Source organism: Mycobacterium sp. ZZG (assembly GCF_054786995.1).
On the sequence record NZ_JBTBFV010000013.1, the window covers coordinates 1 to 108,716 of the forward strand.

A 108,716-nucleotide genomic window follows, 5' to 3' on the forward strand; every position below is an offset into this window, starting at 1 on the left:
GGCTCAATCTCGTCGAGCGCTGGTTTGCCGAGCTGACCACCAAGAAACTGCGCCGCTCCACTCACACCTCGGTGCGGCAACTCAACGCCGATATCCGTGCCTGGATCGACACCTGGAACGACAACCCCAAGCCTTACGTCTGGACTAAGACCGCCGACCAGATCCTGGCAAGCATCGCCAACTACTGCAACCGAATTAATGACTCAGGACACTAGATTTCCTGTGCCGTGTGTGTTTCCAGCACGAACGGCTACAGACACGCATTGCTCGCAGACGGGGCCGCGGGCGCTGCCACTACGTGATGTTGGCCTTCATCTCGTCGAGGTTCACCAGCACCGGCCATCCCCCGACGCTGAGCGCGTTGCCGTGGCCGGTCTGGTGGACGTCGAACACCGACTGGATCGCCGCGTAGAACCCCTGCACGTCCAGCGTCTGGTTCACCGCCCGCTTGGCCTGACGCAGCGCGAACGGCGGCATTGTGGCGATCTGCTCGGCGAGAGTTCGGGTCTCGGTATCGAGCTGATCCCGGGGCACCACGCGGTTGACCATGCCCGTGGCCGCCACCTCGTCGGCTGACATCGCCCGGCCGGTGAACAGGATCTCCTTGGCCTTGCGGGGCCCGAGTTCCCAGGTGTGCCCGTGATATTCGACGCCACCGATACCCATCAGCACCACCGGGTCGGAGAACTGAGCGTCATCGGCGGCGATGATCAGGTCACACGGCCAGCACAACAGCAGGCCGCCGGAGATGCAGCGGCCCTGGACGGCCGCGATGGACGGTTTAGGCACATTCCGCCAGCGCAGCGTGTACTCGAGGTAGCGCCTGGCCTCGTGCTGGATGATGAATTCCAGCGTGATCTTGTCCGGCACGGGACCGCCACCGCGCAGATCGTGCCCCGCCGAGAAATGCTTGCCGTTGGCCCGGAGCACGATCACCGACACGTCGCTGTCCTGGGCCGCCCGCGTCCACGCCGCGTCGAGTTCGTCGAGCAGTTCCGGGTTCTGCGCGTTGGCGGCCTCCGGCCGGTTCAGTGTGATCGTGGCGATCCGGTCGCTGACGTCGTAGTCGATGTACACGGGACTCCTCGGGGTTCGGGAGCGGAAAGAAGTCGGCCGGCCCGGTGCGCATCTGGGCCTTCTGTTATCACCAAAATGAGAATACTATTCTCATGGTGAGGAAGTTACAATCTCGGACACGTCCGCCGAGGGAGGGTCGAGGACCGCTATGGCAAGGCGTTCTCCGGTACAGTCAGTTCATGTTCTCCCCAATCGGTCTGCGTCTGAGCCTGCGGTGACCAGCCCCAGCGAAGAACCTGCTTGGAAGCAGCGTGCGGTCGAGCGTTCGATCAAGACAGCCAAACTGCGTGCGGCTCAACGCGTGCAGCGGTTTCTCGACGCTGCCCAGGCGATCATCATCGAGAAGGGCAGCACCGACTTCACGGTCCAGGAGGTCGTCGACCGCTCCCGCCAGTCACTGCGCAGCTTCTACCTGCAGTTCGACGGCAAACACGAACTTCTTCTGGCGCTCTTTGAGGACGCCCTCAGTCGCTCTGCCGACCAGATCCGCGCCGCCACCGCCGGCCACGAGGACCCGCTCGAACGACTGAAGGTCGCCATCCAGCTGTTGTTCGAATCGTCCCGGCCGGACCCGGCTGCCAAGCGTCCGCTGTTCACCGATTTCGCACCGCGGTTGCTGGTGTCACATCCCTCTGAGGTCAAGGTGGCCCACGCCCCGCTGCTGGCGTTGCTCACCGAGCTGATGGAGGAAGCCGGCGCGGCCGGACAGCTCCGCGAGGGCATCAACCCGAAGCGAATGGCCGCGATGACGATGCAGACCGTGATGTTCGTGGCGCAGTCCAGCGGAGACGTCGATGAAAACGCCGCGCACCCCATTACCGCGGACGAGGTGTGGGACTTCTGCGCCCACGGCTTCGCCGCCGTCTGAGACGAGAGTCACCCTCTTGCCGGCCTAGAGGCCGGCTCACTTTTTCGCGCAAGCACGTTTTCCTCGGCGACCCGATCTTGACGCTGCTCATTCCATGAGAGGACAGTTCTTCTCAACGGAGAGGAGTAATTGCGTGGGGCGAGTCTGCCATTGACACTCGCGTACCGGCAATGACAAAGTTGTGAGACAAATTGCAGCCCGATGTCTTACTGAGACTGATCCAGCGAGAGGGACACCGTGACGATCAGCGCCGACAACTCCGACGTGCAGGACGCCGATACCGCAGCGCAGTTGTACTACGACCCCTACAGCGTCGACCTCAACATGAACCCATACCCGGTATTCGCCCGCATCCGGGAAGAAGCGCCGCTGTATTACAACGAGAAACACGACTTCTACGCGTTGAGCCGGTTCGACGACGTCAACAAGGCGATCATCGATCACGAAACGTTCATCTCCGGACGGGGCGCGCTGCTGGAGATCATCAAGTCGGGCATGGAGATCCCGCCGGGCACATTGATTTTCGAGGATCCGCCGATCCACAACATCCACCGCAACCTGCTGTCACGGATGTTCACCCCGCGCAAGGTGCACGCGTTGGAACCGCAGATTCGCGAGTTCACCGCCCGCTGTCTCGATCCGCTGGTCGACACCGGCCGCTTCGATTTCGTCAACGATCTCGGCGAGCAGATGCCCATGCGCGTGATCGGCATGCTGCTCGGGATTCCCGAGGAAGATCAGCGCCGGGTCACCGATCACGGTGAGGCCACTTTGCAGAGCGAGCAGGTTGACCTGCTGGCCACCGGCGAAGTCTTCGCGGAGTTCATCGACTACCGGACCAAACATCCGTCTGACGACATCATGACCGACCTACTCAACGTCGAGTTCGCCGACGAGACCGGCACCGTGCGCCGGTTGACCCGCGACGAACTGCTGATGTATCTGACCGTCGTCGCCACCGCGGGGGCCGAGACCACCACCCGACTGATCGGCTGGGCCGGAAAGACATTGGCCGACTATCCCGATCAGCGTCGCGAGCTCGTCGAGAACCCGGAACTGATCCCCGCAGCGGTCGAAGAGATCCTGCGCTGGGAACCGCCGGCCTTGCAGGTGGCCCGCTACGTGGCGCGCGACACCGAGTACTACGGCCAGAAGGTGCCTGCCGGCAGCGCCATTCTGCTGCTGGTCGGGGCGGCCAACCGTGACCACCGCCGCTTCGCGCCCGACGGCGATGTCTTCGACATCCATCGAGAACTACGCTCGCACCTGACCTTCGGCGCCGGAACACATTTCTGCATGGGCAACGCCCTCGCCCGGCTGGAGGGCCGCATCGCCCTGGAGGAGATCCTCAAGCGGTTCCCGTCCTGGGAGGTTGACTGGCCAAACGCCCGTCCGTCACAGACCACGGCGGTCCGCGGCTGGGAATCCATGCCCACCTTCGTCTCTTGATTCCGAACAACCCACCACCACAAAAGGATTGAACGACATGGCAGGACGTGTAGAAGGCAAGGTCGCTTTCGTCACCGGTGCGGCGCGCGGGCAGGGACGCGCGCATGCCGTCCGGCTGGCCGAAGAGGGCGCCGACATCATCGCCGTCGACATCTGCAAGCAGATCGACAGCGTGCTGATCCCGCTGTCCTCGCCGGAGGACCTCGCGCAGACCGCCGATCTGGTCAAGAACGCCGGGGGCCGCATCCACACCGCCGAGGTCGACGTGCGTGACTTCGACGCGTTGAAGGCCGCCGTGGACGCCGGCGTGGAGGAGTTCGGCAGGCTCGACATCATCGTCGCCAACGCCGGCATCGGCAACGGCGGGCAGTTGCTGCACGACACCGGTGAGCCCGACTGGGACGACATGATCGGCGTCAACCTGTCCGGCGTCTGGAAGACCGTCAAGGCCGGCGTCCCCCACATCCTCGAAGGTGGCCGCGGCGGCTCCATCATCCTGACCAGCTCGGTCGGCGGTCTGAAGGCCTATCCGCACACCGGCCACTACGTCGCCGCCAAACACGGCGTGGTCGGCCTGATGCGCACCTTCGCCGTCGAACTCGGCGCTCAGAACATCCGCGTCAACTCCGTGCACCCGACCAACGTGAACACCCCGCTGTTCATGAATGAGCCGACGATGAAGCTGTTCCGCCCCGATCTGGAGAACCCGGGCCCTGACGACATGAAGGTCGTGGGCCAGTTGATGCACACCCTGCCCATCGGGTGGGTGGAGCCCGAAGACATCGCCAACGCGGTTCTTTTCCTGGCGTCCGACGAGGCGCGTTTCATCACCGGTGTCACACTGCCGGTCGACGGCGGCAGCTGCCTGAAGTAACCGACGCCAGTGACCGAGCCCCGAACTGCCGTCCGAGCAGGACAAGTGGCTGCGGTACCGCGCATACGTCTGCGGCTGACGCATTCGGCGAAACCACCGTGATCATGAGGCGCGAGTGGTTGCATATCCGTCCATGAGGCGGCTCAACGGCATGGACGCCATGCTGTTGTACAGCGAGACCCCCAACCTGCACACCCACACCCTCAAGGTGGCTGTGATCGACGCGTCGGGCTACGACGGTGACTACGGTTTCGACGCGTTCCGGCGCACCGTCGCCCGGCGGCTGCACCTTCTCGACCCGCTGCGGTACCGGTTGGTCGACATCCCGTGGCGGCTGCACCACCCGATGTGGCTGGAGGACTGTCCGGTCGACCTGGACTATCACCTGCGCCGCGTGCAGGTGGCCGCGCCGGGCCGGCGGCGCGAACTCGACCGTGTCATCGGAGAGATCGCCAGCACACCGCTGGACCGCAGTAAGCCGCTGTGGGAGTTCCACTTCGCCGAAGGCATGGCCGACGACCGCTTCGCACTCATCGGCAAGGTGCACCACACCCTCGCGGACGGTGTCGCATCGGCGAATCTGCTTGCCCGGCTGATGGATCTGGCCGACGACGTGCAGGACGAGCGGGACGAACCGCCCGCGTCATGCGAGCAGCCCTCCGCGCGGGAGCTGCTGCGCGCGGCACAGCTCGACCACGTCCGGAACATCGCTGGGCTTCCCGGACTGGTGGCCGACGCCGCGCGGGGGGTCAGGCGGCTGCGCCGCCGCAGCAGGCAGCGTCGGGCCGTGCCCGACCTCGCCAAGCCGTTCAACGCTCCGCCGACCTTCCTCAACCACATCGTGTCCCCGGTACGGACCTTCGCGACCGCGACGCTCTCCCTGGCCGAGGTGAAGGAGACCACGAAACACCTCGGTGTCACCTTCAACGACGTGGTGCTCGCGGTAGCGGCCGGCGGTCTACGCGAGCTGCTGCTGCGCTACGACGGTCGCGCCGACCGCCCGATCATGGCGACGGTGCCGGTGGCCACCGACAAGTCCACCGAAAGGATCACCGGCAACGAGATCGGCGGGATGATGGTGTCGATGCCCGTGCACATCGACGACCCGCTGGAGCGGGTGCGCTTGACGTCGCTGGCCACCGCGCGCGCCAAGGAGACCCACGACCTTCTCGGTCCCACGCTGCAGGGCAGAATGCTCGAATACCTGCCGCCGCCTTTGGCGCCCGCGTTGTTCCGGGCGCAGGCCAAGCGCGCCGACCACAACCGGCTGATGAACGTCGCGGTGTCCAACGTGCCCGGCCCGAGGCGGCGCGGACACATCGGCGGAGCGCCGGTGAGCGAGATCTATTCGGTCGGCGTGCTTTCCGCCGGCTCGGCGTTCAACATGACCGTGTGGAGCTACGTCGACCAACTCGACATCGCGGTGCTGTCCGACGACCGCACGTTCGACGACCCGCACGAGGCCACGGACGCTGTCGTGCACGCCTTCGACGAATTGCGCCGGGCCTGCGGTCTGCCCTCGGCGGGCACGGTCGATTCCGCCATGGCGCCGGCGACCGCCGAAGGCTGACTCAGCTCCCGCGGAGTTCGTTGCGCAGAATCTTGCCGGTGCTGCCGCGCGGCAGCTCCTCCATGATGGTGATGTCGCGGGGCACTTTGTAATTCGCCAGGTTCTCGCGGACGTGTTGCTTGAGTTCGTCGACGGTGACGCTGCAGCCCGGGGCCGGGACGACGAACGCGGACAGCCGCTGCCCGTACTGCTCGTCGTCGACGCCGAGGACGGCTGCCTCAGCCACCGCGGGGTGGGCGACGAGTGTCTTCTCGACCTCGATGGGATAGACGTTCTCGCCGCCGGAGACGATCATCTCGTCGTCCCGTCCGACCACGAACAGCCGGCCCGCCTCGTCCAGGTAACCCAAGTCTCCCGAAGCCATGAAGCCGTCGTGGAAGTCCTTGTTGGCGCCGGAGGTGTAACCGTCGAACAATGTGGAGCTGCGGACGAAGATCTGCCCGACCTCCCCCGTCGGCACCTCGCGGTGGTCTGCGCCGAGGATCCGGAGCTGCGTGCCGTCGGCCGGCCGGCCCGCGGTGTCCGGCGCGGCACGCAGGTCGGCGGGCGTCGCGGTGGCGATCATGCCGGCTTCGGTGGCGTTGTAGTTGTTGTAGATGACGTCACCGAACTGGTCCATGAAGGCGGTCACGACGTCGGGGCGCATCCGTGAACCAGAAGCGGTGGCGAACCGTAACGTCCTGCCGCTATAGCGATTTCGCACGTCATCGGGGAGTTCCATGATCCGATCGAACATCACCGGGACCACCGCCAGACCGGTGGCGCGGTGGCGGTCGATCAACTCCAGCGTCGCCTCGGGATCGAACTTGCGGCGGGTGACGATGGGGCAGGCAAGCAGCGCGGCGAACAGCAGTTGCGAGAACCCCCAGGCGTGGAACATCGGCGCGGCGACCACGATCGGTTCCTCGGCGCGCCACGGGGTCCGGTCTAGTACGGCCTTGAGGTCACCGGCGCCCCCACTGCCGGCAGAACGCTTGGTGCCCTTGGGGGTCCCGGTCGTGCCGGAGGTCAGCAGAATGACGTCGCTCTTACGCTCGGCCGGTTTCGGGCGCAGGCCCAGGTGCGCGTCGATCAGGGCTTGCAGCGTGAAGGGACGTGACCCATCTCCCGTCGCTACGCTCGCCCCTGATCTATTTCCCGTCGCTACGCTCGCCCCTGATCCGTCGTCGACCCAGCCCAGGATCCGCTGCGCCTGCGGCCGGTTTCGCAGCGCACGGTCCACCGTCTCGGTGAACTCCTGGTCGTAGATGACGACGTCGGCGCCCTCCCGGTCGATGACCTCGGCCATCGCCGGGCCGGCGAAAGACGTGTTCAGCAGCAGCACGTCCGCGCCGATGCGGTTCGCCCCGACAAGCGCCTCGACGAAACCGCGGTGGTTGCGGCACATCACCGCGACGGTCCGCGGCGCATGCTGTTGCAGTGCGACACCGAGCGCGTCGCAGCGGTCGTCGAGCTCCTTCCACGTCAATGTGCCGAGTTCGTCGATGATTCCGGGGCGGTCCGGGCACCGCTGCGCGGCCGCGGCGAACCCAACCGTCGCGGTCAGCCCCGCGCGGCGCATCGCCAGACCCATCCGCAGATACCGGTCGGGGCGCATCAGCGCGATGAGCCGTGCGCGCCAGAGTGTGGCAAGGAGGCCCAGCTGATCGGCCATCGTCACCCCAGCACCGGGAAGCGGCGTTTGCGGGCGAGTTCATCGAGTGCAGCCTGCATCACCGACCGGATGTGCCGGTCAACCTCGTCGATGTCGGGATCGTCTCCGAACTCGGCGGTGATGTCGACGGGGTCGAGCACCCGGGTCACGATCTTCGACGGCAGCGGCAGGTTGGGCGGGAAGATCACCGACAGCCCGAACGGGAACCCCACACTCACGGGCAGGATCTCCATCCGGGCGCGGGTCAGGCCGATCCGGCGGGCGATCGAATCGCCCCGGGCGAGGAACATCTGCGTCTCCTGGGCCCCGATCGACACCACGGGAACGATCGGCACACCGGCTTCCAGCGCGGTGCGCACGTATCCGGTGCGGCCGGCGAAATCGACCACGTTCGCCGTCATGGTCGGCCGGTACGAGTCGTAGTCACCGCCGGGGAACACCAGAACCACCGCGCCGGAACGCAACGCGGCCGCCGCGTTCTCACGGCTGGCTTCGATAACCCCCGCCTTGCGCAGCAGGTCGCCGAGCGGGCCCATGAACACGCCGTAATGGGCAAGCGTGTACAACGGTCGATCGAAGCCGAAGTGTTCGTAGAACGCGGGCGCGAAGACCATCACGTCCGGTGTCAGCATGCCGCCGGAGTGGTTCGACACCACCAGCGCGCCGCCCTCGGAGGGCACCGATCCGATGCCGTGGACCTCCGCGCGGAAGTAACGCCTGATCACCGGCCCCACCCAATTGGCGATTTGCCGGGTGAATCCGGGGTCCCACTTGGCCGTCTCGGCGCGCGCGTCGGACATGGTGGCGAATATGATACTCTCCGATAACGAGAATGTCATATCCGCAGCTAGGAGGCTATTTTATGTCGGGTGCCGTCCTCGTCACCGGCGGCTTCGGCCTCGTCGGGTCCGCAACGGTGCAGCGTCTGGTGGAGCTGGGCCGCCGCGTCGTCGTCGCCGACCTCGGCACCCCGGCCAACCGCGCCGCCGCCGAACACCTTCCCGCCGGGGTGTCGGTTCGGTGGACCGACCTGACCGATGCCGACCAGACCGCCCGACTGGTCGCCGAGGTCGCGCCCGAGGTGATCATCCACCTCGCGGCCATCATCCCGCCGGGGATCTACAAGAATCGGGCGCTGGCGCGCCGCGTGAACGTGGACGCGACGGCCACACTGGTGCGCGTCGCTGAGGCCCAACCCACTCCCCCGCGTTTCGTACAGGCGTCCAGCAATGCCGTCTACGGCGCGCGCAACCCATTCATGTCGGAGGGTCCCGTCACCGCGGATACGCCGATGAAGCACTCCGACCTGTACAGCGCGCACAAGGCCGAAGCGGAGACGATCGTGCGCTCCTCGTCACTGGAGTGGGTGGTGTTGCGCCTCGGCGGTGTGCTCAGCGTCGACCCCAAGGCGATTCCGTTCAGTGCCGATGCACTGTATTTCGAGAGCGTGCTGCCTGCTGACGGCCGGTTGCACAGCGTCGATGTCCGGGATGTGGCATGGGCTTTCGCCGCCGCGACGACGGCCGAGGTGGCACGCGAGATCCTGCTGATCGCCGGGGACGACTCACACCGCGTGCTGCAGGGCGAGGTGGGTCGCGCCCTTGCCGAGTCGCGCGGCCTCAAGGGCGGGCTGGTGCCGGGACGTAAGGGGAACCCCAACAGTGACGAGGACTGGTTCGTCACCGACTGGATGGACACCACCCGCGCCCAGGAGGCGCTGCAGTTCCAGCACCATTCCTGGCAGGACATGCTCGACGAGGCGCACCGGCGCGCCGGCGCGTCACGGTATGCGCTGCGGGTCGCGGCGCCGCTCATCAGGGCGATCCTCAAGCGGCGCTCGGCCTACTGGAGGCAACCCGGTCAGTACGCCGACCCCTGGGGCGCGATCAAGCGCAAGATCGGTGACCCGTCGCCTGATTCGTAGTCGGCCCGGTCCGGCTTAGGCCGGTCCGAGCGTCGGCGCGTCAGTGCCCGGACCGAAGTACCAGCCGCCCGCCGCCTGCGTACCGCCGTCCACATGGATGGTCTGGCCGGTGATGTAGGCAGCCATATTCGAGGCGAGAAACACTGCCGCCGAGGCTATTTCGTCGACATTACCGGCACGCCGCATCGGCACCATCGCGGCCAGCGACTCGGACAGATCTCCGAATGCGAGGTTCTGGAGGCCCTCGGTAACCGTGAGATCCGGGGCCAGCGCGTTGACGCGGATACGGTGCGGCGCCAACTCGAAGGACGCGGTCTTGGTGTAGTTGACAACCCCCGCCTTGGCCGCCGCATACGCGGCGTAGCCGGGCGCGGCCCGACTGCCCTCGATCGAGGTGATGTTGATGACGCTTCCCGGCTGTCCGGCAGCGACCAGTCCGCGCGCGACCCGTTGCGTGCACAGCAGCACGTGACGAAGGTTGCTGCGGTACAACGCGTCCCACCCGTTCTCCGAGGTCTCCAGCAGCGGGGAGTTGAACGTCCCGCCCGCGTTGTTGACCAGGATCGACACCGTGCCCAGTTCACGCTCGGTGCGTTCCAGCGCCGCATCGACGGCCCCGCCGTCCCGGACGTCGGTGGGCAGCCCCAGCGCCCCGATGGATGCCGCCGCCGCGGCACAGGTGTCGGGATCGCGTTCCCAGATCGCCACCGAGGCGCCGAAAGCAGCCAGTCCCTGCGCGATTCCCTTTCCGATCCCGGCGCCGCCACCGGTGACGACCGCGACCCTGCCTGTGAGCAGGATGTCCGACGGAGCGATGGCCATGAGCGATGAGACTAGCGTGCCGGCGCGGTGCCGATGATCCCGTCGGCTTCCAGCGCGGCGATCTCGTCCTCGGTGAGCCCGAGCTCTCGCAGCACATGATGGTTGTGCTCACCGAGCAGCGGCGCCGGTGTGGTGTGCACCCGGTCCGGGCCGCGCGAGCTGCGGAACGGCAACGTGCTGTGCGGGGTCGGCGGGTTGACGGGATGTTCGACCTGCTCGAAGAAGCCGCGGGCGGTCAGCTGCGGGATCTGGTTCTGGCGGTGCGGCTGAAGCACTTTGGCCACGGGCACTCCGTGATCCCACAGCGCGGCGACGATCTCGTCACCGCCGCGCTCGACACACCACGCAGACAGGTGCCGGTCGATCAGATCGTGACGGGCGTGCCGTCCCGCGGCACCGGCCAGCTCCCGGGTGTCCGCCCAGGCCGGGCTTCCCAGCGCGTCGCACAGCCCGGACCATTGGGCGTCGGTGGCGACGGCGATCGCGACCCAGCTGTCCCGGCGGCCGAACTCGTCGACCTCGTTGGTCAGGTACAGGTTCTGCGGCGCCGCGGTCGGTCCGCGGTTGCCGGCCCGTTGCAGCAGCGCGCCGTATGCGGAGAACTCGATCACCTGCTCGGCGGCCACGTTGAGCGCCGCGTCGACCATCGCGGCCTCGACCATCGACCCCTCGCCGGTGCGGCGGCGATGCTCGAGCGCCAGCAGGATCGCGTTCAGCGCATGCACACCGGCGTTCGGATCGCCCACCGAATACGGCTCGAAGGGGTTGAGGTCCGGATAGCCGGTAAGCCAGCTGATACCGGCCGCCGCCTCGATGACGTACGCGAACGCCGGGTTGTCCCGCCACGGCCCGTCCAGTCCGAACCCGGGCATGCGGACCATGATCACATCGGGCTTGACCTCCCTGACCGCGTCGTAAGTGAGCCCCATGCTCTCCAGTACGCGCGGGGTGAAGTTCTCGACGACGATGTCAGCGGTCGCGGCCAACTTCTTGAGCAGATCTCTACCGGCGTCGCTCTGCAGGTTCAGCGTGATGCCCCGCTTGTTGGTGTTCAGCCCTGAGAAGATCGGCGACCGCTCCCACCACTGGTGTTCGGTGACCGGGATTCCCGCGATCAGACGGGTCCCGTCGGGGTGCCGCGTGGACTCGACGTGGATCACGTCGGCGCCCAGCATCGCCAGCATATGGGTGCAGCTCGGCCCGGCCCAGAAGGTCGTCATGTCGACGACCCGCACACCCTCGAACGGCCGCCCCTCTCCTCGCGAAACCGCCACCACGGTAGCGCCGGCCGCTCGCGCACTACCGTGGTGGCGGTCTCGCGAGCGGTAGTGCTCGGTGTGCTCGCCCAGGCGCGGGCCCGGTTCCGGGTGCCGCAGCATCGGCGGGGTCATGCGGTACGGGGGCGCGGGCTGGGTGAAACCGTCACGCGGATTGACGACGAACGAGCCTCGTTCGACGAAGTGGTCCAGCGATTCGACGTTGGCGCCGTTGGCGACCGGCGCGTTCGGGATGCGGAACGCCGTGGCCAGATCCCGGATCTCGTCGACGGTCTGATCGGCGACCCACGCGTAGAGCTCCTCGGCCTTCTCGTTGGCCTGCTGGGTGATCGACAACGGGGAGTCCTCGTCGATCCACTCGACGTGCCCGGTCATCGCGCACAGGTCGAACCACTGCTGGGCCGTGCCGCAGCCGATGTCGACCAGGCCGTCCTTGGCGCGGGCGATGCCCGGCACCGTCAGTCGCCGCGCATCCCGCCACGGCCGGCCCAGCATCTCGTGGTAGCTCACCGGGTAGTAGGTGAGCCCGAGGATCGAGGTCTCCAGCATGGACAGGTCGACCAGCTCTCCGCCGCCGCGCATGCGCGACGCCAGGGTGGCCGCACTGGCATACGCACCGGCCAGGTACTCGCCCACTTGACCGCCGACGTATACCGGCGCCCGGTCCGGAGTGCCCCGGCCCAGGCCGACGATGCCTCCGGACCACGCCTGCAGCGTGAACTCGGTGGCCGGCCGCCCACTCCACGGCCCCCGCAGCCCGAACGGGGTGATCGCAGTGACGGTCGCATGCGGATGACGGTCCCGGATCACGTCCGGGGCGAAGTCGGCCTCCGCCGCAACCCCGGGGCCCGGCGACCAGATGACGGCGTCCGCGCCCGCCAGCAGCGCGTCGACGAAGTCGCTGTCCCCGCCCGGTTCTGCGACGACCGAGCGCTTCGAGCACGCCAGGAACGAGAACAGGGCCCCGTCGGTGCCCTCGAGGATCTCGGCGCCGGACGCCGACCAGTAGCGCAGCGGATCACCCTGCGGCGGCTCCACTTTGACGACCTCGGCGCCGCCGTCGGCGAGCAGCTTCGTGCAGTACGCACCGGCGATCCCACTGGACAGGTCGACGACGATGTAGCCGGAGAGCGGAGGTTCGGGCCCCGAGTCGGACACTGCGTGCCTAGTCCTTCTTGGCCCGGTTGCGTTTGCTCAACCGGAATTCCGGCGGGAACTTGCTGTCGTTGTCGTTGACCGCGGCCGACAAGCCGGAATCGACCGACTCGAACATGTCGAGATCGTCGTCGCTGTCGTTGGCGACGCCGTTGCCCATCGACTCGAAGAACGCGCTGAGCAGGCTGCCCATGTACTCGCCCTGCTGCTGCTTGAAGATCTCGAAGAACATCTTCTGCTGGAACACGGTGTCCACCGGACGGTTCCGCGCACACGCCAGGGCGTACTTCTGTGTCTCGGTCTCCAGCTGGTCGCGGGCGACCACCTTGTTCAAGAAGTTGCAGTCGTACATCTCGGCGGCGGTGAAGGGCCGGCCGGTGAACACCATCTCCTGAAACTTGCGCAACCCCATCATCTGCACCCAGGTCCACATCCGCGGACCCCAGCCGTGATAACGGAACGACGGGTGCCCGAACAAAGCGTCGTCGGACGAGATCACCAGATCAGCGTCGGCGCACTGGTAGAAGTGCCAGCCGTAACAATAGCCCTTGGCCTCGACGATGCTGATCTTCTTGAAGTCCTGCAGCGCACGGTTCCCCGCTTGCGAGTTGGCGTACCAGGCACTGATGGTCGCCCCGTTGCGGAACGTGCCCTTCGGGGGATAGGTCACCTCGCCCACACCGTCATCCTCAAGCCGCAGTTCCGCCAGCCGCGCCGCCGGATTGTCGTTACCCTCCATGAACTCGGGAAGGTCGGCGCCGCTGCCGAGGTTGTCCCCCACGCCGCGGATGACCACCACCTTCACGTCGTTGTCGGCGTTGGCCGCCCGCAGCACATCGGCATACCGCAACCGGGCCAGTGACGTCGGAGCGTTGAGGAACTCCGGACGGTTGAACGTGATCGTCGCGATCTTGGTCTTCGGGTCCTTCTCGTAGAGGATGATCTCCTCGGGCGACGGCCGCTCACCCATGGACGGCCTCACCGTAAGCCGGTGCGGTCGAAAGTACTTCGGTGCCACCGGCGCTGATCAGCACCGCGTCGCGGGTGAACACCGCGCCCACCCCGTGTTCCCACACGTACGCGGTGAGCGCGAGCACCATACCCTCCTCCAGAATGTCGGCATCCGCGGTCGCCCGCAGCGTCGGTGACACCACCGGCGGGTCGAAACCCAGTCCGAGGCCGTGTGCCACCGGCATCGCCGGCAGCCGCTCACCGGCCTGCTGGTAGGCATCCAGCAAGCCGCTCGTGCTCATGCCGGGCCGACATACCCCGATCAGCTTGTCCCACAGATCGTCCCGGCGCCGGTACAGCGCGCGCACGGCATCGGTCGGCTCACCGACATACATCGTGCGGGCCACCTCGGCGACATACCCGTCGGCCAACACCCCCGCGGACAACGCCACCAGGTCGCCGTCCCGTACCACGCCGTCACCGTCGGCTCGCCGCCACGGATGCTCCTTCGATGTCACCCAGGCGGCGTCCTGGGTCGCCGGGGTGCTCACCCCACCGGCGGCCTCGGCCTCCAGCACGGCGCCGGCGAGTGCGCCCTCGGTGACGCCCGGCCCAAGTGCGGCGACGCCCGCGGCCAGCCCTTTCTCGGCGATTACCAGGGCTCGACGCAACGCGTGCACTTCCTCGGGCGTTTTGATCCGACGGGCCGCCTGCATGGCCTGCTCGGCGTCGACCAGCTCCGCGTTGGGGAACGCCATCGGCAGCAGCTTGGCGAACGTCGGTGTCAGAGCATCGGTTCCAACCCGTCGCACGGTGTCGGCGCCCTTGATGTTCTTCAGTATCCCGACCAAGGTCATCGGGTTCCAGGCGAAGCCGTACAGGTTCTCGTGGGGGATCTCCTCGGGGATGCCCTCGTCCCAGGTGCTGTTGAGGTGGATCTCACCGGTGGCTCGTACGAACTCGCAGATCGGCCCGAACGGGCGGGTGCCCACCACCCACAGCTGCGGGGCTCCGGAGATGTAGCGGACGTTGGCCTGCCGGCCCAGCACCAGCATGTCGAGGTCGTGGGCCTCCATCTGTGCGAGGGCACGCTCCCGGCGGCTGTATCGCAATGCGCGGCCGTCGGCCTCGATCTCAATTCCCACGGGACACCTCGTACGGGTCGTAGGGATACGCGGTCAGCGGCATCCAGCCACCCTCGGTGACCACCACGATCTCCTCACCGCGATAGCCGCCGGTGCCGTCCTCCCAGACCACCGGCTCGAACACCAACAGCATTCCGTCCGGGAAGATGAAGTTGTCATCCCATTCCTGACCGAGATCCGTGCCGATCATCGGCATTTCGGCCGCGCTGGTGCCGATGCCGTGCCCCAGGTAGAAGTGGGGCAGCCACGGCTTCTGCCCGCCGGCGGCCGCGGTCGCCGCGCGCCCGAGGTCACCGCAGGTCGCCCCAGCCTTGGTCACCGCCAACACTGCGTCGACGATCTCGCTCCACTTGTCGAACTGCTTCTGCTGAATCGGCGTCGGATCCTGACCGACGATCCAGGTGCGACCGTGGTCGGAGCAGTAGCCGTGGTAGGCGATCGACACGTCGGTCCACAGCACGTCGCCCTGCTGGAGCTCACGCTCGGTCGTCAGCAGAGGCAGGGCGAGATCACCGGTGGTGGTCCAGGTGCTCTCGGCCTTGCACGTCGGCATCGCCTGCCAGATCGAGTCGAACATGTTGGTGGTGGCGCCGAGTTCGAAAGTGCGGCGCACGAATTCGGCCGACAGGTCGATCTGGCGCGCACCGGGTGCCAGCGACTTCTGTATCTCGGCGACGGCCTGTTCGGTGATCTGGCAAGCGCGCCGGATGCACGCGATCTGGTCGATGGTCTTGACGATCTTCGCCGCCCCGATCACCGGCGCGGCGTCGACGGGTGCGCTCGGGAACAGCGCTGTGCCCGCCCGCCGCATCGCCCCGGTCAGCTCGTCGGTCGCGACGGCGGCACCGGCCGGGATCAGCCGGGCCAGGATCTTCGCGAATTCGCCGACCCCTTCGTCGAACTCGAGGTAGACGGGCCCGTGCAGGTGGTCGTCGGGCAGACCCGACTCCATGGCTGCGCCCTCGCGGAAGGGCAGGAACAGATGCGGGTACTCGTCATCGGCTAGGACCACCGCCACCGGCCGTTCGACATGCGACAGTCCCGCATCGGCCAGGGGCCAGCTGATACCGGTGGCGTACATGACGTTCCCGTTGCCGAGCAGCACCAGAGCGTCCACGTTCTGCTCGGCCATCGAGGCGTGCAGCCGCGCACCGACCTCGCTACGCATCCGCGTGAAATCGGGTTCGGTGGGGATGTCCAGCCACGTGTACCCGGTCCGGGCGATCTGGGTGACGCCGGAGTGGGTGGACGTCGTCACGACAACCCCAGGAACTTCTGCACGTTCGTGGACACGATCTTGACCGCTGCCTCCGGACCCACCGCCTCGACGACGGTAGCCAACGACTTCTCCGAGTAGCCGAACGTGCTCTCGTTGTGCGGGTAGTCGCTCGACCACATCGCGTTGTCGACACCGATGCGGTCGATCAGCGCCAGCCCCAGTGGGTCGACCATGAACGACGCGCTCATGTGGTTGGCCCAGTAGTGGTGCACGTCGTGCTGCAGTTCGTGGTTGAACATGTGCCGGTAGGACGCGAACATGTGCTCGGCGTCCTGCAGTGCGGTCGGCACCCACGCGATGCCGCCCTCGAACCAGCCGATCTTCAGGCTCGGGTGCCGGTCCAGAATTCCGGAGAACACGTACTTGGCGAACTGCTCACGGAACGAGTCGACGTTGACCATCATGCCGACCACCACACTGTTGTTCTGGCACGGCGTCTTCGGCGGCGTCTCGCCGATGTGGTGGCTGACCGGCAGCCCGGCTGCCTCGATCTCGTCCCACACGGCGTCCATGTCGGTGCTGCCGTAGTCGTAGATGTTGCCGTCGTCATCCTTACCGGGATTCAGCGGCAGCAGGAACGTCCGCAGTCCCAGCGCCTTCAGCTCCTCGAGGGTGCTGCGGGTGCCTTTGGGGTCCCACCAGTTGATCAGGCCGACACCGTAAAAGTGCCCGTCGGAGCGCTCCTGCAGATCGGCGATGTGTTCGTTGTAGATCCGGAACACCCGCTCGCGCAGACCCTTGTCCGGGTAGTGGAACAGCGCCAGCACCGCGTTCGGGAACGCCAGTTCCTTGTCGATGCCGTCTTCCTTGAGTTCCCGGATGCGCGCCTCGATGTTGTTCGACGCGGCGCCGGCGAGATCGTCGTACTGCATGAGCACTCGGCCGAAGTCGCCGCCGGTCCAGGCCTTGCCCTTCATCCCGACCATGTAGGCGCCGTCCTCGTACCAGATCCGCGGCGCGGCGCCCTTGAGCTCCTCCGGGAAGCGCTCGTAGAAGATGTCGTCGGCCACCGAGATGTGATTGTCGGCGGAGAAGATCTCGGTGCCTTCAGGCAGCCCGACGACCGTGCCGGTCGAGTGGCCGTGCCGGTGCTTGGGAGCGCCGAATCCTTCGGGGGGATAGAGGGTCGGGGCGGACATTGGGATCTCCAATCGGGCTGTGCTAGAGGGCTTTACCAGGTGACCGGTAGTTCGTAGACGCCGTAGGCGAGCCGGTCATGCTTGAACGGCACCTCCTCCAACGGGATCGCCAGCTTCATCGTCGGGATCCGGCGCAGCAGCGTGTGGAACACGATCTGTAGCTCGGCGCGGGCCAGCTGCTGTCCTACGCACTGGTGCCGGCCGTAGCCGAAGCCGAGTTGCTGGTTCGCATCGCGGGTCAGGTCGAGCGTGTCCGGCTCGGGGTAGGCCCGCTCGTCCCAGTTGGCCGGCGCCAGATCCAGGATGATGCCCTCCCCCGCCCGGATGGTCTCCCCGGCGATCTCGATGTCTTCCGTGGCCACCCGGCGTTGGCCGTTCTGAATGATCGACAGGTAGCGCATCAGCTCTTCGACGGCGTTGGCGATGAATTTCGGGTCGTCGGAATCACGAAGAAGCGCAGCTTGTTTCGGGTTCTCCAACAGCGCGCAGATCCCGATCCCGATCATATTGGCGGTGGTCTCGTGGCCGGCGATGAGCAGACCGGTGCCCAGTTGCGCGGCCTCCTTGACGCTGATCTCGCCGGCGGTGACGCGCTCGGCGAGGTCGGAGACCGCGTCCTCGGCGGGGTTGGCCTGCTTCTCCTCAACGAGGTTGATCAGGTACTGGTGCAGGCTCATCGCACCCTTCTGCATGGCGTCCGCGGCCGCGTAGCGGGCGAGCCCGGCATTGGCGTGCTCCTGAAAGAACTCGTGGTCCTCGTAGGGCACGCCGAGCATGTCGCTGATGACCCGGGTGGGCACCGGGAGCGCGAGCTTGGCGACCATGTCGGCCGGCTGCGGGCCGGCCAGGATCTCGTCGATGCATTCGTTGGTGACGTCCTGAATCACCGGGCGCAGCGCCTCGACCCGCCGGAAAGTGAACGGCTTGGACAGCATCCGGCGGAACCGGGTGTGCTCCTCGGCATCCGAGGTGAACACCGAGCGCGGCCGCTTGTACACCGTGGACAACATGTGCTCGTTCCAGTGCGGGAAGCCCTCCCGCCTGTCGTCCACGCTGACCCTGGAGTCGGCGAACAGCGTGCGCGCCACCTCATGGCCGGTGATCAGCCACGGCGTGGCGCCGTTCCAGATCCGCACGCGGGACAGCGGTTTGGCCTTGTTCATCTCGAGCATCTGCGGCGGCGGCGCGAACGGGCAGCCCGCGGCGCGCTCCATCGGATACTCCGGCACCGCCACCGCTTCCTGCGCAAGCGTCTCTGTCATTTCACTCCTCGATGTGGATGGCCAGGGCGGGGCATGCGGCCGCGGCCTTTCGGGTCTCCTCGGCGTGCTCGGGTCCGGGCTCGGGGATCAGCAGTTCGACCACGCCGTCGTCGTCGCGTTGGTCGAACACGACACCGGCATTGAGCACACACTGGCCCGACGAGACGCACCTGTCCTGGTCGACCGTGACCCTCATGTCAAGACAGCTCCGTGACCGGGGCGTGCCACAGCCCGATGATCGCGTCGATCAGCCCGGTGGCCGCGGCCTGCCAGGTGGGCCGCGCGACGGGCGACCCCTGCGCGAGGAGCCGCTCACGGTCGGCACAGCTGTGCATCAATAGGTTGCGGCCCATGATGTTTCGTTCCACTCGGACGTCGACGGGCAGATCGGGCAGACAGCCGTTGATCCCGTCGAGTACCCGGACCAGCGACGGTGACGACAGCGCGTCCTTGACGATCATGTTGTGGTATGCCGGGTCGGTCATCACCTGCGCGGCGAACCGGGCGTACCAGGTCGGATTGCCCAGTTCGGCAAGGTGATCCGTCAACGGGCAGACAAGCGCGGCCACCCAGTCGCGCATGTCGGTCGAATCCCCGATCTCGGCGACCCGGCGCTCACGCAGCTCCTCGATCGGGCCCCGGTGCTTGTGCTCGATGGCACGCACCAGGTCCGCCTTGGTGCCGAAGTGGTAGCCGACTGCGGCGTTGTTGCCCTGGCCGGCGGCTTCGCTGACCTGCCGGTTGGACACCGCGAACACCCCGTGTTCGGCGTAGAGCCGCTCGGCCGCCTTCAGGATCGCCTCTTGGGTGCTGCTTGCACGGTCGGCCCGCACGGTCCTCGCAGTCGTCACGCTCTCAGTGAACCCGGTCACACCTGCTAAGTCAAGCGACTGATTTAAAGCAATCACCCTGCGGTCTGCCCGGTTGCCGGCTTGCGGACGATCACCTTGCCCGCGACGGTGCCGCCGTCGACCGGCAACACGGTGCCGGTGACGTACCGAGACCGGTCCGTGGCCAGGTACAGTGCGGCCTCGGCGACGTCCTCGGCGCTGCCCTCCCGCTTGAGCGGGCGGTCGTCTCGCATCTGCTGCCGGATTCTGGCCTCGAAGCGTTCCAGCCGTTCCCGGTCCTCGTCAGTGGCCGACGAGGCGAGAATCGGCGTCGGTATGTTGCCGGGCGCCAGGCAGTTCACCCGCACCTCGTAATGCGCGAGCTCGATCGCGGCGCATTTGGTGAAGTGGATGATCGCCGCCTTGGAGGCGCGGTAGGTCGAGACGCCGCCACCGGCCTGGATACCGCCGATCGAGCCGAGGTTGACGATGGATCCGCCGCCTCGGTCGGCCATGTGCCGCGCGGCGTCCCGGGTGCCGGCCATGACGCCGAGCAGGTTCACCCGCATGACCCGGTCGAACTCCTCGAAGTCCTCGTGGAACAGGCCTTTGCGCAGCGGACTGGAGATTCCCGCGTTGTTCACCATCACGTTCAGCCCGCCGAAGGTCTCGACCGCCGCTGCCACGAGCTCGCCGACCTGGGTCTGATCGCCGACATCGGTATGCCGGTACACGGTCTTGGCACCGCGTGAATTCAGCTCGGCGGCAAGCTGTTCCCCGAGATCGTCGCGGACGTCGGCGATCACCACGCCGGCCCCTTCGGCGGCGAACCGTTCGGCGATGCCCCGGCCGATCCCCGATGCGCCGCCGGTGACCACGGCGACCTTGCCCACGAGTTCGTTCATCTGTGCTCCTCCAAGAAGTCCAGCAACAGCTGGTTGACAGCGGCGGGCCGCTCGATCTGCGGGCAGTGTCCGGCGCCGTCGACGACGGCCGAGCGCCCCTCGGTAATCTGCCCGGCGATCTCGGCCGCCCAACCCCGGGGCAGCAGTTTGTCGTCGCCCCCTTCGATCACCAGGGCCGGTACGGCGATGCGGCCGTAGGCGCGCGCACTGCTCGGGGCCGGCGGAGGTTCCAGGCCCGGGCGGCGGAACCGCGCCGCGGCCAATGACTCCCACGCGCCGGGGGCGATGCTCGATTCGTAGCGGCGCCGCACGTATGCCTCGTCGGCGGGGTAGGCAGGATCGGCGAACAACGCGGTCACGATGCGGCGCATGCCCTCGACGGAGGCGTCGTAGTCGTAGAGCGCGCTGACGTGCTCGTTGCGCTGGATCTCGCCACCACCGCAGATCGCGACCAGACTGCGCGCCGGCAGCACCGGTGCGTCCGAGGTGGCGTCGACGAGCAGGTTGATCGCGCCCATCGAATTGCCGACGAAGTGGGCGGCCTGCACACCCATCACGTCGCAGAAGCGCGCGATGTGCCGGATGCGCATGCCCCGGCCGTCGGTGAAGTCGACGACCTTGGCGGAGTCTCCGAAGCCGAGCATGTCCGGGGCCAGCACCCGGTACCGCCCGGCCAGCGCGTCGATGGTGTGCTCCCAGCCGACGGCCGCGCAGGCGCCGAATTCCCCGCCGTGCAGCAGGACGACCGGATCCCCTTGTCCCGCTTCGAGGTAACTTGTGCGCAGGCCGTCGATGAGAACAGTCTTCGATCGGAACGCCATGGTGCTAGGTGACCAATGTCCGGCTGGTCTGCGCGAACGCCAGCACCTGGCTCGCCAGCAGCTCGAGCTGATTGGCCACGGCCCTGCCCTGCTCGGTGTCGGCGAGCTCGCCCGACGGATCCCAGATCGGGTCGGCGGAGTTGATCGCCACACCCAGCGGGGTCGGCCATGCCCGCAGCGCGTGCCCGATGCTGCGCAGCTGGGTGAGCGTGCCCACCGCGGCCTGCCACCCGTAGGCGCAACTGATGCAGCCCCACGGGGTGTTGTCGAGGTAGACGCGGGGGTCCTCCCGCAGATCCTCGATGTAGTCGAGAGCGTTCTTGACCAGCCCGGAGATCGCCCCGTGGTATCCGGGCGAGCCCACCACTACGGCGTCGGCGTCCCGAAGGGTCTTGACCAGTTCGAGGGCTTTGGGTGTGCGCTCCAGCTCGTGCGGAGCGTACATCGGCAGGTCGAGGTCCTCCGCACTGAACAGCCGGGTGCGTCCACCCTGCTGCTCCACCGACGTCAGGCAGTAGCGCAGAGCCCGTTCGGTCGACGAGTTGGCCCGCAGTGTGCCGCCGAGACCCACGATGAACGGTTGATTGATACTGGTCACTTCCCCACTCACTTGATCGCGATCGGACTGACAGGTGCCCCGACGGCGCCGACCACCTTCAGTGGCGGTGCGACGAGCTGGAATTCGTAGCTGCCGTCGGCGGCGCAGTCGGCGGCGATCGGACCGAGGTCCCAGTACTCGCCGAGCATGAGGCCCATGTCGCGCAGGCACAGCATGTGCATCGGCAGGAACGTTCCCGTCACGCCGTTGGCGGGGTCGGGGTCCTCGACCATCAAATTGTCGGCGGCCACAGCTGCCACCTCGCGTTCGTGCAGCCAGGCCGCGCAGGTCCAGTGCAGTCCCGAGCCGGCTTCCCCACCATCCCCGGTCTGGAGGAAGCGCGTCCACCACCCGGTGTGCACCACCACGATGTCGCCAGAGCGGATCTCGACCTGCTGGCGGGCGACGATCTCGTCGAGTTCGTCGGGGGTAATCGGGGTCCCTGGCTCGCAGAACGTGTCCGCGCCGCGATGCGCGACGACGTCGAGGAGTACCCCGCGGGAGGCGATGCCCTTCCTGTCGACTTTCTCGATCCCGAGGTGGAAGGCGCCGAAGCTGGTCACCGAGTCAGCCGGAAATCCGTTGTAGAGCTTGTCCTCGTAGTACACGTGTGACATCGCGTCCCACTGCGTGGCGGCCTGCAGCGGCATCACGATGATGTCGTCGTTGAACCGGAACGGGTTGTCGGCGAAGAACGCGCTCATGTCGGCGGCCACCGCGTTGCGCAGCCATTGCGGCCCGTACTCGACGAGCGTGGAGGCGTCACCCCCGTCGACGGTCATCACGTGAACGGGGTTCTGTCGGAACTTGAACGCGCCCTGAGGTCCCCCGGAGCTGAAGTCGCCACCGAGGGAGATCACCTTGCCCTGCGTGACCAGGCCTGCGGCTTCGGCGACCTTCTCGGCAGTGATGAAGTTGAGGGTACCGAGTTCGTCGTCGTCGCCCCACCGTCCCCAGTTGCGGACCTCGTCGGCCATCCTGCGGAAGTCGCTCATGGTGCCGGTCATCGGGAACTCCCTTGTGCGGACTGCGGATCGGTCATCTGGGCGGTGATGCGCTGGGCGAGGATGCCGCCGTCGGTCCACACCACCTGTCCGGTGAGGTAACCGGCGGCCCGGCTGCCGAGGAACACCAGTGTCGCCGCCTGCTCCTCGGGCGTCGACACCCGCCCCAGCGGGGCGGTGAACGAATCGAGGTATTGCTGACCGTAGGCCGATCGCAATTGATCCAGTATCGGGGTTTCGGTGACCCCCGGTGCGGTGCAGTTGATCCTGATGCCGCGGACGCCGAGATCGACGGCCCGCTGCATCCCGTAGAGGATGATCGCCTCCTTGGATTGGCGGTACCCGCCGTCGGCGAGCGCGTCGGGATGCTCGGCGCACCACCGCAGGCCGTCTTCCACCGATGTGGTGGCGAGAAGACCCGCGGTGGTGGCGGCGTGGTCGAGGTAGCCAGAAGCGGCCAGCGAGGACACGTTGGTGATCGACGCCCCGGCCGGCATCCGATCCACCAGCGCTTCGGTGAACTGGCGCATACCGAGAAAGTTGATCCGCATCACCAGCAGCGGATCCCCGATCCCCGACGACACCCCGGCGACGTTGAACACCGCGTCGACGCCGTCACCCACCGCCGCCGTGGCGGCGTCGACGGAGTCCGGGTCGGCCAGATCGACCGGGATGAAGTCCCCCAGGGCAGACCGGTTTTCCGGCGCACGCAGGTCCAGGCCGGTGACCCGCGCGCCGAGCGAAGCGAGCTGATGCGCCACCTGTGCTCCGATCCCGGAGGCGCATCCGGTTACTACCGCGTGCCTGCCGTCGAAGCGCACCAGCTCGTCAAGCGGGGTCACGATCAGCTCGCAGCTTCCTTCGCGGCCTTGGCGTCCTTCTCGGCCTGTGCAGCCTTGACGCGGCCCTCGTTGATCTCGGCCATCGCCTCGGGAATCTCCCCGGCGGTGAACTTGCCGCCGCGGCCGGTGGGCAGACCGCCGAACGCGTAGGTTTCGTCGAACAGCGGTGCGTCCCAGTGCTGCCGGCGCGCCTCGACCTTCTCGATCACCGGCGCCAAACGCTTGGCTTTGTCCTGCACCGCTTTCGCGTCGCGCTCGATGAACTCGGGCAGGATCTCTTTGCCCATGATCTCGATGGACTCCATCGTGCCCTCGTGGCTGCGCGGGTTGAGCAGCAGGATGATCTCGTCGACGCCGCTGGCCTCGTAACCACGCAGGAATTCGCGGACGGTGTCGGGTGATCCGATCGCGCCGCGGCCCGGCCCGTAGGCCAGCGTGGGATCGTCCTTGACCGCCTTTTCGTAGAGCTCCCACACCCCGGTGCGCCCAGGGGTGTGCATGCCCGTCAGGTAGTAGTGCATGATCCCGAACGAGAAGAACCCGCCGCCGATGCCGAGCCGCTTGAGCGCCTCCTCGTCGGTCTTGGCCACCATCATCGACAGGTCGCCGCCGATCGCGAGCAGGTTGGGATTGATCGCCGGGGTGATCGGCGTGCCCTTCTCCTCGAACTCCTTGTAGTAGCCGTCCACCCGGTCTTTGAGCGCCTCGGGTCCGGTGTAGGCGAAACTCAGTGCACCGATGGCTTTCTGGGCGGCCATCTGCACCGACGACGGCCGTGTGCACGCCACCCAGACGGGCGGGTGCGGCTGCTGCAGCGGCTTCGGGATCACGTTGCGAGCCGGCATTTCGACGTGCTCGCCCTTGAAGCCGGTGAACGGCGCCTCGGTCATACACCGGATCGAGACCTCAAGTGCCTCTTCCCACATCGTGCGCTTGTCGGCCGGGTCGATGTTGAAGCCGCCGAGCTCGGCGACCGACGACCCCTCACCGGTGCCGAACTCCACCCGGCCGTTGGACAGGTGGTCGAGCGTGGCCACCCGTTCGGCGATGCGGGCCGGATGGTTGATGGGCGGCGGCAGGTGCATGACGCCGAAGCCGAGTCGGATGTTCTTGGTGCGCTGGCTCGCCGCGGCCAGGAACATCTCCGGCGCGGTGGAGTGGCAGTACTCCTCCAGGAAGTGGTGCTCGGTGAGCCACACCGTGGAGAAGCCGGCCTTGTCGGCGAGCTCCACCTCGTCGAGACCGTGCTGGATGAGCTGGTGCTCGTCGTCGTCAGACCACGGCCGGGGCAACGGGAACTCGTAGAACAAGGAAATCTTCACTGCTGTTTACCTCCTAGAAGATTCGGGGCTTTCGGGGCTTTGGATGGACAGTGGTTCCTGGTCGGTGGTCGCCGACTCCGCGATGTGGCGCGCCGCGACGTAGCCGAACGTCATGGCGGGCCCGATCGTCGCGCCGGCACCGGCGTAACTGCGGCCCATCACCGCCGCCGACGCATTGCCGACCGCATAGAGCCCCTCGATCACCGTGTCGTCGCCGCGCAGCACGCGGGCGTGCTCGTCGGTGCGCAGCCCACCCGAGGTGCCGAGGTCGCCGAGGATGATCTGGAACGCGTAGTACGGCGGCTTGCCGAGCGGGTGCAGATTCGGGTTGGGCAGCGTCGGGTCGCCGTAATAGTTGTCGTAGGCGCTGTCCCCGCGGTTGAAATCGTCGTCGTGGCCTTGGGCGGCCAACTCGTTGAACCGTTCGGCGGTCCGGCGCAGTTGCGCCGGCGGGACCCCGATCCGGCCGGCGAGTTCCTCCCAGGTGGACCCCGTCTTGACGATGCCGGACTCCAGCCAGGCGGCCGGCACCTTCCGGCCAGTCGGGACGGGAGCGAACGGCACCTTGGGAATCGGCAGGTGCCCGGCGACGACGTACCGGTGGAACGACCGGATGTCGGTGATCAGCCAGCACGGGATGTGCGTGACACCGGAGCGCTCACCGTCGATCATCGCGTGGGCGAAGTCCATGTAGGGCGCGGCTTCGTTGATGAACCGCTCGCCCGCGCCGTTGACCACGAACTGGGATGGCATCATCCGTTCGTTGAGCATGAACTGCAACCGTCCGTCCGGCCAGCAGATCGCCGGGAACCACCACGCTTCGTCAAGCAGATCGGTTGCCGCGCCGAGCTTCTCGCCGGCCCGGATACCGTCACCGGTCGCGGCGGGATTGCCGAAGCTCCAGTCCTTGCCGGGTCCGGCGAGTTCAGCGACCCGGTTCAGCTCGGGCAGATGTTGCCGCCGCCAACCCATGTCGTGGTCGAAGCCGCCGCTGGCCAGGATCACCCCCCGCCGGGCCTGCACCCGCAGCACACGGCCGTCTTTCTCGATGACTGCGCCGATCACCCGCGCATCCGGGCCGTCGGTGTCGGTGATCAGCTCGGTCATCGGCGCGTTCAGCCATAGCGGGATGTCCTGCTGTTTCATCGCGAGCCGCAGCCGCGCCGACAGGGACTGACCGATGGCCGCCATACGTTCCCCGAAGGCTCGGGCCCGGAACATCCGCCAGATCAACTTCAGCAGCACGGCCTTACCGCGCCAGTTCTGCCGGACCTGATAGAACAGCCGCAGGTCCTTGGGCGCGAACCAGATTCCCTTGGGCGCCAGCGCCAACGGGGCGAGCAGGTTATGTTCCTCGTCGCCGAGCACGCGCAGGTCAAGCTCGGGCACGTTGATGGTGCTGCCCAGCGCTGACCCGCCGGGAAGCTCGGGATAGTAGTCGGCGTATCCGGGCTTCCACACGAACTCCAGCCAGGGGCTGAGCTTTTCGAGGAAGTCCATCATCTCGGGCGCGGCGTTCACATAGGTGCGCAGCCGGGCGTCGCTGACCAGACCGCCGGTGATCTCCTTGAGGTAGGTGAACACCTGATCAGGGTCCGGCACGTAGCCCTCGCGGCGCTGCGACGGCGCCCCCGGCACCCAAATGCCGCCGCCCGACAACGCGGTGGAGCCGCCGAACCGCGGCGACTTCTCCACCACCAGGGTGTCCAGGCCGGCTGACTTCGCGGCCAGCGCGGCGGTCATCCCGCCGCCACCGGACCCGATCACCAGGACATCGGTGGCTTGGTCGAATCCTTGGCCCGCAGCAGAACTCATTTTGTGGACACCGCCGTTCGAATCGCGAAACCGGCGATGAGTTCCGGTGCGGCACGGTAGAACCGGTCGCCGGTACCGTATCTGCCCTGCGCGGCCAACGCTGAAAAGGCGGCCACCCAGGTTCTGACCTCGTGAGCAGAGTTACCCGCCTGCTCGGCGATCCAGCCGTTGTCCCAGCCGTCCACCTCGGCGAGCCGGCCGGTGTCGAGCAGGTCCAGGAACGCCGTATCCCAGTCCGGGTTCAGCGGAGCGAGCGCCCCGTGGCCGGCCGCGAATTCGCGGGCTGCCTCGATCACCGCCGACTGGCGGGCCAGCCGCTGCTCGGTGGTCATCGGCACGCCTCTGACGATGCGGTCCAGCGCCGCCGGCGGCGCGGTCGCCAGCGTCGGGACGGGAGGGTCGTGCGACAGTCCGCCCGATCCGATGACCAGCACCCGCTTGCCGAGGCCGGCGAGATGCGCGCCCACGGCGGCCCCGAGCGCACGGACTCGGCGCATCGGTCCCAGCGGGGTCGCCACGGAGTTGACGAACACCGGGATGACGGGTTTGGCGGTGGCGTCGCCGAACAGCTTCTGCAGCGGTTGCACTGTGCCGTGGTCGACGTCCATCGCCGCCGAGATCGCGACGTCGACGTCAGCGTCCAGCACCGCCTGGGCACAGTCGGTGGCCAGATCGGCCGGCACGTTCAACGGACCTTGGTAGGTGCCGTAGTCGCCGACGCCCGCGGCCGCGGTGCCGATACAGAACGGCGGCATCGCGCGGTAGAAGAACCCGTTGTAGTGATCGGGCGAGAACGTGACGACGAGCTCCGGGTCGAAGTCGGCGACGAAATCGCGTGCGGCGCCGATGGCGCCCTCGATGTCGTCAAGGAGTTCCTGTGACAGTCCCGGAAGGTTCAGCAGCGGACTGTGCGACATGCAGCACACGGCCATCTGTGTTTTCGCCATGAGAACCGGACCCTCCTTCCCGGGACGGTGGAACGTTCAGATGCAGCGCGCGGAACAGCTCCGCCGACACCTCCGGCGCACGCTGCGCAATGCACGCGGCCGCGATGCAGCGGTCCGGCCGCAGGAACAGCACCGAGTCGGTCGACACGTCGAACCACTTCTTCAGTGCTCCCCCGCGGTCGCCCACGACCACGACATCGGCGTCGTCGTGGCCGGGCCAGCGCAGCTGGGTCATCGGTCGCGCCTCGACGAACCTCGCGCCCAGGGCTTTCCAACTGTCGAACACCTCGTCCCCGAGCACGGCAGGTAGGTTGTTACTCCAGCACAACACCGCGAAACCGGAACCGAGCACATCGTCGAGAAGCAGGTTCTGAGCGTCGCGGGTGTCCACGCGTGGCTGGATGAACAAGGTGCCGGTCGGCGAGTTCGGCGACGGCTGTGCGTCGTGGTAGACCGCGCCCTGCAGGTAGCGCGGCATCGGCTTGAACCGCATCTCCAGGATGTAGCGCTTCAGGGTGGGTACCACCGACGCGGCGTGGATCACCTTGTCACGCAGCGCTGCCACCCGGCGGTTGGTCGGGGAGATGACCCGGCCGACCATCGTCGACAGGTCGATCATCGCGCGCGCGTGCTTGCGACGCTCGACGTCGTAGGTGTCGAGCAGCGCGTCGCGGGCCTGCCCGCGGATGACCGCGGCCAGCTTCCATCCCAGGTTCGCCGCGTCGCGGATCCCGCTGTTGTATCCCTGGCCCTGCCACACCGGCATCAGGTGGGCGGCGTCGCCGGCCAGCAGCAACCGACCCTTGCGGAACGACCCGGCGATCCGGGAATGGTGGGTGTAGACCCGGTGCCGGATCATGTCGACCCGTTCCGGATACGGGACACGCTGACCGAGCATGCGCCGGACGAACTCCGGGTCGTCGGCCTGTTCGTCGGTTTCGTGCGGATGGATCATGAACTCGAAGCGCCGGATGCCGTGTGCGATCGAGATGGACACGTAGGGACGGGCCGGATCAGCGCCGACCTCGCTGTTCGGATGGCCGAGCGGGTCGTTGGCCACATCTACCACGAGCCAGCGGGTCGACGACGTCGTGCCGTCGAAGGACACACCCATCAAGCGGCGGGTGGCGCTGCGGCCGCCGTCGCACCCCACCACGTATCGGGCACACACGGACGCCTGGCCACCAGCGAAGCCGACGGTCATGCCGTCGTTCGCCTCGGAGCAGGTCTGCATGCGATGTCCGAAGCGGACCTCGACATGATCGAACCGCTCAAGGCCCTCGAACAACTCGGCGTCGACCATCGGCTGGACGAACCCGTTGCGTTTGGGCCAGCCGAATCGGGCATCCGGGGGCGCCATCTCGGCCAGCAGCTTCCGGTCGGCATCGAAGAACCGCAAGATCTGGTTTGGCACGGTATGCGGTAGCACCTGATCGACCAGACCGATCGACTGGAACGTGCGCAGCGCCTCGTCGTCGAGACCGACACCGCGGGGATAGTCGATGAGGGTGTCGCGTTCATCGACGACAAGCGTCCGAACACCGTGAAGGCCAAGAATATTCGCCAGGGTCAGACCGGAGGGGCCGGCCCCGACGATGACCACGTCGACGTCGACGTCCGGGGCTGTCACCGGACCCCGCTCATCGCCCGACCCTGCAGGAAGTCCAGGTGCAACCGGTCGAAGGTCTTGGGATCCTCGTACTGCGGCCAGTGACCACAGCCCGGCATCACCTCGAAGCGGGCGCCGGGGATCATCGACGCGATACGCCGGCCCTCCTCGACGTCGGCGGTCGGGTCGTCACTGGTCCAGACCACCAGCGTGGGAGCAGTGATCGCGCCGTACTCGTTGGGGCCGAGCAAATTTCGCGCCCGGATCTCCGGATCCTGCAACGCCATGATGTCACGCATCGCGTTGACGAACCCCGGCTGGCGGTACACCCGCTGCCGGCTGGCCACGATGTCGTCGTAGTCCTTGCTCTTGTCGGCCATCAGCCATTTGATCCGCGCCTGAACCGTCTCCCAGGTCGGGTCCTCCGCCGCGGCCATCGACAACGTGAAGATCCGCTTCATCACCTCGGGATCGGCCTGCGAGCCACCTGCGGTGTTGAGCACCAGACGATCCACCCGATCCGGCCGGTCCGCGGCGAAGCGTGCGGCCACCCAGCCTCCCAGCGACTCGCCGCTGATGTGCGCGCGCTGCGCGCCGATCGCATCCAGAAATGCGGCGAGATGCTCGACGTAGTGCGGGATTTCAAGCGGATGGCCGGGCTTGTCGGTGTAGCCGTGGCCGAGCATGTCGATCGACCACGTCGAAAAATGCTCGGCGTGCGCCCCTAAGTTGCGGACGTAGGCCTCGGCATGACCGCCGGAACCGTGCAGGAATACCAGCACGGGCTTGCCCGGATCACCGGCGTGCAGGTAACGGGTGCGGACACCGCCGGCGTCGAGGTACCCCTGAGAGAACGGGACGCCCTGCAGGTCGCTCCATACGCTCTCGAACTCCGCCACCCCTGCACTCCTTCCGTGGAGTCCCTGCCCGAGACCTTGACGGCGAGAATCGAATTCTCGTATTTTGTAAGCACTCTGCTCATTTATCGCACATACATGTGCACTATAGTTAGAGCATCACTCTCACGACAGAGATCTGTCAAGGAAGGTCCGCATGAATCGACCGGCCGGTGATCACCCGCCTGACGCGGGTGCACGCGGGACCGCCACTGCGGGCCCGAGCGCGCCCGGCTCCCAGACGCTGGCGCGTGGGCTCAACGCACTCCAACTGGTGGCGAGCTCACCGACCGGGCTGACCGTCGCGCAGGTCGCCGACGACATCGGCGTGCACCGGACCATCGCCTACCGGCTGCTCAGCACCCTCGCGCAGTACCGGTTCGTCGCCAAAGGAGAAGACGGCCGCTACCGCTCGGCGGCCGCGCTCGCCGTGCTCGGCGCGTCGTTCGACAACAACGTCCGGCAATTGTGCGTGCCCACCCTGCGCGCGCTGGCCGACGAACTCGCCACCACGGTGTCGCTGCTCGTCGCCGAAGGCGACCAGCAGGTCGCCGTCGCGGTCATGGTGCCGACAAACGTCTACTACCAGTTGTCATTTCACGAGGGGAGCCGCTATCCGCTCGACCGCGGCGCTGCGGGGATCGCGCTGCTGTCCAGCATGCCGCCGCGCCCCGGCGAGCGTGACCTGGTACAGCAGACGCGCCAGCAGGGCTGGGTGATCACCCACGGTGAGATCGAGCCCAACACCTACGGACTGGCCGTGCCGGTACGACGTAGATCCCCGGCGCCGCCCACGTGCATCAACCTGATTTCGCACCGCGAGGACGTCGTTCTCGACGGCCGCGAATCGGTCATCCAAGCGGCCCACGATCTGTCGGCCGTCCTCAGCTGAGCCGGACCGGGCAGCAACCATCGGAAGGAGACAGCGATGACCGACTGGGACCATGAGATCGACGTCGTCGTACTGGGCAGCGGCGGCGCGGGACTGACCGCCGCGCTCACCGCCGTCGTCAACGGCGCCACCGTCGAGGTCTACGAAAAGGCGGCCACCGTCGGCGGAACCACCGCGGTGTCCGGTGGAATCGTGTGGATCCCGGCGCACCACAGGTCCGAAGAGGGCGAGCTGACCGTCGAGGACGCGATGGCGTACCTGCGCGCCCAGTCGCTGGGATACATGGACGAAGAACTGGTCGAGACGTTCGTCCGCACAGGCGCGCCGATGCTCGACTTCGTGGAGTCCCACAGCGATCTCGTCTTCGAGGTGGCCACCGGCTTCCCCGATTACAAGCCCGAGCTGCCGGGCGGCAAACCCGGTGGCGGTCGCTCGCTGAACGCCAAACCGTTCGACCTGTCCCGGCTCGGTGAGTGGAGCACGCGGATCACGTCCTTTCCGGCGGACTTCAGCAACGTCGGCATCGACGCCGAGACCCGCGCGCGCATCCACGCATCCGTCGACAGCGAGTCGGGCGACTACTGCGTCGCCGGCACCGCCTTGATCGCCGGCCTGCTGCGCGGCCTGCTCGACCGCGGCGTCACACCACACACCGAGGCACGCGCCGTGGAGCTGATCGCAGACCCGCTGGGGATCACCGGAGTCCGAGTCCAACAGGGCCACAGCGAGTTCCGCGTGCACGCCCGTCGCGGCGTGATCCTGGGCACCGGTGGATTCGAGTGGGACCGCCGCCTGGTCGAGGCGTATCTGCGGGGCCCGATGCGGGGCGCGGTCTCGCCGCCCCACAACACCGGCGACGGACTACGGATGGCGATGGCGCACGGCGCCGACCTGGCGAACATGGGCGAAGCGTGGTGGGTTCCGATCGTGCAGATCCCCGGCGACACCTTCGAGGGGCATCCGCGCAGCCGCAGCGTCAGGTTGGAGCGCACCCGACCACGCAGCATCATCGTCAACCGGGCGGGCAGGCGCTTCCTCAACGAGGCGGGCGAATACAACTCGATGGCCGGGCCGTTCCACTTTCTCGATCCGAAGCTCGGGTATGCCAACGATCCGGCCTGGATCGTCTTCGACTCCATCCATCTCAAGCACTACGGCTTCCTCGGTGTGGACCCCGACGGACCGGTCCCCGACTGGTTCTGCCAGTCGGCCGATCTCGAGGAGCTCGGCGAGAAGACCGGCATCGACCCCGACGGCCTGGCCGCCACGCTCACCGCCTGGAACACCAACGTCGCCGCCGAGCACGATCCTGAGTTCAACCGCGGCGCAAGCGCTTACGACGGTTACTGGGGCGACACCTCGGCAGCCACCACGGCAGGCCAGACGCTGGGTCCGATCGACACGGCGCCGTATTACGCGGTCCCGGTCTCCGTGGGCGCGATGGGCACCAAGGGCGGGCCCCGCACCGACCGCGACGGGCGGGTGCTGCACGTCAACGGCACCGCCATCACCGGGCTCTACGCCGCAGGCAACGCGATGGCCGGCGCCACCGGAAAGGCCTACGGCGGTGCGGGCGGCACCATCGGCCCCGCCATGGTGTTCGGCTATCGCACCGGATACACCGCCGCCACCGGCACGTCGGTGTCCTGACAGCGCCACACCGCGCATCGGCTCTCGACTACCCTGGCGGGGTGACGGGCACCGGCATCAGATTCAGCGCGATCGCGCGCACCGCCGCGCAGATCCGGGTGCTCGACGCCGCACTCGCCCGGCTGGAGCCGGCGCTGGAGGCCGCCGAGGCCGAGCAGTCCGCGATCCGCGCCCGCGAACTGTTACTCACCCAGGTCATCGACGAGGCAGTCGAACGTCGACACTGCGCCGCGAACTCCTGCGCTACACCAAGCGGCTGATCGAGCTCCCGGAATAGCTCAGCGCATGGTGTCGGTGACGATGAGTTGCGCTGCCGCCGTGTACGGGTCGGTGCGACCCTCGGCCACCGCGTCAGCGAGTGAGCCCAGTCCCTCGTGCTGACGAAGCAGGCTCTGCGCCAGCGAGAGGATCTGGGCACGCGCCCTGGCCGATCGCCGACCCGGATTGTCGGTGCGGTGGTGGGTTTCGATCACCTCGAGCAGCTCGTCGATCCCACGGCCCTGGGCCGCGATGAGTTTAAGGATCGGCACGTCGGTTTCGGCCCGCAGGTCCCGTACCGTCTGGTCGGCGCCCTCACGGTCGGCCTTGTTCACCGCGACGATGTCGGCAACCTCCAGCAGGCCTGCCTTAGCGGCCTGCACGGCGTCCCCGGCTCCCGGGTTGAGGACCACCACGGTGGGATCGGCCACCGCGGCGATCTCGATCTCGGACTGTCCGACGCCGACGGTCTCCAGAATGACGACATCGAAGTGCAGTGCTGACACGAGCGTGATCGCCGCGGGCACCGCGGCGGCCAGACCCCCGAGGTGCCCCCGGGTGGCCACCGATCGGATCAGCACGTCGGGATCGTTGATGTGGGCCGCCATCCGGATGCGATCACCCAGCAGGGCGCCGCCGCTGTACGGCGAGGACGGATCGACGGCCAGCACCGCCACTCGCCTACCGTCGGCCCGATAGGCACCGACGAGCGCGCCGACGGTGGTGGACTTGCCCGCGCCCGGTGGACCGGTGATGCCGACGACACGGGCCGGGCGAACCTCCCCGAGTGCGGCGAGCACGTCATCCCGGCGCGGGCTCTCCACGTAGCTGAGCAGCCGGCCGGTGGCGCGCGCTGAACCCCCGCGCGCCGCGGCGATGAGGTCGTCGATCGTCACTCCAGACACCTTACGCAGGCGGTTTCTCGCTGCGCGAGGGACCGTTCCGCTTCCGAGAATGCTATTCTCCTAGGCTGAGAGCGATAGTTTCAGAGAGGATACGCATGGACATCGCGGGGAACTCGGCACTGGTCGTCGGAGGGGCCGGTGGCCTCGGTGAGGCGACGGTGCGGCGCCTGCACGGAGCGGGCGCGAAGGTGGTCGTCGCCGACCTGGCCGACGACAAGGGCAAACAGCTGGAGTCCGAGCTCGGCGTGCGTTACGTGCGCACCGACGCGACCTCCGAGGAGTCGGTGCTTGCCGCGATCGCCGAAGCTGAAGCTCTCGGCCCGCTGCGCATTTCGGTGGACACCCACGGTGGACCCGCGGGCGGCGGACGGCTCGTCGGCAAAGACGGATCCCCGCTGTGCTTGGACGCTTTCGAGACGACCATCAAGTTCTACCTCACCGCCGTGTTCAACATCATGCGGCTCTCGGCGGCGGCGATCGCCAAGACCGAACCGCTCGACGAGGGTGGACGGGGTGTCATCATCAACACCGCCTCGGTGGCAGGCTACGAGGGACAGATCGGACAGCTGCCGTATTCGGCGGCCAAGGGCGGGGTGATCGGGATGACGCTGGTCGCTGCTCGCGACCTGTCCCCGTTGGGGATTCGCGTGGTGACGATCGCCCCCGGAACCATCAACACCCCGGCCTACGGCAACGCGGCCGATCAGCTCGAGCAGTACTGGGGACCGCAGGTGCCGTTCCCGAAGCGTATGGGCCGGTCCACCGAATACGCGCAGCTGGCGCAGAGCATCGTCGAGAACGACTACCTCAACGGTGAGGTGATCCGGCTGGACGGGGCACTGCGGTTCCCCCCGAAATGACGCGGGAAGTGACCGACGGGTGACGCTGCAGGGAAAGGTCGCGTTCGTCGCGGGCGCGAGCCGCGGCATCGGCGCCACCGTGGCCGCCGCGCTGGCGCGGGCGGGTGCGTCGGTGGCAGTGGCCGCCCGCTCGGAGCAGGAGGGAAAGCTGCCGGGAACAATCGGGTCTGTCGCACAGCGGATTTCGGACGACGGCGGGCGGGCGCTGCCGGTACCGTGCGACGTGACCGACGGGGAGTCCGTCAACGCCGCGATCACCGCGACGGTCGCCGAGTTCGGGGGCATCGACATCCTGATCGCCAATGCCGGCGTGCTCTGGCTCGGGCCCATCGAAACCACCCCGCTGAAACGGTGGCAGCTGTGCCTCGACGTCAACACCACCGGCGTCTTCCTGGTCACCAAGGCGGTCATCCCCCACATCAGGGCGCGCGGCGGTGGTTCGCTCATCGCCGTGACGACCACCGGGGTCGCCATGACCGATCACGGCGCGAACGCCTACTGGGTGTCCAAAGCCGCGGTCGAACGGCTGTACCTCGGCCTGGCGGCCGATCTGAAACCGGACAACATCGCAGTGAACTGCCTGAGCCCGTCGCGGGTAGTGCTCACCGAAGGCTGGCAGGCCGGCGGGGCGGGAATGCGAATCCCGCCCGAGATGGTCGAACCGCCCGAGGCCATGGCAGACGCGGCGGTTTTTCTTGCCGGACAGGATGCTTCGGGCATCACCGGCACCATCCAGCGCTCCGAAGAGCTCACCCCGTAGCGCGAGCGGGCAAGCGAGCCTGTCTCCGCCCCAGCCCCTCCGCGCGAGCGGGCGTGTCTGCGCCCGACACGCCGCGTCCTGGACGAACTTCGCGCACGCTCGGACCGCACGATCCGCACGCTTGGTTCGCCCACTCCGCGCGCCGGTTGGCCTACTCGCTCGGTTGGCCTACTCGCTCGTTCGGCTACTCACTCGGTTGGGCTGCGCAATCCGCGCGTGCGATCCCGCGAGCGTGCGCACCATGCCCGGCGAGCGTGCGTGAAATCGGTTCGGAGTGCGGCGTGTTGGCCGCAGACACGCACGCTCGCGGCAGGAAGCGCCTACTTTTTGGCGATCAGGCCGTCGACGATCTTGTTGAAGTCCGTCGTGCCGAACGACACGTACTCGGCCAGGTTGGCGTAATCCAACGACGCCATCACCGACTTCTCCAACTGCATGTTCATCAGCCGCTTGGTCGCCTCGACCGCCTGCTGCGGCAGCTCGATCATCTTGTTTGCGCACGTGATCGCCTCGGCGAGCGGATCCTCCACCACGTGATTGGCCAACCCGAGCTCGACCGCGCGCTGAGCCTTGATCCGCACACCGGTCAGCGCGAACTCCTTGGCCTGCAGCAGGCTGATCTGTGAACCCCACACCAGCGGGCCACCGTCGGCGGCCACCAGTCCGATCGACACGTGCGGATCGGCGAAGAACGCGTTCTCGGCGATGTAAACGACGTCGGACAGCGCCGCCAGGCTGCAGCCCAGCCCGACGGCCGGCCCGTTCACCGCGGCGATCACCGGGATGCGGCAGCGCACCATACCGATCACCAGATCACGACCGTGCTTGATCGTCTTCTGACGCAGGGCTTCGTCGTTGCGCAACTCGTCGAGGTAGTTGAAGTCGCCGCCGGCCGAAAACGCCCGTCCCGCACCGGTGATGACGGCCGCACGCGCACCGGCGTCCTCGTTGAGTTCCTCCCAGATCTTGGCCAGGCCGACGTGCAGGTTGTCGTTGACCGCGTTGAGGTCGTCGGGTCGGTTCAGCGTGATGATGCGCAGGGCGCCGTCGGCCTCGACCTTAATTTCGTCTGGCATGGAATACATCAGCTACCTTCTTTCTTCGCGCCGGCGCTCATCAGCCGGAGGCTCCCAGTCCGAGAATGCGTTGCGCGATGATGTTCTTCTGAATCTGCGATGTGCCTCCCATGACACTTTGCGCCCGGCTGTACATGTAGGCCCCGAACAGTTCCTCGTCGGCGGTGCCGACCGTCGCCAGCGCCGCATGCCCGACCGACTGCTCGGTCCACGTCATCAACAACTTGTCCAGCGACCCCTGCGGGCCGTGGGTGATCCCGTCCAGCTGTTCGGAGAGCCGCCGCCGCACGTGCAGACGCAGCATCTCGGTCTGCACCCACGCCCACAGCAGCTCTTCGTTCGGTTCACCGTCGACCCGAGATGCCATCTGCCGCACCGTCTTTCCATAGCGGGCGGAGAAACCGAGCGTCGACGGCTCGCGCTCGTGGCTGACCACCGTCATCGCCAGCTTCCAGCCCTCGCCGGGTGCGCCGACCATGTTCTCGGCGGGCACCCGGGCGCCGTCGAAGCTCACCTGGCCGAATTCCTTGGTGACGCCGCTGATCATCTTCAGCGGCCGCTGCTCGATTCCGGGCTGGTGCATGCTGACGATGAACGCCGAGATGCCGCGATGTTTCGGCACGTCCTTGTCGGTGCGCGCAAGCACCAGGCACCAGTCGGCGACGTCAGAGTAGCTGGTCCAGATCTTGTGCCCGTGGATGACGTACTCGTCACCGTCCCGAACCGCGGTCGTGGTCAGTGACGCCAAGTCCGACCCCGCACCGGGCTCGGAGAAGCCCTGGCACCAGCGCTCTGTGCCGTTGATCATGCCGGGCAGGAACCGCCGGCGCAGTTCCTCGCTGCCATGGTGGCTCAGGCCGACGACGAGATAGCCGAGGCTGGGCCGCGCCGGGGCGCCGGCCTTGGCGATCTCCTCGTCGACGATCACGTCGTACACCGGCGGCAGATCCTGGCCGCCGTACGCCTTCGGCCATGATGTGCCGAAGAAGCCGGCCTGGAACAGCGCCTGATGCCACTCGCCCGCCTTCGCCCAGTACGCGTCGCCGGAGGTCGGAAACCTGCCCTTCTGCTCGGCCAGCCAGGCGCTCAGGCGCTCGCGAAACGCGGCCTCGTCGGGGGAATCACGAAAGTCCAATGGTCAGCTCCTCCAGCTTCGCAGGCCAGGCCTCGGTCGCGGCCAGCACACGGCGCAGATAAACGTGCGCCAGGCATTCCCAGGTGTTGCCGATGCCGCCGTGTACCTGGATCGACGTCTCGCACACCGTCATCGCCGCCCGCGCACAGTAGATCTTCGCGACCCGGGCAGCCTCGATCGCTTCCCGCACCGGCAGTTCGTCGACCGCCCACGCGGCATGCCGGGCCACGCTGATCGATCCCTCGATCAGCGCCAGGCTCTCGGCGAGCAGGTGCGCGACGGCCTGGTAGGAACCGATCGTCGCACCGTACTGCGCGCGCACCTTGGCGTACTCGGTGGCCAGCGCGTGGGTGCCCCGCGCCGCCCCCAGGATGTCGGCAGTGGTCGACGCCAACGCGAGCGCATACCACCGGCCCGCATCGTCGTCGGAGAGGTCGGCCAGCTCGGCCGGCGATTCGACCACGCCGGCAAGGCTTTTCGTCAGATCCACGGTCTGCGGCACGGCCTCGGTGGACGCCACCGGCCGGCCCAGTCGGCGCTGCAGGTCGTCGGCCAGCACCGGCCCGAGGTAGGGCACGTCGACCAGCCCCCGGCCGAACTCCTCGGCCACGATCGCGACCTCGATCGCGGAGGCGCCGTCGGAGCGCAGCGTGCGGAAACCGGTGGCGTCGACGGCCTTCTCCAGCCGCGCGATGCGTCCCGAGTCGTCGAGGTCGGCGACCGACCCCGGCCCGAGATCAGCCGCCACCTCCGCGGCGGCATCACGCAGCTGTTGCTGCTCACTGGTCAGACGGACGTCCACAGAATTCTCCGCTCTTCGCGCGGGCGCTCATCGCCCGCTCCCGTAAAACTCGCCGAAGCACCTTGCCCGAAGGCAGGCGCGGGATCTCGTCGACGACGACCACACGGCTCGGTCGCTTGTAGGAGGCCAGCCGCTCGCCGACCAGGGCCGCGAGCTCGCCGGTGTCCACCGGTCCGCGCGCCGTCACGGCGGCGACGATCGCCTCGCCATCGCCTGCCGGGACCCCGAACACCGCGCAGTCGTCGACGGCCGGATGTCCGTGCAGCACGGCCTCGACCTCCGCGGGCGCGACCTGGAAACCGCGGACCTTGATCATCTCCTTGGCGCGATCGGTGATCCGCAGCCAGCCGTCGGCGTCGAGCGTTCCGACGTCACCGGTGCGATACCAGCCGTCGGTGAACGCGTGGCCGGTCCATTCGTCGGGCAGATAACCGGCCATCGCGGAGTCGGACCGCACCTGGATCTCTCCCTCGGCGTCCGGCCCCAACACCTCCCCCGTCTCCAGCGACACAATCCGGAGATCGACGCCGTCCACCGCGCGGCCAACGGTGTCCAGCCGCGGCTGCTGCAGGTCGTTGCAAGAGATCACCGGCAGCTCACTGGCGCCGTAGGCCGTCACCCACGACACCCCGGTGCGTTGCGTGACGGCGTCGGCGACGCTGCTGGTCACCGGGGTGGCGCACCACATGATGTAGCGCAGCGAGGTCAGATCGTGCTTTTCGAGCTCCTGATGTGCCGACAGAGCCAGCGCGATCGGCGCCACCGCCATCTCGACGGTGATGCGGTCGGATTCGATGTGCCTGAGCATGGCGTCGATGTCGAAGCGGCGGTGCAACCGGATCCAGGCGCCGGTGTCGAGCGCCATCAGGATGTTGAGCAGCCCCAGGATGTGGGAGGGCGGAGTCATGACCTGCATGCGGTCCGCGGATGTCAGCCCCAGGCCGGACCGCCAGTGCCGCACCGCGACAGCCAGCGACGCATGCGTGTGCCGGACCGCCTTGGGCATGCCCGTGGTCCCGGAGCTGAAGACCAACACCGCGTCGGCGGCCGGGTCGGGCTCGAGCGCCTCATGTTCCGCCGGGGGGATCTCCTGGTCGAGAGGCAGCATCGGCATGGCCTCGGCGAGGACGGGGTGATCACCGACCGCGTGCGTCGGTTCGGTGAGCGACAGCGCGTGGTCGACCTCGGTCCGCTTCCAGGCCGGACTCAGCAGCACCGCAGCCCCGCCGAGACGCCAGATCGCGTGCAGGGCCGCCACGAACTCCGGGCGGTTCGATGACATCAGTGCCACCCGTGATCCCGCGACCACCCCGCGCTGCTGCAACTCCGCGGCCATACCGGCAGCCAGGGCGTCGAGATCGGCGCGCGTGTACTGCCGATCCTCGAAGGCGAGCGCCCAGGGCTCACTCACGTCGCGCGCGCCCCTTCCGACACAGTGCTGGATGATGGTTGCGAGAGGATTACCGCTTGTCCAGGAGAATACTATTCTCCTATTATCAGAATGACAATGTCGAAAGAGGGTTCCATGACTGACCCGCAGACACCCGCAGCGGGGTCCGCCGTCACCGATGCAGGCACCATCACCATCACGTTGGACGGCACCACCGCATCGGTGGCGCACCGGCCCGACGAGACGCTGCTGGAGAGCGCGCGTCGCGCCGGCATGGGACCGCCGTTCTCGTGCGAGGCGGGCAACTGCGGAACCTGCATGGCGTTGCTGACCGACGGGACGGCGACGATGCGGGTCAACGACGCGCTGACCGAGGACGAGGTCGCCGAGGGATACGTCCTGACCTGTCAGGCCGTGCCGGACACCCCCGATGTGAGGGTCAGCTACGACGAGTGAGCCGGCACGGCACGGTGCTCGTCGAGCCGGGGCGCCGGCCGGTACTGGGGGGCGTACCCGGCGATGTGGATCGGGCTGCCGACTTGGCGGAACTCGCCCGCGGTGACCACCGCGTGCGGCGTGGCGGCCAGCGCCTCGGGCAGCGTGCGCACCGCGGCGACCGGAATACCCAGCGGCTGCAGGCGCTGTTGCCAGTTCACCGCGGAGTCGGTCTGCAACACCGCCCCTACCAGCTCCAACACCTCGTCGCGGCGAGCCGCGCGTTCGGCCATGGTGGAAAAACCTTCGATTCCCGCCTCGCCCGCAAAGGCCGCCCAGAACGCGTCGTGGGTGATGAACAGTGCCAGGTAGCCATCTGCGGTCGGAAACAACTGCGCCGGAACGTAATACGAGTGTGCCCCGTACGGATACCGTTGCGGCTCCACGCCCTCGTTGAGGTACGCCGCGGCGCGGTAGTTCAGCTGCGAGAGCATCACGTCCTGCAAGGACACGTCGACCTGCCCACCCCGACCGGACACGATCTGGGCGAGCAGCCCCAGCGCTGCGGTCAGACCGGTGGAGTTGTCGGCCGACGAATATCCCGGCAGCGTCGGAGGCCCCTGCGGGTCTCCCGTCATCGCAGCCACCCCGGTTGCCGCCTGGATGACATAGTCGAACGCCGGATCGTCCCCGCCGTCGAGGCCGAAGCCGGTCATCGCGACGCACACGATGCGCTCGTTGAACTCCTTGAGCGCCTCATAGGTCAGCCCCAGCCGCCGGATGGCCGAGGGCTTCATGTTCACCAGCAGCGCGTGGGCATCCGCCACCAGCTCGCCCAGACGGGCACGCCCCTCGGCCGATCTCAGGTCGAGGACCACGCTCTGCTTGTTGCGGTTCAGGCTCGCGAAATAGCTGTCGCTGACCTGCCGGGAGATCTCGCCGCCGGGCGGCTCGACCTTGATCACCTCGGCACCCAGGTCGGCGAGCATCATCGTCGCGTACGGTCCGGCCAGCATGACGCCGACCTCGATGATCCGAATGCCGGCCAGCGGCGCGCCGCCTACCGGGCCCGGCGGGCCGGCGCTCATCGCACTACCTCGCTTTTCACGCCGGCGATCATCGCACGCGCTTGGCGAGCTCGCCGATCACCTCGCGGGTGCGGTACTTCGACGCGACCAGCTCGTCGCGGGTCTCCCCGATCGGCAGCAACCGAACCGACAGGTCGGTGACCCCCGCATCGGCGAACTGCTTGAACCGCGCCAGGATCGACTCTTCGTCACCGGCCGCGCACAGATCGCCGACGTTGCGGGCGTCGCCACGATCCAGCAACCGCTGGTAGTTCGGGGAGGTCTCCGCCTCGGCGAGGATCCGGTTGGCCCGCTCCTTCGCGGCGTCGACCTCGGAGTTCGCACACAGGCACACTGGGATGCCGGCGACGATTCGCGGCGCTGGGCGCCCCGCCTCGGCGGCGGCCTTGATGATCTTCGGCGCGATGTGCTCGCCGATTGCCTTCTCGTCGGCCATCCACAGCACGGTGCCGTCGGCGCGCTCCCCCGCGATCTGCAGCATCACCGGTCCCAGCGCGGCCACCAGCACCGGAAGCGGTTGCTCGGCACCGAGAACCGTCGGATTGTGCACGGTGAACGTGTCGTTCTCGACGTCGACATCACCCGGTCCGGCGAGCGCGGCGCTGAGCACCTCGAGGTAGTCACGGGTGTAGGCGGCCGGCTTGTCGTACGGGAGGCCCAGCATGTCGCGCACGATCCAGTGATGCGACGGCCCGACACCGAGGGCAAGCCGCCCGTTCGCCATCGCATGCACCGAAAGCGCCTGCCGGGCAAGGGCGATCGGATGCTGTGCCTGCAGCGGCACGACAGCGGTGCCGAGTTCGATCCGCGAGGTGTGCGCCGCCATCAGGGCGACCATCGTCAGGCAGTCGAAGTCGTTGGGCACCTGCGGCATCCACGCGGTGTCCAGGCCCGCCGACTCGGCCCACTCGATGTCGGACACCAGCTTGCTGACTTTGCGCGCCATGTCGCCGCGCTCGGCCCCGATCATCACTCCGAGTCTCATTGCCCACCCCCGCTTCGCCCGCCCGGCCTGATTGAACGTGCCTCCTCCGGCGAAAGTGCGCTGAGATCGCGATATCTGCCGAAAGGGCGCTCTGTGCGCACCCTCGCTCCACCCGGCCTCATGTGTGCTCCACTCTCTCCGTCAGCGCCCGCACATCACGCACCAGGTCCTCCAGCGGCGTCCCGGTCGGGAACACCGCGGCGGCGCCGGCGTCGAGGAGTTTCTGGACGTCGCCCTGCGGGATGGTGCCACCGACGACGACGGCGATGTCTGCCGCGTCGGCGGCGCGCAGCGCCTCCACCGTGCGAGCGGTCAGCGCGACGTGGGCTCCCGAGAGGATCGAAAGACCAACCAGCGCAACGTCTTCCTGCAATGCGATGGAAACGATGTCCTCGATGCGCTGCCGGATCCCGGTGTAGATCACCTCGAAGCCCGCATCACGCAGCGTGCGGGCGACGATCTTGGCTCCCCTGTCGTGGCCGTCCAGACCGGGCTTGGCTACCAGCACACGTGTTGACATCAGAACACCACCGGCTGCTGGAACTCGCCCCACACCGACTTCAACGTCGACACCATCTCTCCCACCGTGCAATACGCGTTCGCGCAGTCGATCAGCTTGTGCATCAGGTTGTCGTCGCCTTCTGCGGCCCGGGCCAGCGCCGCGAGCGCCTCCTTGACGGCGACGTCGTCGCGGTCGGCCTTGACCTTCGCCAGCCGCCGCAACTGCTTGTCGCGACCCTCGGCGTCCAGCTCGTAGGTGGCCAGGTCCGGCGGCGGCTCGTCGACGACGAATCGGTTCACCCCGACCACGGGCCGCTCACCCGATTCCACCTCCTGGTGGATCTTGAACGCTTCGTCGGCGATCAAGCCTTGCAGGTAGCCGTCCTCGATGCAGCGGACCATGCCGCCGTGTGTCTCGAGGTCGTGCATGATCTCGACGATCTTCTCCTCGGTGGCGTCGGTGAGGGCCTCGACGAAATAGGAGCCGCCCAACGGGTCGGCCACCTTCGTCACGCCGGTCTCGTACGCCAGGATCTGTTGGGTGCGCAGCGCCAGGGTCGCCGACTCCTCCGAGGGCAGGGCGAACGGCTCGTCCCACGCCGCGGTGAACATCGACTGCACACCGCCGAGCACCGCGGCCATCGCCTCGTAGGCCACGCGCACCAGGTTGTTCTGCGCCTGCGGGGCATACAGCGACGCCCCACCGGCCACACAGCCGAACCGGAACATCGACGCCTTGTCCGTGGTGGCCCCGTAACGCTCCCGCACGATCGTCGCCCATCGCCGGCGCCCGGCGCGGTACTTCGCGATCTCCTCGAAGAAGTCACCGTGGGTGTAGAAGAAGAACGAGATCTGCGGGGCGAACTTGTCGATGGTCATCCGGCCACGCTCGACCACGGTGTCGCAGTAGGTGACGCCGTCGGCGAGGGTGAACGCCATCTCCTGCACCGCGTTGGCGCCGGCATCACGGAAGTGCGCACCGGCCACCGAGATCGCGTTGAACCTCGGCACCTCGGCCGCACAGAATTCGATGGTGTCCGCGATCAATCGCAGGGACGGCTCCGGCGGCCAGATCCAGGTGCCGCGCGAGGCGTACTCCTTGAGGATGTCGTTCTGGATCGTGCCGGTGAGCTTCTCCCGCGGCACACCCTTCTTCTCGGCGGCGGCGACGTAGAACGCCAACAGGATGGCCGCCGTGCCGTTGATCGTGAAGCTCGTGCTGATCTTGTCCAGCGGAATCCCGTCGAACAGGATCTCGGCGTCGGCGAGGGTGTCCACGGCCACGCCGACCCGGCCGACCTCCTCGCCGTACTCCTCGTCGTCGGAGTCGTAACCGCACTGCGTGGGCAGATCCAGCGCCACCGAGAGCCCGGTACCGCCCTGATCGAGCAGGTAGCGGTACCTGCGGTTGGACTCCTCGGCGGTGCCGAAACCGGAGTACTGCCGGAAGGTCCAGGTCTTGCCGCGATACCCGGACGCGAAGTTTCCGCGCGTGAATGGATACTGCCCCGGCGGTGGGGGGTCGGCCGCACGATCGCCCGGTCCGTACACGGGTTCCAGCGGGATCCCCGACGGGGTCGCTACCAGAGGGTGGACTTGGTCACTCATCGATCGATAACGTACTTGCAAAAAATGAGAATGCCAATACCGCCTGAGGGAAAGCCGCACGCCGCAGTGCGTGCCGACCCGCCAAAGACCCGCATCAAACCCGGGAACACGGCGATTATGGGATTCGCCTAAAATGAGAACGACGCTATCGGGCGTTGATGAGGAGGCCCCTTTGTCTGGAGAGTCCAACGCGACCGGCGGGACCGGCGACACCACGTTCGCCGACCGGACCGTCGTGGTCTCGGGCGGCAGTCGCGGAATCGGCCTCGCCATCGCCCTCGCTGCAGCGAGGCGCGGCGCCAACGTCGTGCTGCTGGCCAAGACCGCCGAGCCGCACCCCAAGCTTCCGGGAACCGTGCACACCGCCGTCGCCGACGTCGAAGCTGCGGGCGGCAAGGGTGTCGCGGTGGTCGGTGACGTCCGCAAGGAAGAAGACGTGGCGCGTGCGATCGCGACCGCGGTCGAACGCTTCGGCGGGGTCGACATCGTCGTCAACAACGCCAGTGCGATCGCCACCGAACCGACCGAGGCGCTGTCGGCCAAGAAGTTCGACCTGATGATGGACATCAACGTCCGCGGCACGTTTCTGTTGACGAAGGGCGCGCTGCCCCATCTGCGGAAATCGGCGACCGGCGCGCACGTGCTCACCCTGGCGCCGCCGATGAACATGAACCCGCACTGGCTCGGTGCACACCCGTCCTACACGTTGTCCAAGTACGGCATGACCCTGCTGTCGCTGGGCTGGGCCAGCGAGTACGCAGACAGCGGCATCGGTTTCAGCTGCCTGTGGCCCGAGACCTACATCGCGACCTCGGCGGTGAGCAACCTCGCCGACGGTGATGATCTCGTCAAAGCCTCCCGCAGCCCCGACATCATGGCCGACGCCGCCGTACAGATCCTGTCGCGGCCACCGGCGCAGGTGAACGGGCAGTGCTACATCGACGCCGCTGTCCTGGTCGAGTCCGGTGTCGCCGACCTGTCGCGTTACGGCGGCGGCGACGACCCGATCCTCGACATCTTCGTCGACGGGCGAGCCTCATGAGCATCTCGCTGCTGCTGGAGATGGCCACCGACGCCGACCCGGACCGGACCGCCCTCGTCTCCGACGAACTCCGGCTCACCACCGCCGAACTCAGCACCCTCGCCGACGGCGGCGCCGGGGTGATCGCGGGGTCGGGCGCCCAGCATGTCGCCTACATCGGCACCGGCGGCGCGATGCTGCCGCTGCTGTTGTTCGCCTCGGCCCGCGCCGCGACACCCGTGACGCCGCTGAACTACCGGCTGTCGGCCGATGGGTTGCGTGCGCTGCTCGACCGGCTGCCCGATCCCCTTGTCGTCGTTGACGACGAATACCGCGATGCGGTCGGCGACGGCTATCGGACGATCGGTTCGGCGGAGTTCCTCGCCGGAGCTCGGACCGCGGAACCCGCGGCCGAGTTCGCCGACCCCGACGCCGTCGGTGTCGTGCTGTTCACCTCGGGGACGACGTCGAAGCCGAAGGCTGTCGAACTGACCCACACGAACCTCACGAGCTACATCATGGGGACGGTGGAATTCGCGTCGGCCGAGCCGGACGATGCCGCGCTGATCTGCGTCCCGCCCTACCACATCGCCGGTGTCAGTGCCGCGCTGTCGAATCTGTACGCCGGACGGAAGATGGTGTATCTGAGGCACTTCGACGCCGAGACGTGGGTGCGGCTGGTCGCCGACGAGGGCGTCACCTCCGCGACCGTCGTGCCGACGATGCTCGACCGGATCGTCTCGGTGCTGGAGGCGCGGGGCACCTCGCTGCCGACCCTGCGCACCTTGGCCTACGGCGGATCGAAGGTGCCGTTGCCGTTGGTGCGCAAAGCGTTGTCGTTGCTCCCCGGCGTCGGGTTCGTCAACGCCTACGGTCTGACCGAGACCAGCTCGACCATCGCGGTGCTGACCCCCGACGATCACCGCGAGGCCCTGGCGGCCTCCGACGAGGCGGCCACCCGGCGGCTCGGTTCGGTCGGTCGGCCGGTGCCCGGCATCGAGGTGCAGGTCCGCGCCGACGATGGCACGGTACTGGGACCGAACCAGACCGGCGAACTGTTCGTCCGCGGCGAGCAGGTGTCTGGCAGGTACACCGACATCGGTTCGGTGCTCGACGAGCAGGGCTGGTTCCCCACCAAGGACGTGGCCTACCTCGATGAGGAGGGCTACCTGTTCATCGGTGGCCGGTCCGACGACACGATCATCCGCGGCGGCGAGAACATCGCCCCCGCCGAGATCGAAGACGTGCTCGTGGAGCACCCGCACGTGCGAGACTGTGCCGTGGTCGGTGCCGATGACCCCCAGTGGGGCCAGATCATCGTCGCCGTCGTGGTCGCGGAACCGGGGACCGTACCCGACGTCGAGGACCTGCGTGGCCACGTGCGGGCGCAGTTGCGCGGATCCCGCACCCCCGACCGGGTGGTGTTCCGGGACGAACTGCCCACCAACGCGACCGGCAAGGTGCTGCGCCGCGAACTCGTCGACGAACTGAACCAGGACCCATCGCCGGCACAGCCGGCCGCGACACAAGGAGCCCCTGCATGATCAAGAACGGCACCCGACTGCAGAGCCAGGTCTGCGACACCCAGGTGATCGTGGTCCGCAGCAGCGACAGTCTCGACGACCTGCGCGCCGGCGGCGCCCCGATGGTGCCCGTCGGCGACAGTGTCGACGAGAGTCTGTCGCTGGACGGCGAACTGGCCGACGGCAATCTGATGGGCAAGCGCTACGTCGACGACAGCGGCGCCGAGGTGCTCGTGACGAAAGCCGGCAAGGGCACGCTGAGCATCGGCGCGACCCCGTTGGCGCTCAAGGAGGCCAAGCCGCTACCCGCCAGCGACTGACCAGGGAGCCCGGGCGCGTTCGCGGGTGTCACCGCGACGAGGTCGAGCCATGCCATCGCCGCGTATCTGAAGGCGCGCGACTGATACCTTCGGCGGGTGAGGCCACGCCGCCTGCTCACCAGGTACGCCGCGGGGCTCACGTCGGCATACCTGCTGACCGTCGCCGAGGTCCTCGCGATCGTGGTAGCGCTCGCCGGCCGTCGTGTCATCACCACCGGCAACGTGATCACCTTCTCGGTGGTCGGCCTGATCGGCACCGTCACGGTGGCGCTGGGCGCGGTCCTGATCCTCCGTCCGTCCCTGCGCTGGCTGAGCTCCGGCCGCCGGCCCACGCCCGGCGAGATCCGGACCACGGCCAAGATCATGCGCCGTCAGGCGGTCATCACGTTGGCGCCGTGGCTGCTCACCGCGGCCATCCTGGTACCGCTCAACGTGCACGCACCGGCGACGGTGTTCGTGGTGCTCACCACCGCGCTGTTGTTCGGCGCGATCGCCACCGTCACCACCGGCTTCCTGTTCACGTTGCGGACTCTGCGGCCCCTGCTGGCGGCCGTGCCCGCCGACGCCGAACGGCCGGCCGCGCCGGGCGTGCGGGCCCGCCTGCTGCTGATGTGGCTGGCCTGTACCGCACTGCCCGGCTCGGCCATCGCGGTCCTGCTGATCCTGCAGTCCCAGAACTGGTTGCTCAACGCGTCGTCCCCGATCGAGCTAGCGCTGCTGATACTCGCTCTGGTCGCGGTCGTGCTCGGTCTACGCTCGATGATCCTGGTATCGATGTCCATCTCGGATCCGCTCCACGAGGTGGCCGAGGCGATGGCCGACGTCGAGAAAGGCGAACTCGATCGCAGCATCGACGTGTACGAGTGGTCCGAGATCGGGCGGCTGCAGAGCGGGTTCAACCGCATGGTCGCCGGTCTGCGGGAACGCGACAGGCTGCGCGACCTGTTCGGCCGCCACGTCGGCGAGGAAGTCGCCCGGCGGGCGTTCGAGCAGGCCGGCACCCGCAGCGACACATCCACCGGCGACGAGCGCGAGGTCGCGGTGTTGTTCATCGATCTGGTCGGCAGCACGCAGCTGGCCACCGAGCGCAGCCCCCACGAAGTCGCCGACATCCTCAACGATTTCTTCCAGATCGTCGTCGCCGAGGTCGACGGACGGCACGGTCTGGTCAACAAGTTTCAGGGTGACGCCGCGCTGGCGGTGTTCGGCGCCCCGCTGCGCATCGACGACCCGTGCTCGGCTGCGCTGGCGACCGCCCGCGCGTTGGCCGCTCAGTTGCGGCGACTGGCAGTGGATTTCGGTATCGGCGTGTCGGCGGGACCGGTGTTCGCCGGCAATATCGGGGCCAGGAACCGCTACGAGTACACCGTGGTGGGTGACGCCGTCAACGAGGCCGCCCGGCTGGCCGACCATGCCAAGGAATTCGAGCGCCGAACCCTGTCCTCGGGTGCGGCACTGACCCGCGCGAACGAGTCCGAGCAGGCCCGGTGGGTCCCATGTGGGCAGATCACGCTGCGCGGACGCCGCGACCCGACCGAGATCCACACCCCGGGTGGAGGTTAGGTCCGCCTTCGGAGTGGGAATGCACGCGTATGCGATCTGCCGCGGCTCCGCATCCGACGCGTGCCACCGCCGCGCGCGTCCAGATCCGTAGCGGCGCGCACACCGGGCCGACCAGCGGCCTCGCCGACGGCCATGCGCAGGCCAATCTGGTGGTGCTGCCGCAGGATTCGGCGCTGGATTTCCTGCGTTTCTGTGTGCGCAACCCGGTCCCGTGTCCGCTGCTGGAGGTCACCGACACCGGTTCGCCCCGCCCCGCCGCGGTCGCCGCCGACGCCGACCTCCGGAGCGACGTGCCGCGCTACCGCGTGTTGCGCGACGGTGAGTGCGTCGACGAGCCCACCGATATCAGTGAATACTGGCGCGCCGATCTCGTGGCGTTCCTGCTCGGCTGTTCGTTCACGTTCGAATGGGCAATGGCCTCGGCGGGACTACCGCTGCGTCATCAGCAGCAGCACGTCAACGTCCCGATGTACATCACCGACCGCCCCTGTCGGACCGCCGGTCCTTTCGAGGGGCCGCTGGTGGTCTCGATGCGGCCGATCCCCCGAAACGATGTGCCCCGCACCGTCGACATCACCGCCCGCTTCCCCGCGATGCACGGCGCACCCGTGCACATCGGCGATCCGTCGCGGCTGGGCATCGCCGACCTCGATGCACCGGATTTCGGCGATCCGGTGCGCTTCGACGACGATGACATCCCCGTGTTCTGGGGGTGCGGTGTGACGCCACAGGCCGTCGCCCAACGAGCCCGGTTGCCACTGGCGATCTTTCACGCACCAGGCCACATGTTCATCACCGACCGGACGCACAGCCACTATGACAGTGCCTCGCGCGCGCAGATCACCGATCAGCCAGGAGGACTTTGGTGAACGTCGACCAGTTGACCCCGACCGCTGCGGCCGCCCCCGACGCGATCCGAAAGGCTGTCCGCGGAGCCGCGATCGGCAACACAGTGGAGTGGTTCGACTTCGCGATCTACGGGTCCCTGGGCACCTATATCGCCGAGAAGTTCTTCCCGCCCGGCGACGAGACCGCGGCGCTGCTGAACACCTTCGCGATCTTCGCCGCGGCGTTCTTCATGCGCCCCCTCGGCGGCTTCTTCTTCGGCCCTCTCGGAGACCGGATCGGCCGGCAGAAGGTGCTCGCGCTGGTGATCCTGCTGATGTCGGCATCGACTCTGGCCATCGGTCTGGTGCCCAGCTACGACTCCATCGGGGTTTGGGCGCCGATCCTGTTGCTGGTCCTGCGCTGCCTGCAGGGCTTCTCGGCCGGCGGCGAATACGGCAGCGGCGCCTGCTTTCTGGCCGAGTACGCCCCCGACCGGCACCGCGGGTTCGTGGTGTCGTTCCTGGTGTGGTCGGTCGTCGTCGGCTTCCTGCTCGGCGCGGTCACGGTGACCGGACTGGAGACGCTGCTGTCCGAGCCCGCAATGGAAAGCTACGGTTGGCGGATCCCGTTCCTGATCGCCGGCGCGCTGGGGGCGGTCGGGCTCTACATCCGCCTGCGCCTCGGCGACACCCCGCAGTTCGAGTCGCTGCGTGAGGCCGGCGCGGTGTCGTCGTCGCCGCTGAAGGAAGCGGTGACGACGTCGTGGCGACCGATCCTGCAGATCATCGGCCTGGTGGTGGTCCACAACGTCGGCTTCTATCTCGTATACACCTTCCTGCCAAGCTATTTCACCGAGACACTGGGTTTCAGCAAGACCGACGCATTCTTCTCGATCACCGTCGCGAGCATGGTGGGCATCGTCCTGATCCCCCCGCTCGGAGCGTTGTCGGACCGCATCGGCCGCAAACCTCTTCTGCTGACAGGCTCGATCGGCTTCGCGGTGTTCGCCTATCCGCTGTTCCTGCTCTTGAACACCGGCTCGCTCACCGCGGCCATCGCCGCCCACTCAGCCCTGGCCGCGATCGAGGCGGTCTTCGTGTGCGCGTCGCTGGCGGCGGGCGCCGAACTGTTCGCCACGCGGGTGCGCTCCAGCGGTTACTCGATCGGCTACAACGTGTCGGTGGCGCTGTTCGGCGGCACCGCACCCTATGTCGCGACGTGGCTGGTGTCGCGGACGGGTAACGACCTCGCACCCGCGTACTACGTGATCGGGGCGGCCGTTGTCACGCTGCTGACGGTGCTGACCATGCGCGAGACGGCGCGCAAGCCGCTGCGCAGGCTGGTGTCGCACTGATCGCCAACCCTCGCCTGCCGCGTGGGCGATCTCGCCGCGAGTCTCACCGATCGGCCGGCGCGTACCTCAACATCGTCACGTCATGCTCGGGGTAGTCGCAGAAGACCGGTTTGACCCGCATGCCGATCACGATGTCCGTCGGCTCGACATCGACCAGCTCGGTGGAGAACCGGGGCCCTTCGTCCCACTCCACGATGGCGAGCAACTGAGGCACCGCGTCGACGAAGTGAGGGCCGACGGGGCGGCGGGCCACGGTGAACGAGTACAGCGTGCCCATGCCCGAGATCTCGCGCCACTCAAGGTCGTTCGTTAGCGTCCTGGGGGCGCGCACCCGGGGATAGAAGACGTAGGACTGCGACGACGGCGAGTACTGAATCACCACCCGATGCTCGGCGAGGGCATCCCAGAACGGCGCAGTGGTAGGCGTTTTGACCGGCATCGGCCGTTCGAAGGTCGGTGTGCTCATGGTCAGTCCCCCTCCAGCACGAGTGTGGTCTGTTCGGACAGGATGCCGCCGTTGCCCGAGACGAACGCACGGTGGCAATCAGGCACCTGCGCCTCCCCGGCCCGGCCCATGATCTGGCGGGCCGCGTCGCACACATGGTGCATTCCCCCCGCATTGCCCGCCTGCCCGAACCCGAGCTGACCGCCTGCGGTGTTCAGCGGAAAGTCGCCGCGGAAGGTCAGATCGCGCTGGGAGACGAACTCCATGCCCTTGCCCTTCCCACAGAAGCCGGCATCTTCCAGACTCAGCAACACAGTGATCGTGTAGCAGTCGTAGATCGACACCATGTTCATCTGCTCGCGGGTCAGACCCGACATCGCGAACGCCGTCTCTGCGGCCCGGGCGATCGGCGTCTGCAGCAGATCCGCGGCGTAGGTGGGCGTCTTGTAGGGCACCTGCTCGCCGAAACCCTTGATCCACACCGGCCGGTTCTTCGCGCGGGCGGCGACGTCGGCGCTGGCCACCACCACCGCCGCACCACCCAGGCAGGGCATCACGATCTCGAGCATGTGCAGCGGGTCGGCGATGACCGGGCTGGCGAGCACGTCCTCGATCGTTAGCGGTTTGTCCTTCCAGATGGCCCCTTCGGTGTGGTTTGCGTTGAAGCGTTGGTCCACCACGATCTTGGCCATCGCCCGCTCGTCGTAGCCGTACACCGAGGCATAACGCTGGGCGACCTGGCCGTACGGCCCGTTCTGGCCCAGATTTCCGTACGGGATCTCGAATTCGGCCTGCGGAGAACCGAACTGGTTGCTCGACGCTCCGAAGAACATGGCGTCAACCAGCGGTCGGGGCTTCTTCTCCGATGTCGGTGTCAGGTAACGCGCCGGGATCGCACACAGCACCACGTCGCAGATCCCGAGTTCGATCGCCGCGGCAGCGCGCCAGACCATGCCCACCGCACTGGCGCCGCCCAGGTCCACCATCTCGGCGAAATTGGCTCGGACGCCCAGGTATTCGGCCACCGTCGATGGAACGAAGATCTCCGACTCGCTCAGGTGTGTGGTGACCAGGCCGTCGACCGACTCACCGGGCAGCCCGGCATCGTCGAGCGCCGCGGCGCCGAGTTCCGCCCACTGCTCCAGGGTGAAAGGCGCCGGGGTGGCATTGTTCAGCCGTTCCGGGGGCAGCTCCACGTAACCGACGATCGCGGCCTCACCGCGCAGACCCATGGGTATCTCCTGTCGCTCCGTAGCCCCGCGTCGCACTCACGCGCGAGGCAGTCCGAGGATCATCTGGGCGATGATGTTGAGCTGGATCTCCTTCGTCCCGCCGCCGATCAGTTCCGCCGGCAGGTGGAAGTAGGGTTCGACGATCGCCGGCTCGGAGTCTTCGACGAGTGCCGCCGGTGCGGCGAGCTCGAGCGTGGCCTTGAAGATGCGTCGCAGCATCACGTTCATGGCGACCTTGGCGATGCTCGATGCCGGTCCGGCGGCCTGCCCGTCGAGCAGGCGCATCACCTCGCGCAGTGCGAGCACCTTGATCGCGTTGGCGTACGCGTCGGCCTCGCCCAGCGCGGCCAGCACCCGGCTGCGGTCGGCGCGCTCCTCGGCGGCCAGTGCGCGAAGGATGCTGGCCCGGTCGAAGTTGACGTAGCCGCTGATCGCGACCCGCTCCTGCGCCATCGTCGCGATCGCCAGGTTCCACCCGTCGGTCGGCTCGCCCAACAGCATTTCGTCCGGGACGAACACGTCGGCGAGGAACACCTCGTTGAAGTGAGACTCACCGGTGGCCTGCCGGATCGGTTGCAGGTCAACGCCTTCGGAATTCATGTCGACGATGAAGTAACCGATTCCCCGGTGCTTGGCGACATCCGGGTCGGTGCGGGCGAGTAACGCCCCGAAGTCGGCGGTGTGCGCCGACGACGTCCAGATCTTGTGGCCGTTGATCCGCCAGCCGCCGTCGACCTTGGTCGCGCGCGTAGTCAGCGAAGCGAGGTCGGAACCCGCCCCGGGCTCGCTGAACAACTGGCACCAGCCGAGCTCCCCCCGCTGGGTTGGCGGGATGAACCGCTCCTGGATGTGTTCGGGTGCCGAGCTGATCAGTGTCGGCAGGATCCATTCGGAGATCCCCAGTGAGGGCCTCACCAGGTCGGGCCGTTTGGCGAACTCCTCGTCGATGATCAACAGCTGCAGCTGCGTGGCCTCCACCCCCCACGGCCGCGGCCAGTGCGGCGCGATCAGACCCGCTTCGGCCAGCAGTGTCCGCTGGGGTCCGGTCGCGAGGTTCTCATAGTCGCCTTGGCGCCCCGGACGGTCGTTGCGCAGGGTCCTCGCCTCGTCCAGCACCGCTGCCACGCCGCGGCGGAACTCGAGGTCGACGTCGCCGAGCTTCACCGAGACGTCGCGTCCGTGTGTGCGGGTGAGTTCGCCGAGCGACTCGGCGTACCGGCCGGAGGGACCGATCGACGCGGCCAGGCTCGTCGCCTTGCGCCAGTACAGGTGAAGGTCGTGCTCCCAGGTGTATCCGATCGCGCCGAACATCGTCAGGGCGTCGAGGGCCAGTTCGGGTGCCGGCGTGATCGCCATCAGCGCCGAACCCCACGCCGCGATGCGGTGCTGCGCCGGGTCCTCCGATGCCGACCGGACTGCGTCCCACGCCGCCGAACTCGCCAGCTCGCTGTTGACCAACAGCATCGCCGCCTGGTGCTGGAGGGCCTGGAAAGTCCCGATCGGCCTGCCGAACTGCTCCCGGGTGCGCAGATGATCGGTGACGGCCTGCACACACCAGCGGAGTACGCCGGAAGCGGCAGCGGCTGCCAGCGCGACCGTCATACACCGCGCCCGGACGTCGTCGATGCCGCTCAGCGCCGCGTCGTCGGTGCAGCGGTGGCCGTCGAGCCGCACCACCCCCACGTCCACAGTCCGGTCGGTCGCGACGCGGCTCTCGACCGAGACCCCCGGTCCCGCCGGATCGATCGCGAACCACGCGGTGCCCTCACCGGTGTCGGCCGACACCAGAAGGATCCGCGCCGCGCAGGCCCCCGCGATCGGCGTAGAACGGCCGTCGATCCGCCAGCCGTTTGCGCCCGGCACGGCGCGGAAACCGTTGTCGCCGGCCAGGATCACCGCGCCGGACGCACCATCGGCGAGGGCCCCGATCAGGGCCTGCCGTGCCGGTGTGTCGTCGGCCAGCAGCGCGACCGCGCTGGTGGACACCGTGGCCAGCACCGGCCCCGGCAACAGCGCCGCGGCCGCCGCCTCGATCACGCAGGCGGTGTCGGTCAGCGTGCCGCCCTGGCCGCCCACCTCTTCGGGCAGGTGGACGGCGTGGAAACCATTGCCGACGAACTGTTCCCACCACGGTGGCAGCTCCCCGGCGGCGAGCGCCTCGAAGGACTCGCGGGTCTTGTCGACCGGCGCGTGGCGGGCGGCGAACTGGGCGACGGCAGCGCCGAGCTGTTCCTGCTCCGGTGTCAGGCCGATGGTCATCGCGCTCCTTCGGCTACGCGACGGGGCCGGTCTCGGAAGAAGCGCGCGGCCGCTTCGACGGCTTCCGAGCTGGGCCGCGGCTGCCCGCCGAGCTCCCGGACCGCCTTGAAATGGTCCATCGGGGACATGATGTGCAACAACCGGATGTTCAGCGGCGTGCGCACCGGATGGCCGTCGATCCCGCGGGTGGAACTGGTGGTGCGGATCATCACCTGCACGGCGGGCTCGCCGTCGGCCACCAGTTGCTTGACGACATGGGAGCCGAGGAATCCGCTGGCGCCGATCACCAGCTTGGTTCCCGCCATCGTCCGGCTCCTCCACATCTCCTTAAACGAGACGCAACGTATCGTCTTGTGGCACACTACGGGCGATGCCACAGTGTGTAAAGCCGGACGGACGCTCCTGATGGCCACCGAGACCGCGGCGCCCCGGCGGCGCAGCGAGAAGTCCCGGGTGGCCATCATGACCGCCACCCGCAAGCTGCTGATGGAACGGGGTTTCGACAAGCTCAGCATCGAGGCGGTGGCCACCCGGGCGGGTGTCGGCAAGCAGACGATCTACCGTTGGTGGTCGAGCAGGCACGCCCTGGTCGCCGACGTCATCCTCGAAGACGCCGACCGGATCCTGCGCCCCATCGGCCGCACCGACGACGTGACCGCCGACGTCTGCGCGTGGTCGACCGCGCTCGCGACGGCGTTGACCACTCAACGCGGCCACGCGATGCTGCGCATCCTGACCGCCGCCGGGATGGAGAACCCCGACACCGCGACACGCCTGCACGCCGGATTCAGTCGCCCGCTGCACGACACCGTGCGAAACCGATTGACGGAGGCCGGTTTCACGAGCGCTGCGGCCCAGGATGCCACCGACGCGATCGTCGGCGGCATCGTCTACGCGATCCTCGGCGAAGGCCGCGCGTTCTCGCCGGGACGCGCCGAGTCGATCACCCGCACCGTACTCGGCAGCTGACGTTGAGGGCTCAGCGCCACCGCGCCCACACATACGGGACCAGCGAGCGCAGGAACTCCATGTCGGGTCCCGGCACCGCCGCCGTGAACGCGTGCTCGAAGTAGTCCTCCGCGACGAGCAGGATGCCCTCGGCGTACTCGCGGGTGTACTCGATGCTGCCGTAGTCGTCCATCAGTCGACGCACCTCGGTCACCATCTCCTGGGTGCGCTGCGTCCGCCCGCGGCGCAGATAGTCGGCCAGCACTTCTCGGTCGGTGCCGGTGGCCGCCGACACCAGGTGCATCAGCGGCAGGGTCCGTTTGCCCTCGTACAGGTCGCCCAGGATCTCCTTGCCGTACGTTCGTTCGTCGCCGACGAGGTTGAGCAGGTCGTCACGAATCTGAAACGCCGCACCGAAGTGAAACCCGAAGCCCACCAACGGAGCCAGGTCCGCGGTTCCCCCCGAGCCAACCAGAGCTCCGACGCGTAGCGGGTGAATCGTGGTGTACCAACATGTTTTCCGCATGATCAGGTCTAGGTAGTCGGCCGGACCGAGATCCTCGACCCGATCGAGCTGCCAACCGACTTCGATGGCCTGCCCCTCCAGCGTGCGCATCGCCATGGTGTCGAACTCGTGCCACACCAGATCGGCCAGGTCGTCGTCGAGTTGCCTTGTCGCCCTTCGGAGCACCTGGCTCGCCACCACCGCGAGACCGTCGCCGGCATTGAGCGCCGCGGCGATGCCGTGCGCCGCGGCCAGCGTCGGTCTGCCACGGCGCATCTGACTGCCGTCGGCGATGTCGTCGTGCACCAGGAACGCATTGTGCAGCAATTCGATCGCGATCGCGATGTCCAGCACGGCATCCGGTCCGGCCCCGAACGCGCGACTCGCCGCCAGACACAGCGCCGGCCGAAGCGCCTTGCCGGGGCGCGACGGATACTCGCGCATCGGCGCATACAGCCACTCCACCGGCTCTCCGTCGGGAATCGCATCGAGCATCCCCCGGCGGACGGTCTTGGCCACGCTACGCAGGTGATCGTCGACCTCACCGACCAATTCGTTCCGATCGACGGTGCCAGTCACGACGCACCCTGCCCGAGCACCAGAACCAGCGGCAGCCACACGCCGGGGTGCCCGTCGACCAGAATCATGCCGCGGTAGGTGCCCGCAGCGGTGTGCCGTGGCAGCTCGAATTGCACGGTGATCCCCCGACTGCTGCGCCCCGGCATCGGTACGATCTCGGGCTCGAACCCCGCCACCTCGGAACCGATGGTCCCACCGTGGTCCGCCAGCAGCCCTCCGCATCGCAGCCTGATCTTTCCCAAATCAACGGAACCGCTGTTACGCAACCACAGCTCTGCGGTTGCTACACCGGTCGGTGCCGCTGTCAGCTGCACGCATCCCGACGCCGTCGCCGTCGCCAGATCGAGCGTGGGTTCGGCCGGGGCGGACGGTTGCTCGCGCTGCTGTACAGGCAGTTTGAGGAACTGGTCGACCATGGCCCACCACGATGCCACGAACGGCTCCAGTCCGGTGGCCCCGAACAGGTCCGTCTGATCGTGACCGCCCGACGGGGTCACCGGTTGGGCCGGTTGACCGTAGGCACCGATGCCGGCCGAGGCCATCCTGACGAACCGGTCGACGAGTTCGCTCGCAGCGCGGAAGCCGTCGGCCTGAATTGCGCTGAGCGCCCGTAGGTTTGCTGCGGAATCAAATACCGCTGCCCACGGGAGTTCGTTGCTGGATCTGCCTCCGCCCCCTGCGTCCATGCGCTTCGCCTCCCTCGAATTTAACGCGCGCCAACGCCTCTATGACGGTATGCTAGCTGCGCATACGACAGCAGGAGGGGGCATGTCGGTACTGCGCGCGATACTCGAATTACAAGGATCTCTGGACACCGCGACCGTCCGGACCGGCGACCCGCGCGTCGCCGAGATTGCCGACCGATTCCTCCCCGGCAGCTCGTCGACCCCGGAATGGTACCGGGAACTGCTCGCGTTCATGCTCCCCGGCGCCCCGCAGGTCGACGCCGATCCCACCAACGCGATCCTGGCACTGCAGGAGACGGACTCCACACCGACCGTGCCGGAGCAGGCGCGATTGATCTATGCCCTGGGCGCGGTGATTCACCTGACCAGCAACGTCCCCGACGGTGTCGTGCTGCCGTTCGACGACCCCACCACCGGGCCGGCCAGGAGTGCTCTGATCTCGTTGCTCGGTCCGACGTCCCCCGAACCATCCGGCTCGCAACGTCCGGCCGACCCTCAGACGCTCCAGCACGAAGGGGACGAACTGCAAACAATCATCGGTCTTTTCGACCAGCAGTTCACCGGATGGCAGGATTGGGACGACGTCGCGCAGCAGCTCGTCGCGCTGGGGGTGCTCTCCGCCGACGCCGCCGCGGTGCCGCTCTGCCGGCCGTCGGTGGTGTCGATCGGCGGGCGGGACGCGATCGTCGTCGACACGGATTTCACCTCCCAGGAGGTATCCCTCAATCAGGTCAAAGGCGTTGCCGATCCGCGGAATTGGGACGAGAACTACCCCGCCTTCTTCTGCCACATGGAGTACCGGAATCTGCGTCCCGACGGTTGGCGGCGGGTGCTGGAGACAGTGGGGATCTGTGCGTTCCCGCCGCCGATCGGCATCCAGCTTCACACCATGCTGAAGTTCTTCAAGACCACGGTGGATCTGCCCGGCAGCCACAGCGCGCGTCTGGACTACGACCTCAACGATCCGCTTCCGGATCCGGACAGCGACGGCCGCATCACGATCGACCGCGGCTACATCAACATGTGGGCCCCCCAGGGCAACCCCGACGTGCCGCCGGTGGCGGTGCGCACCCGCAAGGTGGTGCGTATCGAGGGTATGCGCGCCTTCACCCAGGGGCGGTTCGTCTGCATACTCGGATATGCTTACGCCACAATGGAAATGCTTTTCGGGTCGGCGAAGCGTCCGCCGGAAAAGGGCGAGTACCGCTGGCCGTGGCTCGACGCCCCCGACATCCCCGACAACGCAGCGCAGTCCTCGCCTGCGCAACCCCCGGACAACTCGGCGGCATCGACCGTCATCACGATGGCCGTCCAGTGCGTCGAGGACATGACCACCAGACATCTCGACGTGACCGACAAATGGATGTCGGGTCAGCTCACCCTGGCGGACCTGGCGCAGTACAGCGCCGAGGTCGGCGCGCGCATCGCCAGCGAGCCGTGGCGGATCATGCTGGCCCTGTCGAAGCCGAAGGGAGGCGCGAAATGACCGGCCCGACCAATCCCATCGACGCAAACAGGGCGACGACGCAGAAGCTCATCGAGGACACCAGCCGGCTCTGGAACACCGCCGCCGAACAGAGCGACTCGGCCGAAGGGCTGGGCATCGACGGCCGGATCGGTCTGGTACACGGTCTGATCGACGCGTGGGTCAAGGCATATGTGGCATTTCTGGAGACCCTCATCAAAGGCGGCGCCTGCCTTCCGGTGCCCTCGACGCTGGGCCCACCGCTGCCCTCTGAGGAGATCACCGTCGCACCAAGGACATTCCCGCGCACCCTGGAATTCGTCGGACCGCTGGTCCGGGTCGGCCTGCCCAAGGTCACGGTCCAGCCCCCCGCCGTGGCCTTCGACCCGCCGTTCCTGCCCGCAGGGATCGACAAGTTCCGGATCGTCCTCGTCGACCACAGGTTCATCGGCTCGAACTACGCGGGCACCGTGCGGCTGAGCAGTTCGGCCGGCGCGACGAACCTGTCGCCCCAGGATTTGGTGCCCGACGAGGTGTCGGTCACCGTCGGGCTGTGAGCGACGACGACGTCCACACCCCGATCGACGATCTGTTGACCAGGGCGGTACAGGCGATCAACCGTGGCGACCGGCGGACCGCCGACGCACTCGCCGACCAGGTTCTGGCCGTGGACGGGGATAACCAGCAGGCCGAGGATCTGCTCACCGCACCGGATGAGCAGGGTGAGATGCGCAGGCTGACCATCATGTTCGCCGACCTGGTCGACTCGACGGCGTTGTCCACCCGCGTCGAACCCGAGGTGTACCGCACGGTGATCGGGCGCTACCGCGAGGAGGTCGTCCGCCTCGTCGACCACTACGAAGGCCACATCGCGTCCGTCAAGGGCGATGGTCTGCTCGCACTCTTCGGGCATCCGAAGGCCCACGAGAACGACGCGCATCGCGCGGTGTACGCCGGCCTGGACATTGTCCGTGCGATAGCCGAACTCAGCGAGCGGGTGCGGCGCCGGTTCGGATTCGGCATCAGCGTGCGGGTGGGCATCCACCGCGGGCTGGTGTACCTCGACACCGTCCAGGACGACATCTACGGTCTGGGGGCGAATTTCGCCGCGCGGGTGTGCAGCGTGGCCGATCCCGGCTCGGTCGCGGTGTCCGAGTCGATCGAACTCGTCGTCCGTGACACCTTCCACACGGATGTGCGCGCGGCGCAGGCCGTGAAGGGCGTGCCCGAGCCCATCACGACGTTCCGCGTCACCGGGGAACGCGACGTGCTCGTCAGCACCACAGGGCCGCTCGTCGGCCGCGAGCCCGAACTGGAGCATTTGCGGTCGTGTTGGCAGCTGGCCCGACACCACACGCTCGGCACGCCCGGGGTCGCGTTCCAGGGTGAGGGGGGTGTGGGCAAGACGCGACTGGCCTACGCCGCGGTCGAGATGGCTGCGCGGGACGGCGCGGTGGTGCTCGGGTTGTTCGGATCCCCGTTCCACGCCGATGTCGGTCTGCGACCGGTGCGGCGACTTCTGGAGCGCCGCTGCGGGATCCAGCGCGAAAGCAACCCCGCCCAACGGCTGCGCGCCTTGGAGAACGAGGTGCTGCAGCGGTCGTTGAGCTCCGAGACGGTCGTCCCGCTGCTGGCACCCGTGTTGGGCATCCGGGCCGAGAGCGGGTACCAGGCCGTCCAATCCGAGGGTGCGAAGTTGTCGGCGCGCATCGCCGGTGCAGTCCAGGATTATCTGCGCGCCTGCATCGATTCCGGCCCGGCCCTCGTCCTTGCCGACGACGTGCACTGGTTCGACCCCGACACCGTTGCCGTCCTGAAGACGTTGCTCGGCATCGAGACCGGAAAGCTGATGGTGGTCATCACCGGCCGCACCCTGCCACCACTCGGTGACCGCGTCACCGAGTTCTCGGTGCAACCGCTCGACGAGGCCGAGGCCGACGAACTGGTCGGCAAGCTGCACCCCGAACTGTCCGGCGACGCGCGCCGGGCGGTCCGCGCGCGCTGCGACGGCATCCCGCTCTACATCGAAGAGGTCGTCGCGCGTCTGAAGGATCAGCCCAGGGGCGACATCCGGGCGACTGCGGTTCCCGACACACTCTATGAAGCCCTCTTCGCCCGCCTGCACACCGATCCCGACGCATTGCGCTTCGTGGGCGCTGCCGCGCTGATCGGCAGCAGGTTCGATCGGGGGCTGTTATCCCGGGTGCTGGGGCTCGACCTCGACGCGATCGAGGCGACTCTGACCGGCCTGGCACAAGCCAGGGTGGTCGAACCTGTCGACAAGGAGAGCTGGCGCTTTCGTCACGAACTGCTGCGCGAGGTGGCGGTCGAGGTGTCTCCCCCGACCGTGCGCCGCCGACTGCACAGCCGCATCGCCGACGCCCTCGTCGCCGGCGCCGATCGCGCCGACCCCGAATGGTCCTTGCTCGCCCAGCATTACGAGTCGGCGGCACGATACGGTGAGGCGGCCACCGCGTACGAGCACGCGTCGACCGACGCCCGCCGGCGCGGCGCGCTGACCGAGGCGCGGGCCCATCTGGCCAAGGCATTGGCCGATGTCGCCATGGACAAACCTGGCCCGGCCCGGGATCACCGTGAGATCGAACTTCGGTTGGAGTCAGGCCATCTCGCGTCCGCGGCACAGGGTCATTCCAGCCCGGAGGCGGTCGCCGAGTTCGAGCGTTGTCTGGAGCTCATCGGTCCGGATCCGTCACCTGAGCTCTACGCCACGTTGAATGCGTTGTGGATCTACTACACGGCCCGGGGGGACCTGCGCCGTAGCACCCAAGTCGCCGAGACGCTGCAGGCCAAGGTGGACAAGTCACCGAAAGCCGCACCGGGGATGGCCACCACCATGGGAATCTTGGCCGGTTTCCGTGGCGATTTCCACGGTGCGCGGAACATGCTGGAGAAGGCGGCGGCCTCTGTCCTGGACTCGTCGGCGCAGTCCTCGTTCACCTACTATGGCCCGAACGATCCGATCGGTGGCATGTACTCGTTCCTCGCCTTCGTGCGGTTCGTCCAGGGCGATCTGGACGGCGCCGAGGACGCTTTGAAACTCATGGAAGCGCGCAGCTTGGCGGTCGGATTCCCGAAGGGCGCCTTCAGTTTGTGCTACGGACGATCCATCGAGGCGCTGGTGCGATCTGAGTCCGGCCAGCCCGCTGTCTGCGCCGACCTCGCCTCCGGACTCGTCTCCCTGGCAAAGCAATACGACTTCGACGAATGGGTGATGGTCGGATGGAGCCAACAGAGTTCCGGACTCGCGATGGCCGCGCTCGCCGACGGCCGGACCGATCGCGCCGTCCTGGAACCTCACATCGAGACAATGCGGACGGTCGTCCGGACGTGGCGGGCCTTCGAGGTGATGACATTCCTCGCAATGTCCGATGCCGTGCTCGCCCGGCTGCTGATCGCTGTCGGTGATCTGGACGAGGCCCGTGAATGCCTCGATGTCTCGCTGAAGATGGGGCAGGACACCTGGATTCAGTTCTACGACGCCGAACTGCTGCGGCTTCGCGCGCAGACATTCCCCGACCAGCAGGCACGGCATGAACAGCTGCGCTCCTCGCTTGAGCTGGCCCGTAGACAAGGGTCCCATCTTCTCGGACTACGCTCTGCCATCGACGATTTCGTCCTCACGGGCGATGCCGCCCGGCATGCGCTGCGCGATGCGCTCCAGCGGCTGCCGGAAGATTCGGCACTGCCGGAGGTCTCGCGTGCCCGAACGCTGCTACGGTGACCCGGAAGCGGCAACGGGTCGCCGTCCTCGGCGGCGGCATGGCGGGTCTGACCGCAGCATGGCGGCTCAGCGAACCCGGGTGGCGGGACCGTTTCGAGTCCATCACGGTGTATCAGCGGGGGTGGCGGCTCGGCGGAAAGGCGGCATCGAGCCGCGGTGTGCACGGCCGTATCGAAGAGCACGGCCTGCACGTGTGGCTGGGATGCTATGAGAACGCCTTTGCGGTACTACGGGAGTGCTACGCCGAACTCGACCGCGCCACAACGGATCCAAACTCGCCGATCCAGTCCTGGGACGATGCCTTGGTGCCGGCGCACTCGTTGGGTATCGCCGAGCGGTCGGGCGAGCGCTGGCTGGTGTGGCCCGGCCGGCTCGCCGCCGACAGCGAACTACCGGGCGAACCGGACTCGACCGGCACCGAGTTCACTGCTGTCGACTTCGCGCTGCGCGCCATGGCGCTCGTCGTCGCCTTCGTCGACTCGCTCACCACGTCGGCCGATGCGTCGTCACCCACCGGAGAGCTGACACGACAACTCGAGGCGATCCGCAGCGTGGCGACCGTGGTCCTGACGGGTCTGATCAAGACGCCGGCACCGCTGACCGTGCCCGCCGACATCCTGCTTCGCGCCCAGGACGTGATCGCCGACGCTCTCGACCACGACCAGCCTCTCGAGACCCGTCGGCTGTTACTGCTGGTCTCGATGGAGACCGCCGTGGTGCACGGCATCATCGCCGACGGTCTCGTAACCGACCCGAAGGGATTCCGCACCATCAACGACGAGGATTTCTGCACGTGGATCACCCGGCACGGCGCACACCCGGGTGTCGTCGATTTCCCCCTCGTGCGCGGACTGTACGACATCGTCTTCGGCTACGAGGACGGCGACGTCGGACGGCCCGCACTGGCCGCCGGTGTCGCCGTCCTGCTGACCGGCATCGCGCTGTTCCAGTACAAGGGGGCGTTCTTCTGGAAGATGACCGCCGGTATGGGCGACATCGTCATCGCCCCCATGTACCAGGTGCTGCGGCGGCGCGGAGTGCGGTTCGAGTTTTTCCACCGCGTCGACTCCCTTCACCTGGACGGATCGCGGCAGGCCGTCGAGGCGGTGACGGTGGGGCGGCAGGCCCGGTTGGCCGGGGGTGTCACCGAATACGAACCGCTCACCAGGGTCGGTGGCCTGCCGGTGTTCCCGGCCCGTCCGCTGGCGCGACAGCTCGACGGCGGTGCGCGCGTCGACGATGCCGAGTCCCACTTCTGCGAGCGAGCCGATGTCGAAGTCCGGGTGCTGCGCCGGGGTGTCGAGTTCGACTCGGTCGTGCTTGCCGTCTCACTCGGAATGGTCGAACTCGTGGCGGCCGAGCTCGTCGCGGACAACCCGCAGTGGCGTGACATGACCACGCATGTGCGCACCGTCGCCACGCAGGCATTCCAGCTGTGGCTGCGGCCCGAGGAGGCGGCTCTCGGGTGGGACCTTCCCGGTGTCACCACCAGCGGCTACGTCGCGCCATTCGACACCTGGGCGTCGATGCCGCAGACGCTGTGGGCCGAACAGTGGCCCGACCACGACCGCCCCGGAACCGTGGCCTACTTCTGCGGTGCGTTGAACACTGTGTGGCCCAACACTGTTGAACCGGCAGATTACGTCGCCCAGTGCCGGCGGCAGACCCTCGACGGCGCCGTCGGTTATCTGGACAGCCATGTCGGGTTGTACCTTCCGGGCGCGGCCACCGCCGACGGCTTCGCCTGGCATCTGCTTGCCGGCAATGACGGGCTGTGCGGCATCGAGGCTCTGCAGACCCAGCACGTCAGCGTCAACATCGACCCGTCGGATCGATATGTGCTGTCTGTCCCCGGTTCCGACAGATATCGGCTCCGTTCCGACGAGAGCGGCTACGACAACCTCGTCCTCGCCGGCGACTGGACCGATACCGGTCTGAACGCCGGATGCATCGAAGCGGCGGTCATCTCGGGCCTGCAAGCCGCCAACGCGCTTCTCGGCCGCGGCCAGCGGCACCGTATCCGCGGGTTCTTCATGCCCTGACGCTCAGTCCAGCCGCGCGACGTCGAACGTCACCCCGGCCGCGCGCAGCCGCGCAGCCAGCACCTCGCCCATCGCCGAGGCCGGCGTCAGCACCCCGGCGCGGTCCGGCAGCCGGTCCCGCTCGAAGGCGAGTGCGAGCGCGCCCTCTCCCAACAGCACTGCAGTGGAGGCATATCCGGGATCGGCGCGCTGGCCCATCCGGGCCACATACCGCCTGCCGTCGCTGGTGACGGCGTACGTCTCGACTCGGTAGTGGCCGGTGCCCGTGTCGTCACGCGAACCGACCGTCGTCCGTGAGGTCATGGCTTCCAGAACGCCGGGAGGGATCATCTGCAAGTACGGGCCGCCGAGTGTGGCCGCGGCGCTGATGGTCGCATTGGTCATCAGCGCCATCACCGGCGCCGCCGCCGAGCAGCCCATGCTGGCGGCCTCGCGGTAGCGGAACCGCCGCCCGTACCTCCAGTTCAGCAAGGCATTGCTGCGGCGCACGCACCGGGTGTTGTAGAGCGCCATCAGATATCCGCTGGTCCACAGTCCCGCCAGTTCGGGCGCGAGCTCCTCCCCCCGCTGCAACGACAGATCGGGCTGCGGGCCCAGATCAGGCTCGGCAGAACGGTTGGGGCTCAGGCTGTACGGATCGTCGAGGAGTTGCCGCATGTCAGGGTCACCGGAGCCCGCGCGCATCAGGGACAGCATGGTTTCCACGCTCCCCCGCGAGAATCCGGCGGCGTAGTTCGCCGACCTCAATACGCACGTGGTGTCGCCCAGCTCGCCGCCGCCGTCGGCGGTCAGCTGACGGTGCAGCGCGTAGACGGTCAAGTCCGACGGGACCGAGTCGAAGCCGCACGAATGCACGATCCGGGCGCCGGTGCCCGCCGCCGCCCGGTGACAGCGGTCGATGCTGGTGCGGACGAACGGGATCTCGCCGGCCACGTCGACGTAGTCGGTGCCTGTCGAGGCGCACGCTTGAACCAGCGGCAGACCGAGACGACCGTACGGGCCGACCGTGCTGACGACCAGCCCCGACCTGACCACGATCTGGGCGAGCCGTGCCGGATCGGTCAGGTCGGTGCGCAGCAGGGGCCAGTCCGCGGCCGGCGCCCCCAGCGCTTCCCGCAACGCGCCCAACCGCTGCTCCGACCGGCCCGCCAGACCGATGCGCGCGTCCGGCCAGGCGGCGGCGAGGTATCGGGCCGTCAGCGTGCCGACGGACCCGGTGGCCCCGAAGAGCACGATGTCGAGGTCGCGGCCGGCCCGCATGGTGGCGACGCTACCGCAGCGGTGCTGCCGCCGCCGGGGACTCGTGACGCCGAGTTCCGGTGCGTCTTCGCCCATCCGAGGGCGCGACCGACTTGGATGGGCCCATGGCCGACATCAGCCGCCGTCGTTGCGTTCCCTCCGCCCCCGAGGAGGTGTGGGGGTTGCTCGCCGATTTCGGCGCGCTGGCCACATGGGCCGACGACGTCGACCATTGCTGCCTGCTCAACGGCGACGAGGGTTCGGGACCTGTCGGGCTGGCCCGCCGAGTTCAGCGCGGCCGCCAGACCTTCGTCGAGACGATCGTGGAATTCGACGCCCCACATGTCCTCGCCTACCGGGTCGCCGGTGTGCCGAAGGGTTTCTCGGTGACCAACCGCTGGAACGTGGCGCGCGGGCCCGGGGACGCGACTACGGTGACCCTGACGAGCACGATCCGGTCGTCGCATCCCCTGTGGCGTCCCGTCGCCGAACGCGCTTTCGCGGGGTTGATGGCACGGAACTCGAGCAGGCTGCTCGACTCGCTGGCGAAGACCGTGGAAGGAACGGCATGACCTCCGAACGGCCCGACATCGTCGTCATCATGACCGACGAAGAGCGTGCGGTCCCGCCGTACGAGCCCGACGACCTCCGTATGTGGCGTGACCGGACGTTGAGCGGCCGAAAATGGTTTCACGACAACGGGGTCAGCTTCACGCGCCACTACACGGGCTCACTGGCCTGCGTGCCGTCCCGGCCTACCATCTTCACCGGCCAGTATCCCGATCTGCACGGCGTGACGCAGACCGACGGCATCGGGAAGGCCCATGATGATTCGCGGCTCAGATGGCTACGCCCCGGTGAAGTGCCCACCCTCGGGCACTGGCTGCGTGCCGCTGGTTATGACACCCACTATGACGGCAAGTGGCACATCTCGCACGCCGACCTCACCGACCCGCAGACCGGCAAGTCGCTGGCCACCAACGACGACGACGGGGCGGTCGACCAGGCCGCGGTGCGCCGCTACCTGGATGCCGATCCGCTGGACGCGTACGGGTTTTCGGGCTGGGTGGGCCCGGAACCGCATGGTGCCAAGCTGTCCAACGCGGGCATCCGCCGTGATCCGTTGATCGCCGACCGGGTGGTGGCCTGGCTCGAAGACCGCTACGCGCGACGCCGCGCGGGTGACCCCGCCGCTCTGCGACCGTTTCTCGTGGTGGCCAGCTTCGTCAATCCGCATGACATCGTCCTCTTTCCGGCCTGGGCACGCCGCAACCCGCTGCCCGCATCGCCGCTGGACCCTCCCCCGGTGCCGGCCGCGCCCACCGCGGACGAGGATCTGTCCGGCAAGCCCGCCGCCCAGATCGCGTTCCGCGAGGCGTACTACTCCGGCTACGGTCCGGCACGGTCCATCGAGCGGACCTACCGACGCAACGCCCAGCGCTACCGGGACCTCTACTACCGGTTGCACGCCGAAGTGGACACCCCGATCGACCGGGTGCGCCGCGCCGTCACCGAGGGCGGGACCGGAGCCGGACCCGACGACACCGTGCTGATTCGTACCGCCGATCACGGTGATCTGCTGGGCGCGCACGGTGGGCTGCACCAGAAGTGGTTCAACCTCTACGACGAGGCGACCCGGGTTCCGTTCGTCATCGCCCGGGTCGGCAGCCGCGCCACCATCGCGCGGAGCATCACAGCGCCGACGTCGCACGTCGATCTCGTTCCGACCGTGCTCTCGGCGGCCGGCGTCGACGTGGAGGCGGCCGCCGCCCTCCTGACGGAGTCGTTCTCCGAGGTTCATCCCCTGCCCGGCCGCGACCTCATGCCCGTCGTCGACGGTGACCGGCCCGACGACCACCGCGCGGTGTATCTGATGACGCGCGACAACATGCTGGAGGGCGACACCGGCGCCTCGGGGCTGGCCCGCGCCTTGAAGCTGACCTCGAATGTCCCTGCGCCGCTGCGTATCCGGATCCCAGCCCATACGGCCGCCAATTTCGAAGGGCTGGTGGTGAGGGTCGAGGAACAGGCGCCCGCGCCCGAGCGCGGGCATCTGTGGAAACTGGTGCGGTCGTTCGACGACCCGGGCACGTGGACCGAGCCGGGGGTTCGTCATCTCGCCGCCAACGGCATGGGCGGACCCGCCTATCGAACCGACCCGCTCGACGACCAATGGGAGCTCTACAACCTCACCGACGACCCGGTCGAGGAACACAACCGGTGGACCGATCCCGAATTGCACGAGCTGCGCGCCCACCTGCGCGCGCGACTGAAACAGATTCGCGCCGAATCGATTCCGGAGCGCAATGAGCCCTGGCCCTACGTCCGGCGACAGCCGCCGCAACGGGCCCCGTGGACACCGGCGCGCGCGTTGCGACGGCTGCGCCGGTGAATCACGTCCGAGCGAACTGCTTTTCGTTGTAGAGCCGCGCCCACTCGGCCCGCGGCCGGATGGACACGTCGACGTCGGCGGCCTTGGCGCGCAAGGCGCCCGCGGTGGCCTGCTCCTTCGGCGTCAGCTTGAACGGGTCCCAGCCGAAGAAGCGGCAGGAGTTCTCCCACGTGATCTTGTTGATGTCGGAATCCGAGGCGCCCGCGGCGTTCAGTTCGGCGAGCACCTGCTCCGGCGCGTCAGGCCAGAAGCAGTCCGAGTGCGGATAGTCGCACTCCCACGCGATGATGTCGATGCCGATCTCGTGACGCAGCTTCAGCGACGTCTTGTCGGTGACGTAGCAGGCCAGTGAATGCTCGCGGAACACCTCGCTGGGCAGCTTGTCGCCGAAGTCCCGGCGCAGCCACTTCTGGTTGGTGTAGTGCCGGTCGCTGCGGTCGAGGTAGAACGGGATCCAGCCGATGCCACCTTCGGAGAAGGCGAACTTCAGGTCCGGGTAGTTGCGCATCGCCGGGCCCCACAACAGGTCCTGTGCGCACATCGCCGAGACCTGGGTGGCCAGGATGATGAGATTGTCGATCGGGGCGTTGGGCGCCATGCTGATCGCTCCGAAGCCGGTGCCGATGTGCAGGCACATCACCACGTTCTCTTCGGAGAGGGTGCGGAACACCGGGCCCCAGTAGTCGTCATCGTGGTAGCTCGGAAGCCCTTCGAGGTGCGGCAGTTCCGGCATGGTCACCGCGCGGCAGCCCTTGGCGGCGACGCGGCGGATCTCGTTGCACATCGCCTCGGGGTTCCACGTGGGCAGGATCGCGATCGGGATGAAGCGATCGGGGTACGAACCGGCCCATTCGTCGATGTGCCAGTCGTTGTAGGCCGAGACCATCACCAGCGTGGCCTCTTCGCGGTGCATGTTCAGGTGGCGCGCGGAGAAGCCCGTGAACGTCGGGAAGCACATCGAGGCGAGGATCCCGTTGCGGTTCATGTCGCGCACCCGTTCGTGCACGTCGTACACGCCGGGACGCATTTCCGCGAACCCGGCCGGGTCACGGCCCCACTCCTCGGCCGGCCACGACACCACAGCGTTGAGGCCGCTGACTCCCTGTGGCCTGCCCTGGTACATCCACTGATCGACGCCCTTCTCGTCGGTGACGACGATCGGCGCCTCCTGCTTGTACTTCTCCGGCACGTGACGCAGAAACATGTCCGGCGGCTCCACCACGTGGTCGTCGATGCTCACCAGTATCAGGTCGTCTTTGTGCACTGTCGCTCCTCACATCTGCGCGTATAGCTCCAGTAGTACCGTCTGAAGGCGTGACCGTCTCTGCGTCTTCGGACAGACTCTTGCCCGAATCGGCCAATGTGGTGCGGCGCCGCGTGATCGATCTGCGTCGTGGCGGCCGGGCACTGGGTGGCAGCTATCTGTACGAGGGCGATGCCCTGATCACCGGGTGGCACTCCCATGACGTGCACCAGATCGAGTACGCGTTGCATGGCGTCGTCGAGGTGGAGACCGACTCGGCGCATTACCTGCTTCCGCCTCAGCAGGCGGCCTGGATCCCGGCCGGACTGGAGCACCAGGCGGTGATGAACCCCGACGTGAAGACGGTGGCGGTGATGTTCGACCGCACCCTGATCCCCGACGGCGGCGACCGGGCCCGGATCCTGGCGGTGTCGCCGTTGATCCGCGAGATGATGATCTACGGGCTGCGCTGGCCCATCGACAGGCGCGGACGGGCCGCAGAAGACGAAGCCGTTTCCGACGGCTTCTTCCGGACCCTGGCGGCGTTGGTCGGCGAGGCGCTCGACCACGAGGCGCCACTGAGCCTGCCCACGTCGGACCATCCGATCGTCGCGGCGGCCATGGAGTACACCAAGAACCACCTCGACACCGCGACGAGCGAAGACGTCAGCCGCGCAGTGTCGGTCTCGGAGCGCACCCTGCGTCGGCTGTTCGCAGACTCGCTCGGATTACCTTGGCGCACTTACCTTCTACATGCCCGAATGCTGCGCGCGATGGCTCTGCTGGCCGGGCCGGCGCAGAGCGTGCAGGAGACGGCGACCGCGGTCGGCTTCGACAGCGTCAGCTCCTTCACCCGCGCCTTCACCCACTTCTGCGGAGAAACGCCGTCGGCATACCGCCGGAGAGTCGCCGACACCTCCTGAAGATCAGTCGGCCTCGGGACGTCGGAACAGTCCTTCGCGCAACAGCGAGTCCACGGCGGCCTGCCACCGCAGAAGCTGGTTCGGCGAGATCAGCGGTTCCGCCAGATGCCGGTCGAGATGTGAGTGGAGGCTGATCGCGCCGAGGGCGAGTACCAGGCCGTTGATCGCCGCCCACGTGACGTCGACATCCGGACGAAGCTCACCGCGATCCTTGCGTTGCTGCCACCGCGCCACGCCGGCGCTGAAGAGTGTGTCGAAGATCTTCGCGCCGACGGGGCTTCCGTCGACGAGGGCACGCCCGAGGTAGGCGGCGACCTCGGGGTTCCCACTGAAGAGCGAGCTGATTCTGCTGCCAATCTCGGCGACGGAGTCCGCGGGCGGCTCCGATAGGGGCCGGCTGAAGGTCTCCCCGATCAGCGCCAGCACGTAATCGTCGACAGCGCTGATCAAGCCGGCTTTCGTGGCGAAATGATGCTGCACCAGGCCCAGCGACACTCCGGCCGCCGCAGCCACACCCCGCATCGTGGTCCCGGCGGCGCCGTTTGCTGCGAGACTGCGCAGCGCCGCGGCGCGGATCTTCTCCACGTTGCGCGGCTCGTCTGCGCCGGTCCGACCCACCTCTGACACCACAGTGTTCACCGTAGACAACACCGTCACCAGCGAACTCGACAATACGGCGGTATTGCTTTTACGGTACAAACGTATTGAGTGAGAACGGAAAGGAAGGGCAGGTGTCCATGAGCTCGATACGAGTCGACGAGGAAGCGTGGACCGCGCCCTGCACGCGCGATCCGGACCGCTGGATGGTCACCGCCGACGAAGGGGCCAAGTCGCTGTGCCGCGCCTGCCCGCGACGCTGGCAGTGTGCGCGCGACGCGTGTGTGACGCCGGGGGCCGTGGGCCTGTGGGCGGGGATCGTGCTCCCGGAGGGCGGCCGGAACCGGCAATTCGCCCTCAGACAACTGCGTTCGCTGGCCGAACGCAACGGGTTCTCGGCCACGAAGCGGTGATCAGCGGTTCTGCGTGGTGACGGCCGAGGACTGCCCCGACGACGAGATGAAGTCCTCCAGCAGATCCACCACGTCGGTCGGTTTCTCGACGTGGGGAAAGTGACCGACGCCGAGGAGGACCTCCAGGCGACAGCCCGGCCGCAGCCGGTCGAGCTCATAGCCGTGTTCGACGGGAATGATGTGGTCCTGATCGCCCCAGATCACCATCAGCGGCAGTTCCGAGGTCAGGTGCAGGCGGTTCAACGCGCTCACGGCTTGACCGCGGTAATCCACGACGGACCGCAACGTGCGCAGGAACGCCTGCCGGGTCTGTGGATCAGACAGAGACGAGTAGGCGCTCCACATCTCGGCTCCCCGGGGTGACTGGATGTTCGCGGCGGACAACCAGCTACGGACCTTGTTGCCGAGTCGCACCACGGGCGAGGGGGCGATGACCGGCAGGAGCAGTTCGGCGCCCGGCGCCGACAGCAGGCGCAACGTCCAGCCCACGTCCTGGCCGAGGCCGCCGCTGCGGATGAGCACCAGCCGTCGGCAGTAGTCGGGGTGCTGGTAGACGAACTGCATGGCCACCCCGCCGCCAAGTGACTGACCCACGACGGTGACCTGCGTGACGCCGAGTTCGTCGAGCAGGTCCCGAAGCCCCACGGCGAACGCGCCCAAGGAGTAGTCGCTGCGCGGCTTGGCGGACTGACCGTGACCGAGAAGACCCGGGGCGATCACCCGGTACCGCTTCGCGAGCTGGGGCAGGACCGCGCGCCAGGTATCGGAGCTGCCGGCCATGCCGTGCAGCAGCAGCAAGGTCTCCTCGCCGCGACCGACGTCCCGGTACGCGACGCGATCACCGTGCAGATCCAGGTACTTCAAATCGGTCATCAGGCGTATGTCCCCCATCCGTGACGTAATACTCGCCATGGTCGCAGAGGATCCGCGCCGGCACGCCCTGTCGTGCGCATCCCGACCCGTGGCATCAGAAGGTGAGCAGCATCACCAGAGTGGTGGCGAAGCGAAAGAGGTTTCGCGGCCTCGCGGCGGGGTAATTATCGGCCCAGTCGAGCGCGTCGAGGTCGAGAAGGAGAAGTCATGGCCGACAGGGCCGGAGGCACCCCCAGTTCGGACGATCCGTTCAACGAGACCGTCGCCACCACGGGCCTCTTCCTGATCATCACCGCGATCATCTCGCTGGCCTTTGCCGTCGCCAGCTGGGGACTCTCGGAGACCGTGATCGCGGTCTTCGCCGGGGCCATCGCGGTCGTGAGCTTCACCGCGAGCATCCTGTGCTTCAAGAATCAGGCGGGCGACGCCGCGCCGGCCGCGGTCGAAGCGTCTGCCTGATCTTCCTCCGGTCGGCGAACGTTCCGGGCCCTCTTTGGCGGCCGCGGGGTACACCTGCAGCGAACCCGCGAAGCGGCGCGTTTTGGCCATAGACCGGCAGTTGGGCAGAGCCGGGACGAGGCGATCCTCGCAGCGTATTTCCGGACCATCGATCACATGCGACGGCCCGTCCTCACCAGTAGGCGGGCCGTTCGTCGTTCTCAACCACGGCGACGTCTCCCCCGATGCTTCATGACGCCCTCTTGTCGCTCGCGCAACACGCGGTGGCGAGTTGAGGGCGCGAGAGGGGACTTGAGTGCGCGAGGGGGGACTCGAACCCCCACGCCCGTAGGGCAATGGAACCTAAATCCATCTCGTCTGCCAGTTCCGACACTCGCGCAAGCCCGCCGAGTCTAGCGCGCCGTGTAAGGGAACCTGTCGGACAACGTCCCTACCTTGACCTCAAACAGCAAGACCAGAGGGCGACATGAGATCAAGGGAAGAATTCGAAGAAGTCCAGCGACTGATCGCGACGGGCAAGAACGATTGCGAGATAGCAAGACTGACCGGCATCCCGCGAAAAACCGTGTGGGAGTGGCGTCGTAGACCGCCATCCAGCGACCGACCACGGGCGGGACAGTCGGCGTGCGGAGTCGAGCACGACCTGCCAAGTCTGCCGGGCAAGCCCTACGCCTATCTCCTAGGTCTTTATCTGGGCGATGGGTGCATTTCCAAAGCGGCACGCAGCTACACCCTGCGCGTCACATGCGACAAGCGATATCCGAGCATCATCCACCGGTGCCGCCAAGCGATCGACGCGTTGTTTCCCCGGCAGCGTGCCGGAGTCTATTGGCGGAGAAGCGGCTGTGCGGACGTGTATCAGTGCTCCAAACATTGGCCGTGCCTGCTTCCTCAACACGGCCCCGGCCGCAAGCACCATCGGAAGATCGCGCTCGAACGGTGGCAGCAGGAGATCGTCGACCGCGAGACCGAGGAGTTCGTCATGGGGCTGATCCACAGCGACGGCTGCCGCGTCGTCGCCAACGACCGCGGCGTGCTCAGTGTCCGGTACCACTTCAGCAACCGGTCCGAGGACATCATCGGACTCTTCACTGCTGCGCTCGACAGACTGGGCATCACCTGGCGGCGGTCGGACAAGTACACCGTCTCGATTTACCGCAAAGCCGCGACGGCCCGCATGGACGAGTTCATCGGACCCAAGGATGTCGCGGTACCGTTGAACGGTGTCCACTACACGGCGTAGGAGGCCGGCGCTCATCCTGTTGATGGTCGCCGCCGCCGCGGGCTGCCTCGCCCTGGCGTGGTGGCAATGGACCCGCTACGAGTCGACATCGGGCAGCTTCCAGAATCTCGGCTACGCGTTGCAGTGGCCGTTGTTCGCGGGGTTCTGCGTGTACGCATACTTCAAATTCGTCCGCTACGAGCAGGCCCCACCCGAGCCGCACCCGAGCGATACCGTCACCGAGATTCCCGCCGGCCTGCTGCCCGAGCGTCCGAAGGCGTCGAGCGGGGCAGATGACGACGCGACATTGCGCGAGTACAACGCCTACCTGGCAGAGTTGGCGAAAGCCGATGCCGAAGACCAGACGCAGCAGACAAGAGGAACCGGTACGTGACCGCACCCGAATCCCCCACGCCCATCGTCCCCGTCGAGGCCATCCGTAAGGCCCTCACCGGATACCGTGTCCTGGCCTGGGCCACCGGTCTCTGGCTGATCGCGCTCTGCTACGAGATGGTGATGAAGTACGCGTTCAACGACGACTCGCTGGGCTGGATCGCGGTGGTCCACGGCTGGGTGTACTTCGTCTACCTGCTGTTCACCGCGAACCTCGCCGTGAAGGTGCGCTGGCCGATCGCCAAGACCGTCGGCATCCTGCTCGCCGGCACCGTCCCACTCGTCGGCATCATTGTCGAGCACTTCCAGACCCAGAACATCAAGGCACAGTTCGGTCTCTGACCGGCGTTTGCCCACGCATCGATAGCTACACTCGATGCGGTGTCAGCCAGCCCCGGCGTGCGCTGTGGCGCCGCCCCGGCGGGCCGGCATCACCACGCGTCGTCCCGCGATCCTGCCCTCACCGGTCTGCGTGCGGTCGCGGCATTGCTGGTCGTCAGCACGCACGCGGCGTTCGCGACCGGCTACCTCACGCACGGCTACCTCGGCGCCATGTACGGGCGCCTGGAGATCGGCGTCGCGATCTTCTTCGTGCTGTCGGGTTTCCTGCTGTTCCGGCCCTGGGTGCGCGGCCGCCGACCGTCGGCCCCCGCCTTCGCTGCGCCGCTACGCCCGAAACCGGTGGCGCCGCATCGTGCCCGCCTACGTGGTCACGGTGGTCGCGGTCTTCGAGATCTATACCGTGTTCGCGCCGGGCCCCAACCCCGGGCAGACCTGGCAGGGGTTGCTGCGCTATGTGACCTTCACCCAGATCTACAGCGATGAATATCTGGTGACGCTGCTGCATCCCGGGCTGTCGCAGATGTGGAGTCTGGCCGTCGAGGCGTCGTTCTACCTCGCGCTCCCGGCGCTGGCGTACCTGGTGCTGCGGATCCTCGGCCGCGGGCAGTGGCGACCCGCGCGGACGCTCGCCGGACTCGCGCTGCTCGCGGCGGTGACACCGGTGTGGCTGGCGGTGGTCACGGTCACCGACGTGCTGCCGAACTCGGCGGGGATGTGGTTGCCGGCGCATCTGGCCTGGTTCGCCGGAGGAATGGCGCTGGCGGTGCTGGAGGCGATCGGCGCGCGCTGCGCCGCGATCGTCGCGATACCTGTCGCGTTCGTGCTGTTCCTGCTGGTGTCGACGCCACTCGGGGGCACGCTGTCGGGACCTGATCCGGCCTCGGCTCCGATCGTGAAGTCCATGATGTACGCCGTGATCGCGACGCTGGTCGTGGCGCCGGTCGCGCTCGGCCATCAGGACTCCTACGCGCGGGTGCTGGCCGGCAGGCCGATGGTGTGGCTCGGTGAGATCTCCTACGAGATCTTCCTGGTCCACGTCGTGGTGATGGCACTGACAATGCATCTGGTGCTGGGCTGGCCGCTGTTCACCGGGTCGATGCCCGGCTTGTTCGCGGCGACGCTGGCGCTGACCATCCCGGTGGCCTGGCTGCTGCACCGGGTCACCCGGCCTCAGACCAGAGAACGCAGCGACGGCAGCAGCGCGGCCAGTGCACGGCTGCGGTGCGACGCGGCGTCCTTCTCCGCGGGGCTCAGCTCGGCCGCGGTCCTCGCCGAACCGGCGGGAAGGAATACCGGGTCGTAACCGAACCCTCCGTCGCCGCGCGGCTCCCGGACGATGCTGCCGCGCCACTCGCCGCGCACCACTACCGACTCGTTCTTCCCGGGACCGGAGACCAGCGCGCACGCCGACACGAACGCCGCGCCACGGCGCTCCTCGGGTACGTCGGCGAGCTGACCGAGCAGCAGTGCAGTATTGGCCGGATCGTCGCCGTGTCGTCCCGACCAGCGCGCGCTGAGCACGCCCGGCATCCCGTTGAGCGCGTCGACCTCCAGCCCGGAATCGTCGGCGACCGCGGGTATGCCGGTCGCGGCGAACGCGTCCCGCGCCTTGGCCAACGCGTTCTCCTCGAACGTCGCCCCGGTTTCTGGTGCCTCGTCGAACGGCACGACATCATCGAGCGACAACAGAGTCAGCTCCACACCGGCGCCGTCGAGCACGCGGCGCAGCTCGGCGAGCTTCTTGGGGTTGCGGGAGGCGACCAGCACCCGAGGCACCCGGGTCAGCTTCCGAACGCCTTCTTCGAGGGACCGGACTCCGGCAGCACTCCCGGATAGGGCTGCTCGAGCGCGCTGCGCTGGATCGCGAACAGCTGATCGCAGGCCACCATCGCGACATCGAGCATCTTGTCCAGCGTCGACCGCGGGAACGTCGCGCCCTCACCTGTGCCCTGGATCTCCACAAGCGTGCCGGTGTCGGTGGCGACGACATTCATGTCGACCTCGGCGCGCGAATCCTCGGTGTAGGGCAGGTCGACGCGGATGCGGCCGTCCACCACCCCGACACTGACCGCGGCGATCGCGCAGGACAGCGGCCGCGGATCGGACAGCTTGCCTGCGGCGGCCAGGTAGGTGACGGCATCCGACAGCGCGACGTATGCGCCGGTGATGGCTGCGGTGCGGGTGCCGCCGTCGGCCTGCAACACGTCGCAGTCGATCGCGATGGTGTTCTCGCCGAGCGCGGCCAGGTCGATGCAGGCGCGCAGGGACCGGCCGACCAGCCGGCTGATCTCCTGCGTGCGGCCACCCACTCGTCCCTTCACCGACTCGCGATCGGAACGCTCATGCGTCGCGGCGGGCAGCATGGCGTACTCGGCGGTCAGCCAGCCCTGCCCGGAACCCTTGCGCCAGCGCGGCACCCCCTCGGTGACGCTGGCCGTGCACATCACTCGGGTGTCTCCGAACTCGACCAGCACCGAACCGGCGGGATGGTTGGTGAAACCCCGGGTGATGGTGACCGGGCGCAATTCGTCGTCGAGTCGACCGTCTTCTCGTCTGGACACGGGCCAACCCTAGCCGGACGCTCCGATCAGGAGCGCGCGACCTCGAAGGTCTCGTTGGAGACCACCGCGTGCACCGGGCCGTCGAACTCCGCCTTCGCCTCGCTGATCACGTCCTCGCGCGACGTCCACGGCGGAATGTGGGTGAGCAGGAGTTCGGACACACGGGCGCGGGCCGCCGCGCGGCCGGCTTCGGCGCCGGACAGGTGCAGCCGCGGCGGACGGTCCGGCGAGTCGGTCCAGGACGCCTCGCACAGGAACACGTCGGCGCCGCGGGCCAGGTCGATCAGCGCATCGCAGTAACCGGTGTCGCCGCTGTAGACCAGCGTCGCACCGGACGGATCGGTGATACGCATGCCGTAGGACTCCGTCGGGTGGCAGACCAGGCGCGGCAGCACGGTCAGCGCGCCGATGTCCACGGCCTGGTTGTCGACCCAGTGCCGGATCTCGAAGATGTCGCTGAAGTCGTCGATCTCGCCGCCCTCGGGCGACGACGCCGCACCGAGGCGTGCCCAGGTGTTGGCGGGGCCGTAGACGAAGCCGCGTTCCTGCGCCGGCGTCGGGTGATAGCGCCGCCAGACGAACAATCCGGGCAAATCCAGACAGTGGTCGGCATGCAGATGTGACAGCAACACGTGGACGGCGTTCGGATCCGCGTGACGCTGCAGCGCTCCGAGGACACCGCCACCGAAATCGAGAACCAACGGCGGCGTGTCGGGCGCGGTGACGAGATATCCCGACGCGGGCGAATCAGGACCGACCACACTGCCGGAGCAACCGAGTACGGTGATTCGCACGCTCACTAGCTTGCCATGCCCGGGATCGCCATGACGAAAACATCGCCGCTTTGGGCGACGAACGTCATGTTCGGGCGCCGGCGTGACGCTGAACAGGCCGGACCCCGTCAAGGCTGGGACCGAGGAACCGTGTCGCCAGCGCGGTGAACGCGCCCGGGTCCCCGGTCGCTTCGAATTGCCGGCGCGGACCCACCGCCGGGTCGACCGGATGCGGTTTCAGCAACTCCTGCTCGGTCAGCACGCGCAGCAGATCCTTGGCGGTCTCCTCGGCGCTGGACACCAGCGTGACGTGGTCGCCCATCGCCAGCTGGATCAGACCCGACAGCATCGGATAGTGCGTGCAGCCGAGCACCAGCGTGTCGACCCCGGCCCGCTGCAGCGGCTCCAGGTATCCCTCGGCGAGACCGAGCACCTGACGTCCGCTGGTCACCCCCCGCTCGACGAAGTCGACGAAGCGGGGGCAGGCCACCCCGAACACCTCGATGTCGCGGGCCGCCGCGAAGGTGTCCTGGTAGGCGCCCGACGCGATGGTCGCTGCCGTGCCGATGACTCCGATCCGGCCGTTGCGGGTGGTGGCGACCGCGCGCCGCACCGCGGGCAGGATCACCTCGACCACCGGGATCGGCGCGTAGCGTTCCCGTGCGTCACGCAGGCACGCCGAGGACGCCGAGTTGCAGGCGATCACCAGCGCCTTGACGCCCCGCGCGGCGAGGTCGTCGCCGACGGCCAGCGCATGGGCGCGGATCTCGGGGATGGTCAGCGGTCCGTACGGTCCGTTGCCGGTGTCGCCGATGTAGATGATGTCCTCGTCGGGCAGCTGGTCGATCACCGCGCGGGCGACCGTGAGGCCTCCCACCCCGGAGTCGAAGATCCCTATCGGCGCCTGCTGTGACGTCATCGGGTCGGATACAGCGGAGCCGGGCCGGGCCTGCGGGACTGACGCGCCCGGCGTTCGGGACCGGACAGCAGGTAGGCCGCCAGCACGCCGGCGGCCGCGCCGCACAGGTGCCCCTGCCAGGAGACGCCGAAGGTGCCGGGCAGCACGCCGAGCAGGATGCTGCCGTAGATGAACAGCACCACCACCCCGACCACGATCTCCCACACGTTGCGCGTGAAGAAGCCGAACACGATCAGAAAGGTCAGCCATCCGAAGATCAGGCCGGACGCGCCGATGTGGTTGGTCTCGACGACCATTCCGTTGTAGGTGGGGGCGCCGACGTTGCCGATCAGCCAGGTGCCGATACCGCCGACGATCCAGACGATCGCGGTGGCATACACAAACCGCGACAGACCGGCCAGGGTCATCAGGAAGCCGAGCACCAGCGCCGGGCCGGTGTTGGCCATCAGATGCTCCCAGTTGGAGTGCAGCAGCGGGGCGAACAGGATGCCGGTCAACCCGTCGGTCTCCAGCGGGCGAATCCCGTTGCTGTCCAAGCGGTGTCCGGTCAACGAATCGAACAGCTCGATGACCCAGAGCAGCACGACGAACGACACGACGGTGAGCCCGCCGACCACCCACGCGGGCCGCTTCTTCGGCTCCGCGGGGAGAGCGGGGTATCCACCGGTTCCCGTCACGCCCAAAGCTGCCCTTCCAACGCGTCCTCCGCGTCGTCCAGGCTACCGGCGTAGGCACCGGTGGACAGATACTTCCAGCCGGCGTCACAGACGGTGAATGCGATGTCGGCGCGCTCCCCGGCCTTGACCGCCGTGGCCGCCATGCCCAGCGCCGCGTGCAGGATCGCACCGGTGGAGATGCCGGCGAAGATTCCCTCGGTCTGCACCAGTTCCCGGGTGCGGCGCACGGCGTCATAGGCGCCCACCGCGAAGCGGGTGGTCAGCACATCGGGGTCGTACAGTTCCGGGATGAAGCCCTCGTCGATGTTGCGCAGCGCGTACACACCTTCGCCGTAGCGGGGTTCGGCGGCGACGATCTGCACCCCTGGCACGTGTTCACGAAGGAACCGGCCGGTGCCCATCAGCGTGCCCGTCGTGCCCAGGCCACCGACGAAGTGGGTGATCTCGGGCAGATCGGCCAGCAGCTCAGGCCCGGTGCCGTCGTAGTGCGCGGCCGCGTTGGACGGGTTGCCGTACTGGTAGAGCATCACCCACGAAGGGTGTTCGGCCGCAAGCTCTTTGGCGTGCGCCACCGCGGTGTTGGAGCCACCCTCGGCCGGCGAGTAGATGATCCGTGCGCCGTAGAGCTCGAGCAGTTGCCGCCGCTCGATCGACGTGTTCTCCGGCATCACGCAGACCATCTGGTAGCCCTTCAGCAACGCCGCCATGGCCAGTGAGATCCCGGTGTTGCCGCTCGTCGGTTCCAGGATCGTGGCCCCGGGCGTGAGCCGGCCTTCGCGTTCGGCGTCCTCGATCATCCGCAGCGCCGGCCGGTCTTTGATCGAACCTGTCGGGTTGCGGTCCTCAAGTTTGGCCCACAGCCGCACGTGGGGCGAACCGTCCCAGGCCGGCGAGAGCCGCTGCAGCCCGACCAGCGGCGTGCCCCCCAGCGCTTCGAGCAGCGAGTTGTAACGGGTCATCGGGCCGGCTCAACCTCCCGCGACGGCGGGCAGGATGGTGACCGAGTCACCGTCGGAGATCGCCGTGTCCAGACCGCCGGAGAAACGCACGTCCTCGTCGTTGACGTAGATGTTGACGAAGCGGTGCAGCTTGCCGTTATCGACGAGCCGTTCCGAGATGCCGGAGTAGTTCGCCTCGAGGTCGGCGATCACGGCCTGCAGGGTGTCCCCTGAGGCGGAGACGCGCTTCTCGCCGCCGGTGTGGGTGCGCAGGATCGTGGGGATGGACACAGAGATGGCCATGGAAGGACTCCTTCGGGTTGTCTTCAGTACTGCTCGACGATGGTGACGGGCTCTTCGGCGACGACGCCGTCCACAATGCGGTAGCTGCGCAACTCGTGGCGGTCGGGGTCGCGGGTGGACACCAGGACGTAGTGGGCGTCGGGTTCGGACGCGTAGGAGATGTCGGTCCGGCTCGGGTAGGCCTCGGTGGCGGTGTGCGAGTGGTAGATCACCACGGGAACCTCGTCCGTCTGCTCCATGGCGCGCCACACCTTGAGTTGCTCACCGGAGTCGAACCGGTAGAACGTCGGCGAGCGCTCCGCGTTGACCATCGCGATGAACCGCTCAGGACGATCGGAACCCTCGGGGCCCGCGATGACGCCGCAGGCTTCGTCGGGATGATCGGCGCGGGCGTGGCTGACCATGGCCTCGACCAGGTCAGCACGGATCGTCAGCACGCGGCTCTTCCTTTCACTCGAACGCTCCCGGTCACTCGAACGCTCCCGGCAACACATGACGGTAGGTCGGTATTCCGGCGAGCGCGTCGGCGGCCAGCACCCCGACCAACACCGCGCGGGCCAGCACCTCGGCCGCGGCGGCGCCGACCGCAGTGACCAGCGGGAGCTCCGGCGTCATCGACGCCGGCGTCGTCGGGTCGGGATTCACCTCCACCGCGCCCGTGGCCAGCGCGAACACCGTGTCACCGTCCAGCGGGGTGTGGCACGGGTTGATGGTGCGGGCCAGCCCGTCCTGAGCCGCCACCGCAACCCGGCGGCAGGCCGCCTTGCTCAGCGCCGCGTCGGTCGCGACCACGGCGATGGTGGTGTTGAGCGGACTCAGCTCGCCGTGGCGGTCGGCGTAGGCCGCCAGTTCGTTCTCGGGCGGGGCGACGAGCCCGAATTGCTCGACGTGGGCGGCCAGCCAGGGCAGCCCGGTGGCGGGGTCGACGACATCGCCCGCGGAGTTGACCACGACGAGCGCGCCGACAGTCACGCCGGATTCCAGGGTGACCGAGGCCGTACCGACGCCACCCTTGAGGACTCCGGCGCGCGCACCGACGCCGGCGCCCACGGTTCCGATCCCCACCTCGGTGCCCGCCGCGGCGGCGGCCCGATAGCCGAAGCCCGCGTCGGGTCGGCACCGCCAACCTCCGACCGGGAGGTCGAAGATCACCGCGGACGGCACGATCGGCACCACGCCGCCGTCGAGAGCCACACCGCGGTTCTGCTCCTCCAGCCAGGTCATCACGCCGTCGGCGGCGGCGAGTCCGAACGCACTCCCTCCGGTCAGCACCACCGCGTCGACGTGCCGCACCGAGTTGCTCGGATCGAGCAGATCGGTCTCGCGGGTACCCGGCGCCCCACCCCGGCCGTCGACGGCGCCGACCGTGCCCGGCGGGGTGAGCACCACGGTGGTGCCGGTCGCCCAGCCCGAGCCCAGCTGCGCGTCCTCGTCGATCCGGTGATGGTGCCCCACGCGGATACCCCCGACGTCGGTGATCGATCCGCTCATCTAGCGGGACCGATCCATCAGGCAGATCACCAGGTACTCCTGCAACACCGTCAGCCACTGGTACACGTCGAGGTGACCGGCCATCGGATGGTCGGCGGGCAACCGGTCGGGGATGTCGGAACCGACGTCGAGCATGGTTCCGAGCGCCAGCCGCACGTCGTTGACCGCCGACGCCCACGCCTGCGCGTCGGCCTCGGACAACTCGAGTTTGCCGCCACCGGCGGGAACGGTGTCCAGCAGGCGTTGCGCCGCTTCGCGTTTGGCCTCGATGATGGCGGGCTCGTGCAGGCTGCGCAGTGCGCTGTTGAGGCTTTCCGCGGCACCCGATCCGGCCGGGTGGTCGGTGGCCGGCCGGTAGAAGTCCGGCAGCAGCCTCTTGAGCGTATCGTCTTGCGGCGGAACGGAATTGCCGGTCCTGATTCCGGTGATCTCGGCGAGTTCGTCGACCGGGGCGGACGCTTCCCGGGTGTCGAGCATGCCCAGCAGCGAGGTGACCAGACTACTCAGCAGCTCGGCCTCGTGTGCGGCCAGCGCCGACCGGAACCGCGGGCCGTCGGCGCCCTCGACCCGCTTCCATTTACGCACAGTGTCTTCAGCGGTCCTGTTGCAGTGTCGCCCACAGCCCGGCGGCGTGGAGCCTGGTCACATCGGCTTCCATGGATTCCCGGCTGCCTGCCGACACCACGGCCCTGCCCTCGTTGTGCACCTGCAGCATCAACTTGGTGGCGTGCGGCTCGCTGTAGCCGAAGAGTTTCTGGAAGACGTAGGTCACGTAGGTCATCAGGTTCACCGGGTCGTCCCAGACGATGGTCACCCACGGCACGTCGGCGGCCGCGTCCGTCTCCCGGTCCACGCGTGCGTCACGGTCTTCGCGGGTACCCGGTCGTGCCTTCGCCGGAGTCACCATGGGGCCAGGATACCGGGGCTCCGGACCGGCCTCGAACCGATACGGTGAGCCGGTGACCTTCTCGCCCACGGACCTGTCGCACACGTCTACGGCGCTGCTCACGGACAAATACGAACTGACGATGCTCGCGGCCGCGTTGCGGGACGGGACGGCGGGCAGGCACAGCACCTTCGAGGTGTTCGCCCGCCGCCTTCCCGGCGGCCGACGCTACGGCGTCAACGCCGGTACGGCGCGGTTCGTTGATGCGTTGCAGGCGTTCAGGTTCGACACAGCGGCGTTGAGCCTCCTGCAGGACGTCGTCGACGACACCACCCTGGACTATCTCGCCGGTTACCGCTTCACCGGCGACGTGGACGGCTACCCGGAGGGTGAACTGTACTTCCCCGGCTCACCGGTGCTGTCGGTGCACGGCACCTTCGGCGAATGCGTGCTGCTCGAGACGCTCGCCTTGTCGATCTTCAACTACGACAGCGCGGTGGCGTCCGCGGCGGCGCGGATGGTCAGCGCCGCGGCGGGGCGGCCGCTGATCGAGATGGGCTCGCGACGCACCCACGAACAGGGCGCCGTCGCCGCCGCGCGCGCGGCCTACCTGGCGGGGTTCGCCGGGTCGTCGAACCTGGAGGCCCAGCGGCGCCACAGCGTGCCGGCGCTCGGCACCAGCGCGCACGCCTTCACCCTGCTGCACACCACCAGGGACGGGACCCCGGCGGACTGGGAGAAGGCCGCGTTCCGCGCGCAGATCGAGGCGCTGGGCGCGGGTACCACCCTGCTCGTCGACACCTACGACATCACCGCAGGTGTGGCGCACGCGATCGAGGTCGCGGGCACCCGTCTGGGCGCGGTGCGCATCGACTCCGGCGACCTCGGCGTGCTGGCCCGTCAGGTCCGCGATCAGCTGGACGGCCTCGGAGCGGCCGAGACGCGCATCGTGGTGTCGGGTGATCTCGACGAATTCGCGATCGCCGCGCTGCGCGCCGAACCGGTGGACGTCTACGGCGTGGGAACCTCGGTGGTCACCGGGTCGGGCGCCCCGACTGCCGGCATGGTCTACAAGCTTGTCGAAGTCGACGGGATCCCGGTCGAGAAGCGCAGCACCCACAAGGAGTCCCACGGCGGGCGTAAGCGGGCGTGCCGGCTCGTCAAGAGGTCGGGCACCATCGTCGAAGAGGTGGTCTATCCCGCCGGCGGTGCCCCTCCGGACCCGGAAGACCTGCACATCCGCGAGCTGACAGTGCCGCTGGTGCGCCACGGCGAGCCGGTCGCCGACCTGGGGCTGGACGCCGCCCGCGCCCGCGTCGCCGACGGCCTGCTCAGCCTGCCGTGGGACGGTCTGAGCCTGTCGAGCGGCGATCCCGCGATCCCGACCCGGATGGTCGCTCCCTCGCCCGGACGGAAGTAGACCCCGGTGGAGGTCACCGGTCTGCTGGCCACGGCCGTCTCCGCGCTGGGCGGGGCCACCCGCGACGGCCAGATCGCGATGGCCGAAGCGGTCGCGCGTGCGTTCGACACCGGGGAACATCTCGCCGTCCAGGCCGGCACCGGCACGGGTAAGTCGCTGGCGTATCTGGTGCCTTCCGTCGCGCACGCGGTGGCGGAGAACCGCCCTGTGGTGGTCTCGACGGCCACGATCGCGCTGCAGCGCCAGCTGGTCGACCGCGACCTCCCCCGGCTCGCCGACTCGCTGGCCGCGGCGCTGCCCCGCCGGCCGACCTTCGCCCTGTTGAAAGGTCGCGGAAACTACCTGTGCCTGAACAAGATTCACAACGGATCCACGGGCAGCGAACCGGACGACATCCCGCAGGAGGAACTGTTCTCCCCGGTGGCGAGCAGCGCGCTGGGCCGCGACGTGAAACGGCTCACCGAGTGGTCGGAGACGACGGACACCGGGGACCGTGACGAACTCAAACCCGGTGTTGCGGACCGGTCCTGGTCGCAGGTCAGCGTGTCGGCACGCGAATGCATCGGGGTGTCGCGGTGCCCGTTCGGCACAGACTGTTTCGCCGAACGGGCGCGCGGCCGGGCCGGTGAGGCCGACGTCGTGGTGACCAACCACGCGCTGCTGGCCATCGACGCCATCGGTGATGCCAACGTGCTGCCCGAACACGAGTTGCTCGTCATCGACGAGGCGCACGAACTGGTCGACCGCGTCACCGGGGTCGCCACCGCCGAACTGTCGGCCACGCTGCTGGGAATCGCGCACCGGCGGGCCGCGCGGGTGGTGACGCCCGAACTCGCCGAACGGCTGGAGGCCGCGTCGACGACGTTCTCGTCGGCGGTTTTCGAGGCCCGTCCCGGCCGGATCGACGTCCTCGACGAGGAGTTGGGAAGCTACCTGGCCGCTCTGCGCGACGCCGCGCACGCGGCACGCACCGCGGTCGACACCGCTCCCAACGATCCGAAGACGGCGTCGGCGCGCGCCGAGGCGGCCACCGCGCTGTCGGATGTCAGCGACACCGCCGCCCGGATCCTCGACTCGTTCGTGCCGGCCATCTCCGACCGCACCGACGTGGTGTGGCTCGACCACATCGACGACGCCAGGTCCGGCAGCCGCGCGGTGCTGCGGGTTGCGCCGCTCTCGGTGGCCGGGCTGTTGCGAAGCAGGCTGTTCGGGCATTCGACAGCGGTGTTGACCTCGGCGACGCTGACCATCGGGGGCAGTTTCGATGCGATGGCCGCCGCATGGGGTCTGTCCGGCGGCGCCGACCGCGAGCCCGGTCAGCAGAGCAGCGCCGTGCGCTGGCGCGGTCTGGACGTCGGGTCGCCGTTCGACCATGCGAAGTCGGGCATCCTCTACGTCGCCGCGCACCTGCCGCCGCCCGGCCGTGACGGCGCCGGATCCGCGGAACAACTCGACGAGATCTGCGCGCTGATCGAGGCCGCCGACGGCCGCACGTTGGGGTTGTTCTCGTCGATGCGCGCCGCCAAGTCGGCGGCGGAGGTGATGCGCGAGCGACTCGACACCCCCGTGCTGTGCCAGGGCGATGACAACACGTCGGCACTGGTCCAGCGTTTCGCCGACGACGAGCAGACCTCGCTGTTCGGCACGCTGTCGCTCTGGCAGGGCGTCGACGTGCCGGGGCCCTCGTTGTCGCTGGTGCTCATCGACCGCATCCCGTTTCCCCGCCCAGACGATCCGCTGCTCACCGCGAGGCAGCGCAGGGTGGCCGCGCGCGGCGGCAACGGTTTCATGGCGGTCGCGGCCAGCCATGCGGCGCTGCTGCTCGCCCAGGGCGCCGGAAGATTGCTGCGCGGCATGGACGACCGCGGCGTGGTGGCCGTGCTGGATTCCCGGATGGCCACCGCCCGCTACAGCGGATTCCTGCGCGCATCGCTGCCGCCGTTTTGGGCGACGACCGACGGCGCAGCGGTGCGGGCGGCGCTGCAGCGTCTTCGCGGCCCGCGCTGACCTCCGCGATACCCGCAGTCGGCGGCGCGAATTCACTATCCTGTCGACAACGTTCGGCCGCCGGAGTCACGCCGCTGCGGCCACGAGGGAAAGGCGGCGTCCATGAGCCCGTCGAGAAGGCCGCGCGCACTGTTGGGCATCGCGGTCACCGGCTGCGCGGTCCTGGCCGCCGTCGCCTGCTCCACCACGCTGGCGGGCAGCCCGGTGTCCGTGTTCGACGACCCGTTCCGGGTGGCGGGGATGCCGGCCACCGACGGCCCGACCGGGTTGCGCCCCGGCGCCGAAGGCCCCGCACGCGATGTCCGCGACACTGACGGTGGCGCGATGGATGAGCTCGCCGCGAACGCGATCAGCGACATCGAAGACTACTGGGCGAGGGCCTACGAGGAGACCTTCGACGAGAGGTTCCGCCCGGTCGCCGAACTGATCTCGTGGGACGCCAACGGGTTTGACGGCGAGTTCTGCGGCGAGGACACCTACGGTCTGGTCAACGCCGGCTACTGCTACGCCGACCGGACCATCGGTTGGGACCGTGGCGAGTTGCTGCCCGGACTGCAGCGCGCACACGGGGACATCGGCGTGCTGATGGTTCTCGCGCACGAGTACGGGCACGCCGTCTCGCGGTTGGCCGGCCTGACGAAGAAGGACACGCCGACGCTGGTCGCCGAGCAGCAGGCCGACTGCTTCTCCGGCGCCTATATGCGCTGGGTCGCCGAGGACTCCTCACCGCGGTTCACGCTGAGCACCGGCGAGGGCCTCAACAACGTACTCGCCGGCGTCATCTCCGTCCGCGATCCGCTGCTGACCGAGGGCGATCCCGATGCCGGTGTCGACGAGCACGGTTCGGCATTCGAGCGGTTGTCGGCGTTCCAGTTCGGCTTCACCGACGGCCCGTCGGCGTGCGCGGGCATCGATCTGGCCGAGATCGACCAGCGGCGCGGAGACCTGCCGGTGCTGCTGCCCGAGGACCAGACGGGCGAGTTGCCGGTCACCGAGGACTCGGCCCGCTCGATCGTCGATGCGATGGGAATCCTGTTCTCGCCCAAGAACCCTCCCGCGCTGAGCTTCGATGCCGAGGCCGCGCGCAGCTGTCCGGACGCCCGGCCGAGCCCGCCCGCGTCCTTCTGCCCGGCGACCAACACGATCGTCGTCGATCTGCCCGCGCTCGAGGAGATGGGCGCACAGGCCGATCCCCGGGACGGCGGAAGCCTGGCCACCGGCGACAACATGGCCTACTCGGTGCTGGTGTCGCGGTACATGCTGGCGATCCAGCATGAACACGCTGGGGTGGCACTGGACAGCGCCGAGGCCGCGCTGCGGACCGCGTGTCTGACCGGGGTCGCGACGGTGAAGATGACCGAAGAAGTGACCACCCCCGACGGTGACACGGTCGCGCTCACCGCCGGCGACGTCGACGAGGCGGTCTCCGGCATTCTCACCAACGGGTTGGTCGCCAGCGATGTCAACGGGGAATCCGTGCCTTCGGGGTTCTCCCGCATCGACGCCTTCCGGCTGGGGGTCCTCAGCGACGCGGAGCGCTGCTTCAAACGCTTTCCGTGAGCCGGGGTCTGCGGCGGCGTCACGCCAAGGTGATCAGCCCTAGTTCGTTGTCGCCGGCCAGCAGCCGGTGATGGGGCAGCACCCGGACCGTGTACCCGACCGATCCGGCGATCGGCAGCGGTGTCGTCGCGGTGAAGATCTCGTCGCCGCTCTCGGCCGTGCCCGCGTGGTCCATCGGCACGATGGCCGGGTCGAGGAGCGAATCGCCGGCGTCGACGCGGCCCAGCACCGCCTGCACCGCCACCTCGTCGGGACGCAGGCGGCCGAGCGACACCGTCGCGGTCAGCGTCAGTTCCGAGCCCAGTAGCGGGGTGTCAGGCAGCCCGTAGCTGTCGACGTCGGTGATCTTGACGTGCGGCCAGGCCTGTCTGACCCGCCTGCGGTAGTCGGCGAGTTCGCGTGCCGCGCCGAAGGGCTGGCCGAACTCCGGTGCGCTGCCGGGCTCGATCACCTGTCGCAGCGCATGGGCCGCAGGCAGATAGTACTTCTCGGTGTAGTCGCGAACCATGCGGGAGGCCAACACCTTCGGCCCCAGCGTCTGCAACGTGTGGCGAACCATTTCGACCCACCGGGTCGGGACGCCGTTCTCGTCGCGGTCGTAGAACTTCGGTGCGACCGCACGCTCGAGCAGGTCATACAACGCCGCGGCCTCGAGGTCGTCGCGCCTGCCCTCGTCGGCCAGTCCGTCGGCAGTCGGTATCTCCCAACCGTTCTCACCGTCATACCACTCGTCCCACCACCCGTCGCGGATGGACAGGTTCAGGCCACCGTTGAGCGCACTCTTCATCCCCGAGGTGCCGCACGCCTCCAGCGGGCGCAGCGGGTTGTTCAGCCACACATCGCAACCGTGGTAGAGCTTGCGCGCCATCGAGATGTCGTAGTCGGGCAGGAAGGCGATGCGGTGGCGCAGGTCTTCCCGGTCGGCGAACCTCACGATCTGCTGGATCAGCGCCTTGCCGCCCTCGTCGGCGGGGTGCGATTTCCCGGCCACGATCAGCTGCATGGGGCGCTTGTCGTCGAGCAGCAATCTGGCCAGCCGTTCGGGATCGCGCAGCATCAGCGTCAGCCGCTTGTAGGTCGGCACCCGGCGAGCGAACCCGATGGTGAGTACGCCTGGATCGAAAGCGGTTGCCACCCAGCCGAGCTCGGCGTCAGAGGCACCACGCTCCAGCCAGGAGCGGCGCAGCCGGGCGCGGACGTCCTCGATCAGCTCGGCGCGCAGCTGCGAGCGGATCCACCACAGATGTCCCGAATCGACCTGCTGCAACCTCGACCAGGACTCGGTCTCACGCAGCGAGGTCAGGTCCTCGCTGCCGAGCAGCTCGCGTCCCAGCTCCATCCACTGCGGCGCCGCCCAGGTGGGCGCGTGCACGCCGTTGGTGATCGACCCGATCGGAACCTCGCCCGGGTCGAAACCCTGCCACAGATCGTTGAACATCACCCGGCTCACCCGCCCGTGCAGCAGGGACACCCCGTTGGCGCGCTGGGCCAGGCGAAGGCCCATGTGCGCCATGTTGAATTTCGTCGGGTCATCCTCGGCGCCGAAGGCGAGGATGCGTTCCAGCGGCACCCCGGGCAACAGCGGGGAGCCGCCCACCGCGGGCGCGCCGAGCTCAGGCCCGAAATACCGTTCCACCATCTCGACCGGGAACCGGTCGATGCCCGCGGCGACCGGGGTGTGGGTGGTGAACACGGTGGACGCCCGGACCACCGACAGCGCGGTGTCGAAGTCCAGACCGGCCTCGATCAGCTCACGGATGCGTTCGGCGCCCAGGAACCCGGCGTGGCCTTCGTTCATGTGGAAGACCTCCGGGGCGGCCAGGCCTTCCAGTTCGGTGAACGCGCGGATGGCGCGCACACCGCCGATACCGGCCAGGATCTCCTGCCGGATTCGGTGCTCCTGGTCACCGCCGTACAGCCGGTCGGTGACAGAGCGCAGCTCGTGCTCGTTCTCCGGGATGTCAGAGTCCAACAGCAGCAACGGAATTCGACCGACCTGCGCAATCCAGATCCGTGCCGAAAGCTGCGCACCGTCGGGCAGCGCCAGCTCGACGAGGACCGCGGCGCCCCGCGCATCGGTCAACAGCCGCAGCGGCAGACCCTGCGGATCCAGCGCCGGATAGGCCTCGTGCTGCCAACCGTCGGCGGTCAGCGACTGGCGGAAGTACCCGCAGCGGTAGTACAGGCCCACGGCGATCAGCGGCAGTCCGAGGTCTGAGGCCGACTTCAGGTGATCGCCGGCCAGGATTCCGAGGCCACCCGAATAGTTCGGCAGCACCTCGGCCACGCCGAACTCCATCGAGAAGTACGCGATGCCCCGCGGCGGTTCCGCATCCTGTTGGTCGCCGAGCTGCTGGTACCACAGCGGCCTGCTCAGGTAGTCGTCGAGGTCGGCGGCCAGCGCATCGAGGCGCCGGACGAAGGATTCGTCGGCGGCCAGCTCCTCCAACCGGGCGGGACCGACCTGACCGAGCAGCGCCACCGGGTCTCCACCGACCTGTTCCCACAGCCTCGGGTCGATCGCCTCGAACAGATCCTGGGTCGGTTTGTCCCAGGACCAGCGCAGATTGACAGAGAGCCGCTCGAGCGCGGACAACTGTTCGGGAAGGTGGGCACGGACGGTGAATCTGCGGAGAGCTTTCACGCGTGGTCACCTTACTGCCGCGCGGCGTCCTCCGGTGGGATGATCATCCGCCCCGGCCGGCGGACCCGATGACCGACGAAAGGTTGAGTCGGACACTACGGTGGGTATAGGCGCGACAGGGCTTTGAGCCGGGCCTGCGGACGGGGACAGGACCACACCGGCCGAGCAGGTTGAGAACGAGGCAACGACGCGCGGTGCACGCCGTGCGGTGCTGATCGAGTGGTAGGGAGTGCCAGGGAGTGATCGCGTGACCGCCGGTCGAATCGAGATCGATGACGTCCAGCCCGTGGTGTCGGAAGGGCGCTTCCCCGCCAAAGCGGTCGTCGGCGAGGTTGTCCCGGTGTCGGCAACGGTGTGGCGGGAGGGCCACGACGCGGTGGCGGCAACCCTGGTGGTCCGCTACCACGGCACGGCCTATCCCGCGTTGGCCGACGAGCCCCCGGGCCGGGTCCGCTCCACCGAGGCGGTGCCGATCCAGGAGGTCGTCACCCCCGGACCGCGGGTGCGGCCGCTGGCCCTGCCGATGGCCCCGGGTCGCACCCCCGACGTGTTCCACGGCCAGTTCACTCCGGACGAGGTCGGACTGTGGACGTTTCGGGTGGACGGCTGGGGTGACCCGATCGCGACGTGGCGCAAGAACGTGACGGCGAAACTCGACGCGGGTCAGAGCGAGGGCGAGCTGAACAACGACCTGCTGATCGGGGCCCGTCTGCTGGACCGCGCCGCGACGGGCGTGCCCCGTCAGGACCGCTACCCGCTGGCGGAGGCGGCCGCCCGGCTGCGCGAGCCGGGCGATCCGTACTACCGCGCCGGCGCTGCGCTGGCCCCCGACCTGGTGGCGCTGCTCGATCAGTACCCGCTGCGCGAGCTCGTCACCCGCGGCAAGCAGTACGGCATCTGGGTGGACCGCCCGCTGGCGCGGTTCAGCTCCTGGTATGAGTTGTTCCCGCGCTCCACCGGCGGGTGGGACAGTTCCGGCCATCCTGTGCACGGGACGTTCGCCACCGCCACCAAGGCGTTGCCGCGGGTGGCCCGGATGAACTTCGACATCGTCTATCTGCCGCCGATCCATCCGATCGGCAAGGTGCACCGCAAGGGGCGCAACAACAGCGTCACCGCCGCACCGGGGGATGTCGGATCGCCGTGGGCGATCGGCAGCGACGAGGGCGGCCACGACGCCGTCCACCCGGACCTGGGCACCATCGAGGACTTCGACGAGTTCGTCAGCGCCGCACGCGACGAGGGGCTCGAGGTCGCACTGGACCTGGCGCTGCAGTGCGCGCCGGACCATCCGTGGGCCCGTGAGCACCCCGAGTGGTTCACCGTGCTGCCCGACGGCACGATCGCCTACGCGGAGAACCCGCCGAAAAAATACCAGGACATCTACCCGCTGAATTTCGACAACGATCCCGCCGGGCTCTACGAGGAAGTGCTGCGGGTGGTCAAGTTCTGGGTGTCGCACGGCGTCAAGGTGTTTCGGGTCGACAACCCGCACACCAAGCCGCCCAACTTCTGGGCCTGGCTCATCGGGGAGGTGAAGAACACCGATCCTGACGTGCTGTTCTTGGCCGAGGCGTTCACCCGGCCGGCGCGACTGTTCGGACTGGCCAAGCTCGGGTTCACGCAGTCCTACACATATTTCACCTGGCGAACCGCCAAGTGGGAGCTGATCGAGTTCGGTGAGTCGATCGCCGAGCACGCCGACTACAGCAGGCAGAGCCTGTGGGTGAACACCCCCGACATCCTGCACGAGAGCTTGCAGCACGGCGGTCCGGGCATGTTCGCGATCCGGGCCGTGCTCGCGTCGACGATGAGCCCCACCTGGGGCATGTACTCCGGCTTCGAACTGTTCGAGCACCGCGCCGTGCGCGAGGGCAGTGAGGAGTACCTGAACTCGGAGAAGTACGAGTTGCGGCCCCGCGACTTCGAGGCAGCGCTGTCCGACGGCGAATCGCTGGAGCCATTCATCACCCGGCTCAACGAAATCCGCCGCCTGCACCCGGCTCTGCAGCAGATGCGCACCATCAAGTTCCACCACGTCGACAACGATGCGCTGCTGGCCTACAGCAAGTTCGATCCCGTCTCGGGCGATCAGGTGCTTGTGGTGGTGACTCTCAACCCGTTCGGCCCGGAGGAGGGAACGCTGTGGCTGGACATGGAGGCGCTGGGCATGGACCTGCAGGACCGCTTCTGGGTGCGCGACGAGATCTCGGGCGAGGAATACCAGTGGGGCCAGAGCAATTACGTGCGTCTGGAGCCGGCCAAAGCCGTGGCCCACGTGTTCAACATGCCCCAGGTTCCCGCCGACCAACGAGCCAACCTTCTGCGTAGGGAGTGACGACATGACCAACGCGTCCAATATCCAGAATCAGGTGGACAGCCCGCACCTGCGGCCGCACACCGCCGACCTGAACCGGCTGCTGGCCGGCGAGCACCACGACCCGCATTCGGTCCTCGGCGCGCATGAATACGACGATCACACCGTGATCCGCGCCTTCCGGCCGCACGCCGTAGAGGTGGTCGCGGTGATCGGCGGCACGCGATATCCGTTGCGCCACATCGAGGCAGGCCTGTTCGCCGTCGCGGTCCCGTTCGTCAATCTGATCGACTACCGGTTCGAGATCAAGTACTCCGAAGACGAGTCGGCCTTCGTGCACACCGTCGCCGATGCCTACCGGTTCCTTCCGACCCTCGGCGAGGTCGACCTGCACCTGTTCTCCGAGGGCCGGCACGAACGGCTCTGGGAGGTCCTCGGGGCGCACCCGCGCAGCTTCACCACCCCCGACGGTGAGGTCACCGGGGTGTCGTTCGCGGTGTGGGCGCCGAACGCCAAGGGTGTGAGCGTCACCGGCGATTTCAACCACTGGGGCAACGAGGCGCAGATGCGCGTGCTCGGCTCCACCGGCGTGTGGGAGCTGTTCTGGCCCAACTTCCCTGACGGCGGGCTCTACAAGTTCCGGGTGCACGGCGCCGACGGGGCGGTCACCGACCGCGCCGATCCGATGGCGTTCGCGACCGAAGTCCCTCCGCAGACCGCCTCGCGCGTGTTCGAGAGCGACTACACGTGGAACGACGAGGAGTGGATGAGCGGGCGGGCGCTGCGCAATCCCGTCTTCGAACCGATGAGCACCTACGAGGTGCACCTGGGCTCATGGCGGCCCGGACTGAGCTATACCGAGCTGGCCGAGCAGCTCACCGCTTATGTTGTTGAGCACGGCTTCACCCACGTCGAGATGCTGCCGGTGGCCGAGCATCCGTTCGGGGGTTCCTGGGGATACCAGGTCACCTCGTACTATGCGCCGTCGTCGCGGTTCGGCACTCCCGACGAGTTCCGCTACCTCGTCGACGCGCTGCACCGGGCCGGCATCGGCGTGATCGTGGACTGGGTGCCCGCCCACTTCCCGAAGGACGCGTGGGCGCTGGGCCGCTTCGACGGCACCGCGCTCTACGAGCACGGCGATCCCCGCCGCGGCGAGCAATTGGACTGGGGCACTTATGTGTTCGACTTCGGTCGAGCCGAGGTGCGCAACTTCCTGGTGGCGAACGCGCTGTACTGGCTGCAGGAGTTCCACGTCGACGGGCTCCGCGTGGACGCCGTCGCCTCGATGCTCTACCTCGACTATTCCCGCCCGGAAGGCGGCTGGTCGCCGAACATCTACGGTGGCCGCGAGAATCTCGAGGCCGTGCAGTTCCTGCAGGAGATGAACGCCACCGTGCACAAGATCAACCCCGGCATCGTCACCATCGCCGAGGAGTCGACCTCCTGGCCGGGCGTGACGCGCCCGACAAGCCTTGGCGGCCTCGGCTTTTCGATGAAGTGGAACATGGGATGGATGAACGACACGTTGGAGTTCATCAAGCGGGACCCGATCCACCGCAGCTACCACCACCACGAGATCACCTTCTCGATGCTGTACGCGTTCAGCGAGAACTACGTGCTGCCGATCAGCCACGACGAGGTGGTGCACGGCAAGGGCACGCTGTGGGGCCGGATGCCAGGCGACGATCACAGCAAGGCCGCAGGCATTCGCGGCCTGCTGGCCTACCAGTGGGCACACCCGGGCAAGCAGCTGCTGTTCATGGGCCAGGAATTCGGCCAGCGTGCCGAGTGGTCCGAGGAGCGCGGGGTCGACTGGTTCCAGCTCGACGAGCAGGGCTTCTCCGACGGAATTCTGCGAATGCTCACCGATGCCAACGAGATCTACCGCACGCGCCGGGCGTTGTGGTCGCGGGACACCCAACCCGAGGGCTACTCCTGGATCGACGCGAACGACTCCGCCAACAACGTGCTGAGCTTCCTGCGGTTCGGCGACGACGGCTCGATGATGGCGTGCGTGTTCAATTTCTCGGGCTCAGAGCACACCCGCTACCGGTTGGGGCTGCCGCATGCGGGCAAGTGGCGCGAGGTGCTCAACACCGATTCCGATACCTATCACGGTTCGGGCATCGGCAACTACGGTGCCGTGGAGGCCACCGACGAGCCGTGGCACGGCAGGCCGGCCTCAGCGGTGATGGTGCTGCCGCCCCTGACCGCGCTGTGGTTCGAGCCCGAAAAACCTTGACCGACTTTGCGGCGAAATCGCATTCCACGCGCCAAATCCCGAGTCGGGGCCGCATGGAATGCGATTTCGGCGGGATCAGTAGAGGGCGTTGGCCAGATTGCGCCGCCCCGCGATGACGTCCGGGTCGGCTGGGTCGAACAGATCGAAGAGCTCGATGAGGCGGGTGCGCACCCGGGTGCGGTCGTCGCCTTCGGTGCGCTTCACCAGAGCGGTCAGCCGCGCGAACGCGGCGGCGACATCCTGCTGCATGACCTCGACGTCGGCGGCGGCGAACGCGGCGTCGATGTCGTCGGGTGCCGCATCGGCCGCGGCGATCGCGTCCCGGGAATGCGTGGTCGCACGCTGCAGGAACTCGATCTGACGCACTGCGCCCTTGGCCTCGGGATGATTCGGGTCGGCGTCGAGGATCGCCTGGTACGCGTTGCGTGCGGCGTCGAAATCCCCGGCGTCGAGATGGGCGCGCGCCTGCTCAACCTCGGGATCGACCGCTTCAGCGCCGTCTGCATCGCCGGCACCCCCGGCGAGCTTGCCGGCTGTTGCGCTCAGCAGGGAGTCGATCCAGCGCCGCAGCTGCTCGGGCGGCTGCATGCCCTCGAAACTGGACAGCGGTCGGCCCGCGGCCAACGCCACAACGGTCGGCACCGCCTGCACACCGAACATCTGCGCGACGCGCGGCGTGGTGTCGACATTGACCGAGGCGAAGGCCCACTTGGGGCCGTCGGCGGCGGCCAGCGCGGACAGCGCCTCACCGAGTTGGACACTGGAATCGCTGCGCGGCGACCACAGCAGCACGACGACGGGCACCTCGGTGGAGCGCGCCAGCACCTCGGCTTCGAGGTTGGCTTCGGTGATCTCCACGCCACCCGGGTTCCCTGCCGGCGCGCTATCGCCGGCCGCGGGGCGTTGCTTGAGCGCCGACAGGTCGACAGCTCCCGTCAGCGCAGACGAAATTCGGGGTCCAGGTCGAGTCACATCTCAAGTCTGTCACGTCGTTTCGGGTACCGGCGCGCCCGGTCGAGGAAGCCCGTCGGAAACCGGCTGGGATCCCATCCGACCACTGCGATCAGCCCATATGAGGAAGATCACACTACCTAACGGTACGATGCTGCCCAGCAACGCCAGCAACCACGTCCCGACACCCCATTTGTTCAAGATCCCGACGACGAGCGCGGCCACCCCGAACGCGACGAACACGCCGCCGTGCACCGGGCCGAACACCTTCACACCGATCTCGGTCTGCGGTGAGCCCAGGTACTTGAAGTACATACCGAGCAGCAGTCCGACCCAGCTGACCGCCTCGGCAAAAGCGATCAACCGGAACCAGCCCGCCGCGCTGCGGAGGTCGTAAGCGCTAGTCATGCCGGCCATTGTGCCCGACCGCACGACCAGCTACTACACCGCGTCGTTGATGCGAGTTGCTCAGGGCCTGCGCAGGATCAGGGCGTCACCCTGCCCGCCGGCGCCGCACAGCGCGGCCACCGCGTAGCCCGAACCGCGACGAGCCAACTCCAGCGCGGCGTGCAGCGTGATCCGCGCGCCGGACATCCCGATCGGGTGACCGATAGCGATGGCGCCGCCGTTGGTGTTCACCTTCTCAGCGTCGATCCCCAACTCCTTGGTCGACGCGAGCGCCACGGCGGCGAATGCCTCGTTGATCTCGACGACGTCGAGCTGGTCGACCGAGATGCCTTCCTTGGTCAGCGCCTTCTTGATCGCGTTGGCCGGCTGGCTCTGCAGCGTCGAATCCGGACCGGCCACCACGCCGTGGGCACCGATCTCGCACAGCCAACTCAGCCCCAACTCCTCGGCCTTGGCCTTGCTCATCACCACGACCGCGCATGCGCCGTCGGAGATCTGCGACGCCGAACCGGCGGTGATGGTGCCGTCCTTGCGGAACGCGGGCTTCAGGCCCGAGAGCGACTCGGCGCTGGTATCGGCGCGGATGCCCTCGTCCTCGCTGAACTCGATCGGGTCGCCCTTGCGCTGCGGGATCTTGACGGGCACCACCTCGTCGGCGAAGACCCCGTCCTTCCACGCCCTGGCCGCCTTCTGATGCGACGACGCCGCGTACTCGTCCTGCTCGGCGCGGGTGAACCGGTCGACGTCGTTGCGCTGCTCGGTCAGCGCGCCCATCGGCTGATCGGTGAACACGTCGTGCAAACCGTCGTAAGCCAGGTGATCGAGCGCCGTGACGTCGCCGTACTTGTACCCTGACCGGCTGTTCATCAGCAGGTGCGGGGCCTGGGTCATCGACTCCTGACCACCGGCGACGATGACGTCGAACTCACCCGCCCGGATCAGCTGATCGGCCAGCGCGATCGCATCGATGCCCGACAGGCACATCTTGTTGATCGTCAGCGACGCCACGTCCCACGGGATGCCGGCAGCCACCGCAGCCTGCCGCGCCGGCATCTGGCCGGCGCCGGCCGTCAACACCTGGCCCATGATCACGTACTCGACCGCGGAGGCGGGAACGTTCGCCTTCTCCAGCGCGCCGGCGATCGCCACGGCACCGAGATCACTGCCCTTGAAATCCTTGAGCGAACCCATCAGCTTGCCCACCGGGGTACGCGCTCCAGCAACGATCACTGACGTCGTCATGACGACCTCCACACTTGTTTCGGATGGCTGGAAAGAGGCTATACGTGCGCACCGGCCTATTCGAAACTGATCTTGTTAGGTTACCTTTACGTTATGACCGCCGAGCAGACTGACGCCCGTCCGGCATTGGCCACCGCGCTGGTGACCGGGATTGACCATGTCGGCATCGCCGTCCCCGATCTGGACGTGGCGATCAAGTGGTATCACGACCACCTGGGCATGATCGTGCTCCATGAGGAGATCAACGAGGAGCAGGGTGTCCGCGAGGCGATGCTGTCGGTGCGCGGCGCGCCGGTGGGCAGCGCACAGATCCAGTTGATGTCGCCGCTGGACGAGACCTCGACGATCGCCAAGTTCATCGACAAGCGGGGCCCCGGCCTGCAACAGCTGGCCTACCGAACCAGCGACATCGACGCGCTCAGCGAGCGCCTGCGTGAGCAGGGCGTCCGGCTGCTGTACGACACCCCGCGGCGCGGCACCGCGAACTCGCGGATCAATTTCATCCATCCGAAGGACGGCGGCGGCGTGCTGATCGAGCTGGTCGAGCCCGCCAAGGATTCGGCAGCGCACTAGGACCACCGGCGGGTCGGACCGCGCGTGGCGCGGTGCGTCCAGCACGACGTGTGCCAGTGACGCCGATCGTCCATCCCTTCCGGATCGTCGACCGGCCACACGACGACGTGCGCCGTGCCCGGCCGAATCTCGTGATCGCACCCCGGACACCGGTAAGCCTTGGCCGCCCGCGCGCCCGGCACCGTGCGGACCTCATAGTCGTAGCCGTCGGAGCCCGCCTCGATGCGCCGCGGCGCGGGCAGCGGGTCACGCACCGGCGCTCGTTTGCGCGGAGTGCGCCGCCTGCCCATCAGAACAGTCGGAACTCGTCGTTGTCCATGCCCCTCATCTTGTCGTAATCCAAAGTCACACATCGGATTCCACGATCAGTTGCCAGAGTGCGGGCCTGCGGCTTTATCTGCTGGGCGGCGAACACCCCGGCGACGGGCGCCAGCAGTGAGTCCCGGTTGAGCAGTTCGAGGTAGCGGGTGAGTTGTTCGACCCCGTCGATCTCGCCCCGGCGCTTGATCTCCACAGCGACCGAGCGGCCCCGCTCGTCCCGGCACAGCAGGTCGACCGGCCCGATCGGGGTCATGTACTCGCGACGCACCAATGTGTAGCCGGCGCCGAGGAGTTCGACGTGCTCGGCGAGCAGGGCCTGCAGATGCGCCTCGACGCCGTCCTTGACCAGACCCGGGTCGACACCCAACTCGTGGGAGGAGTCGTGCTCGATCCCCTCCACCGTGATCCGCAGCTGCTCCCCCGCCTTGTTCTCGACCACCCAGACCGGCGCTTCGCCATCGGGCTGCTCGATGATCCAGCAGGGAGGAGACATCCAGTTCAGGGGCTTGTAGGCACGGTCGTCGGCATGCACGCTGACCGACCCGTCTGCCTTGAACAGCAACAGCCGCCGGGCCGAAGGCAGGTGAGCGGTGAGTCGTCCGACGTAGTCCACGGTGCACTGGGCGATGACGAGGCGCACGGAACCACCATAGATGGCGGACGAAGTGTCACTAGGCTGACGCCACAATGAACGCGACGAAGAGCGTGCCGCACCGGTTGGGTCGAGTGCTTGAGAGGGTGACGCGACAGAGCGGGCGCCTGGGGACGCCGGACTACGGGTCCTGGCTGCTGGGCAAGCCGGAGGAAAGCCAAGCTCGCCGACGCGTCCGCATCCAGGTCATCCTGACGTTCCTTCTCCTGTTCACCAACATCCTGGGCATCGCGGTGTCGCTGTTGCTCAACACGGTCGCCATCCCGGTGCCCAGTGTCTTCTCCGACGCCCCCGCGTGGCTGACCTTCGGCGTCGTGCCCGCCTACATGGTGCTGGCCCTGGTTTTCGGCACGGCGTGGATCACCTCGCGGACCGTCGGGTCGTTGCGCTGGGCGATCGAAGAGCGCAGGCCGACGCGCACCGATCAGCGCAACGTGTTCCTCGCCCCGTCGCGGGTGGCGCAGGTGCTGCTGCTGCTCTGGGGTTTCGGCGCTGCGCTGCTGACGCTGCTGTACGGCCTGCAGGACACGGCCTTCATCCCGCGGTTCCTGTTCGCGGTGGGCTTTCCGGGCATCGTGGTCGCGACCGCGTGCTACATGATCACCGAGTTCGCGTTGCGCCCGATCGCCGCGCAGGCGCTCGAGGCGGGCCGGCCGCCGCGCCGGCTGGCGCACGGTGTGATGGGCCGGACCATGACCGTGTGGCTGCTGAGTTCCGGGGTGCCCGTCCTCGGCATCCTGCTGCTCGCGATATTCGCGCTGGCCCTGCAGAATCTGAGCTCGACGCAGTTCGCCATAGCAGTGATGATCATCGCGCTGGTCGCCCTGCTCTTCGGGTTGATCCTGATGTGGCTGCTGTCATGGCTCATCGCCACCCCGGTGCGCGTCGTGCGGGCCGCGCTCCAGCACGTGGAGGACGGCGATCTGGACTGCAACCTGGTGGTGTTCGACGGCACCGAACTCGGTGAGCTGCAGCGCGGCTTCAACTCGATGGTGCACGGCTTACGCGAACGCGAGCGGGTGCGCGACCTTTTCGGCCGGCACGTCGGCCGCGAAGTCGCCCTGGCCGCCGAGAAGCAGCAGATAGAACTCGGCGGCGAGGAACGCCACGCGGCCGTCATCTTCATCGACATCATCGGTTCAACCCAGCTCGTCACGAGCAGGCCCGCCGCCGAGGTCGTCGAGTTGCTCAACCGGTTCTTCGACGTGGTCGTCGACGAGGTCGACAACCACCACGGGCTGGTGAACAAGTTCGAGGGCGACGCGGTCCTGGCGGTGTTCGGCGCGCCCGTCGCGCTGGACAACGCCGAGACCGAGGCGCTCTCGGCAGCCCGCGCGATGGCGCGGCGGCTGCGCACCGAGGTGCCGGAGTGCGCCGCGGGCATCGGCGTAGCGGCCGGCCAGGTGGTGGCGGGCAATGTCGGGGCCAAGGAACGTTTCGAGTACACGGTGATCGGTGAGCCGGTCAACGAAGCCGCGAGATTGAGCGAACTGGCCAAGAACGAGCCTCACCTGCTGGTGGCCTCGGCCGACGCGGTCGAGGGCGCGACCGAGTCCGAGCGTGCGCACTGGCAGCTGGGTGAGACCGTGACGCTGCGCGGGCACGATCAGCCCACGCGGCTGGCCACCCCGGCCGGTGAACCGTAGGTCACCGCGAAGGACGGGACCGCCTCGGTTGGCAAACCTGCCCCGGATCGGCATGTCCCAACCGGAAATCGGTCGGTGTCCGGATTCGTGATGTACAGCGACGGCCAACGACGTCGAGCATGGTGGGGACGAGCCGGGAGAGGCGGTTGAGGATGACGATCAGTGTGGCCGAGCGCGCGGAGCTGCGCAGTGCGGTCGGTGAACTGTTGGCCGACAAGTGCACCGAGGCCGACGTGCGGCGGGTGATGAACTCCGAGGAGGGCTTCGATCGCGAACTGTGGGGTCGATTGGCCGATCAGGGTGTGCTGGGCATGCTCGTCGACGCCGACTTCGGCGGGCTGGGTTTCGGTGCTCTGGAACTCGAAGCCGTCGCCGAGGAGACCGGCGCCGCGCTGCTTCCGGGACCGTTCATCTCCAGCGCCGTGCTGACCGTCGCATTGATCAACGCAGCGGGTTCCGACGAGGACAAGCAGCGATTGCTGCCCTCTCTGGCCGACGGCGCTGCCATCGGCACCGTGGCCCTGACAGGCCGGACCGGTTCGTGGACGGCCGACGGCGTGGACGTGCAAGCGGGTGCCGACGGCACCCTCACCGGCGCCGCGCACTACGTCACGTGGGGGCAGGTCGCCGACGTCGTGCTGGTCGTCGCCCGCACCGACGACGGTGTCGGCGTGTTCGAGGTGGACACGGCCGCACCAGGTTTCGACCGGGCCGCGGTCACCGTGTTCGACCCGACCGTGCGTCTGTCCACCTACACGTTCACCAACACCCCCGCGCGCCGCCTCGGCACCGCGGGCTGGGAGGCCGTCCAGGAGGCATTGGACTTCGCAGTGGTCGCGTCGGCCGGTGAGCAGGTCGGCGGCACGCGGCGCATCTTCGACATCACCATCTCCTACCTCAAGACCCGGTTCCAGTTCGGCCGGGCGATCGGTAGCTTCCAGGCACTCAAGCACATGGCAGCCGATCTGCTGTTGGAGGTCGAGTCGGCCACCTCGGCGGCGCAGAACGCCGCGGCATACATTGCCTCCACCGACAACACGGCCGACAGCACTGCCGAGGCGCGTGCCGGGGCGGTCGCGCTGGCCGGGTTCGCCTGCGCCGAAGCCTATGTGAAGACCACCATGGCTGCGGTGCAGATGCACGGCGGCATCGGCTTCACCTGGGAGCACCCCGCGCACCTGTACGTCCGTCGGGCCCGCAGCGGCCTGCAACTGTTCGGCGGCTCGGCTTCGCACCGCGAACGCTACCTGCTCTCGAAGGGCGCATGACCATGAGCGACAACAATCTGCCCAGCTCCGACGAACTGCGCGCCGAGGTCCGCCAATGGCTGGCACAGAAGTGGACCGGTGTCACGCTGCCCAAGTCCGATGACCCGTGGGTCAGCCCGCCCGAGCGGATCGCGTGGCTGGACAAGGTCGTCGAGGCCGGCTACGGCGCACCCACCTACCCCACCGAGTGGTATGGCCGGGCGTACCCGAACCAACTCGCCAAGGTGATCGCCGAGGAGTTCCGCGCGGTCCGCGCGCCCGGCGCCTGCCAGGACCAGTTCAGCATCCCGGCCAACACGACGCTCGCGTTCGGCACCGATCGACTCAAGGCCGATCTGCTGCGGGACTTCCTGACCGAGAAGTCGCGCACCTGTCTGCTCTACAGCGAGCCCGGCGCCGGTTCGGATCTGGCCGGTGTGCGTACCACCGCGGTGCGCGACGGCGACCAGTGGATCATCAACGGCCAGAAGGTGTGGACCTCGGGTGCACAGACCTGCGACTACGCGCTGTTGATCGCGCGGACCGACTGGGATGTGCCCAAGCACCAGGGCATCACGTTCTTCATCGTGCCGATGAAGCAGCCCGGTATCGAGGTGCGCCCGCTCATCCAGATCACCGGTGAATCGCACTTCCACGAGGTGTTCATCACCGATGCGTTGGTGCCCGACGCCTACGTCGTCGGCGGCGTCGGCAACGGCTGGCGAGTGCTGCAGACCGCCCTGGCCTACGAGCGCTCCATCATGGGTTCCAGCAGTCGGATCGGCCGCAACAGCTCCAAGGCCAACGGCCTGGTCGAACTGGCCCGCGAGCATGGCCGTCTCGACGTCGCCGCGATCCGCCGGTCGCTGGCCGACGTGCTGGCATTGCGAGAACTGAACAGTCTCAACAATGCTCGCGCCAAGGCCGACGCCAAGCAGGGGACCTCCAGCCCGGTCATGTCGCTGGGCAAGCTGGCCATGTCTGCCATCCTGCACGCCGAGGCACGGTTGAAGACCGACATCATCGGCGCCCAGGCGCTGCTGGCCGGGGCCGAGAACCCGGAGGCCGACGACGTCAACTTCCTGACGCTCAACGCGTTCTTCACCTCGATCGGTGGCGGCACCGACCAGATTCAGCGCAACATCATCGGCGAGCGGGTCCTCGGGCTGCCCAAGGAGCCCGAAGTCGACCGCGACATCGCGTTCCGCGAGATCCGGAAGAACTGATCAGATGAGTTACGACCCACCGCTTTCCGGTGTTCGGATCCTTGATCTGAGCACCGGTCCGATGACAGCTGTCGCGCGCCTTCTCGCCGACCTGGGCGCCGAGATCACCGTGGTACAGCTGCATGGCATCACCGACGATGCGACGGTCGGCCCGTACATCGACGGCGTGCCGATCGGCACCGCGATCAACCGCAACGGCATGCCCGTCGTCGAGGTGGACGCGTCGACTCCGGCCGGCCGGCAGACGTTCGCCGGACTGCTCGACCGCGCCGACATCCTGATCGAGAACACCCGTCCCGGCTCGCAGGCCGAGGCGGCTCTGGAGGTGCGCACCATCCGCGCCCAGCACCCCGATCTGGTGATCCTGTCGATCAGTGATTTCGGGCGCGATTCGGAGTACCGCACGTGGCAGGCGACTAGCCCTGTGCTGCACGCACTTTCGAGCGAGCTGTCGCGGTCCGGCATTCCCGGGCGGGAGCCGCTGATCCCACCCGCAGATCTGCCGTACCAGGTGGCGGCCGGGCAGGCCGCGGTGATGACGCTGAGTGTGTTCCTGGACCGGTTACGCACCGGCGAAGGCGATCTGATCGACTTCGCGGTCCTCGACGGCGCGATGCAGGCCCTCGATCCGCCGTTCGGGTCTGCGGGCAGCGCGTCGGCCGGTGTCGCGGTCAGCGCCCAGCAGCGCGACTGGAATGCCGAGAAGCAGCGCTACCCGATCATCGGATGCAAGGACGGGCACGTTCGCATCTGCATCCTGTCGAAGCGGCAGTGGCACGGCATGTTCACGTTGATGGGCAAGCCCGAAGAGTTCGCCGATCCGTCCTACGACAAGCTCGGAAAGCGTTTCAGGTCACCACATCTTCTCGAAGCGATCGAACGCTTCTGCGCCGACAAGACGCGCGCGGAACTGGAAACTCAGTGCCAGGCGCACGGTGTGCCCGCGGCGGCGGTTCTCACGCTGTCGGAAGCACTCGATGCCGAACACTTCACCACCCGCGGTTTCTTCCACGACGCGGAACTGGCCCCCGGTGTGGTGGCGCCGATTCCGGCGGGCGTCAGCGAGATCGACGGCCATCGGGCCAGCGCGCTGAACGTGCCGGCGACCGCGGCACCGCGCCCGTCGGAGGCGCCGCTGCTGGCCGCTCGCGACCGCCAGGGCCAGGGTCTGCCGCTCGGCGGTGTCCGCGTCCTCGATCTCGGCGTGATCGTCGTCGGAGCCGACACCGCAAGGCTTTTCGGTGACCTCGGCGCCGACGTGGTCAAGATCGAACATTCCGCACATATGGACGGCCTGCGGATCGGCAGACCGACAGCGATGACGCAGCCGTTCGCGGCGGGCCACCGAAACAAGCGGTCGATCGGCATCGACCTGCGCCTGGAGGAGGGCCGGGAACTCGCGCACCGACTCGTGACGCAGTCGGATGTGGTGCTGACGAACTACAAGCCAGGTGTGGCCGAAGCACTCGGAATGGACTACGCGACGCTGCGCCGGATCAACCCGAACATCGTGGTGGTCGACAGTTCCGCGTTCGGCCCGACGGGCCCGTGGGCCAAGCGGTTGGGCTACGGCCCGCTGGTGCGCGCCGCGGTGGGTTTCACGAATCTGTGGACCTACCCGGGCGAAGTCGACACGTTCTGCGACACCGTCACCGTCTACCCCGACCACGTGGCCGCGCGGATCGGGACGCTGTCGGCACTGGCGTTGCTGCTGCGGCGCGAGCGCACCGGCGAGGGCGGCGCGGCCAGCATCTCGCAGGCTGAGGTGATGCTGAGCCACCTCGCCGCCGACATCGCCGCCGATGCGCTGCAGCGCGCAGGGCACACCGACACCGGCACGGTGGCCGCGGACAGCCCGTGGGGCCTGTATCGCACCGCCGGTGACGACCAGTGGGTCGCGATCACCGTGCGCGACGACACCGACCGCCGCGCGCTGGCCGGCGTCGTGGGCCACTCCGCGCAACAGTCTGCCTCGCTGGACGAGGCCGTGCGCGTCTGGACCGCGCAACGGTCGCATCTGGACGCGATGACCGTATTGCAGGCCGCGGGTGTACCGGCCGGCGCGGTGCTGCACGCCCATGAGATCCCGGGGTGGGGCTACTACGAGCAGCGCCGCGCGTTCCGCGAGGAACTGCACCCGCATGGAACCGAGCCGTTCATGATGGAGAACGTCCAGATCCACTGCGATCACGTGCCCGACCCGCCGCTGGGACAGGCGCCGTTGCTCGGTGAGCAGACCGCCGAGATCGCCACCGAACTGCTCGGGCTCGACGCCGCCGAGATCGCTGCGCTACTGGAGCGCGGTGTGCTGGAGAGCCCGGTGGTGGGGGTCCCCGCCCAGCCGTGATCAGGGCGGCGGCGCCGATCTCGTAGCATTCCAGGTGGCAGCAGCCCCACATGCGGATGCGACGGGAATGGACATCGACTTCACCAGGCTCAGGTATTTCGTCGCTGTCGCGGACGAACTGCATTTCAAGCGCGCTGCCGACAAGTTGATGATCACGCCTCCGCCGCTGAGCAAGCAGATCAAGCTGCTGGAGAAAGAACTCGGCGGACCGTTGTTCGAACGCGGCTACCACGAGGTGCGACTCAGCCCGCTCGGCCGGCAGTTGGTGGGTCCGGCGCGCGAGATCCTGCGCCAGGTTGAGGACTTCAGGTCGGCCGCGACCCGCGGGGTGCGCGGCCTGGCGCCGATCCGGGTCAGCGCGACGGCCTATGCCCCCTCGGACCTTCTCGCCGAACTGGAAGCCGTCATCGCGGGACTGCCGGTACCGACCGAGTTCAGCGTGCCGGGTTCCGCCGCCGAGGTCACCGCCAAGCTGATCGCCGGGCAGTCCGAACTCGGTCTGATCCACCTGCCCGCCACCGACAAGCGGCTCCGGCACAAGGTGGTGGCCAGCTACCAGGGCGGGATCGCCGTCCGGTTCGACGACCCGCTTGCGGCCAAGGACCTGGTGTCCATCGAGGAACTGCGCGACCGTGAAGTCGCCATCGACTTCGCCCGACCCAACCCGGTGGTGCTGGCCGGCCTCACGCGTCGGCTCAACCGCAGGGGCATCTACCGCATCGTGCGCACCACCAACCAGCGTGGCGGCGAGGTGGAGATGGCCACCCAGGTGTTCAACCGGCATCTGGTCGCGGTGGTCAGCTACGCCCCGGACTCGTTCATCGGCAAGATCTTCTCTCCGCCGGAGTTCAAGTTGATTCCCGTCGACGAAAGCACCTGGGGCCCTGCGGAAATCGCACTCTCCTGGGTACCCGAGCGGGTGCAGGCGCGGCTCGCCGAGGTCGAGTTGACCGTCGAGCAGATCGCCGACCGGTTGGGTCCGGTGCACCGCGGCGCCTGAACTCCGGCACACCGCCCTTAGGTGGCGACCTAAGTGTGTTCGCCCCAGAACAACGCGGACCGGCGGGACCGCGAACGACGATGTCGTTTTTCCGCTAGTTCTACCCCTGGCCCACGTGTCATCGTCGATGCGTGCACACCGACTTCGACCGCTGCTACCGGGCCGTGCAATCCAAGGATGCCCGGTTCGACGGCTGGTTCGTCACCGCTGTGCTCACCACAGGGATCTATTGCCGGCCGAGTTGCCCGGTCCGACCCCCGTACGCACACAACCTGCGCTTCTATCCGACCGCGGCGGCCGCCCAGCGGGCGGGTTTCCGGGCGTGCAAGCGATGCAGGCCCGACGCGTCACCGGGTTCACCGGAATGGAACATGCGCGGAGACGTCGTCGCCCGCGCGATGCGGCTGATCACCGACGGGACGGTTGACCGGGAAGGAGTCGCCGGCCTGGCCGCGCGGTTGGGATACACCGTGCGTCAGCTGGAACGGCTCACCCAGTCCGAGGTGGGAGCGACCCCTCTCGGGCTGGCGCGCGCCCAGCGCGCCCAGATGGCCCGGGTGCTGATCGAGACCACGGACATGCCCTTCACCGACGCCGCGTATGCGGCGGGGTTCTCCAGCATCCGGCAGTTCAACGACACCGTCCGCGCAGTCTGCGACATGACCCCCACGATGCTTCGCCGCCGCGCCAGGGCCCGCCGCGGCGGGGGCGGTGACGGCGGAACCGGCGTGGTGTCCCTGCGGTTGCCCGTGCGGGCGCCGTTCGCCTACGAGGGCCTGTTCGGCCATCTGGCGGCAAGCGCCGTACCGGGAGTGGAGGAAGTCAAAGAAGGGACCTACCGCAGGACTCTGCGGTTGCCGAACGGCCGGGGCATCGCAAGCCTGACACCCCACCCCGACCATGTGCGATGCCGGCTCGTCGTCGACGATTTCCGTGACCTGTCGGCGGCGATCGCGCGTTGCCGGCGCCTGCTCGACCTCGACGCCGATCCCGAGGCCGTCGTCAGCGCGCTGAGCGCCGACGAGGGGTTGGCCGCTCTGGTGGCCAAGGCGCCGGGACAGCGTATTCCACGGACGGTGGACGAACACGAGCTCGCCGTCCGGGTCGTCCTCGGCCAGCAGGTGTCGATGGCTGCGGCACGCACCCACGCCAGCCGACTCGTCCAGGCGTACGGGCGCCCGATCGACGATCCCGACGGCGGCCTCACCCACGTGTTCCCCTCCGTGACAGAGCTTTCCGCCATCGACTGTTGACCGTCTCTCGGGATGACGATCACGGGGTATGTGGACGTCATTGAGCGTGCTGATGTGGCCTGTGCCGCCGTTGTCGAATTGATCTTGTTCGTGTGCACCGTCAGTGTGACGAGGAACTGAT

The 108,716-nt window shown here is 67.9% G+C and carries 98 protein-coding genes, 1 tRNA gene and 4 pseudogenes; 44 read left to right on the forward strand and 59 right to left on the reverse strand.

Annotated features, from left to right (window positions below; translation table 11 throughout):
* Positions 1-215 (forward strand): annotated as a pseudogene (locus tag ACXMYJ_RS10140) (IS630 family transposase); the annotation flags it as partial.
* A gap of 79 nt (positions 216-294) precedes the next feature.
* Here ACXMYJ_RS10140 and ACXMYJ_RS10145 read toward each other — a convergent pair.
* The gene (locus tag ACXMYJ_RS10145; RefSeq protein WP_443188533.1) at positions 295-1,077 is read right to left on the reverse strand and encodes an enoyl-CoA hydratase; all 783 of its coding nucleotides are present in this window, start codon (positions 1,075-1,077) and stop codon (positions 295-297) included.
* 148 nt (positions 1,078-1,225) lie between these two features.
* On the opposite strand from ACXMYJ_RS10145, the gene ACXMYJ_RS10150 reads away from it, so the two are divergent.
* The 4 genes from ACXMYJ_RS10150 to ACXMYJ_RS10165 all read left to right on the forward strand — a co-directional run bounded on the left by ACXMYJ_RS10150 (position 1,226) and on the right by ACXMYJ_RS10165 (position 5,838).
* Complete coding sequence (locus tag ACXMYJ_RS10150) at positions 1,226-1,945, forward strand: TetR/AcrR family transcriptional regulator (RefSeq protein ID WP_260754518.1); 720 nt, start codon at positions 1,226-1,228, stop codon at positions 1,943-1,945.
* Between the two features lie 237 nt (positions 1,946-2,182).
* Positions 2,183-3,394, forward strand: coding sequence for a cytochrome P450 (locus ACXMYJ_RS10155; protein ID WP_260754519.1), 1,212 nt, complete (start codon positions 2,183-2,185; stop codon positions 3,392-3,394).
* Positions 3,395-3,431: 37 nt separating this feature from the next.
* Entirely contained in the window at positions 3,432-4,268 is an 837-nt protein-coding gene (locus ACXMYJ_RS10160; protein ID WP_443188531.1) for a mycofactocin-coupled SDR family oxidoreductase, read from the forward strand.
* 133 nt (positions 4,269-4,401) lie between these two features.
* Complete coding sequence (locus ACXMYJ_RS10165) at positions 4,402-5,838, forward strand: WS/DGAT/MGAT family O-acyltransferase (RefSeq protein ID WP_460355861.1); 1,437 nt, start codon at positions 4,402-4,404, stop codon at positions 5,836-5,838.
* 1 nt (position 5,839) lies between these two features.
* Here the strand turns inward: ACXMYJ_RS10165 and fadD12 are convergent, their stop codons facing one another.
* A complete protein-coding gene (gene fadD12 / locus ACXMYJ_RS10170; RefSeq protein WP_460355863.1) occupies positions 5,840-7,492 on the reverse strand; it encodes an acyl-CoA ligase FadD12 in 1,653 nt (550 codons plus the stop codon).
* A 2-nt stretch (positions 7,493-7,494) separates the two neighbouring features.
* Positions 7,495-8,331, reverse strand: a complete 837-nt coding sequence (locus ACXMYJ_RS10175; protein ID WP_443188528.1) for a lysophospholipid acyltransferase family protein — start codon at positions 8,329-8,331, stop codon at positions 7,495-7,497.
* 23 nt (positions 8,332-8,354) lie between these two features.
* Between ACXMYJ_RS10175 and ACXMYJ_RS10180 the strand changes: the two genes are divergently transcribed.
* A complete protein-coding gene (locus ACXMYJ_RS10180; RefSeq protein ID WP_460355866.1) occupies positions 8,355-9,416 on the forward strand; it encodes an NAD-dependent epimerase/dehydratase family protein in 1,062 nt (353 codons plus the stop codon).
* A gap of 15 nt (positions 9,417-9,431) precedes the next feature.
* On the opposite strand, the gene ACXMYJ_RS10185 is transcribed toward ACXMYJ_RS10180, so the two are convergent.
* From ACXMYJ_RS10185 to ACXMYJ_RS10275, 19 genes are read right to left on the reverse strand one after another with little or no spacing between them, the layout of a single operon-like run.
* A complete protein-coding gene (locus tag ACXMYJ_RS10185; protein ID WP_460355869.1) occupies positions 9,432-10,238 on the reverse strand; it encodes an SDR family NAD(P)-dependent oxidoreductase in 807 nt (268 codons plus the stop codon).
* Between the two features lie 11 nt (positions 10,239-10,249).
* Positions 10,250-12,673, reverse strand: coding sequence for a CaiB/BaiF CoA transferase family protein (locus ACXMYJ_RS10190; protein ID WP_460355871.1), 2,424 nt, complete (start codon positions 12,671-12,673; stop codon positions 10,250-10,252).
* A 7-nt stretch (positions 12,674-12,680) separates the two neighbouring features.
* Complete coding sequence (locus ACXMYJ_RS10195) at positions 12,681-13,640, reverse strand: enoyl-CoA hydratase/isomerase family protein (protein WP_460355874.1); 960 nt, start codon at positions 13,638-13,640, stop codon at positions 12,681-12,683.
* Entirely contained in the window at positions 13,633-14,766 is a 1,134-nt protein-coding gene (locus ACXMYJ_RS10200) for a M24 family metallopeptidase (RefSeq protein WP_460355877.1), read from the reverse strand. Before ACXMYJ_RS10200 ends, ACXMYJ_RS10195 begins: the two co-directional genes overlap by 8 nt.
* A complete protein-coding gene (locus ACXMYJ_RS10205; RefSeq protein ID WP_443188524.1) occupies positions 14,756-16,024 on the reverse strand; it encodes a M24 family metallopeptidase in 1,269 nt (422 codons plus the stop codon). The genes ACXMYJ_RS10200 and ACXMYJ_RS10205 overlap by 11 nt, the downstream gene beginning before the upstream one ends.
* Entirely contained in the window at positions 16,021-17,184 is a 1,164-nt protein-coding gene (locus ACXMYJ_RS10210) for an amidohydrolase family protein (protein ID WP_260754531.1), read from the reverse strand. Before ACXMYJ_RS10210 ends, ACXMYJ_RS10205 begins: the two co-directional genes overlap by 4 nt.
* 32 nt (positions 17,185-17,216) lie before the next feature.
* Positions 17,217-18,446, reverse strand: coding sequence for a cytochrome P450 (locus ACXMYJ_RS10215; RefSeq protein ID WP_260754532.1), 1,230 nt, complete (start codon positions 18,444-18,446; stop codon positions 17,217-17,219).
* A 1-nt stretch (position 18,447) separates the two neighbouring features.
* The gene (locus tag ACXMYJ_RS10220; RefSeq protein ID WP_260754534.1) at positions 18,448-18,642 is read right to left on the reverse strand and encodes a ferredoxin; all 195 of its coding nucleotides are present in this window, start codon (positions 18,640-18,642) and stop codon (positions 18,448-18,450) included.
* A gap of 1 nt (position 18,643) precedes the next feature.
* Positions 18,644-19,351: a TetR/AcrR family transcriptional regulator gene (locus tag ACXMYJ_RS10225; RefSeq protein WP_396885548.1), complete on the reverse strand. Its 708-nt coding sequence runs from the start codon at positions 19,349-19,351 to the stop codon at positions 18,644-18,646.
* A complete protein-coding gene (locus ACXMYJ_RS10230) occupies positions 19,351-20,181 on the reverse strand; it encodes an SDR family NAD(P)-dependent oxidoreductase (RefSeq protein WP_260754536.1) in 831 nt (276 codons plus the stop codon). The genes ACXMYJ_RS10225 and ACXMYJ_RS10230 overlap by 1 nt, the downstream gene beginning before the upstream one ends.
* Entirely contained in the window at positions 20,178-21,002 is an 825-nt protein-coding gene (locus tag ACXMYJ_RS10235) for an alpha/beta fold hydrolase (protein ID WP_443188523.1), read from the reverse strand. The genes ACXMYJ_RS10230 and ACXMYJ_RS10235 overlap by 4 nt, the downstream gene beginning before the upstream one ends.
* Positions 21,003-21,006: 4 nt before the next feature.
* Positions 21,007-21,600, reverse strand: a complete 594-nt coding sequence (locus tag ACXMYJ_RS10240; RefSeq protein ID WP_260754538.1) for an NADPH-dependent FMN reductase — start codon at positions 21,598-21,600, stop codon at positions 21,007-21,009.
* 8 nt (positions 21,601-21,608) lie between these two features.
* Entirely contained in the window at positions 21,609-22,607 is a 999-nt protein-coding gene (locus ACXMYJ_RS10245) for a cyclase family protein (RefSeq protein WP_260754540.1), read from the reverse strand.
* Positions 22,604-23,446 (reverse strand): coniferyl-alcohol dehydrogenase, encoded by an 843-nt coding sequence (locus tag ACXMYJ_RS10250; RefSeq protein ID WP_443188522.1) that lies wholly within the window; start codon positions 23,444-23,446, stop codon positions 22,604-22,606. The genes ACXMYJ_RS10245 and ACXMYJ_RS10250 overlap by 4 nt, the downstream gene beginning before the upstream one ends.
* A gap of 2 nt (positions 23,447-23,448) precedes the next feature.
* Positions 23,449-24,768: an LLM class flavin-dependent oxidoreductase gene (locus tag ACXMYJ_RS10255; RefSeq protein ID WP_443188521.1), complete on the reverse strand. Its 1,320-nt coding sequence runs from the start codon at positions 24,766-24,768 to the stop codon at positions 23,449-23,451.
* Positions 24,769-24,774: 6 nt separating this feature from the next.
* The gene (locus ACXMYJ_RS10260; RefSeq protein ID WP_460355884.1) at positions 24,775-26,583 is read right to left on the reverse strand and encodes an FAD-binding protein; all 1,809 of its coding nucleotides are present in this window, start codon (positions 26,581-26,583) and stop codon (positions 24,775-24,777) included.
* Complete coding sequence (locus tag ACXMYJ_RS10265; RefSeq protein ID WP_260754544.1) at positions 26,580-27,500, reverse strand: 3-carboxyethylcatechol 2,3-dioxygenase; 921 nt, start codon at positions 27,498-27,500, stop codon at positions 26,580-26,582. Before ACXMYJ_RS10265 ends, ACXMYJ_RS10260 begins: the two co-directional genes overlap by 4 nt.
* A complete protein-coding gene (locus tag ACXMYJ_RS10270; RefSeq protein WP_460355887.1) occupies positions 27,448-29,160 on the reverse strand; it encodes a bifunctional 3-(3-hydroxy-phenyl)propionate/3-hydroxycinnamic acid hydroxylase in 1,713 nt (570 codons plus the stop codon). Before ACXMYJ_RS10270 ends, ACXMYJ_RS10265 begins: the two co-directional genes overlap by 53 nt.
* On the reverse strand, positions 29,157-30,038 hold the full coding sequence (locus ACXMYJ_RS10275; protein ID WP_260754546.1) for an alpha/beta fold hydrolase: 882 nt from the start codon (positions 30,036-30,038) through the stop codon (positions 29,157-29,159). Before ACXMYJ_RS10275 ends, ACXMYJ_RS10270 begins: the two co-directional genes overlap by 4 nt.
* A 154-nt stretch (positions 30,039-30,192) precedes the next feature.
* Between ACXMYJ_RS10275 and ACXMYJ_RS10280 the strand changes: the two genes are divergently transcribed.
* The 3 genes from ACXMYJ_RS10280 to ACXMYJ_RS10290 are packed head-to-tail and all read left to right on the forward strand — an operon-like array spanning position 30,193 to position 32,837.
* Entirely contained in the window at positions 30,193-30,927 is a 735-nt protein-coding gene (locus ACXMYJ_RS10280; protein ID WP_460355890.1) for an IclR family transcriptional regulator, read from the forward strand.
* A gap of 36 nt (positions 30,928-30,963) precedes the next feature.
* Positions 30,964-32,577, forward strand: a complete 1,614-nt coding sequence (locus tag ACXMYJ_RS10285) for an FAD-dependent oxidoreductase (RefSeq protein ID WP_460355893.1) — start codon at positions 30,964-30,966, stop codon at positions 32,575-32,577.
* Between the two features lie 41 nt (positions 32,578-32,618).
* Entirely contained in the window at positions 32,619-32,837 is a 219-nt protein-coding gene (locus ACXMYJ_RS10290; RefSeq protein WP_460355896.1) for a hypothetical protein, read from the forward strand.
* A gap of 18 nt (positions 32,838-32,855) precedes the next feature.
* Here the strand turns inward: ACXMYJ_RS10290 and meaB are convergent, their stop codons facing one another.
* Positions 32,856-33,731, reverse strand: coding sequence for a methylmalonyl Co-A mutase-associated GTPase MeaB (gene meaB / locus ACXMYJ_RS10295; RefSeq protein ID WP_460355898.1), 876 nt, complete (start codon positions 33,729-33,731; stop codon positions 32,856-32,858).
* A 104-nt stretch (positions 33,732-33,835) separates the two neighbouring features.
* On the opposite strand from meaB, the gene ACXMYJ_RS10300 reads away from it, so the two are divergent.
* Together ACXMYJ_RS10300 and ACXMYJ_RS10305 are read left to right on the forward strand one after the other, a co-directional pair.
* A complete protein-coding gene (locus tag ACXMYJ_RS10300; RefSeq protein ID WP_460355900.1) occupies positions 33,836-34,600 on the forward strand; it encodes an SDR family NAD(P)-dependent oxidoreductase in 765 nt (254 codons plus the stop codon).
* Positions 34,601-34,619: 19 nt separating this feature from the next.
* Complete coding sequence (locus ACXMYJ_RS10305; RefSeq protein ID WP_460355903.1) at positions 34,620-35,360, forward strand: SDR family NAD(P)-dependent oxidoreductase; 741 nt, start codon at positions 34,620-34,622, stop codon at positions 35,358-35,360.
* Between the two features lie 320 nt (positions 35,361-35,680).
* On the opposite strand, the gene ACXMYJ_RS10310 is transcribed toward ACXMYJ_RS10305, so the two are convergent.
* From ACXMYJ_RS10310 to ACXMYJ_RS10325, 4 genes are read right to left on the reverse strand one after another with little or no spacing between them, the layout of a single operon-like run.
* Positions 35,681-36,445, reverse strand: coding sequence for an enoyl-CoA hydratase/isomerase family protein (locus ACXMYJ_RS10310; RefSeq protein ID WP_260754552.1), 765 nt, complete (start codon positions 36,443-36,445; stop codon positions 35,681-35,683).
* A 31-nt stretch (positions 36,446-36,476) separates the two neighbouring features.
* On the reverse strand, positions 36,477-37,571 hold the full coding sequence (locus ACXMYJ_RS10315; RefSeq protein WP_260754553.1) for an acyl-CoA dehydrogenase family protein: 1,095 nt from the start codon (positions 37,569-37,571) through the stop codon (positions 36,477-36,479).
* A complete protein-coding gene (locus tag ACXMYJ_RS10320; protein ID WP_460355907.1) occupies positions 37,558-38,373 on the reverse strand; it encodes an acyl-CoA dehydrogenase family protein in 816 nt (271 codons plus the stop codon). Before ACXMYJ_RS10320 ends, ACXMYJ_RS10315 begins: the two co-directional genes overlap by 14 nt.
* Complete coding sequence (locus ACXMYJ_RS10325) at positions 38,351-39,784, reverse strand: class I adenylate-forming enzyme family protein (protein WP_460355910.1); 1,434 nt, start codon at positions 39,782-39,784, stop codon at positions 38,351-38,353. Before ACXMYJ_RS10325 ends, ACXMYJ_RS10320 begins: the two co-directional genes overlap by 23 nt.
* Before the next feature lie 114 nt (positions 39,785-39,898).
* Here ACXMYJ_RS10325 and ACXMYJ_RS10330 point away from each other — a divergent pair, with 114 nt between their 5' ends.
* Positions 39,899-40,219, forward strand: coding sequence for a 2Fe-2S iron-sulfur cluster-binding protein (locus ACXMYJ_RS10330; RefSeq protein ID WP_260754556.1), 321 nt, complete (start codon positions 39,899-39,901; stop codon positions 40,217-40,219).
* On the opposite strand, the gene ACXMYJ_RS10335 is transcribed toward ACXMYJ_RS10330, so the two are convergent.
* The 4 genes from ACXMYJ_RS10335 to ACXMYJ_RS10350 form a co-directional block, all read right to left on the reverse strand.
* Positions 40,207-41,286: a CaiB/BaiF CoA transferase family protein gene (locus tag ACXMYJ_RS10335; RefSeq protein ID WP_260754558.1), complete on the reverse strand. Its 1,080-nt coding sequence runs from the start codon at positions 41,284-41,286 to the stop codon at positions 40,207-40,209. The two genes, ACXMYJ_RS10330 and ACXMYJ_RS10335, sit on opposite strands and share 13 nt — an antisense overlap.
* A gap of 28 nt (positions 41,287-41,314) precedes the next feature.
* The gene (locus ACXMYJ_RS10340; protein ID WP_260754559.1) at positions 41,315-42,271 is read right to left on the reverse strand and encodes an LLM class F420-dependent oxidoreductase; all 957 of its coding nucleotides are present in this window, start codon (positions 42,269-42,271) and stop codon (positions 41,315-41,317) included.
* Positions 42,272-42,389: 118 nt separating this feature from the next.
* Positions 42,390-42,791 (reverse strand): cobalamin B12-binding domain-containing protein, encoded by a 402-nt coding sequence (locus ACXMYJ_RS10345; RefSeq protein WP_260754560.1) that lies wholly within the window; start codon positions 42,789-42,791, stop codon positions 42,390-42,392.
* Positions 42,791-44,380: a methylmalonyl-CoA mutase family protein gene (locus ACXMYJ_RS10350; protein WP_443188509.1), complete on the reverse strand. Its 1,590-nt coding sequence runs from the start codon at positions 44,378-44,380 to the stop codon at positions 42,791-42,793. The genes ACXMYJ_RS10345 and ACXMYJ_RS10350 overlap by 1 nt, the downstream gene beginning before the upstream one ends.
* Positions 44,381-44,552: 172 nt before the next feature.
* Here ACXMYJ_RS10350 and ACXMYJ_RS10355 point away from each other — a divergent pair, with 172 nt between their 5' ends.
* The 6 genes from ACXMYJ_RS10355 (at position 44,553) to ACXMYJ_RS10380 (ending at position 50,989) form a co-directional block, all read left to right on the forward strand.
* Positions 44,553-45,422 (forward strand): SDR family oxidoreductase, encoded by an 870-nt coding sequence (locus ACXMYJ_RS10355; protein WP_260754563.1) that lies wholly within the window; start codon positions 44,553-44,555, stop codon positions 45,420-45,422.
* Positions 45,419-46,945, forward strand: coding sequence for a class I adenylate-forming enzyme family protein (locus tag ACXMYJ_RS10360; RefSeq protein ID WP_443188508.1), 1,527 nt, complete (start codon positions 45,419-45,421; stop codon positions 46,943-46,945). The genes ACXMYJ_RS10355 and ACXMYJ_RS10360 overlap by 4 nt, the downstream gene beginning before the upstream one ends.
* A complete protein-coding gene (locus tag ACXMYJ_RS10365) occupies positions 46,942-47,244 on the forward strand; it encodes a hypothetical protein (protein ID WP_260754566.1) in 303 nt (100 codons plus the stop codon). Before ACXMYJ_RS10360 ends, ACXMYJ_RS10365 begins: the two co-directional genes overlap by 4 nt.
* A gap of 96 nt (positions 47,245-47,340) precedes the next feature.
* A complete protein-coding gene (locus ACXMYJ_RS10370) occupies positions 47,341-48,807 on the forward strand; it encodes an adenylate/guanylate cyclase domain-containing protein (RefSeq protein ID WP_443188507.1) in 1,467 nt (488 codons plus the stop codon).
* A 29-nt stretch (positions 48,808-48,836) separates the two neighbouring features.
* The gene (locus tag ACXMYJ_RS10375; protein ID WP_443188506.1) at positions 48,837-49,676 is read left to right on the forward strand and encodes a putative hydro-lyase; all 840 of its coding nucleotides are present in this window, start codon (positions 48,837-48,839) and stop codon (positions 49,674-49,676) included.
* The gene (locus ACXMYJ_RS10380) at positions 49,673-50,989 is read left to right on the forward strand and encodes an MFS transporter (RefSeq protein ID WP_460355916.1); all 1,317 of its coding nucleotides are present in this window, start codon (positions 49,673-49,675) and stop codon (positions 50,987-50,989) included. The genes ACXMYJ_RS10375 and ACXMYJ_RS10380 overlap by 4 nt, the downstream gene beginning before the upstream one ends.
* 43 nt (positions 50,990-51,032) lie before the next feature.
* Here ACXMYJ_RS10380 and ACXMYJ_RS10385 read toward each other — a convergent pair whose 3' ends face one another.
* From ACXMYJ_RS10385 to ACXMYJ_RS10400, 4 genes and pseudogenes are all read right to left on the reverse strand, one after another.
* Positions 51,033-51,455: a Zn-ribbon domain-containing OB-fold protein gene (locus tag ACXMYJ_RS10385; RefSeq protein WP_443188504.1), complete on the reverse strand. Its 423-nt coding sequence runs from the start codon at positions 51,453-51,455 to the stop codon at positions 51,033-51,035.
* Between the two features lie 2 nt (positions 51,456-51,457).
* On the reverse strand, positions 51,458-52,666 hold the full coding sequence (locus ACXMYJ_RS10390; RefSeq protein WP_443188503.1) for a thiolase family protein: 1,209 nt from the start codon (positions 52,664-52,666) through the stop codon (positions 51,458-51,460).
* A 36-nt stretch (positions 52,667-52,702) separates the two neighbouring features.
* Positions 52,703-54,925 carry an acyl-CoA dehydrogenase gene (locus tag ACXMYJ_RS10395; protein WP_260754571.1) on the reverse strand — a complete coding sequence of 741 codons (2,223 nt, stop codon included), beginning with the start codon at positions 54,923-54,925 and terminating at the stop codon, positions 52,703-52,705.
* A 173-nt stretch (positions 54,926-55,098) separates the two neighbouring features.
* Positions 55,099-55,230: pseudogene (locus ACXMYJ_RS10400) on the reverse strand (NAD-dependent epimerase/dehydratase family protein); the annotation flags it as partial.
* 100 nt (positions 55,231-55,330) lie between these two features.
* On the opposite strand from ACXMYJ_RS10400, the gene ACXMYJ_RS10405 reads away from it, so the two are divergent.
* On the forward strand, positions 55,331-55,894 hold the full coding sequence (locus ACXMYJ_RS10405) for a TetR/AcrR family transcriptional regulator (RefSeq protein ID WP_260754572.1): 564 nt from the start codon (positions 55,331-55,333) through the stop codon (positions 55,892-55,894).
* 10 nt (positions 55,895-55,904) lie between these two features.
* Here the strand turns inward: ACXMYJ_RS10405 and ACXMYJ_RS10410 are convergent, their stop codons facing one another.
* A complete protein-coding gene (locus tag ACXMYJ_RS10410) occupies positions 55,905-56,957 on the reverse strand; it encodes a polyprenyl synthetase family protein (protein WP_460355920.1) in 1,053 nt (350 codons plus the stop codon).
* Positions 56,954-57,643 carry a hypothetical protein gene (locus ACXMYJ_RS10415; protein ID WP_443188500.1) on the reverse strand — a complete coding sequence of 230 codons (690 nt, stop codon included), beginning with the start codon at positions 57,641-57,643 and terminating at the stop codon, positions 56,954-56,956. Before ACXMYJ_RS10415 ends, ACXMYJ_RS10410 begins: the two co-directional genes overlap by 4 nt.
* An 82-nt stretch (positions 57,644-57,725) precedes the next feature.
* Here ACXMYJ_RS10415 and ACXMYJ_RS10420 point away from each other — a divergent pair, with 82 nt between their 5' ends.
* From ACXMYJ_RS10420 to ACXMYJ_RS10435, 4 genes are read left to right on the forward strand one after another with little or no spacing between them, the layout of a single operon-like run.
* Complete coding sequence (locus ACXMYJ_RS10420; RefSeq protein ID WP_460355922.1) at positions 57,726-59,129, forward strand: hypothetical protein; 1,404 nt, start codon at positions 57,726-57,728, stop codon at positions 59,127-59,129.
* Positions 59,126-59,665: a hypothetical protein gene (locus ACXMYJ_RS10425; protein ID WP_260754577.1), complete on the forward strand. Its 540-nt coding sequence runs from the start codon at positions 59,126-59,128 to the stop codon at positions 59,663-59,665. The genes ACXMYJ_RS10420 and ACXMYJ_RS10425 overlap by 4 nt, the downstream gene beginning before the upstream one ends.
* The gene (locus ACXMYJ_RS10430) at positions 59,662-62,850 is read left to right on the forward strand and encodes an ATP-binding protein (protein WP_460355925.1); all 3,189 of its coding nucleotides are present in this window, start codon (positions 59,662-59,664) and stop codon (positions 62,848-62,850) included. The genes ACXMYJ_RS10425 and ACXMYJ_RS10430 overlap by 4 nt, the downstream gene beginning before the upstream one ends.
* Entirely contained in the window at positions 62,847-64,892 is a 2,046-nt protein-coding gene (locus tag ACXMYJ_RS10435; protein WP_460355927.1) for an FAD-dependent oxidoreductase, read from the forward strand. The genes ACXMYJ_RS10430 and ACXMYJ_RS10435 overlap by 4 nt, the downstream gene beginning before the upstream one ends.
* Positions 64,893-64,895: 3 nt before the next feature.
* Here the strand turns inward: ACXMYJ_RS10435 and ACXMYJ_RS10440 are convergent, their stop codons facing one another.
* Positions 64,896-66,152, reverse strand: a complete 1,257-nt coding sequence (locus ACXMYJ_RS10440) for a saccharopine dehydrogenase family protein (RefSeq protein ID WP_260754581.1) — start codon at positions 66,150-66,152, stop codon at positions 64,896-64,898.
* A 104-nt stretch (positions 66,153-66,256) separates the two neighbouring features.
* Between ACXMYJ_RS10440 and ACXMYJ_RS10445 the strand changes: the two genes are divergently transcribed.
* Both ACXMYJ_RS10445 and ACXMYJ_RS10450 read left to right on the forward strand, forming a co-directional pair.
* A complete protein-coding gene (locus ACXMYJ_RS10445) occupies positions 66,257-66,703 on the forward strand; it encodes an SRPBCC family protein (protein ID WP_460355930.1) in 447 nt (148 codons plus the stop codon).
* Positions 66,700-68,523 carry a sulfatase-like hydrolase/transferase gene (locus ACXMYJ_RS10450; RefSeq protein ID WP_460355932.1) on the forward strand — a complete coding sequence of 608 codons (1,824 nt, stop codon included), beginning with the start codon at positions 66,700-66,702 and terminating at the stop codon, positions 68,521-68,523. Before ACXMYJ_RS10445 ends, ACXMYJ_RS10450 begins: the two co-directional genes overlap by 4 nt.
* Position 68,524: 1 nt before the next feature.
* On the opposite strand, the gene ACXMYJ_RS10455 is transcribed toward ACXMYJ_RS10450, so the two are convergent.
* On the reverse strand, positions 68,525-69,787 hold the full coding sequence (locus ACXMYJ_RS10455) for an amidohydrolase family protein (protein WP_260754584.1): 1,263 nt from the start codon (positions 69,785-69,787) through the stop codon (positions 68,525-68,527).
* A 50-nt stretch (positions 69,788-69,837) separates the two neighbouring features.
* Here ACXMYJ_RS10455 and ACXMYJ_RS10460 point away from each other — a divergent pair, with 50 nt between their 5' ends.
* Positions 69,838-70,689: an AraC family transcriptional regulator gene (locus ACXMYJ_RS10460; RefSeq protein WP_460355936.1), complete on the forward strand. Its 852-nt coding sequence runs from the start codon at positions 69,838-69,840 to the stop codon at positions 70,687-70,689.
* Between the two features lie 3 nt (positions 70,690-70,692).
* Here ACXMYJ_RS10460 and ACXMYJ_RS10465 read toward each other — a convergent pair whose 3' ends face one another.
* The gene (locus ACXMYJ_RS10465) at positions 70,693-71,319 is read right to left on the reverse strand and encodes a TetR/AcrR family transcriptional regulator (protein WP_443188536.1); all 627 of its coding nucleotides are present in this window, start codon (positions 71,317-71,319) and stop codon (positions 70,693-70,695) included.
* 107 nt (positions 71,320-71,426) lie between these two features.
* Here ACXMYJ_RS10465 and ACXMYJ_RS10470 point away from each other — a divergent pair, with 107 nt between their 5' ends.
* On the forward strand, positions 71,427-71,699 hold the full coding sequence (locus ACXMYJ_RS10470; protein WP_260754586.1) for a WhiB family transcriptional regulator: 273 nt from the start codon (positions 71,427-71,429) through the stop codon (positions 71,697-71,699).
* On the opposite strand, the gene ACXMYJ_RS10475 is transcribed toward ACXMYJ_RS10470, so the two are convergent.
* Positions 71,700-72,572: an alpha/beta fold hydrolase gene (locus tag ACXMYJ_RS10475; protein WP_460355939.1), complete on the reverse strand. Its 873-nt coding sequence runs from the start codon at positions 72,570-72,572 to the stop codon at positions 71,700-71,702.
* Between the two features lie 207 nt (positions 72,573-72,779).
* Here ACXMYJ_RS10475 and ACXMYJ_RS10480 point away from each other — a divergent pair, with 207 nt between their 5' ends.
* Complete coding sequence (locus tag ACXMYJ_RS10480; RefSeq protein WP_260754587.1) at positions 72,780-73,031, forward strand: hypothetical protein; 252 nt, start codon at positions 72,780-72,782, stop codon at positions 73,029-73,031.
* 296 nt (positions 73,032-73,327) lie between these two features.
* Here the strand turns inward: ACXMYJ_RS10480 and ACXMYJ_RS10485 are convergent.
* Positions 73,328-73,410: transfer RNA gene (locus tag ACXMYJ_RS10485), tRNA-Leu, on the reverse strand.
* 474 nt (positions 73,411-73,884) lie between these two features.
* Between ACXMYJ_RS10485 and ACXMYJ_RS10490 the strand changes: the two genes are divergently transcribed.
* The 4 genes and pseudogenes from ACXMYJ_RS10490 to ACXMYJ_RS10505 all read left to right on the forward strand — a co-directional run.
* Positions 73,885-74,274 carry a hypothetical protein gene (locus tag ACXMYJ_RS10490; RefSeq protein ID WP_460355942.1) on the forward strand — a complete coding sequence of 130 codons (390 nt, stop codon included), beginning with the start codon at positions 73,885-73,887 and terminating at the stop codon, positions 74,272-74,274.
* Positions 74,255-74,647 carry a hypothetical protein gene (locus ACXMYJ_RS10495; RefSeq protein ID WP_260754589.1) on the forward strand — a complete coding sequence of 131 codons (393 nt, stop codon included), beginning with the start codon at positions 74,255-74,257 and terminating at the stop codon, positions 74,645-74,647. Before ACXMYJ_RS10490 ends, ACXMYJ_RS10495 begins: the two co-directional genes overlap by 20 nt.
* Positions 74,644-74,988: a DUF3817 domain-containing protein gene (locus ACXMYJ_RS10500; protein ID WP_260754590.1), complete on the forward strand. Its 345-nt coding sequence runs from the start codon at positions 74,644-74,646 to the stop codon at positions 74,986-74,988. The genes ACXMYJ_RS10495 and ACXMYJ_RS10500 overlap by 4 nt, the downstream gene beginning before the upstream one ends.
* A 57-nt stretch (positions 74,989-75,045) precedes the next feature.
* Positions 75,046-76,156, forward strand: a pseudogene (locus ACXMYJ_RS10505) (acyltransferase family protein); the annotation flags it as partial.
* 2 nt (positions 76,157-76,158) lie between these two features.
* Here ACXMYJ_RS10505 and rdgB read toward each other — a convergent pair.
* From rdgB to clpS, 11 genes are read right to left on the reverse strand one after another with little or no spacing between them, the layout of a single operon-like run.
* Complete coding sequence (gene rdgB, locus ACXMYJ_RS10510) at positions 76,159-76,764, reverse strand: RdgB/HAM1 family non-canonical purine NTP pyrophosphatase (RefSeq protein WP_460355945.1); 606 nt, start codon at positions 76,762-76,764, stop codon at positions 76,159-76,161.
* Between the two features lie 5 nt (positions 76,765-76,769).
* The gene (rph, locus tag ACXMYJ_RS10515; protein WP_460355948.1) at positions 76,770-77,549 is read right to left on the reverse strand and encodes a ribonuclease PH; all 780 of its coding nucleotides are present in this window, start codon (positions 77,547-77,549) and stop codon (positions 76,770-76,772) included.
* Between the two features lie 26 nt (positions 77,550-77,575).
* Positions 77,576-78,349 carry a cyclic nucleotide-degrading phosphodiesterase gene (locus ACXMYJ_RS10520; protein ID WP_460355951.1) on the reverse strand — a complete coding sequence of 258 codons (774 nt, stop codon included), beginning with the start codon at positions 78,347-78,349 and terminating at the stop codon, positions 77,576-77,578.
* A gap of 58 nt (positions 78,350-78,407) precedes the next feature.
* A complete protein-coding gene (gene murI, locus ACXMYJ_RS10525; protein ID WP_260754593.1) occupies positions 78,408-79,241 on the reverse strand; it encodes a glutamate racemase in 834 nt (277 codons plus the stop codon).
* Entirely contained in the window at positions 79,238-79,924 is a 687-nt protein-coding gene (locus ACXMYJ_RS10530; protein ID WP_260754594.1) for a rhomboid family intramembrane serine protease, read from the reverse strand. Before ACXMYJ_RS10530 ends, murI begins: the two co-directional genes overlap by 4 nt.
* Complete coding sequence (locus tag ACXMYJ_RS10535; RefSeq protein ID WP_260754595.1) at positions 79,915-80,877, reverse strand: PLP-dependent cysteine synthase family protein; 963 nt, start codon at positions 80,875-80,877, stop codon at positions 79,915-79,917. Before ACXMYJ_RS10535 ends, ACXMYJ_RS10530 begins: the two co-directional genes overlap by 10 nt.
* A gap of 9 nt (positions 80,878-80,886) precedes the next feature.
* Positions 80,887-81,159 carry a MoaD/ThiS family protein gene (locus tag ACXMYJ_RS10540; RefSeq protein ID WP_260754596.1) on the reverse strand — a complete coding sequence of 91 codons (273 nt, stop codon included), beginning with the start codon at positions 81,157-81,159 and terminating at the stop codon, positions 80,887-80,889.
* A 23-nt stretch (positions 81,160-81,182) separates the two neighbouring features.
* Positions 81,183-81,653, reverse strand: a complete 471-nt coding sequence (locus ACXMYJ_RS10545) for a M67 family metallopeptidase (RefSeq protein WP_460355954.1) — start codon at positions 81,651-81,653, stop codon at positions 81,183-81,185.
* Complete coding sequence (locus tag ACXMYJ_RS10550) at positions 81,628-82,650, reverse strand: P1 family peptidase (RefSeq protein WP_460355957.1); 1,023 nt, start codon at positions 82,648-82,650, stop codon at positions 81,628-81,630. The genes ACXMYJ_RS10545 and ACXMYJ_RS10550 overlap by 26 nt, the downstream gene beginning before the upstream one ends.
* Positions 82,651-83,235 (reverse strand): oxidative stress transcriptional regulator AosR, encoded by a 585-nt coding sequence (gene aosR, locus ACXMYJ_RS10555; RefSeq protein ID WP_260754598.1) that lies wholly within the window; start codon positions 83,233-83,235, stop codon positions 82,651-82,653. It abuts the gene before it with no gap.
* A gap of 7 nt (positions 83,236-83,242) precedes the next feature.
* On the reverse strand, positions 83,243-83,557 hold the full coding sequence (gene clpS / locus ACXMYJ_RS10560; protein WP_260754599.1) for an ATP-dependent Clp protease adapter ClpS: 315 nt from the start codon (positions 83,555-83,557) through the stop codon (positions 83,243-83,245).
* Here clpS and ACXMYJ_RS10565 point away from each other — a divergent pair.
* The 3 genes from ACXMYJ_RS10565 (at position 83,556) to ACXMYJ_RS10575 (ending at position 88,523) form a co-directional block, all read left to right on the forward strand.
* Positions 83,556-84,956 (forward strand): nicotinate phosphoribosyltransferase, encoded by a 1,401-nt coding sequence (locus tag ACXMYJ_RS10565; protein ID WP_460355960.1) that lies wholly within the window; start codon positions 83,556-83,558, stop codon positions 84,954-84,956. The two genes, clpS and ACXMYJ_RS10565, sit on opposite strands and share 2 nt — an antisense overlap.
* Positions 84,957-84,962: 6 nt before the next feature.
* Complete coding sequence (locus tag ACXMYJ_RS10570; RefSeq protein ID WP_460355963.1) at positions 84,963-86,963, forward strand: ATP-dependent DNA helicase; 2,001 nt, start codon at positions 84,963-84,965, stop codon at positions 86,961-86,963.
* A gap of 102 nt (positions 86,964-87,065) precedes the next feature.
* Positions 87,066-88,523 (forward strand): neutral zinc metallopeptidase, encoded by a 1,458-nt coding sequence (locus ACXMYJ_RS10575; RefSeq protein WP_460355965.1) that lies wholly within the window; start codon positions 87,066-87,068, stop codon positions 88,521-88,523.
* A 19-nt stretch (positions 88,524-88,542) separates the two neighbouring features.
* On the opposite strand, the gene glgP is transcribed toward ACXMYJ_RS10575, so the two are convergent.
* Positions 88,543-91,167, reverse strand: coding sequence for an alpha-glucan family phosphorylase (gene glgP / locus ACXMYJ_RS10580; RefSeq protein ID WP_260754602.1), 2,625 nt, complete (start codon positions 91,165-91,167; stop codon positions 88,543-88,545).
* A gap of 247 nt (positions 91,168-91,414) precedes the next feature.
* Between glgP and ACXMYJ_RS10585 the strand changes: the two genes are divergently transcribed.
* Positions 91,415-93,505, forward strand: coding sequence for an alpha-1,4-glucan--maltose-1-phosphate maltosyltransferase (locus ACXMYJ_RS10585; RefSeq protein WP_460355967.1), 2,091 nt, complete (start codon positions 91,415-91,417; stop codon positions 93,503-93,505).
* 4 nt (positions 93,506-93,509) lie between these two features.
* The gene (gene glgB, locus ACXMYJ_RS10590; RefSeq protein ID WP_460355970.1) at positions 93,510-95,729 is read left to right on the forward strand and encodes a 1,4-alpha-glucan branching protein GlgB; all 2,220 of its coding nucleotides are present in this window, start codon (positions 93,510-93,512) and stop codon (positions 95,727-95,729) included.
* Positions 95,730-95,804: 75 nt separating this feature from the next.
* On the opposite strand, the gene ACXMYJ_RS10595 is transcribed toward glgB, so the two are convergent.
* The 3 genes from ACXMYJ_RS10595 to ACXMYJ_RS10605 are packed head-to-tail and all read right to left on the reverse strand — an operon-like array spanning position 95,805 to position 98,330.
* Positions 95,805-96,701 (reverse strand): tetratricopeptide repeat protein, encoded by an 897-nt coding sequence (locus ACXMYJ_RS10595; RefSeq protein WP_260754605.1) that lies wholly within the window; start codon positions 96,699-96,701, stop codon positions 95,805-95,807.
* 12 nt (positions 96,702-96,713) lie between these two features.
* Positions 96,714-97,097, reverse strand: coding sequence for a DUF3817 domain-containing protein (locus ACXMYJ_RS10600; RefSeq protein WP_260758214.1), 384 nt, complete (start codon positions 97,095-97,097; stop codon positions 96,714-96,716).
* 51 nt (positions 97,098-97,148) lie between these two features.
* On the reverse strand, positions 97,149-98,330 hold the full coding sequence (locus tag ACXMYJ_RS10605) for an acetyl-CoA C-acetyltransferase (RefSeq protein ID WP_443189169.1): 1,182 nt from the start codon (positions 98,328-98,330) through the stop codon (positions 97,149-97,151).
* Between the two features lie 93 nt (positions 98,331-98,423).
* On the opposite strand from ACXMYJ_RS10605, the gene mce reads away from it, so the two are divergent.
* Positions 98,424-98,903 carry a methylmalonyl-CoA epimerase gene (gene mce / locus ACXMYJ_RS10610; protein WP_260754607.1) on the forward strand — a complete coding sequence of 160 codons (480 nt, stop codon included), beginning with the start codon at positions 98,424-98,426 and terminating at the stop codon, positions 98,901-98,903.
* On the opposite strand, the gene ACXMYJ_RS10615 is transcribed toward mce, so the two are convergent.
* Both ACXMYJ_RS10615 and nucS read right to left on the reverse strand, forming a co-directional pair.
* A complete protein-coding gene (locus tag ACXMYJ_RS10615; RefSeq protein WP_460355973.1) occupies positions 98,900-99,193 on the reverse strand; it encodes a hypothetical protein in 294 nt (97 codons plus the stop codon). The two genes, mce and ACXMYJ_RS10615, sit on opposite strands and share 4 nt — an antisense overlap.
* Complete coding sequence (gene nucS / locus ACXMYJ_RS10620) at positions 99,193-99,864, reverse strand: endonuclease NucS (RefSeq protein WP_260754609.1); 672 nt, start codon at positions 99,862-99,864, stop codon at positions 99,193-99,195. The genes ACXMYJ_RS10615 and nucS overlap by 1 nt, the downstream gene beginning before the upstream one ends.
* 47 nt (positions 99,865-99,911) lie before the next feature.
* On the opposite strand from nucS, the gene ACXMYJ_RS10625 reads away from it, so the two are divergent.
* The 6 genes and pseudogenes from ACXMYJ_RS10625 to ACXMYJ_RS10650 all read left to right on the forward strand — a co-directional run.
* Entirely contained in the window at positions 99,912-101,522 is a 1,611-nt protein-coding gene (locus ACXMYJ_RS10625) for an adenylate/guanylate cyclase domain-containing protein (protein ID WP_460355975.1), read from the forward strand.
* 152 nt (positions 101,523-101,674) lie between these two features.
* Positions 101,675-102,790, forward strand: a complete 1,116-nt coding sequence (locus ACXMYJ_RS10630; protein WP_460355978.1) for an acyl-CoA dehydrogenase family protein — start codon at positions 101,675-101,677, stop codon at positions 102,788-102,790.
* A 2-nt stretch (positions 102,791-102,792) separates the two neighbouring features.
* A complete protein-coding gene (locus tag ACXMYJ_RS10635; protein WP_460355981.1) occupies positions 102,793-103,995 on the forward strand; it encodes an acyl-CoA dehydrogenase family protein in 1,203 nt (400 codons plus the stop codon).
* Positions 103,996-103,999: 4 nt separating this feature from the next.
* Positions 104,000-106,342 (forward strand): CaiB/BaiF CoA-transferase family protein, encoded by a 2,343-nt coding sequence (locus ACXMYJ_RS10640; protein ID WP_460355983.1) that lies wholly within the window; start codon positions 104,000-104,002, stop codon positions 106,340-106,342.
* A 67-nt stretch (positions 106,343-106,409) separates the two neighbouring features.
* A complete protein-coding gene (locus ACXMYJ_RS10645) occupies positions 106,410-107,342 on the forward strand; it encodes a LysR family transcriptional regulator (RefSeq protein ID WP_460355987.1) in 933 nt (310 codons plus the stop codon).
* A gap of 131 nt (positions 107,343-107,473) precedes the next feature.
* A pseudogene (locus ACXMYJ_RS10650) lies at positions 107,474-108,589 on the forward strand (bifunctional transcriptional activator/DNA repair enzyme AdaA); the annotation flags it as partial.
* Positions 108,590-108,716 lie beyond the last annotated feature (127 nt).

Bases quoted from the DNA above. Each gene is read 5' to 3' on its own strand.
- ACXMYJ_RS10150 (WP_260754518.1), top strand. From the start codon at position 1,226: ATGGCAAGGCGTTCTCCGGTACAGTCAGTTCATGTTCTCCCCAATCGG.
- ACXMYJ_RS10160 (WP_443188531.1), top strand. From the start codon at position 3,432: ATGGCAGGACGTGTAGAAGGCAAGGTCGCTTTCGTCACCGGTGCGGCG.
- ACXMYJ_RS10165 (WP_460355861.1), top strand. From the start codon at position 4,402: ATGAGGCGGCTCAACGGCATGGACGCCATGCTGTTGTACAGCGAGACC.
- fadD12 (WP_460355863.1), bottom strand. From the start codon at position 7,492: ATGGCCGATCAGCTGGGCCTCCTTGCCACACTCTGGCGCGCACGGCTC.
- ACXMYJ_RS10175 (WP_443188528.1), bottom strand. From the start codon at position 8,331: ATGACATTCTCGTTATCGGAGAGTATCATATTCGCCACCATGTCCGAC.
- ACXMYJ_RS10180 (WP_460355866.1), top strand. From the start codon at position 8,355: ATGTCGGGTGCCGTCCTCGTCACCGGCGGCTTCGGCCTCGTCGGGTCC.
- ACXMYJ_RS10185 (WP_460355869.1), bottom strand. From the start codon at position 10,238: ATGGCCATCGCTCCGTCGGACATCCTGCTCACAGGCAGGGTCGCGGTC.
- ACXMYJ_RS10195 (WP_460355874.1), bottom strand. From the start codon at position 13,640: ATGGGTGAGCGGCCGTCGCCCGAGGAGATCATCCTCTACGAGAAGGAC.
- ACXMYJ_RS10210 (WP_260754531.1), bottom strand. From the start codon at position 17,184: ATGTCCGCCCCGACCCTCTATCCCCCCGAAGGATTCGGCGCTCCCAAG.
- ACXMYJ_RS10215 (WP_260754532.1), bottom strand. From the start codon at position 18,446: ATGACAGAGACGCTTGCGCAGGAAGCGGTGGCGGTGCCGGAGTATCCG.
- ACXMYJ_RS10220 (WP_260754534.1), bottom strand. From the start codon at position 18,642: ATGAGGGTCACGGTCGACCAGGACAGGTGCGTCTCGTCGGGCCAGTGT.
- ACXMYJ_RS10230 (WP_260754536.1), bottom strand. From the start codon at position 20,181: ATGAACGAACTCGTGGGCAAGGTCGCCGTGGTCACCGGCGGCGCATCG.
- ACXMYJ_RS10235 (WP_443188523.1), bottom strand. From the start codon at position 21,002: ATGGCGTTCCGATCGAAGACTGTTCTCATCGACGGCCTGCGCACAAGT.
- ACXMYJ_RS10245 (WP_260754540.1), bottom strand. From the start codon at position 22,607: ATGACCGGCACCATGAGCGACTTCCGCAGGATGGCCGACGAGGTCCGC.
- ACXMYJ_RS10260 (WP_460355884.1), bottom strand. From the start codon at position 26,583: ATGAGTTCTGCTGCGGGCCAAGGATTCGACCAAGCCACCGATGTCCTG.
- ACXMYJ_RS10265 (WP_260754544.1), bottom strand. From the start codon at position 27,500: ATGTCGCACAGTCCGCTGCTGAACCTTCCGGGACTGTCACAGGAACTC.
- ACXMYJ_RS10280 (WP_460355890.1), top strand. From the start codon at position 30,193: ATGAATCGACCGGCCGGTGATCACCCGCCTGACGCGGGTGCACGCGGG.
- ACXMYJ_RS10285 (WP_460355893.1), top strand. From the start codon at position 30,964: ATGACCGACTGGGACCATGAGATCGACGTCGTCGTACTGGGCAGCGGC.
- ACXMYJ_RS10300 (WP_460355900.1), top strand. From the start codon at position 33,836: ATGGACATCGCGGGGAACTCGGCACTGGTCGTCGGAGGGGCCGGTGGC.
- ACXMYJ_RS10310 (WP_260754552.1), bottom strand. From the start codon at position 36,445: ATGTATTCCATGCCAGACGAAATTAAGGTCGAGGCCGACGGCGCCCTG.
- ACXMYJ_RS10330 (WP_260754556.1), top strand. From the start codon at position 39,899: ATGACTGACCCGCAGACACCCGCAGCGGGGTCCGCCGTCACCGATGCA.
- ACXMYJ_RS10335 (WP_260754558.1), bottom strand. From the start codon at position 41,286: ATGAGCGCCGGCCCGCCGGGCCCGGTAGGCGGCGCGCCGCTGGCCGGC.
- ACXMYJ_RS10340 (WP_260754559.1), bottom strand. From the start codon at position 42,271: ATGAGACTCGGAGTGATGATCGGGGCCGAGCGCGGCGACATGGCGCGC.
- ACXMYJ_RS10345 (WP_260754560.1), bottom strand. From the start codon at position 42,791: ATGTCAACACGTGTGCTGGTAGCCAAGCCCGGTCTGGACGGCCACGAC.
- ACXMYJ_RS10350 (WP_443188509.1), bottom strand. From the start codon at position 44,380: ATGAGTGACCAAGTCCACCCTCTGGTAGCGACCCCGTCGGGGATCCCG.
- ACXMYJ_RS10360 (WP_443188508.1), top strand. From the start codon at position 45,419: ATGAGCATCTCGCTGCTGCTGGAGATGGCCACCGACGCCGACCCGGAC.
- ACXMYJ_RS10365 (WP_260754566.1), top strand. From the start codon at position 46,942: ATGATCAAGAACGGCACCCGACTGCAGAGCCAGGTCTGCGACACCCAG.
- ACXMYJ_RS10375 (WP_443188506.1), top strand. From the start codon at position 48,837: ATGCGATCTGCCGCGGCTCCGCATCCGACGCGTGCCACCGCCGCGCGC.
- ACXMYJ_RS10385 (WP_443188504.1), bottom strand. From the start codon at position 51,455: ATGAGCACACCGACCTTCGAACGGCCGATGCCGGTCAAAACGCCTACC.
- ACXMYJ_RS10390 (WP_443188503.1), bottom strand. From the start codon at position 52,666: ATGGGTCTGCGCGGTGAGGCCGCGATCGTCGGTTACGTGGAGCTGCCC.
- ACXMYJ_RS10395 (WP_260754571.1), bottom strand. From the start codon at position 54,925: ATGACCATCGGCCTGACACCGGAGCAGGAACAGCTCGGCGCTGCCGTC.
- ACXMYJ_RS10405 (WP_260754572.1), top strand. From the start codon at position 55,331: ATGGCCACCGAGACCGCGGCGCCCCGGCGGCGCAGCGAGAAGTCCCGG.
- ACXMYJ_RS10415 (WP_443188500.1), bottom strand. From the start codon at position 57,643: ATGGACGCAGGGGGCGGAGGCAGATCCAGCAACGAACTCCCGTGGGCA.
- ACXMYJ_RS10420 (WP_460355922.1), top strand. From the start codon at position 57,726: ATGTCGGTACTGCGCGCGATACTCGAATTACAAGGATCTCTGGACACC.
- ACXMYJ_RS10425 (WP_260754577.1), top strand. From the start codon at position 59,126: ATGACCGGCCCGACCAATCCCATCGACGCAAACAGGGCGACGACGCAG.
- ACXMYJ_RS10440 (WP_260754581.1), bottom strand. From the start codon at position 66,152: ATGCGGGCCGGCCGCGACCTCGACATCGTGCTCTTCGGGGCCACCGGG.
- ACXMYJ_RS10445 (WP_460355930.1), top strand. From the start codon at position 66,257: ATGGCCGACATCAGCCGCCGTCGTTGCGTTCCCTCCGCCCCCGAGGAG.
- ACXMYJ_RS10450 (WP_460355932.1), top strand. From the start codon at position 66,700: ATGACCTCCGAACGGCCCGACATCGTCGTCATCATGACCGACGAAGAG.
- ACXMYJ_RS10470 (WP_260754586.1), top strand. From the start codon at position 71,427: ATGAGCTCGATACGAGTCGACGAGGAAGCGTGGACCGCGCCCTGCACG.
- ACXMYJ_RS10475 (WP_460355939.1), bottom strand. From the start codon at position 72,572: ATGACCGATTTGAAGTACCTGGATCTGCACGGTGATCGCGTCGCGTAC.
- ACXMYJ_RS10480 (WP_260754587.1), top strand. From the start codon at position 72,780: ATGGCCGACAGGGCCGGAGGCACCCCCAGTTCGGACGATCCGTTCAAC.
- murI (WP_260754593.1), bottom strand. From the start codon at position 79,241: ATGACGTCACAGCAGGCGCCGATAGGGATCTTCGACTCCGGGGTGGGA.
- ACXMYJ_RS10535 (WP_260754595.1), bottom strand. From the start codon at position 80,877: ATGACCCGTTACAACTCGCTGCTCGAAGCGCTGGGGGGCACGCCGCTG.
- ACXMYJ_RS10540 (WP_260754596.1), bottom strand. From the start codon at position 81,159: ATGGCCATCTCTGTGTCCATCCCCACGATCCTGCGCACCCACACCGGC.
- ACXMYJ_RS10545 (WP_460355954.1), bottom strand. From the start codon at position 81,653: ATGTGTTGCCGGGAGCGTTCGAGTGACCGGGAGCGTTCGAGTGAAAGG.
- ACXMYJ_RS10550 (WP_460355957.1), bottom strand. From the start codon at position 82,650: ATGAGCGGATCGATCACCGACGTCGGGGGTATCCGCGTGGGGCACCAT.
- ACXMYJ_RS10565 (WP_460355960.1), top strand. From the start codon at position 83,556: ATGGGGCCAGGATACCGGGGCTCCGGACCGGCCTCGAACCGATACGGT.
- clpS (WP_260754599.1), bottom strand. From the start codon at position 83,557: ATGGTGACTCCGGCGAAGGCACGACCGGGTACCCGCGAAGACCGTGAC.
- ACXMYJ_RS10575 (WP_460355965.1), top strand. From the start codon at position 87,066: ATGAGCCCGTCGAGAAGGCCGCGCGCACTGTTGGGCATCGCGGTCACC.
- glgB (WP_460355970.1), top strand. From the start codon at position 93,510: ATGACCAACGCGTCCAATATCCAGAATCAGGTGGACAGCCCGCACCTG.
- ACXMYJ_RS10600 (WP_260758214.1), bottom strand. From the start codon at position 97,097: ATGGCCGGCATGACTAGCGCTTACGACCTCCGCAGCGCGGCGGGCTGG.
- ACXMYJ_RS10605 (WP_443189169.1), bottom strand. From the start codon at position 98,330: ATGACGACGTCAGTGATCGTTGCTGGAGCGCGTACCCCGGTGGGCAAG.
- mce (WP_260754607.1), top strand. From the start codon at position 98,424: ATGACCGCCGAGCAGACTGACGCCCGTCCGGCATTGGCCACCGCGCTG.
- ACXMYJ_RS10615 (WP_460355973.1), bottom strand. From the start codon at position 99,193: ATGGGCAGGCGGCGCACTCCGCGCAAACGAGCGCCGGTGCGTGACCCG.
- ACXMYJ_RS10625 (WP_460355975.1), top strand. From the start codon at position 99,912: ATGAACGCGACGAAGAGCGTGCCGCACCGGTTGGGTCGAGTGCTTGAG.
- ACXMYJ_RS10630 (WP_460355978.1), top strand. From the start codon at position 101,675: ATGACGATCAGTGTGGCCGAGCGCGCGGAGCTGCGCAGTGCGGTCGGT.
- ACXMYJ_RS10635 (WP_460355981.1), top strand. From the start codon at position 102,793: ATGAGCGACAACAATCTGCCCAGCTCCGACGAACTGCGCGCCGAGGTC.
- ACXMYJ_RS10640 (WP_460355983.1), top strand. From the start codon at position 104,000: ATGAGTTACGACCCACCGCTTTCCGGTGTTCGGATCCTTGATCTGAGC.
- ACXMYJ_RS10645 (WP_460355987.1), top strand. From the start codon at position 106,410: ATGGACATCGACTTCACCAGGCTCAGGTATTTCGTCGCTGTCGCGGAC.